Annotated in this window: 104 protein-coding genes, 1 tRNA gene and 2 pseudogenes; 48 read left to right on the forward strand and 59 right to left on the reverse strand. The window is 66.0% G+C overall.

Going from position 1 to position 114034, the window contains the following annotated elements; translation table 11 throughout:
• Positions 1-352: 352 nt before the first annotated feature.
• The 5 genes from PHA81_RS13840 to PHA81_RS13860 all read left to right on the forward strand — a co-directional run bounded on the left by PHA81_RS13840 (position 353) and on the right by PHA81_RS13860 (position 4370).
• Complete coding sequence (locus PHA81_RS13840) at positions 353-730, forward strand: 6-carboxytetrahydropterin synthase (protein ID WP_005042543.1); 378 nt, start codon at positions 353-355, stop codon at positions 728-730.
• 16 nt (positions 731-746) lie between these two features.
• Positions 747-1886: a glycosyltransferase family 4 protein gene (locus tag PHA81_RS13845; protein WP_005042541.1), complete on the forward strand. Its 1140-nt coding sequence runs from the start codon at positions 747-749 to the stop codon at positions 1884-1886.
• Positions 1873-2781 (forward strand): class I SAM-dependent methyltransferase, encoded by a 909-nt coding sequence (locus tag PHA81_RS13850; protein ID WP_005042539.1) that lies wholly within the window; start codon positions 1873-1875, stop codon positions 2779-2781. Before PHA81_RS13845 ends, PHA81_RS13850 begins: the two co-directional genes overlap by 14 nt.
• Positions 2782-2807: 26 nt before the next feature.
• A complete protein-coding gene (locus PHA81_RS13855; protein WP_049909954.1) occupies positions 2808-3545 on the forward strand; it encodes a hypothetical protein in 738 nt (245 codons plus the stop codon).
• A gap of 63 nt (positions 3546-3608) precedes the next feature.
• A complete protein-coding gene (locus PHA81_RS13860; RefSeq protein WP_005042535.1) occupies positions 3609-4370 on the forward strand; it encodes a GTP cyclohydrolase III in 762 nt (253 codons plus the stop codon).
• A gap of 76 nt (positions 4371-4446) precedes the next feature.
• Here PHA81_RS13860 and PHA81_RS13865 read toward each other — a convergent pair.
• Positions 4447-4917, reverse strand: a pseudogene (locus tag PHA81_RS13865) (transposase); the annotation flags it as partial.
• 119 nt (positions 4918-5036) lie between these two features.
• Here PHA81_RS13865 and PHA81_RS13870 point away from each other — a divergent pair.
• Together PHA81_RS13870 and PHA81_RS13875 are read left to right on the forward strand one after the other, a co-directional pair.
• On the forward strand, positions 5037-5573 hold the full coding sequence (locus PHA81_RS13870; protein WP_005042531.1) for a CBS domain-containing protein: 537 nt from the start codon (positions 5037-5039) through the stop codon (positions 5571-5573).
• 79 nt (positions 5574-5652) lie between these two features.
• Entirely contained in the window at positions 5653-7158 is a 1506-nt protein-coding gene (locus tag PHA81_RS13875; RefSeq protein WP_005042529.1) for an ABC transporter substrate-binding protein, read from the forward strand.
• 41 nt (positions 7159-7199) lie between these two features.
• On the opposite strand, the gene PHA81_RS13880 is transcribed toward PHA81_RS13875, so the two are convergent.
• The 4 genes from PHA81_RS13880 to PHA81_RS13895 all read right to left on the reverse strand — a co-directional run bounded on the left by PHA81_RS13880 (position 7200) and on the right by PHA81_RS13895 (position 11626).
• Positions 7200-7949, reverse strand: a complete 750-nt coding sequence (locus PHA81_RS13880; protein WP_206536846.1) for an ABC transporter ATP-binding protein — start codon at positions 7947-7949, stop codon at positions 7200-7202.
• A 182-nt stretch (positions 7950-8131) separates the two neighbouring features.
• Positions 8132-9037, reverse strand: a complete 906-nt coding sequence (locus PHA81_RS13885) for an ABC transporter ATP-binding protein (protein ID WP_005042524.1) — start codon at positions 9035-9037, stop codon at positions 8132-8134.
• Positions 9034-10407, reverse strand: a complete 1374-nt coding sequence (locus PHA81_RS13890) for a branched-chain amino acid ABC transporter permease (protein ID WP_005042521.1) — start codon at positions 10405-10407, stop codon at positions 9034-9036. The genes PHA81_RS13885 and PHA81_RS13890 overlap by 4 nt, the downstream gene beginning before the upstream one ends.
• Before the next feature lie 85 nt (positions 10408-10492).
• On the reverse strand, positions 10493-11626 hold the full coding sequence (locus tag PHA81_RS13895) for a branched-chain amino acid ABC transporter permease (RefSeq protein ID WP_005042518.1): 1134 nt from the start codon (positions 11624-11626) through the stop codon (positions 10493-10495).
• A 185-nt stretch (positions 11627-11811) separates the two neighbouring features.
• Between PHA81_RS13895 and PHA81_RS13900 the strand changes: the two genes are divergently transcribed.
• The 4 genes from PHA81_RS13900 (at position 11812) to PHA81_RS13915 (ending at position 14695) form a co-directional block, all read left to right on the forward strand.
• Positions 11812-12999: a phosphoglycerate kinase gene (locus PHA81_RS13900; protein WP_005042515.1), complete on the forward strand. Its 1188-nt coding sequence runs from the start codon at positions 11812-11814 to the stop codon at positions 12997-12999.
• Complete coding sequence (locus tag PHA81_RS13905) at positions 12999-13559, forward strand: GNAT family N-acetyltransferase (protein ID WP_005042512.1); 561 nt, start codon at positions 12999-13001, stop codon at positions 13557-13559. The genes PHA81_RS13900 and PHA81_RS13905 overlap by 1 nt, the downstream gene beginning before the upstream one ends.
• 11 nt (positions 13560-13570) lie before the next feature.
• Positions 13571-13644: transfer RNA gene (locus PHA81_RS13910), tRNA-Thr, on the forward strand.
• 313 nt (positions 13645-13957) lie between these two features.
• Complete coding sequence (locus PHA81_RS13915) at positions 13958-14695, forward strand: acyltransferase (protein WP_005042510.1); 738 nt, start codon at positions 13958-13960, stop codon at positions 14693-14695.
• An 11-nt stretch (positions 14696-14706) separates the two neighbouring features.
• On the opposite strand, the gene PHA81_RS13920 is transcribed toward PHA81_RS13915, so the two are convergent.
• From PHA81_RS13920 to PHA81_RS13950, 7 genes are all read right to left on the reverse strand, one after another.
• Positions 14707-14844, reverse strand: coding sequence for a hypothetical protein (locus tag PHA81_RS13920; RefSeq protein WP_206536844.1), 138 nt, complete (start codon positions 14842-14844; stop codon positions 14707-14709).
• 210 nt (positions 14845-15054) lie between these two features.
• Positions 15055-15714 (reverse strand): helix-turn-helix domain-containing protein, encoded by a 660-nt coding sequence (locus tag PHA81_RS13925; protein ID WP_005042506.1) that lies wholly within the window; start codon positions 15712-15714, stop codon positions 15055-15057.
• Positions 15715-15788: 74 nt separating this feature from the next.
• Positions 15789-16880 (reverse strand): homocitrate synthase, encoded by a 1092-nt coding sequence (locus PHA81_RS13930; protein WP_005042503.1) that lies wholly within the window; start codon positions 16878-16880, stop codon positions 15789-15791.
• Entirely contained in the window at positions 16881-18098 is a 1218-nt protein-coding gene (locus PHA81_RS13935) for a CoA transferase (protein WP_273837280.1), read from the reverse strand.
• Entirely contained in the window at positions 18095-18751 is a 657-nt protein-coding gene (locus PHA81_RS13940) for an isochorismatase family protein (RefSeq protein ID WP_005042499.1), read from the reverse strand. Before PHA81_RS13940 ends, PHA81_RS13935 begins: the two co-directional genes overlap by 4 nt.
• A 39-nt stretch (positions 18752-18790) precedes the next feature.
• The gene (locus PHA81_RS13945; RefSeq protein WP_005042497.1) at positions 18791-20644 is read right to left on the reverse strand and encodes a hydantoinase B/oxoprolinase family protein; all 1854 of its coding nucleotides are present in this window, start codon (positions 20642-20644) and stop codon (positions 18791-18793) included.
• Positions 20641-22704 (reverse strand): hydantoinase/oxoprolinase family protein, encoded by a 2064-nt coding sequence (locus PHA81_RS13950; protein ID WP_005042494.1) that lies wholly within the window; start codon positions 22702-22704, stop codon positions 20641-20643. The genes PHA81_RS13945 and PHA81_RS13950 overlap by 4 nt, the downstream gene beginning before the upstream one ends.
• A 171-nt stretch (positions 22705-22875) precedes the next feature.
• Here PHA81_RS13950 and PHA81_RS13955 point away from each other — a divergent pair, with 171 nt between their 5' ends.
• Positions 22876-23844, forward strand: coding sequence for a DUF3179 domain-containing protein (locus PHA81_RS13955; RefSeq protein WP_005042492.1), 969 nt, complete (start codon positions 22876-22878; stop codon positions 23842-23844).
• Positions 23845-23924: 80 nt separating this feature from the next.
• Here PHA81_RS13955 and PHA81_RS13960 read toward each other — a convergent pair whose 3' ends face one another.
• Together PHA81_RS13960 and PHA81_RS13965 are read right to left on the reverse strand one after the other, a co-directional pair.
• Positions 23925-24491: a hypothetical protein gene (locus PHA81_RS13960; protein ID WP_005042491.1), complete on the reverse strand. Its 567-nt coding sequence runs from the start codon at positions 24489-24491 to the stop codon at positions 23925-23927.
• On the reverse strand, positions 24484-25725 hold the full coding sequence (locus PHA81_RS13965; RefSeq protein WP_005042489.1) for a DUF3179 domain-containing protein: 1242 nt from the start codon (positions 25723-25725) through the stop codon (positions 24484-24486). Before PHA81_RS13965 ends, PHA81_RS13960 begins: the two co-directional genes overlap by 8 nt.
• A gap of 254 nt (positions 25726-25979) precedes the next feature.
• Between PHA81_RS13965 and PHA81_RS13970 the strand changes: the two genes are divergently transcribed.
• Complete coding sequence (locus PHA81_RS13970) at positions 25980-26465, forward strand: redoxin domain-containing protein (RefSeq protein WP_193790508.1); 486 nt, start codon at positions 25980-25982, stop codon at positions 26463-26465.
• A gap of 75 nt (positions 26466-26540) precedes the next feature.
• Here the strand turns inward: PHA81_RS13970 and PHA81_RS13975 are convergent, their stop codons facing one another.
• From PHA81_RS13975 to hflX, 3 genes are all read right to left on the reverse strand, one after another.
• Entirely contained in the window at positions 26541-29033 is a 2493-nt protein-coding gene (locus tag PHA81_RS13975; RefSeq protein ID WP_005042486.1) for an amino acid permease, read from the reverse strand.
• Between the two features lie 137 nt (positions 29034-29170).
• Positions 29171-29341, reverse strand: a complete 171-nt coding sequence (locus PHA81_RS13980) for a hypothetical protein (RefSeq protein ID WP_161606946.1) — start codon at positions 29339-29341, stop codon at positions 29171-29173.
• A gap of 126 nt (positions 29342-29467) precedes the next feature.
• The gene (hflX, locus tag PHA81_RS13985) at positions 29468-30757 is read right to left on the reverse strand and encodes a GTPase HflX (RefSeq protein WP_049910012.1); all 1290 of its coding nucleotides are present in this window, start codon (positions 30755-30757) and stop codon (positions 29468-29470) included.
• A gap of 172 nt (positions 30758-30929) precedes the next feature.
• On the opposite strand from hflX, the gene PHA81_RS13990 reads away from it, so the two are divergent.
• Entirely contained in the window at positions 30930-31373 is a 444-nt protein-coding gene (locus PHA81_RS13990; RefSeq protein WP_005042482.1) for a DUF5518 domain-containing protein, read from the forward strand.
• Positions 31374-31484: 111 nt separating this feature from the next.
• Here PHA81_RS13990 and PHA81_RS13995 read toward each other — a convergent pair whose 3' ends face one another.
• The 5 genes from PHA81_RS13995 to PHA81_RS14015 form a co-directional block, all read right to left on the reverse strand.
• Positions 31485-32210: a ribosome assembly factor SBDS gene (locus tag PHA81_RS13995; RefSeq protein WP_005042480.1), complete on the reverse strand. Its 726-nt coding sequence runs from the start codon at positions 32208-32210 to the stop codon at positions 31485-31487.
• A 55-nt stretch (positions 32211-32265) separates the two neighbouring features.
• On the reverse strand, positions 32266-33978 hold the full coding sequence (locus PHA81_RS14000; RefSeq protein WP_005042478.1) for an AMP-binding protein: 1713 nt from the start codon (positions 33976-33978) through the stop codon (positions 32266-32268).
• 84 nt (positions 33979-34062) lie between these two features.
• Complete coding sequence (tpiA, locus tag PHA81_RS14005; RefSeq protein ID WP_005042476.1) at positions 34063-34710, reverse strand: triose-phosphate isomerase; 648 nt, start codon at positions 34708-34710, stop codon at positions 34063-34065.
• Between the two features lie 124 nt (positions 34711-34834).
• Positions 34835-35614: a CDP-alcohol phosphatidyltransferase family protein gene (locus tag PHA81_RS14010; RefSeq protein ID WP_005042474.1), complete on the reverse strand. Its 780-nt coding sequence runs from the start codon at positions 35612-35614 to the stop codon at positions 34835-34837.
• Complete coding sequence (locus PHA81_RS14015; protein ID WP_005042472.1) at positions 35611-37719, reverse strand: aldo/keto reductase; 2109 nt, start codon at positions 37717-37719, stop codon at positions 35611-35613. The genes PHA81_RS14010 and PHA81_RS14015 overlap by 4 nt, the downstream gene beginning before the upstream one ends.
• Before the next feature lie 164 nt (positions 37720-37883).
• Here PHA81_RS14015 and PHA81_RS14020 point away from each other — a divergent pair, with 164 nt between their 5' ends.
• A complete protein-coding gene (locus PHA81_RS14020; RefSeq protein ID WP_005042470.1) occupies positions 37884-38252 on the forward strand; it encodes a hypothetical protein in 369 nt (122 codons plus the stop codon).
• Positions 38253-38348: 96 nt separating this feature from the next.
• Here PHA81_RS14020 and PHA81_RS14025 read toward each other — a convergent pair whose 3' ends face one another.
• Genes PHA81_RS14025 through hisC form a run of 4 tightly spaced genes read right to left on the reverse strand, consistent with a single transcriptional unit; the run spans position 38349 to position 41217 of the window.
• A complete protein-coding gene (locus PHA81_RS14025) occupies positions 38349-38876 on the reverse strand; it encodes a multiprotein bridging factor aMBF1 (protein ID WP_005042467.1) in 528 nt (175 codons plus the stop codon).
• A 46-nt stretch (positions 38877-38922) separates the two neighbouring features.
• Complete coding sequence (locus tag PHA81_RS14030) at positions 38923-39540, reverse strand: CDP-alcohol phosphatidyltransferase family protein (RefSeq protein ID WP_005042465.1); 618 nt, start codon at positions 39538-39540, stop codon at positions 38923-38925.
• A gap of 19 nt (positions 39541-39559) precedes the next feature.
• Complete coding sequence (locus PHA81_RS14035; protein WP_005042463.1) at positions 39560-40129, reverse strand: adenylate kinase family protein; 570 nt, start codon at positions 40127-40129, stop codon at positions 39560-39562.
• Positions 40126-41217 carry a histidinol-phosphate transaminase gene (hisC, locus tag PHA81_RS14040; RefSeq protein WP_005042461.1) on the reverse strand — a complete coding sequence of 364 codons (1092 nt, stop codon included), beginning with the start codon at positions 41215-41217 and terminating at the stop codon, positions 40126-40128. Before hisC ends, PHA81_RS14035 begins: the two co-directional genes overlap by 4 nt.
• A 169-nt stretch (positions 41218-41386) precedes the next feature.
• Between hisC and PHA81_RS14045 the strand changes: the two genes are divergently transcribed.
• Positions 41387-42646 (forward strand): inorganic phosphate transporter, encoded by a 1260-nt coding sequence (locus PHA81_RS14045; RefSeq protein WP_005042459.1) that lies wholly within the window; start codon positions 41387-41389, stop codon positions 42644-42646.
• A 115-nt stretch (positions 42647-42761) separates the two neighbouring features.
• Positions 42762-43733: a deoxyhypusine synthase gene (locus tag PHA81_RS14050; RefSeq protein WP_005042457.1), complete on the forward strand. Its 972-nt coding sequence runs from the start codon at positions 42762-42764 to the stop codon at positions 43731-43733.
• Positions 43734-43836: 103 nt separating this feature from the next.
• Here the strand turns inward: PHA81_RS14050 and PHA81_RS14055 are convergent, their stop codons facing one another.
• From PHA81_RS14055 to PHA81_RS14070, 4 genes are all read right to left on the reverse strand, one after another.
• On the reverse strand, positions 43837-45126 hold the full coding sequence (locus tag PHA81_RS14055) for a GTPase (RefSeq protein WP_005042455.1): 1290 nt from the start codon (positions 45124-45126) through the stop codon (positions 43837-43839).
• Positions 45127-45360: 234 nt separating this feature from the next.
• On the reverse strand, positions 45361-46947 hold the full coding sequence (locus PHA81_RS14060; RefSeq protein WP_005042452.1) for a GMC family oxidoreductase: 1587 nt from the start codon (positions 46945-46947) through the stop codon (positions 45361-45363).
• Positions 46944-47513, reverse strand: coding sequence for a gluconate 2-dehydrogenase subunit 3 family protein (locus tag PHA81_RS14065; protein WP_005042450.1), 570 nt, complete (start codon positions 47511-47513; stop codon positions 46944-46946). The genes PHA81_RS14060 and PHA81_RS14065 overlap by 4 nt, the downstream gene beginning before the upstream one ends.
• Before the next feature lie 87 nt (positions 47514-47600).
• Positions 47601-48368: a fumarylacetoacetate hydrolase family protein gene (locus tag PHA81_RS14070; RefSeq protein ID WP_005042448.1), complete on the reverse strand. Its 768-nt coding sequence runs from the start codon at positions 48366-48368 to the stop codon at positions 47601-47603.
• Between the two features lie 109 nt (positions 48369-48477).
• On the opposite strand from PHA81_RS14070, the gene PHA81_RS14075 reads away from it, so the two are divergent.
• Both PHA81_RS14075 and PHA81_RS14080 read left to right on the forward strand, forming a co-directional pair.
• Entirely contained in the window at positions 48478-49185 is a 708-nt protein-coding gene (locus PHA81_RS14075; RefSeq protein WP_005042446.1) for a metal-dependent hydrolase, read from the forward strand.
• Between the two features lie 119 nt (positions 49186-49304).
• Positions 49305-49697 carry an OsmC family protein gene (locus PHA81_RS14080; protein ID WP_049910011.1) on the forward strand — a complete coding sequence of 131 codons (393 nt, stop codon included), beginning with the start codon at positions 49305-49307 and terminating at the stop codon, positions 49695-49697.
• Positions 49698-49986: 289 nt separating this feature from the next.
• Here the strand turns inward: PHA81_RS14080 and PHA81_RS14085 are convergent, their stop codons facing one another.
• Positions 49987-52077 carry an OB-fold nucleic acid binding domain-containing protein gene (locus PHA81_RS14085; RefSeq protein ID WP_005042442.1) on the reverse strand — a complete coding sequence of 697 codons (2091 nt, stop codon included), beginning with the start codon at positions 52075-52077 and terminating at the stop codon, positions 49987-49989.
• Between the two features lie 49 nt (positions 52078-52126).
• Positions 52127-52390 carry a hypothetical protein gene (locus PHA81_RS14090; RefSeq protein ID WP_005042440.1) on the reverse strand — a complete coding sequence of 88 codons (264 nt, stop codon included), beginning with the start codon at positions 52388-52390 and terminating at the stop codon, positions 52127-52129.
• 153 nt (positions 52391-52543) lie between these two features.
• Between PHA81_RS14090 and PHA81_RS14095 the strand changes: the two genes are divergently transcribed.
• Positions 52544-52936: a hypothetical protein gene (locus PHA81_RS14095; protein WP_005042439.1), complete on the forward strand. Its 393-nt coding sequence runs from the start codon at positions 52544-52546 to the stop codon at positions 52934-52936.
• Positions 52937-53034: 98 nt separating this feature from the next.
• Positions 53035-54357 (forward strand): sulfite oxidase, encoded by a 1323-nt coding sequence (locus tag PHA81_RS14100; RefSeq protein ID WP_005042437.1) that lies wholly within the window; start codon positions 53035-53037, stop codon positions 54355-54357.
• Here PHA81_RS14100 and PHA81_RS14105 read toward each other — a convergent pair whose 3' ends face one another.
• From PHA81_RS14105 to PHA81_RS14115, 3 genes are all read right to left on the reverse strand, one after another.
• A complete protein-coding gene (locus tag PHA81_RS14105) occupies positions 54358-54957 on the reverse strand; it encodes a YIP1 family protein (RefSeq protein ID WP_005042435.1) in 600 nt (199 codons plus the stop codon).
• Positions 54958-55033: 76 nt separating this feature from the next.
• Positions 55034-55531: a hypothetical protein gene (locus PHA81_RS14110; protein ID WP_005042433.1), complete on the reverse strand. Its 498-nt coding sequence runs from the start codon at positions 55529-55531 to the stop codon at positions 55034-55036.
• Between the two features lie 244 nt (positions 55532-55775).
• Positions 55776-56357, reverse strand: a complete 582-nt coding sequence (locus PHA81_RS14115; protein WP_005042432.1) for an NADPH-dependent FMN reductase — start codon at positions 56355-56357, stop codon at positions 55776-55778.
• Between the two features lie 173 nt (positions 56358-56530).
• Here PHA81_RS14115 and PHA81_RS14120 point away from each other — a divergent pair, with 173 nt between their 5' ends.
• Positions 56531-57709, forward strand: coding sequence for an MFS transporter (locus PHA81_RS14120; protein WP_005042430.1), 1179 nt, complete (start codon positions 56531-56533; stop codon positions 57707-57709).
• Positions 57710-57757: 48 nt separating this feature from the next.
• Here the strand turns inward: PHA81_RS14120 and PHA81_RS14125 are convergent, their stop codons facing one another.
• Entirely contained in the window at positions 57758-58675 is a 918-nt protein-coding gene (locus PHA81_RS14125; protein ID WP_005042428.1) for an A/G-specific adenine glycosylase, read from the reverse strand.
• Between the two features lie 94 nt (positions 58676-58769).
• Here PHA81_RS14125 and PHA81_RS14130 point away from each other — a divergent pair, with 94 nt between their 5' ends.
• The 5 genes from PHA81_RS14130 (at position 58770) to PHA81_RS14150 (ending at position 63676) form a co-directional block, all read left to right on the forward strand.
• Positions 58770-59099 (forward strand): hypothetical protein, encoded by a 330-nt coding sequence (locus tag PHA81_RS14130; protein WP_005042426.1) that lies wholly within the window; start codon positions 58770-58772, stop codon positions 59097-59099.
• Positions 59100-59251: 152 nt separating this feature from the next.
• Positions 59252-59920: an O-methyltransferase gene (locus PHA81_RS14135; RefSeq protein ID WP_005042423.1), complete on the forward strand. Its 669-nt coding sequence runs from the start codon at positions 59252-59254 to the stop codon at positions 59918-59920.
• A gap of 101 nt (positions 59921-60021) precedes the next feature.
• A complete protein-coding gene (locus tag PHA81_RS14140; protein WP_005042422.1) occupies positions 60022-61677 on the forward strand; it encodes a long-chain fatty acid--CoA ligase in 1656 nt (551 codons plus the stop codon).
• A gap of 104 nt (positions 61678-61781) precedes the next feature.
• Complete coding sequence (locus PHA81_RS14145; protein ID WP_005042420.1) at positions 61782-62927, forward strand: acyl-CoA dehydrogenase; 1146 nt, start codon at positions 61782-61784, stop codon at positions 62925-62927.
• A gap of 101 nt (positions 62928-63028) precedes the next feature.
• The gene (locus PHA81_RS14150) at positions 63029-63676 is read left to right on the forward strand and encodes a nitroreductase family protein (protein WP_005042418.1); all 648 of its coding nucleotides are present in this window, start codon (positions 63029-63031) and stop codon (positions 63674-63676) included.
• Between the two features lie 411 nt (positions 63677-64087).
• On the opposite strand, the gene PHA81_RS14155 is transcribed toward PHA81_RS14150, so the two are convergent.
• From PHA81_RS14155 to PHA81_RS14165, 3 genes are all read right to left on the reverse strand, one after another.
• Positions 64088-65362 (reverse strand): divalent metal cation transporter, encoded by a 1275-nt coding sequence (locus PHA81_RS14155; RefSeq protein ID WP_005042415.1) that lies wholly within the window; start codon positions 65360-65362, stop codon positions 64088-64090.
• A gap of 388 nt (positions 65363-65750) precedes the next feature.
• The gene (locus tag PHA81_RS14160; RefSeq protein ID WP_005042411.1) at positions 65751-67163 is read right to left on the reverse strand and encodes a class II fumarate hydratase; all 1413 of its coding nucleotides are present in this window, start codon (positions 67161-67163) and stop codon (positions 65751-65753) included.
• Between the two features lie 114 nt (positions 67164-67277).
• Entirely contained in the window at positions 67278-67529 is a 252-nt protein-coding gene (locus PHA81_RS14165; RefSeq protein WP_005042408.1) for a BolA family protein, read from the reverse strand.
• A 169-nt stretch (positions 67530-67698) separates the two neighbouring features.
• On the opposite strand from PHA81_RS14165, the gene PHA81_RS14170 reads away from it, so the two are divergent.
• Complete coding sequence (locus PHA81_RS14170) at positions 67699-68235, forward strand: GNAT family N-acetyltransferase (protein WP_005042405.1); 537 nt, start codon at positions 67699-67701, stop codon at positions 68233-68235.
• 95 nt (positions 68236-68330) lie between these two features.
• Here PHA81_RS14170 and fen read toward each other — a convergent pair whose 3' ends face one another.
• A complete protein-coding gene (fen, locus tag PHA81_RS14175; protein ID WP_005042403.1) occupies positions 68331-69308 on the reverse strand; it encodes a flap endonuclease-1 in 978 nt (325 codons plus the stop codon).
• 80 nt (positions 69309-69388) lie between these two features.
• Positions 69389-69964, reverse strand: a complete 576-nt coding sequence (locus PHA81_RS14180; protein WP_005042400.1) for a GNAT family N-acetyltransferase — start codon at positions 69962-69964, stop codon at positions 69389-69391.
• 74 nt (positions 69965-70038) lie between these two features.
• On the opposite strand from PHA81_RS14180, the gene PHA81_RS14185 reads away from it, so the two are divergent.
• Positions 70039-70611 (forward strand): SAM-dependent methyltransferase, encoded by a 573-nt coding sequence (locus tag PHA81_RS14185; protein WP_005042398.1) that lies wholly within the window; start codon positions 70039-70041, stop codon positions 70609-70611.
• A gap of 38 nt (positions 70612-70649) precedes the next feature.
• A complete protein-coding gene (locus PHA81_RS14190) occupies positions 70650-71075 on the forward strand; it encodes a DUF3054 domain-containing protein (RefSeq protein WP_005042396.1) in 426 nt (141 codons plus the stop codon).
• 18 nt (positions 71076-71093) lie between these two features.
• On the opposite strand, the gene PHA81_RS14195 is transcribed toward PHA81_RS14190, so the two are convergent.
• The 7 genes from PHA81_RS14195 to PHA81_RS14225 all read right to left on the reverse strand — a co-directional run bounded on the left by PHA81_RS14195 (position 71094) and on the right by PHA81_RS14225 (position 79262).
• Entirely contained in the window at positions 71094-71444 is a 351-nt protein-coding gene (locus PHA81_RS14195; RefSeq protein WP_005042394.1) for a 2Fe-2S iron-sulfur cluster-binding protein, read from the reverse strand.
• On the reverse strand, positions 71428-72825 hold the full coding sequence (locus tag PHA81_RS14200; protein ID WP_005042392.1) for a selenium-binding family protein: 1398 nt from the start codon (positions 72823-72825) through the stop codon (positions 71428-71430). The genes PHA81_RS14195 and PHA81_RS14200 overlap by 17 nt, the downstream gene beginning before the upstream one ends.
• Before the next feature lie 138 nt (positions 72826-72963).
• Positions 72964-74856, reverse strand: a complete 1893-nt coding sequence (locus PHA81_RS14205) for a prolyl oligopeptidase family serine peptidase (protein WP_005042390.1) — start codon at positions 74854-74856, stop codon at positions 72964-72966.
• Between the two features lie 703 nt (positions 74857-75559).
• Positions 75560-76630 carry a methionine synthase gene (locus PHA81_RS14210; protein WP_005042388.1) on the reverse strand — a complete coding sequence of 357 codons (1071 nt, stop codon included), beginning with the start codon at positions 76628-76630 and terminating at the stop codon, positions 75560-75562.
• Positions 76627-77649: a 5-methyltetrahydropteroyltriglutamate--homocysteine methyltransferase gene (locus tag PHA81_RS14215; protein WP_049909949.1), complete on the reverse strand. Its 1023-nt coding sequence runs from the start codon at positions 77647-77649 to the stop codon at positions 76627-76629. The genes PHA81_RS14210 and PHA81_RS14215 overlap by 4 nt, the downstream gene beginning before the upstream one ends.
• 178 nt (positions 77650-77827) lie before the next feature.
• Positions 77828-78874 carry a tyrosine-type recombinase/integrase gene (locus tag PHA81_RS14220; RefSeq protein WP_005042384.1) on the reverse strand — a complete coding sequence of 349 codons (1047 nt, stop codon included), beginning with the start codon at positions 78872-78874 and terminating at the stop codon, positions 77828-77830.
• Positions 78864-79262: a DUF5805 domain-containing protein gene (locus PHA81_RS14225; protein ID WP_005042382.1), complete on the reverse strand. Its 399-nt coding sequence runs from the start codon at positions 79260-79262 to the stop codon at positions 78864-78866. Before PHA81_RS14225 ends, PHA81_RS14220 begins: the two co-directional genes overlap by 11 nt.
• A 989-nt stretch (positions 79263-80251) precedes the next feature.
• Here PHA81_RS14225 and PHA81_RS14230 point away from each other — a divergent pair.
• Together PHA81_RS14230 and PHA81_RS14235 are read left to right on the forward strand one after the other, a co-directional pair.
• Positions 80252-80509 (forward strand): hypothetical protein, encoded by a 258-nt coding sequence (locus PHA81_RS14230; protein WP_049910009.1) that lies wholly within the window; start codon positions 80252-80254, stop codon positions 80507-80509.
• Positions 80510-80801: 292 nt separating this feature from the next.
• Entirely contained in the window at positions 80802-82361 is a 1560-nt protein-coding gene (locus PHA81_RS14235; protein ID WP_005042378.1) for an aldehyde dehydrogenase family protein, read from the forward strand.
• A 131-nt stretch (positions 82362-82492) separates the two neighbouring features.
• Here the strand turns inward: PHA81_RS14235 and PHA81_RS14240 are convergent, their stop codons facing one another.
• The 3 genes and pseudogenes from PHA81_RS14240 to PHA81_RS14250 all read right to left on the reverse strand — a co-directional run bounded on the left by PHA81_RS14240 (position 82493) and on the right by PHA81_RS14250 (position 84884).
• Positions 82493-83605, reverse strand: coding sequence for an iron ABC transporter permease (locus tag PHA81_RS14240; protein WP_005042375.1), 1113 nt, complete (start codon positions 83603-83605; stop codon positions 82493-82495).
• A 296-nt stretch (positions 83606-83901) separates the two neighbouring features.
• Positions 83902-84369: pseudogene (locus PHA81_RS14245) on the reverse strand (helix-turn-helix domain-containing protein); the annotation flags it as partial.
• A 200-nt stretch (positions 84370-84569) separates the two neighbouring features.
• The gene (locus PHA81_RS14250; RefSeq protein WP_005042370.1) at positions 84570-84884 is read right to left on the reverse strand and encodes an FUN14 domain-containing protein; all 315 of its coding nucleotides are present in this window, start codon (positions 84882-84884) and stop codon (positions 84570-84572) included.
• 191 nt (positions 84885-85075) lie between these two features.
• Here PHA81_RS14250 and PHA81_RS14255 point away from each other — a divergent pair, with 191 nt between their 5' ends.
• Both PHA81_RS14255 and PHA81_RS14260 read left to right on the forward strand, forming a co-directional pair.
• Positions 85076-86392, forward strand: a complete 1317-nt coding sequence (locus PHA81_RS14255; protein WP_005042368.1) for a dicarboxylate/amino acid:cation symporter — start codon at positions 85076-85078, stop codon at positions 86390-86392.
• A gap of 184 nt (positions 86393-86576) precedes the next feature.
• A complete protein-coding gene (locus PHA81_RS14260; RefSeq protein WP_273837335.1) occupies positions 86577-88376 on the forward strand; it encodes a DEAD/DEAH box helicase in 1800 nt (599 codons plus the stop codon).
• A gap of 131 nt (positions 88377-88507) precedes the next feature.
• Here the strand turns inward: PHA81_RS14260 and PHA81_RS14265 are convergent, their stop codons facing one another.
• From PHA81_RS14265 to PHA81_RS14300, 8 genes are read right to left on the reverse strand one after another with little or no spacing between them, the layout of a single operon-like run.
• Positions 88508-89011 (reverse strand): 3-isopropylmalate dehydratase small subunit, encoded by a 504-nt coding sequence (locus tag PHA81_RS14265; RefSeq protein ID WP_005042365.1) that lies wholly within the window; start codon positions 89009-89011, stop codon positions 88508-88510.
• Positions 89008-90324, reverse strand: coding sequence for a 3-isopropylmalate dehydratase large subunit (locus PHA81_RS14270; RefSeq protein ID WP_005042362.1), 1317 nt, complete (start codon positions 90322-90324; stop codon positions 89008-89010). Before PHA81_RS14270 ends, PHA81_RS14265 begins: the two co-directional genes overlap by 4 nt.
• A gap of 56 nt (positions 90325-90380) precedes the next feature.
• Positions 90381-91343 carry a hydroxymethylglutaryl-CoA lyase gene (locus tag PHA81_RS14275; protein ID WP_005042358.1) on the reverse strand — a complete coding sequence of 321 codons (963 nt, stop codon included), beginning with the start codon at positions 91341-91343 and terminating at the stop codon, positions 90381-90383.
• The gene (locus PHA81_RS14280) at positions 91343-92632 is read right to left on the reverse strand and encodes a CoA transferase (protein WP_005042357.1); all 1290 of its coding nucleotides are present in this window, start codon (positions 92630-92632) and stop codon (positions 91343-91345) included. Before PHA81_RS14280 ends, PHA81_RS14275 begins: the two co-directional genes overlap by 1 nt.
• 59 nt (positions 92633-92691) lie before the next feature.
• Entirely contained in the window at positions 92692-94092 is a 1401-nt protein-coding gene (locus tag PHA81_RS14285; protein ID WP_005042355.1) for an amidohydrolase family protein, read from the reverse strand.
• A gap of 55 nt (positions 94093-94147) precedes the next feature.
• Positions 94148-94813 (reverse strand): isochorismatase family protein, encoded by a 666-nt coding sequence (locus tag PHA81_RS14290; protein WP_005042353.1) that lies wholly within the window; start codon positions 94811-94813, stop codon positions 94148-94150.
• 47 nt (positions 94814-94860) lie between these two features.
• Positions 94861-95862, reverse strand: a complete 1002-nt coding sequence (locus PHA81_RS14295; RefSeq protein WP_005042351.1) for an LLM class flavin-dependent oxidoreductase — start codon at positions 95860-95862, stop codon at positions 94861-94863.
• Positions 95859-96242 (reverse strand): nuclear transport factor 2 family protein, encoded by a 384-nt coding sequence (locus PHA81_RS14300; protein WP_005042350.1) that lies wholly within the window; start codon positions 96240-96242, stop codon positions 95859-95861. The genes PHA81_RS14295 and PHA81_RS14300 overlap by 4 nt, the downstream gene beginning before the upstream one ends.
• A 96-nt stretch (positions 96243-96338) precedes the next feature.
• Here PHA81_RS14300 and PHA81_RS14305 point away from each other — a divergent pair, with 96 nt between their 5' ends.
• From PHA81_RS14305 to PHA81_RS14370, 14 genes are all read left to right on the forward strand, one after another.
• Positions 96339-97778: an FAD-dependent oxidoreductase gene (locus tag PHA81_RS14305; protein ID WP_005042346.1), complete on the forward strand. Its 1440-nt coding sequence runs from the start codon at positions 96339-96341 to the stop codon at positions 97776-97778.
• A gap of 96 nt (positions 97779-97874) precedes the next feature.
• Complete coding sequence (locus tag PHA81_RS14310) at positions 97875-99278, forward strand: ABC transporter substrate-binding protein (protein WP_049909947.1); 1404 nt, start codon at positions 97875-97877, stop codon at positions 99276-99278.
• Between the two features lie 70 nt (positions 99279-99348).
• On the forward strand, positions 99349-100341 hold the full coding sequence (locus PHA81_RS14315; RefSeq protein ID WP_005042342.1) for a branched-chain amino acid ABC transporter permease: 993 nt from the start codon (positions 99349-99351) through the stop codon (positions 100339-100341).
• Positions 100338-101507, forward strand: coding sequence for a branched-chain amino acid ABC transporter permease (locus PHA81_RS14320; RefSeq protein ID WP_005042340.1), 1170 nt, complete (start codon positions 100338-100340; stop codon positions 101505-101507). The genes PHA81_RS14315 and PHA81_RS14320 overlap by 4 nt, the downstream gene beginning before the upstream one ends.
• Positions 101507-102373 carry an ABC transporter ATP-binding protein gene (locus PHA81_RS14325; RefSeq protein ID WP_005042338.1) on the forward strand — a complete coding sequence of 289 codons (867 nt, stop codon included), beginning with the start codon at positions 101507-101509 and terminating at the stop codon, positions 102371-102373. Before PHA81_RS14320 ends, PHA81_RS14325 begins: the two co-directional genes overlap by 1 nt.
• Entirely contained in the window at positions 102360-103070 is a 711-nt protein-coding gene (locus PHA81_RS14330; RefSeq protein ID WP_206536843.1) for an ABC transporter ATP-binding protein, read from the forward strand. The genes PHA81_RS14325 and PHA81_RS14330 overlap by 14 nt, the downstream gene beginning before the upstream one ends.
• 2 nt (positions 103071-103072) lie before the next feature.
• Positions 103073-104506, forward strand: coding sequence for an MmgE/PrpD family protein (locus tag PHA81_RS14335; RefSeq protein WP_206536842.1), 1434 nt, complete (start codon positions 103073-103075; stop codon positions 104504-104506).
• Positions 104507-104621: 115 nt separating this feature from the next.
• Positions 104622-106022 carry an MmgE/PrpD family protein gene (locus tag PHA81_RS14340; protein WP_152424456.1) on the forward strand — a complete coding sequence of 467 codons (1401 nt, stop codon included), beginning with the start codon at positions 104622-104624 and terminating at the stop codon, positions 106020-106022.
• An 84-nt stretch (positions 106023-106106) separates the two neighbouring features.
• Positions 106107-106880, forward strand: a complete 774-nt coding sequence (locus PHA81_RS14345; RefSeq protein WP_005042328.1) for an IclR family transcriptional regulator — start codon at positions 106107-106109, stop codon at positions 106878-106880.
• 858 nt (positions 106881-107738) lie between these two features.
• Positions 107739-108500, forward strand: coding sequence for an IclR family transcriptional regulator (locus PHA81_RS14350; protein WP_005042325.1), 762 nt, complete (start codon positions 107739-107741; stop codon positions 108498-108500).
• Positions 108501-108566: 66 nt separating this feature from the next.
• On the forward strand, positions 108567-109331 hold the full coding sequence (locus tag PHA81_RS14355; protein ID WP_005042323.1) for a cyclase family protein: 765 nt from the start codon (positions 108567-108569) through the stop codon (positions 109329-109331).
• Between the two features lie 76 nt (positions 109332-109407).
• Positions 109408-110625, forward strand: coding sequence for a CaiB/BaiF CoA-transferase family protein (locus PHA81_RS14360; protein WP_005042320.1), 1218 nt, complete (start codon positions 109408-109410; stop codon positions 110623-110625).
• 141 nt (positions 110626-110766) lie between these two features.
• Positions 110767-111330: a (2Fe-2S)-binding protein gene (locus PHA81_RS14365; protein WP_005042317.1), complete on the forward strand. Its 564-nt coding sequence runs from the start codon at positions 110767-110769 to the stop codon at positions 111328-111330.
• Positions 111330-113969 (forward strand): xanthine dehydrogenase family protein molybdopterin-binding subunit, encoded by a 2640-nt coding sequence (locus PHA81_RS14370; RefSeq protein ID WP_273837334.1) that lies wholly within the window; start codon positions 111330-111332, stop codon positions 113967-113969. Before PHA81_RS14365 ends, PHA81_RS14370 begins: the two co-directional genes overlap by 1 nt.
• Positions 113970-114034 lie beyond the last annotated feature (65 nt).

The following is a 114034-nucleotide window of genomic DNA, read 5'->3' on the forward strand; positions in this document are numbered from 1 at the left end:
TCGCCCTTCATCCGCTGTCAGAGAAACCTCCGACAAGCCTCGTGCTCGTTTCACTCACACGAGACGCCAGGAGAGCGGAGCCCTCCTGAGCTTCGACTTGCTGCGTTCTCGTGAGCCGAAGGTGAACGAGGGTTCGGAGTCGTTCGAAAGGCGTTTCGCGCCTTTCGTGATGACGAGGGAGCTTCGCTCCCTCGAACCACGCGCGAAGCGTGCTCCGGCGCTCGTCGAGACGCCAAGTCCGCCCCGCAACCGCCACCGCGTAACCGCTACCGCTTCGCAACCGCCACCGCCCTGCCGCCGCAGCCGCTTCCGCGGCGCGACGATATTTATGTCAGGCAATCCTGCGAGTGGTATGTACACGGTTAGCGTGAGGGATGACTTCATCGCCCAGCACTACCTCACGGTTCCTGACCCCGGGCCTGAGGGCGAGGTCCACTCCCATCACTACGAGGCCGAACTCACGCTCGCGGGCCCCGAACTCGACGAGGACGACTACCTCGTCGACATCGAGGCGGTCGAAGCGGTGCTCGCCGAGATCCGAGCACGCTATGAGGACGCGCTGCTCAACGACCAGCCGATGTTCGAGAGCCACAACCCGAGCGTCGAGCACTTCGCCCGCGTCGTCTGGAAGCTCGCGGCCGACGAACTCGACACCGACCACCTCTCGACGCTCACGGTCACGATCCACGAGGACGACGACGCGTGGGCCGCCTACGAGGAGTCGGTGTGAGCGCCGACACGGGATCATGAACGTCGGCCTGGTGTGCTACGGCGACCTCGACACCAACACCGGCGGGTTCCGGTACGACCGCAAGCTCGTCGAGGGCCTTCGCGATCGGGGCGATCGTGTCGAGATCGTCGAACTCCCGTGGCGCGACTACGCACGTGGGCTGCTCGACGGCCTCTCGACACGGCTGCTCGACTGGATCGACGCTCCCGTCGATGTCCTGCTTCAGGACGAGCTCGCTCACCCTTCGCTCGTCGGGCTCAACGCCCGGTTGCGCGCCAGGCGCGACATCCCGATCGTGACTATCGTCCACCACCTCCGCAGCAGCGAGACCCATCCACGCCCCGCGAAGCGGCTGTACCGCGCGGTCGAGCGCCGCTACCTCGCCAGCGTCGACGGCGCGATCTGCAACAGCGAAGCGACGCGCGAAACGGTTGAAGACCTCACCACGGCCGAAACGATGGTCGCGCCGCCGGCGGGCGACCGGTTCGATCCCGCCATCGACCCGGCTGCGATCGAAGCCCCTGCCCGGGAATCGGGGCCGCTCCGCGTGGTCTTCCTCGGCAGTCTCGTTCCCCGCAAGGGGCTTCACACCCTGATCGAAGGGCTTTCACGACTTCCCAGCGAACGTTGGCGACTTCAGGTCGTCGGGAGCCCGGATGCGAACCCGAGATACGCCTCGTCGATCCGCCGGCTGGTCGCCGGGCTCGGCGTCGACGACCGCGTGACGTTCGCGGGCGAACTCCCGGACGGCGCGCTGCGGGACGTTCTCCACGAGAGTCACGTGCTCGCGATGCCCTCGACCCACGAGGGGTTCGGGATCGCGTACCTCGAAGGGATGAGTTTCGGGCTGCCGGCGCTCGCCACGACCGCCGGCGGCGCACGATCGGTCGTCACCCACGGCGAGACCGGATTCTTGCTCCGCCCCGGTGATCCCGGTGCGGTAGCGCACGCCGTCCGAACGCTCGAAACCGACCGCGAACGCCTGGCTGAGATGGGCAAAGCGGCCCACGATCGATACGAGACGTGGCCGATGTGGGCCGAGACCACCGACCGTGTTCGAGCGTTTCTCGACGGGTTCGTTGCGGGCGACACCGAATCGATGGGAGGATCACAGTGCCGGAACCAGGCTGGGACGGTGGATCGTGTCGAACACTGACGGGAAGTTCCAGCGGTACCTCGCCGCGAAGCGGACGGTCGACGATCGTGCACTCGACCGCCAGGTGCTCGATCGGCTAGCCACGGAAGTGGAGAGAATCGACGAAAAGCGGGGCGAGCGACCGCTCCGCGTGCTCGACGTCGGTGCGGGGATCGGCGCAACGCTCAAACGCCTCGTCGAACGCGACGTGCTCCCCGCTGCCGTCGAGTACACCCTGGTCGACCGCGAGGCGACGAACATCGACGCCGCCCGCGAACGCCTGCCGCAGTGGGTCACCGACGCGGGTTACGAAGCCGCCGAAATCGACGACGGGCTTCGCATCGAGGGCGACGAGCAGTGGGTCGATCTCGAGTTCGCGGTTGCGGACGCCTTCGAGTACGTCGAGACCAGCACGTGGGACCTGCTGGTCGGCCAGGCGTTCCTCGACCTGTTCGACGCTCGGCGCGCGTTCGACGCCCTCCGCGCCGGGCTCCGTCCCGGCGGCTGCTGGTACTTCCCGATCACCTTCGACGGCGGAACGATCCTCTCCCCACCTGTGGATCCCGACCTCGACACGAGGATCGAGCGGGCCTTTCACGCCCACATCGACGACGGCGGCGACAGCCACGCCGGCCGCCACCTCCTCGCCCGTGCAAGCAAGACTGACACGGTACTCGCCGCTGGCGGCTCCGACTGGGTGGTCCACCCCCGATCGGGAGAATACCCCGACGACGAGACGTTCTTCCTCCGGTACATCGTGGACACGATCGCCGGCGCGCTCGACGAAACGGGGCGGTTCGACCCGACGACGCTCGCTGGCTGGACCGCCGCGCGTCACCGGCAGATCGACCGTGGCGAACTGACCTATGTCGCCCACCAGCTCGACGTGCTCGGTCGGATTCCGGCGGAGCGTTGAAGCCCGACGAAGGCCAATACCGGGTCGTGGTTTCCGACAGCGCGTCGTGGACGGGTGAGCAGGTCCCGGAGCGCGTAGTCATCGACTACTGGCTCGCCGCTGAAACGCGAAAACGAACGGTCGCCGTGCCAGGGACCGGTGCAGTCGACGACCACGAAGACCACGACGACCATGGCGACCAGTCGGAGAGCGCGTTCGACGACCGGCCGGAGAACACACTCGACGATCGAGGGGTCGGGGCGCTCGACGACGACGAGGCGCTCGACGCGCTGCTCCAGCGAAAACCCGGGGCCGCTGCCTTCCTCTGGCGAGCGCAGCCAGTCGAGTGGGCGCGCATCACGCTCCGTCGGGCGGAGTTCGAGCGGCTTCAGTTCGTGGACGGTCCCGACCGTCTCGGCTGGCGTGCGCTTGCGCCGAGCGGCGACCTCGTCGATGGGGCGCGACGCATCGCTGCGGGCGATCGGGCGGCGCTCGAAGCCGAGACGGGAGTGGACGTCGAGCGGGTGTGTTCGATGGCCGAAACGCTCGCCGACGGCGACCGCCTCGGCCCGCTCGTCCTCACGAAGCGTCGCGGCAGCGGACCGCCATCGATCGCCGACGGCAACCACCGCGCGACCGCGATCGCACTCCACCTCGTTCGGACCGGTGAGTACCGTCCGCAGCGCGCGTATCTCGGTATCGGGGCGAACCCGGTTCTGGAACCGCTGTGGCAGCGGGTGCGCGGTGCGCTCACCGGGCTTCGGTCGGACGGCACACGGTGGTAGATCGACGGACCGTTTCCCATAACCAAAGTAAAATACGGGTTCGGCCCGAGAAACTCGGTATCCGTGACGAACACGCAGATAACGCTGATCCAACTCGACAACTACGGACCGTGGACGGTCACGCCCGAGCCGCGCCGCGAGGTCGATCTCCAGACGATGCAGTCCCGGCTGTACGCCGATCTTTCCCAACTGTTCGGCAACCGCGACGGCTACGTCTTCTTCTCGCGGTTCGACAACATGATCGCGGTCACCAACGGGCTCGACACCGACGATCACGCCCTGATCCAGGAGTCGGTCGGCAACCGATACCCGGTGACGATCAGCCTGAGTATCGCGGCCGATCCCGACCCGATCGCGGCGCTCGGGACCGCGACCGACCAGCTTCAGGACGCCGGCAGCGCCCAGGACAAAGACCGTCGATCCGTGCTCCGTGGCGATCCGCTCGCCGAGTCCGCTCGGGCGGACGACGATCTCCACATCGCGCACTTCGACGTCAACGACGCCACCGGTCAGTACACCGACGAGCTCAACGAGTTCGACACGTTCATCAACATCGAACAGGGGTACGCCGAGCTGATGCGGTACATGCGGCGCGCTCACGACTCGCTCTCCTTTTTCGTCGGCGGCGACAACGTCATCGCGGTCTGTACGCCCCTTTCGGCCGAAGAGTACCGTGATGCAGTCACCCACGTCCGCGAGGCGGTCGACGTCGAACTCAAAGTCGGGGTCGGACACGGAGCCACCGCCCAGGACGCGGGGATGGACGCGAAACACGCCCTCGAAGCGTGTCGCCACGACGGTCGTGACGTCGTGATCGACGAGTAAACTACCCCTCCCTGCTCGCTCGCGGCAGACGCCGCTCACTTCCGGAGGGAGGGGCTTTCATGTGGACTCCCGACAATCAGTCTCCGGCAACAGGCCGGGGACCGTCGTCGGTCATCGTTCCACGATTTATACGCACGTCTACTGGTGCATCTCCGCTCGAAGACATTTGCGACGAGCGGAGTCGGTGATAATCGTTGCGGGCGTACCGCAACCCGATGTTTTTGGCTGCGTTGTAGTCGGCGTTGAGTTCGTACCCGCACGAGAGACAGTCGAAATCGGTGCCGTCGCGGTTGTCCTTGTGGGTGAACCCACACTTCGAACACCGCTGGCTGGTGTGGTTCGGTTCGACCGTTTCGACCGCGACACCGCGTTCCGGTGCCTTGTACGCGACGTACTCGTGGAGCCGCCGAAACGCCCAAATGTGGTGCCACTCCGCGAACGGCAACCGTTCGCGGATGTCGTCGAGTTCTTCGAACACGATGGTTGAACAACTGTTCTCGACGGCCTCCGTGACGAGTTCGTTGGCGAGCGTGTGAAGGTACTGTTTGTGCCACGCCCGTTCGCTGACGACCGACGACTGAAAACTGACGGCCGAGAACTGAGGTTCGCGTCGGTCTTAACCGTATCGCAGATAGTTTTTACCCTGCGCGGTCGGAACTCCTTGCTATGAGTAGTGATGTCACAGTTCGCGAGGTGATGACCCGGGAGTTCGTCGGGGTGAACGAGGGCGATAGGGTGGTCGAAACGGTCGAACTCCTCCTCGACGAGGGTGCGGAGTGTGCGATCGTCCTTCGGGGCCGCGATCCGGTCGGCATGCTGAGCGAACGCGATGCCCTCTCGCTGGTGACGAGCGACACCGATCCGGCGACGGCGACGGTTGCGGACGTCATGTCCGACGGCGTGATCCAGATCCCCTCCGACGAACCACTCACGGCGGCCGCGGGAACGATGGGTCGTGAGGGCGTCCGGTGGCTCCTCGCGGTCGAAGACGAGGACCCGGTCGGTGTGGTGACCGCCCACGACGTCGTGGTCGCCTCGACGATGGTCCCCGATGCCGATACCGGCACCGGACCGCGGTCGTCCACGAGCGATCCCGCGGCGGAGTACGACACGCAAGGCATCTGTGAGGCCTGTGGCGCGCTCGCGAACGATCTCGTGAACGCGAACGGACAGCTCGTCTGCACGAACTGCCGCGAGGCGTGACGAACCCGCCGACCACCCGAGTATCGACGGCTGAAACAGGGCAAGATTTATGCCTTGTTCAACCAACAGCATCGGTAGTATGGGACACAGACCCAAGCGGCGTGAGTTCCTGGCTGCTGTCGGAACGGCTGGTATCGTCGGCGTAGCCGGGTGTTCCGGTGGTGGCGGTGACAACAACACTAGCGGTGGTGGCGGCGACACGACCGGAGCCGGTGGTGGCGGGGCCGAGGACACCGAGACCGGGGCCAGTGGCGAGGGTGAGGGCGGCGAGACCACTGGCGAGGAAACCGAAGACGGTGAGACCACCGGCGAAGGGACCGACGGTGGAAACGAAACTGACGGTGGAAACGAAACCGGCGGCGGGAACGAGACCGGCGGTGGCAGCGCCGAGGGCCGGGAGATCATGGTCGGCGTCCTCCAGCCGACGACGGGCGACCTCGCGTCGGTCGGTGAGCCGATCCAGCAGGCCGCGTTGCTGCCGGCGGTCCAGCTCGAAGGTTCGGACATGGCCTTCACCATCAACACCCAGGCCGAGGACACCCAGACCGATCCTCAGGCCGGTATCAGCGCCGCTCAGGCGCTGGTCGACGCGGGCTATCCTTCCATCACGGGAGCGGCGTCATCCGAAACCACGATCCAGGTGGCCCAGAACGTCGCCACTCCGAACGAGGTCGTCATGTGCTCGCCCGCGAGCACCTCACCGGCGATCACGGATCTCCAGGACAACGGCTACGTCTACCGGACGCCGCCGAGCGACGCGCTCCAGAGCGAGGTGCTCGCACAGGTCGCGAGCGAGCGCGTCGAGGCCTCGTCGGTGTCGGTGATGTTCGTCAACAACTCCTACGGGCAGGCGCTCGCCGAGGCGTTCGCGTCGGCGTTCGGGGGTGAGGTGCCCGCACAGGTGTCCTTCGAGAAGGCCCAGTCCTCCTACACCTCGAAGCTCCAGGAGGCGATGTCCTCCAGTCCGGGCGCACTGCTGGTGATCGGCTATCCCGAGAGCGGCAACCAGCTGTTCCGGGACTACTACTCGAACTACAGTCGTGACACCCAGATCCTCGTCACCGACGGGCTGCGCGACTCCGCGCTGCCGGGCAACGTCGGCCAGCCGCTGACGAACGTCCTCGGCACGGCCCCGCTCGCGGCGGGTCCGGCCCGAGAGTTCTTCACGCAGTCCTTCCAGGACGAGTACGGCGGCGAGCCGGGCGTGTTCACCTCGCAGGCGTACGACGCCACCGCGATCCAGATCCTTGCGAACGCCGCCGGCGGCGAGAACAGCGGGTCGGCAGTCCAGGAGAACATGGATTCGGTTGCCAACCCACCCGGGACGGAAGTCGGTCCGGAGAACCTCGCCGAGGCGATCGGGATGGCCGCGAGTGGTGAGGAGATCAACTATCAGGGCGCGTCGAGCAACATCACGTTCGACGACAACGGCGACATCGCCGCCGCGACCTACGAGGTGTTCACGTACACCGAAGACGGCAGCATCGAACAGGCGGACACGGTCCAGTTCGGTGGTAGCGGTGGCGGTGGTGGCGGTGGCACTGGCAACAACAGTAGCGCCAGCGGGAACAACAGCAGCGGATAGCAGCCTCCGTTCGGCTCGAAAACGATACGATTCCGTTTTTTTCAGCCGCCGAGGAACTCCCGGCGGACCTGCTCGTCGTTGAGCAGCGCGTCACCGGTGTCGGTGTAGCGATTCCCGCCCTGGACGAGGACGTACCCACGATCGCAGCGTCTGAGCGCTTCCTTCGCGTTCTGTTCGACCACGAGCACCGCGGTTCCGGCGTCGTTGATCGCGTCGACCCGATCGAACATCTCGTCGACGAGATCCGGCGCGAGCCCCGCCGACGGTTCGTCGAGCAGCAGGAGGTCGGGATCGAGCATCAGCGCCCGCCCCATCGCCAGCATCTGCTGTTGGCCGCCCGACAGCGTGCCCGCACGCTGGGACTGGCGCTCTTCGAGGATCGGGAACCGCTCGAACACGTCGTCGAGCGCCTCGTCGGGCACCGAATCGAGGATGTACGCCCCCATTTCGAGGTTCTCGCGGACCGAGAGCCCCGCGAACACGTTGTCGTTCTGGGGGACGTAGCTCAAGCCGCGCCGGATGATCCTCTCGGGGGCGTTACCGCTGATGTCCTCGCCGTCGAATGCAACCGTCCCGTCCATGTACGTCGTCAGCCCGAAGACGGTCTTCATCACCGTCGACTTTCCCGCACCGTTCGGCCCGACGATGGTGACGTACTCGCCGTCGCCGACATCGAGGTCGACCCCGTCAAGGATCTGGAGTTCGCCGTAGCCCGCATCGAGGTTCGACACCGCGAGCAAGCCGTCGGGGTGGCTGTCGGCCGCGTGCGCCTCGGCGGTAGTCGCGTCCATCGTTGCGCCGTCGGTGTCGTCGGTCGTCGCGTCTTCGCTCACGCTCTCGTCGGCTCCCGTTCCGTTCGTCGTGGCGTCGTCGGATGGCTGTTCGTTGACCGTCGTTTCGTCGGTCGCGGGTTCGTTGGCGGTCGTCTCGTCGGTCGCGGTGTCGTCGGCTGCGGTCTCGTTGGATCCGTCGCTCATACGTTGGCTCCGAGGTAGGCGTCGATGACCTGTTCGTTCTCCCTGATCGCCGCGGGCGCGTCGTCGGCGAGCACGCGCCCGCGATGCATCACGATGACGCGCTCGCAGTTCTCCATGATGACGTCCATGTCGTGTTCGACCAGCAGGAAGGTGTACCCCTCCTCGCGGAGGTCGTGGATGCGATCGAGGAGTTTCTCCTCCAGGGTGGGATTCACCCCCGCGAGCGGTTCGTCGAGCAGGACGACTTCGGGATCGGTGAGCAGCGCCCGCGCCATTTCGAGGAGTTTTCGCTGGCCACCCGAGAGGTTGCCCGCGTACTCCTCGGCGAGGTGATCGATTTCGAAGAACTCCAGGGTCTCCCACGCCCGCTCGCGGAGTTCGCGCTCCTGGTCGCGAACGCCTCCCCGTGTGCCGGGCAGCACCGACCGCCAGAGCGACTCGCCGCGCTGGGCCCGCGGTGCGAGCATCATGTTCTCGAGGACGGTCATCTCTTCCAGCTCGCGCGCGATCTGGAAGGTCCGGACCAGCCCGCGGTCGGCGATCTGGTAGGGCTGGAGGCCGGTGATCTCCTCGTCGTGGAGGTGGACCGAGCCGCTGGTCGGGTGGTGGACGCCGGTGATGCAGTCGAACGTGGTCGACTTCCCCGCGCCGTTCGGGCCGATCAGCCCGGTGAGCGACCCTGCCTCGACATCGAAGCTCGCGTCGTCGACCGCGGTCAGTCCACCGAACTCCTTGCGGAGATTGTTGACCCGGAGCGGACGGCCAGGCGGCGTCTCGCGCGCCGCGCGCTCGACGTCGGACTCGTCGTCGGGATCGATCTCCTCGATGTTCTCTGGCCCGTCCTCACCCTCGATCGCGTTCCGGGTGTCGGTTTGAGTCGTGGAATCGGCCGTGTCGCTCATTCGTCCTCACCTCCTTCATCGCTGGCTGCGTCGGTCGCATCCGACACCCCACCGTCGGCCCGGGCGGCTCCAGCGGAGTCGTCCCCCGACACGCTGCGTCGGGAGAGATCGACGGCGGCCGCCGGCTCCTTCCGATGGCCGAGCAGTCCTTCGGGGCGGCGCTGCATCAGGACGACCAGCACGACGCCGAGGAGCACGAACCGGAGCACGCTGATGTTGTCGAGCGCATAGGCGATCAGCGGCGTGATGTCGAACGAGCCGAGCGCCGCGACCGCGGCGGTGAACGTGTTCGGGGCACCGCCGAGACTGAACGAACTGTCGACGATCCGTCCCACGAACGTCGGGCCGAGAAAGAGTAATCCCGCAAAGAGCGCACCGCCGATGACGCTCCCGGTGTTCGAGCCCGACCCGCCGATCATCAGCGCGATGAACACGTAGAAGGTGACGATCGGGAGGAACAGGGCGGGCGTGATCAGCGCCTGGCTGCCCTGCCAGAGGATCCCGGCGAGCCCCATCAGCGCACACCCGAGCATGAACACCTTGATCTTGAACCACCGGGTGTTCTTCCCGAGCGAACTCGCCACGATCTCGTCCTCGCGGATCGCCTTCAGTACCCGGCCGAACGGCGAGTTGCCGACCCGGGTCAAGAGGAGATAGAACAGTCCGACGAACACCACGAGCACGAGGGTGTACGTCCAGTCGACCACGGTCGGGCCGTTGAGCCCGAAGCCGCCGAAGAAGCCGAACATCGCCTCGCCGAACGCGGTCGGTGGCGACGCCGAACTGGCTGGGTCGGTGTAGTAGAGATCGCGAACGGGGTTGATCGGACCGGGGATGCCGCTCGCGCCGCCGGTTCCCAGCTCCCTTCCGGCGACCGAGAAGGACTGGAACGTCGTCGAGTTGTAGATCAGCCGGATGATCTCCGAGAGCGCGAGCGTGACGATCGCGAGATAGTCCGCCCGGAGTCGGAGCGCAGGCAGCGCCGTGATCCCGCCGACCAGCGCGGCGGCGGCCATTCCGCCAATGATCCCGGCCCACAGCGGGAGACCGAGCCCCGGAATCCCGCCGACCTGGGGATCGACCGGCGCGGTCAACATCGCCATCGTGTACGCCCCGACCGCCATGAACCCCGCGACGCCGATGTTGAACAGTCCTGCGTACCCCCACTGGAGATTCAGCGCGAGCGCGAGCAGTGCGTACACCGCCGCGAGAAAGGTCAGCCGTTGGAGGGTGCTCGCGATCCCGCCGACGTCGAGACCGAGTATCAGGCCGAAGACGATGAACAGCACGTAGAGCCCGGCCATGACCCCGAGGATCAGCCCGGCGTCGGAGCCACCGAGCCGCTCGGACAGTCGGTCGGCGGTGCTCATCGGTTACACTCCCGTCGCGTTCGATGCGATGACTGCGCCGTTCGAACACAGGGCGATGGCTGCGCCGTTCGAGTACAATGGCAAATCATGCGGTCGTCACCCCACCGAACAGCCCCGCCGGTCGCAGGACGAGGATCAGGATCATCACCGCGAAGGCGGCCGCGGTGGTGAACTCCGAGGGGAGCCAGACCAGCGAGACGGTGCTCGCGATCCCGATCGTGAGCCCGCCGAACATCGCCCCATACACTGAGCCGATCCCGCCGAGGATGACTGCGGCGAAGATCAGCAGGAGGAGGATCCAGCCGAAGTCGAACGCGATCGTGCCCGTTTCGAGTGTGACGAGATAGCCCGCCGCGCCGGTCAGCCCGCCGCCGATGATCCACGTCGCGCGCACGACCCGCTCGGTCGGAATCCCGGTGACGCGTGCGAGATCGCGGTTGTCCGCCATCGCGCGCATCGCGGTCCCGAGTTTGGTGTACTGGAGCAGCACGTGAACGCCGACCATCAGCGCGATGGCCCCGATCGCGAGCGTGGCCTCGTGAGCGTTCAGCCGGATGGCGATCGGGATCGGTGAAATACCGAGGATTTCGATGTCGGAGAGAGTGATTCCCGGAATGTCCCCGCCGGTGACGCCCGGTCGGCTGGTTCCGAAAACGAACGCGAGCAGGTATCTGAGCGCGAGCGCGACCCCGATGCTCGCGATGAGTAGCGTGATCCCTTCCTCGCTCCGCATCGGTTTGTAGACGAGCCGATCGACGAGGAGCGCGAGTCCGGCAGTAAAGGCGATCGCGACGACGAGACCGACGAGCACCGCGATCGGCGTCGAGACGATGCTCACACCGACGGTGCCCGCGTTGGCCTCGCCGCTGACGCCGACCAGGAAGAGATCGGCGATGGGGAGCGCGCCGAGCCCCCCGATCACGTACGTCGTTGCCCAGCCCGCGAAGGCTCCCGCCGTGATGTAATCGCCGTGGGCGAAGTTCGCAAAGCCCAGCAACGAGTACGTCATCGAGAGCCCGACGCCCGCGAGCGCGATCACCAGGCCCTGTATCAGCCCGTCCTTCAGGAAGAGCGAGAGGCTGAGCACCGACAGCGAACCGTTCATCAGCTTGGTGGCGAGATCGACGATCAACAGTACACCGACGACGCCAGCGATGACCTCGAACGGTTGCTCGACGACGAAACTCCGGCCACGGTTGTAGGTCTCAGAAATGCCCATGATAGCGTTCCACATGAAGTGGGCGGTGGGGGGAGGGTAATAACCTTTGCTCCGAATCACCACTTCTGCGGCAGGTCGTGACGACGATACGAGGAAAACGGGTCTTCGCCGAGCGCCATGTGAGCATCCACCGATCACCACCGGGACAGAAAGGGATTTGCCGGGGCGCAGAAATAGAACGAACGATGATACGAACCCTCGACGACCTCGATGCTGAGGGCGTCGCCGTCGGGGTCCGCATCGATATCAACAGCCCGGTCTCGGGGGGCGAACTCGCCGACGACGCCCGACTCCGTGCGCACGTCGACACGCTCGCGGAGCTGCTCGACTGCGGCGCGCGGGTGGCGATCCTCGCCCACCAGGGCCGGCCCGGTGGCGACGATTTCGCGAGGCTCGCCGCCCACGCCGACCGACTCGACGAGCTGCTCGATCACCCTGTCGACTACTGTGACGCCACCTTTTCGTCGGCGGCGCGCGATCGGGTCGCGGCGCTCGATGTCGGGGAAGCCGTCGTGCTCGAAAACACCCGGTTCTACGCCGAGGAGTACATGGAGTTCGAGCCCGAACGCGCGGCCGACACCCATCTCGTCCGCGGACTCGCGCCCGCACTCGACGTCTACCTCAACGACGCGTTCGCGGCCGCCCACCGCTCACAGCCCTCGCTCGTCGGCTTTCCCACACGCCTGCCGAGCTACGCCGGCCGGGTGATGGAACGCGAACTCGATGTGTTGGGAGCGATCGAGGAGACCCCCACACCCCGGGTGTACGTGCTCGGCGGCGCGAAAGTCGGCGACTCGATCGGGGTGGCCCGGAGCGTGCTCGAACGCGATCTCGCCGACACCGTCCTCACGGCGGGCGTGATCGGCAACGTCTGCCTGCTCGCCGGCGGAGCCGAACTCGGTGACGCGACTGCGGAGTTCGTCTACGATGCGGGCTACTGGGACGAGATCGACCGCGCGGGCGATCTGCTCGACGCGCACGACGAGATCGCCGTCCCCGAGGACGTCGCAGTCGAGCGCGACGGCGATCGCCACGAAGTTGCGGTCGCGGACCTCCCGGCCGAAATCGACGCCCCTGCGATGGACGTCGGGAGCCGAACGATCGCGACCTACGGCGAGATCATCGAGAACGCGGGCACGGTGATCCTGAACGGACCGGCGGGCGTCTTCGAGGAGGAACCGTTCGCCGAGGGAACACGGGGCCTCTACGAGGCCGCGACGCGGGCCGAGCAGAGCATCGTCGGCGGTGGCGACACCGCGGCGGCGGTCCGACAGTTGGGTCTCGACGGGTTCGATCACATCAGCACCGGCGGCGGCGCGGCGCTCACGCTCCTGACCGGCGACGCGCTTCCCGCTGTCGAGGCGCTCCGGTAGTGCGGATCGAATCGCCCGACACCGACGACGCCGAGGCGATCGCCGATCAGTGGGTCGCGCTGGCGCGCGAGCAACGTGCGTTCGGCTCACATCTCCTCGCCGAGGCCAACCGGGCGACGATCCGCGACGCGATCGTCCGTCACATCGTCGCCGGCGAGTTGCTGGTCGCCCGTGTCGACGGTGACGAGACGAACGCGGATGCGGCGAACACGGCTGTAGCGAACACGGATGATTCGAACGCGGAAACAACAGACACGAACGAGATCGTGGGGTTCGTGATGTTCGGCCCAGAGGGTGATCGCTATCGACAGGACGTCTCGCGTGGGATCGTCCGGAACGTCGTCGTGACTCCAGACCGGCGCAACGAGGGGATCGGGGCGGCGTTGCTCGCGGCAGCCGAATCGGCGCTCCACGAATCCGGGTTCGAGGCCGTTGGGCTCTCGGTGCTCGCGGACAACGACGCGGCCCGCCGGTTCTACCGCCGTGCCGGATACACGCCCCATCGGATCGACCTCGAAAAGCGGCTCGAAAGCGACACCGACAAACCCGAGGAGGGGTAAGGGGCGAGCGCGCCAGGGGAGCTTGGGCGGTGCAAGCACTCGATTTGTAATCGAGAATTCGTGGGTTCAAATCCCACCCCTGGCTCTTCTTCGCGCGAACGGCAATCGAACGGACGACACTCGCGAGATACGGACGTGAGCGCGTGAAAGCACTCGATTTCGCCGACGCTCGTACGTTCCAATACAACAAAACAGGTACCCATCGACGAATCAAACCACTTCGGCGCTGCGCCCGCATGGTCGGGAAAGTCGGCGGCCTCTCCGGCGTCAGTGTTGAGTCGCTGACCGAGAGTTACTGATGGAGCTCGTATCGGAAACGAGACGTTTCAGAGGCCGCGTTCGCAGTATGTCGAGAGCCTTCCCGTATGACTTATTGAGTCCCACGGCGAGAGTCGATCATGGATCTCGGTGCGCTGGTGAGACGGACGAGTCTCGGTGACGTGATGGGTGAGTTGTCTCTCGGGGCACTCCGGGAAGCGGACCGTAAGCGGCTTCATCGCTCCGTTCGAGAGATCGGGGTCCGTGGCGGAGTGAAAAGTGTCTACTATTCGCTTCGACATACAGGACGGCCGATCGCGTTCGTCTTCGACAAACGGACGAGTGTCGCGATCGCTCGCGATGCGACGATCGACATCCCGGCGTTGTTCCTGCTCGGACCGTCGGCTCCCAGAGTCGTCCATCGGACACTCGGTGGCTCCCGACTGTTCGTCACTGCCGAGGGAACGATTCGGACGACGACCGACAGCGCCGCACGCATCGGTCCCGGATCGTTGTTGAACATTCAAGGCGAACTCTCGATCGGGCAGTCTCATCTGAGCGGCCAAGCACGACTCTACTGCCGGGACGCGATCACGATCGGCGACGGCTGTGGTATCGGCTGGGCAGTCGAGATCCTCGACAACAACGGGATGCAAGACGTCTGGATCGACGGCGAGAAGCGACCGAAGACCGGGCCGGTCGAGATCGGCGACGACGTGTGGATCGGCCACCATACGACGGTCTCGCGGGGAGTGACTATCGGCGACGGCGCGGTGGTCGCAAGCAACAGTGCCGTACTCGACGATGTCCCATCGAAAACGCTCGTCGCCGGCAACCCTGCGGAAGTCGTCCGAGAAGACGTCCACTGGGAGCGCTGAGACGTCGCCAGTCAGAAATCCGAAACCTCGTGGGTTGGTACTGGCCACTGTTCGTGGCGCTCGACGAGACCGACTTCACGAGGGTCGCCGAGTGCTTTCACCACAGTACACTGGGCGTGGCGGGCCTGGGTCATGAGGACGGTGTTCACCACATTGCGGGCACGCGATCGCGGGTGAGCGACCGACGACTGCCATCTACGCACCCCCTCTCGACCGCCTTGAGCAGGGCTGGATCTCCATCGTTCCTCTACTCTCTCCCCGACTTAGCGCCTGAGGCTCAAAGCCTCGAAGATCGTTCTCCGTGCGAATGTGCGTGGAAACAGCGCGAGCCACGCGGAAATCGAAATATCGAACGACGATTATTTTCGTGGCGTCGCGGACTCCGAGCGGATCGACGGCTCCGCCTCGGTCGTCATCGAATCGAGGGCATCGGTGAGAAGCTTCGACTCGGCCTTGCGGAGGTGTTCGAGAAGCGTGGCGCGACTGATGTCGAGTTCGGCAGCGAGTTCGTCGCTCGTGACCTCGCGTGGCCACTCGAAATAGCCCGCGGCGAGTGCGTGCTCGATGACCTCGTGCTGTCGGTCGGTGAGCCGAACGCCGCCGTCCTCGAACGGCGCGAGCTTCCCGAGGGTCACGGTACCGATCTTCCGGAACGCCTCGATCATGGCGCGCAGGTCCTCGCGGCGAAAGAAGAGCACGGTGTACACCCGGCGGTTGGCGTCGACGACGTTGGGCCGGCGGAGGATGCCGTGGTTCCGCTCGATGGCCGAGTACGCGCCACAGGAGGTCTTGGTGACGAGGAAGTTGCCGTCACCGAGCCCCTCGGCGTGGTGTACCTGGTCGGAGTCGGTCAGCCGGTCCAGCACGCCCGTCAGCCGCTCGTCGAGTTCGATGACGAACGTCACCAGCTCGTCGTGGAGCTCCTCGATCGCGATCTCGATCGCCGTGTCGAACTCCGCCGCGAGCTGGGAGACGACGCAGGGCTTGTGTTGCTGGAGATGGATTTCTGCCTCGAACATGTGCTCCCTGGTCCGTGACATCACATTACAGGAACGACGGATAAGGTTTCGTGCGCGATCCGATCCCGGCCACGCTACGAACCGAACTCCCGCTCGGCGAGTGCAAGCGCCGCGTCGAGATCGAGCGGGCCCGCCGCAGCCAGCGTATCGAGGTACGCAGCCACGGTTTCGCCGTCGGGATCGATACCCGCCCGTTCGAGGAGCCGGCGTGCGCCGCCCTCGCCGGTCGGCTTCCCGAACACGAGGCGTCGCTCCCCGCCGAATCGTTCGGGGTCGAACGGTTCGAGCGTCGCGGGATCGGACAGCATCGCCGCGGTGTGGATACCGGACTCGTGTCCGGCGATCGCCGTACCCAGAATCGCCTTGCGATCGCCGTAGGGCTCCCCGAGCGTGTCGAGGACGCCGCGACAGGTCGGGACGAGCGTGTCGGCCGCGAGGCCGAGATCGTCGTCGTGGTCCACGGCGCAGGCGACCGCGAACTCTTCGAGCGCGGTGTTGCCCGCGCGCTCGCCGAGGCCCCCGACGCTGACGTCCGTCTTCCCGATGCCCGCGCGGTAGGCCGCGAGCGCGTTGGCCGTCGCACACCCCATGTCGTCGTGGAAGTGGACGCCGAGCCGATCGAACGCAACGTGACCGTCGAGTCCGTCGAGACACTCCTCGACGGTCCCGGGCGTTCGCGCGCCGACGGTGTCGGCCAGCGACACGAACGCCACGTCCGGCACCGTGTCGACGATCTCGACGAGTTGGTCACGATCGGTCCGGAAGGCGTCGGCGAGCGTGATGTGGGCCGTGACGCCGTGATCGTGGATGTAGTCGACGGCCTCGCCGAGCATCGACAGCATCTTCGCTCTCGATACGCCGAGCAGGTGTTCGAGGTGACGGTCGGAGGCCGAGACGAACGTCTCGATCACGTCGGCGTCGGTTTCCAGGGCGGCGTCGATGTCGCTTTCGAGGGCGCGCGCGAGCGCGACGACGTCGGCGTCGGTCGTCCCGGCAAGCTCACTGATGACTTCTTGGTCCTTCTCGCCGGTCGCGGGGAAGCCAGGCTGGACGAACGGCACCCCGAGGTCGTCGAGCGCCCGGGCGCACTCGATCTTCGCTTCGGCAGTGAACTCCCGGCCGGGCATCTGGTCGCCCTCGCGGAGCGTGACGTCGGTCAACTGCATTCAGATGATCCCCTCGTCCCGGAGCTCGGCCAGCTCCGTCTCCGAGAGACCGAGCTCGCCGTGGTAGACCTCGCGGTTGTGCTCGCCGTGGCGTGGGCCGAGGAACTCCACCGCGCCGGGCGTGCGCGAGAACTTCGGGACGAGGCCGAACGTCTTGATCGCGCCGACGTCGGGATCGTCGACCTCGATGATGTCGTCGCGAGCCTCGAACTGCTCGTCTTCGAAGATGTCGTGCATATCGTAGACCGGCCCGACGATGGCGTCGTTGGCTTCGAGCGTCTCGATGGCCTCGTCGGTGGTTCTTTCTCTCGTCCATTCCTTGATTTCGGCGTTGAGCGGTTCGCTGTTCGCGACGCGGGTGGCGTTGTCCGCGAAGCGCTCGTCGTCGATCAGCCACTCCTTGTCGATCGTCTCGGCGACCCGCTCGAAGATCTTCTGGTTCGAGGCCGACATCGTCAGGTAGCCGTCCGCGGTCTCGTAGATGTTCCGCGGGGCGGTGTTCGGGTGCTGGTTCCCGGTACGCTCGCGGACGTGGCCCATCCGGTCGTACGCCTCGACCTCGCCGAAGAAGATCCGCCACAGCGGCTCGGCCAGCGAGACGTCGATGACCTGGCCCTCGCCGCTGCCGCCGCGCCCGAGGTCGCGCTCGAAGATCGCCATCAGCGTCGCCTGGAGCGCGAACTGAGCGGCCTGGATGTCCGCGAGGCTGACCGGTGGGAGCAGCGGCTCGCGGTCGGGGAACCCGTTGGCGTGCGCCCAGCCCGAAACGCCCTCGGCGATGGTGCCGAAGCCCGGTTTCTGGGATTTCGGGCCGGTCTGGCCGTAGCCCGAGAGCCGGACCATGATCGCCCGCTCGTTGACCGCGTGCACGTCGTCGGGGCCGAGTCCCCACCGCTCCATCGTCCCAGGACGGAAGTTCTCGTAGACGGCGTCGGCGTCCTCGATGAGGTCGAGCGCGATCTCGCGGCCGCGCTCGGAGCCGAGATCGAGCGTGATACACCGCTTGTTCCGGCCAAGCGATTTCCACGACAGCGAGACTCCGTCTTCGGTCTTTTGTGGCCACTCCCGGATGGGGTCGCCAGTCTCGGGGTGCTCGATCATCACCACGTCGGCACCGAAATCGCCCAGCATCGTCGTCGCGAAGGCACCGCTGATCATCCCCGACATGTCGATGACCCGCAGGCCGTCGAGCGGTCCCTGGCGTTCGCGTGCAGTCATGGTGTGCTCCGATGGTCGTCGTCGATCGACTCCAGTACCGACTCGGTCGTGACGACGTCGCCGTACTTCGCGTCGATGTCGAAGAGGTTGGCTTCATGCGGGCCCTCGGCGCGGTCCCCGACGGCGTCGGCGGGGACGATGGTGCGGTAGCCGTGCTGGAGGCTGTCGACGGCGGTCGCGCGAACGCACCCGCTGGTCGTCACGCCCGCGAGCACCAGCGTGTCGACGCGGTGGGTGGTGAGTTCGGTTTCGAGATCGGTCCCGAAGAACGCGCTCGCGTACTTCTTGAGAATGACCCGTTCGTCGCCGACCGGGGCGATCCGGTCGTCGACCGCGACCGCGTCGGTCCCACGTTCGAGTTCGCGGAGCGCGGGCACCTTCTCGATGAACTGCCCGGCGTCGCCGTACGACTCCTCGTAGGCGACGGTGGTGAAGTACCGCGGAAGGTCGTGCTCGCGGAACGTGTCTAGCAACTGCTCGGTCCGGGCAAGCACCGACTCGACGTCCGAGCCGAGATCGGTGTCGGGATCGGTGAAGGCGTTGATGAGATCGATGACGAGCAGCGCGGGCTGTTCGCCGATACCGACCGTGCCGCCGAAGTCGCGGTCGGCGTACAGCTGTTCGGTGTCCTCGATCCAGTTCGTCTCTGTCATCGTGTCTGTGTGGAATGTAGCGACATTCGTGCCGATGGCTCAGTCGTCGCGCTGGTCGAACTCGCGGCGTTCCTCGGCGATCCGTGCTTCGAGTTCGTCGTCGTCCGGCAGCGGTCCGTAGTCGAACGCTTCGAGCTCGTCGCGGTTCTCACGAACGTCCTCGCGCTGACTCTCGGTGGCCGTTCGATCGACGGTGCCGTCGTCGAGAACCACGCCGTACTCCTCGCGGGCGGCCTCCGCGGTGACGAGGCCACGGCGGACCTCTCGGACCACGAGTTCGGGATCGCGCTCCAGGGGGTCGCCGAGGCCGCCACCGCCGGCGGTGCTGAAGACGAGCTTGTCGCCAGGCTCGACGGGCACGTTCTCGGCCTTCGAGGGGAGCTCCAGCTCGGTGCCGTCGGTGCGGACGAGTGTCTTCTCGCTCGTCCCGCCGTACGTCCCGCCGTCGACGCCCCACGGGTAGGTATGAGCGCGGTCGTCCTGGAACGTGATCGCGCCGTCCTCCTCGAAGGTGTACACCTTCGAGATGCCGTGGCCGCCGCGGTGGCGACCCGCGCCGCCGGTGTCCGCGCGGGTGCTGTACTCGTCGATGGTCAGTGGGTAGTACGCCTCCTGGTACTCGGCGGGCACCGTTCGGAACAGCGGCCACCACGAGTGGCCGTCGAGCCCGTCGCCGCCCGGCCGCGCTGGAATCCCGCCGTAGAGGATTTCGAGCATCTGGAACTGGTTGCCCTCGGCGTCGACGCCGGCGTAGACGAAGTTGGGCGAGGTGCCGTAGCTGCCGGCGACCGAGAACCCGTCGATGAGCTTCGAGAAGGTGGCCTGGAGCACGTCGAACTGCCGCGCCATCAGTGGCAGCCGGTTGCCGAGCGCCGCCGGGAACTCCGGCTGGACGACCGACCCCTCGGGAAGGTTGACCTCGAAGAGGTCGTAGTACCCGTCGTTGAACGTCAGGAGCGGGTCGAACGCCATGATGAGGAACACCCCGGTGAACATCTTGAACATCTTCTCGTTCAGGAGGAAGTTCACGGTCCCCGGAACCTGGTCGTCGGTGCCCTCCCAGTCGAGATACACGGTGTCGCCCTCGCGGTAGATTTCGAGGTGGAGCTTGATCGGGCCGTTGCCCATCCCGTCGTCGTCGACGCGGTCCTCGAAGGTGTAGCGCTCGCCCTCGGGGACGAACTCCCGGATGAGGTCGATCATCCCGTCGCGGGTCCGATCGAGCACCGCGTCACATCCCTCCAGATACGTTTCGGGTCCGAAGCGCTCGCAGAGCTCCTGGACGCGCTCCTCGGCGGCCGCAGTCCCCGCCGCGAGCGCCTTGATGTCGGCCTCGGCGTGGTCCGGCAGGCGGGTGTTGTGGGCGAACGTTTCGAGGAGTCCTTCGTCGAGTTCGCCCTCCTTGTAGAGTTTGACCGGTGGGAGCCGCATCCCCTCCTCGAAGATGGTGGTCGCCTCGACGGGCATGCTGCCGGGGGTCTTGCCGCCGACATCCATCAGGTTGCCCCACTGGCTGGCGAAGCCGACGCGCTCGTCCTCGTAGAAGATCGGGCGCAGGAGGAGCATGTCGGGGGTGTGTGACATCGCCCCTGCACACATGTAGGGGTCGTTGGTGGCGACGACGTCGCCGTCCTCCAGGTCCTCCCACCCGAAGCTGGCGTTCGCGATGATGGTCTCGATGGCGGAGCCGAACTGCCCCATCACCATCCGACCCTCCGGGTCGGCGATGAGCGGGAACTGGTCTGACTGCTCGCGGATGACGGGGCTGATCGCCGTCGTCTCCAGCACGCGATCCATCTCGTGGCGCGTGTTTTCGAGCGTGCTCTCGACGATGTCGAGCGTCGTCGCGTCGATGTCGTGCTCACCGACGAATTCAGGAGTTCCGGTGCTCATGCGCCACCACCTCGGTTGATCTCGACGTTGGCGTAGCGATCGACCGTCGCGACGTGATCGGGCTGTACCACGATGGTCGCGTCGTCCGCGACCACGATCGCCGGGCCGTTGAGTTCATTGCCAGGCAACAGCTCCGCGCGGTCGTAGATCCCGGTCTCGTGGTACTCGCCGTCGAAGTAGACCTCGTCGGTGTCGACCTTCGCCGCACTCGGGACCTCCTCGGTCAGGTCGTGTTCCTCGATGGTGACACCCTCGACAGTACCTTTCCCGATGACGCGGAGGTTGGCGATTTCGAGGGGTGCGTCGAGCGAGAAGCCGAACCGCCTGTCGTGACGCTCCTCGAAATCGGCCTTGATTTCGGCGAGGCCCGTCTCGCTCCGGAGGTTGTCGAGATCGATGGGGATCGACATCTGGATGTCCTGGCGGAAGTACCGGCAGTCGGCGTAGTACTCGAAGACGTGGTCGGCCTCGTCGACGCCCTCCGAGTCGAGCCAGTCGGTCGCCTCCTCGCGGAGCGCCAGCAGTTCGGCGTGGACATCGTCGCCGTCGACGTCGCGGTCGGTTTCGAGATAGGTCTCGGAGAACTCGTTCTGGACGTCGCTCGTGAGGAAGCCGAAGGCACTCATCACGCCCGGTCCCGGCGGGACGACCAGTGGATAGGCACCCATCACGTCGGCGAGCGCGTTGGCGTGCATCGGGCCGGCACCGCCGAAAGCGACGAGGCCGAACTCGCGCGGGTCGTAGCCGCGCTCGACCGAGACGACCCGGAGCGCGCTGTGCATGTTCTCGTTCACGATGTCGAGAATGGCCTGTGCGGCCTCCTCGACCGAACTCCCGCGCTCGTCGGCGATGTCCTCGATGACCTCGTGGGCAGCCTCGCGGTCGAGCTCCATCGTCCCGCCGAGCTGTACCATCGGTGGGATGCGCCCGAGAACGACGTTGGCGTCGGTCACCGTCGGCTCCTCGCCGCCCTGGCCGTAGCAGGCCGGACCGGGGTCCGCACCGGAGCTCTCCGGGCCGACCTGGAGCGAGCCGCTGAGCTGGACGCGGGCGATCGAGCCGCCGCCGGCCCCGACGGTGTTCACGTCGACGGCCCGGGACTTGAACTCGCGGTAGCCGACCTTCGTCTGGCGGGTCGTCTCGGCCGTGTAGTCCTCGACGAGCGAGACGTCAGTCGAGGTGCCGCCCATATCGAGGGTCAGCACGTCCGGCACACCCTTCTTCTCCGCGATGGTCGCCGCACCGACTACGCCACCGCTCGGGCCCGAGAGCGCGAGCTCGACGGGATGATTTTTCGCCGCCCCGGAGCTCATCAGCCCGCCGTCCGAGCGGACGACGTTCATCGTCGCCGTCGATCCAGCACTTTCGAGCGCGGCGTCGAGTTCGTCGAGATAGTCGATGACGTGCGGGCGCGCGTAGTCGTTGATGACCGTCGTGAGCGTCCGCTCATACTCGCCGTACTCGGGGACGATCTCCGCCGAGATCGACACCGGCAGCTCCGGCGCTTCCTCAGCGACGATCTCCCGGACGCGCTCCTCGTGTGTCGGGTTGAGATACGAGTTGAGCAGCGCGACGGTCAGCGATTCGACGCCCCTGTCGGCGAGGTCGCGCACCGTCTCGCGGACCGCGGCCTCGTCAAGCGGCTCGGTCACTTTTCCCTCGGGTGAGCTGATCGTGCCCGAGACCCCACGCGTGTCCACGAGGTCGGCGAGCGGATCGGGCTTCTCCATGTCCATCCAGCCGTACAGCGGGCCAGGCGTCCACGCCCGCGCGAGGTGAAGGATGTCTTCGTGGCCCGCTGAGGTGATGAGGCCGACGCGCGAGCCGGTCTCTTCGAGCAGCATGTTTGTCACGACCGTCGTTCCGTGGAAGAGCAGCTCCAGATCGGCCACCGACGCGCCGGCCTTCCCGGTCGCCTCCTCCACGCCGGCGAGCACGCCCTCCGATGGATTCGCCGGCGTTGACAGCACTTTGTCGATCGTGAGTTCGTGAGTGTCTTCGTCGAACACGATGACGTCGGTGAAGGTGCCACCGACGTCGACGCCGAGATTGGATGCCATGTGAAATCGTATCACAGACAGTCGTCGTTGCTGCCTAAACGTTCCCCCAACCCCTGTTGGGGGTATTTATATCAATGCTGCGGTCCGTTCGGTGATGAGCGACACGAACGACCGTACGGTACCACGTCCGCGGGCCGTCAGTACAAGGCCGTCCGCCACGACGATCCGTCCATGAACGTCCGACAGGTCGTCCCGAAGGACGCGATCCCCAGCATCGACGATCCGGCGTTCGATACCGACTACTTCGGCGATCCCGACGACCTGGTGATCGTCGTCGAGTCCGATGCCGCGTCCGTTCCGCCGCGGGCGTACCCGATCCGGGTGTTGCACTACCACGAGATCGTGAACGACGCGACCGGTGATCGACCGATCGCGGTCACGTGGTGTCCGCTCTGTGCCAGCGCGATCGTCTACGATGCCGCTGTCGACAAGCGGGTGCTAACCTTCGGCGTCTCGGGCAAGCTCGCCGACGACGACCTCGTGATGTACGACCGCGAGACCGACGCCGAGTGGAAGCAGTCGACCGGCGAGTGTCTCGCGGGCGCGTTCGAGGGCCGATCGCTCTCGGTGCTCCCGGCCGGAACCTACTCCTATGAGGGGTTCGCCGCGGAGTATCCCGATGGCGTGGTGCTCCAGCCACCCGGCGGGGAGAGCGAGGCGGCGAGCGACGACGATGCGCCGGCGACGATCCGGTACGACGTCGAACCGTACGACTCGTACTTCACAGGCGAGGGGTTCGGCCTCGACGCCCACCGCGACAGCGACGGCGGGGCGACGCGGACGTGGGATCGGACGGATCTCGCGCCGAAAGCGGTGGTGCTGGGCGTTGAGCGCGACGGCGAGGCGTGCGGATTCCCGCTGGAGCGCGTCCGCGAGGCGGGCGGCGTGGTCGAGACGACCGTCGGCGAGACCGACGTCGTGGTGTTCGCGACTGCCGACACCATCCACGCCTTCAAGCAGCCAGGCCATGCGTTCGAATCCACCGACGACTCCCAGACCGTCCGGGCCGACGGCACCGAATGGGACGTCGAGACGGGCCGTGGGGCCGACGGGAGACAGCTCGAACGCTTGCCGACCCGACGCCTGTTCGCATTCGCGTGGCAGGACGACCACGGTCCCGAGGCCTTCTTCGACGGCTGATCTCGTGTGGCCGTCCGCGACCGGGCGCTCGACACCGGATCGATCGCGCGACCATCGGCGACAGCAGGGTAGCTGGCGGGTTACGCGAGCGTCGGGTCGATCCGTCGTCCGACGAGTACCACGCTGAGCGCCAGCAGTCCCACCGCGATCGGGAGGAGCAACTGGAACCCGGCGATCACCGCCCCCGTCGCCTGCACGCCGATCGCGATCAGGACGACCGGACCACAGCAGGCCGCCCCCGAAAACAGGGCGGGAACCGCCGCCAGCAGCCCGACCGAGGATTCCATCCCGCAGGCACGCGGCTGCACCAGCCCCAGATACGTCAGCGCGACGTTGATGCCGACGAGGGCTGCGAGCACGAGTGCGAGGCCGGCGTCGATCGGCGAGAAGAGGTACGTGAGCGGGCCGGCTTCGACCGCGGCGATCGGTTCGAACGAGAGATAGCCGGTCGACTGGAACGCCCGATCGAGCGGTGCGTCGACGACGAGTAGCGAGATACCGCCACGGCCGGTGAGCGCGAGATCGCCGACCGCGAACGAGTAACCGATCAGGTACGCGAGCCCGGTGAGGGTGAGGATCGCCCGCGCGTCCCAGCGGCTGGCGACGATGCGGAGAGTTCGAAGCGTTCGACGGATCGACTCAGCCATAGACGCTCGTTGCCGGATAGAACCCGTGCCACGCGAACCACATGGCATCGAACGCGTGGACTCGTTCCAGCGGGAGTTCGTCCGGCGGATGGACGGTGTCCGCGACCCGGACACCGTCGGGCGTGGTCGTGACCGACGCCCCGTCGGCGTTGCGGTAGACGTACGCTGTATCGAGGCGGTCGTCGTGGACGCCGACGTGTGGCGTCCCGTCAAGCGAGCCTGTGATAACTCCCTCGCGCCGGAGCGAGCGCTTGTGGAAGGCGATCGCGCCGTCGGTCGTTCGCGCTCCCACGACGACCGCCTTCGTCGGGTATCGGTCGTCGGTGTCGAGCGGCGGGAACAGCGGCTCGCTTTCGGGTTCGTAGTAGCCGCTCGGTGGGCTGTACGAACCGTACGGGTCCTGTCCGTAATCCCGAATGTACCCGGTGTCCTCGGTGAGCACGCGGGTGTCCGGGAACTGGTCTCGCCACCGTTGCCACGTCGTCCAGACGACGCGGAACTCCCGGAGCGACCGCCCGATCGTGGCGTTCGGCGTCCCGTCTCTGGATGTGTTCGATGTCGCACTTCCGGATGTGTTCGACTGCACGCTCCCGGCTCCGTTCGTCCTTCCGCCGTCGGTGCCGCTCGCGTCGCCGTCCGCGTTCCAGCCGGGGATCGCCGTCGCGAGGACCTGCGGCCACCAGTGCTCGGTGGCTCGATCGTACATGATGAGGTTGTCGTTGACGAGCCGCCCCGACACCCCGAACGTCGTCTCGCCGCGCTCGAACCCGACTGCGGTCCCTGTCAGCGGACAGTACGTGACGCCGATCGGGGTGCCATCGAGAGTGTCGTTGCACACCTCGTGGTGGACGAGGATCGACTGCGGGTACGCCTTGGCGACGCCGTTCCGTGCAATCCCGAAAACCACATCTCCCGGAGCAAGACGGCCGCCCACCTGACCGGCAGCCTCGAACCGCGGCTGGTCGATCGCAGGGATGCCGTCCTTCGACACTCCCCCGGACACTGCCGCCTCGCGGAGTTGCGGCGGCTCCATCGGCAGCACGAGCGAACGATCCGCGAGGGGTGGCAACGACCCCTCTCCGCTCGCCGTCGACGTGGTCGCTGCCGACGTGGCGGAATCGTCCATAGCCGTCGAGCGATCCGACGATCGATCGCCAGTGACGCCGCTACAGCCCGCGATGGCGATCGCACCGACGGTCGCGACGAACCCACGTCTGGTAACGCGGTCGTTCATACCGATCGTACTGGCTGGCCGGGCTTACCGTTGTAGCGTCTGTGTGTGGTTGCCACCCATGCGAAATGGGTTACCCCCGTGGTCGATCGTCGACCGGATGATGGACGCTGCCGACTCGTCCGCTGTGAGTGGAGTCGGGGAGTCATCGAGGCTTCCGTGGGATAACGAGTCGTGGATAGTGATACCAACCCGGATATGCTTCCAAAAAGCACAGCCGCGAAAGGATGACCCGTCGGCGGGTCGTTGGTAGCATCGTGAGCCTCGACGAATCGCAAGCGCCCGATTTCACGCTCGATAGCACCGCCGGTGAGGAAGTCACGCTCTCCGAAACACTCGACGACGGGCCGACGATCGTGCTCGTCAACCGCGGCCACTGGTGTAGCTTCTGTGCCGAACAGCTCCAGACGTTCAGCGAGGTCGCCTACGACCTCTGGTTCCACGACAACGTCGATATCCTCCCGGTCGTCACCGATCGGGTCGGCAAGCTGACCGAGATGCGCGACCGGTACGATCTCGACGTTCAGCTGCTCGCCGATCCCGACGGGTCGGTCGCGGACCGCTACAGCGGCACCGAACAGACCAGTCACGGCCTCACGGGCATCGCCGCGACGTACGTGATCGACACCGACGGCACCGTGCGCTACGAACAGATCGCCGACCACCCCGGGGATCGGACACAGGGGAACTTCGTGCGCTACTTCATCCGCAACGATTTCGCGAACCCGTTCGGCGACGGGTAACCGCCCGGCGGCGTAGTGACCGGACCGCGGAGGCGGCCGGGACGTCGAGACACTGACGCAGCGTTTTCGGCACGTTCACCGCAGCCATTGCCGGATCGAGCGAAGTAGCTGTGAGGGCAGGTCGACGTTTCGTTTCGCCACGAGCACCGTGTCGTCCGCCTCACGCGCGACTTCCTCGGGGATCGCTCCGAACACGAACTGTTGGAGGACACCCTCTCGGGTTGAACCGACCAGGGTCAAGTCGTGCTCGGCCGAACGCTCGACGATCCGTTCGACGACATCGCCGTCGGCGACCGTGGTTTCGACATCGATGCCCACCTCACGGAGGCGCTCCGCGGTCTCCGTGACTCGCTCCCGTGCCTCGGACTCGTCCGCGCCACTCCCGTCCGCGACGCTCAGCACTTCGGCTCGCGCATCCGTCGCCAGACAGACCGCACGGCAGATCTCCGCAGCGAGTTCGGTGTGCGGGCCGCCGGCCGTCGGCAGGAGCACCGAGTCGACGGTGCCGGTCGCGTCCGGGCCGAGCCGTTCGACCAGCACGTCACAGTCGGCCTCGGTGGCGATCGTATCGACCACGCTGCCGAAGACGATCTCGCGGCGGCGCGACCCGCGCGCACCCCACCCCATCAGCACGGCGTCCGCGTCGTACTGCTCGATCGTGTTGAGGATGGCCGTGTCGACGCGATGGCTGATGCGGATCGTCGCGCTGATCGGCACCTCGATGTCGTGAACGTCGAGCGTGCCGTGGACGTTCTCGGTGTCGGTCCCCACGTTGTCCTCAGTGTCGATCTCCACCGCCGGATCCGCCTCCGGCGTGCCGCCGTCGGCTCTGGCCGAGACGACGCGGCGGAGGATCTCGCGCTCGTCGTCGATGTACTCCTCGCCGCGCGAGAGCGGTGTCTGGCTCGGGATCGTGACGACGCTTATCGCGAGCACCTCCGCGCCCCGATCGGCGGCGATGTCGGCGGCCGTCCGGAGGAGCTGATCGACGTTGTCGGGGTTCGCGATCGGCACGACGATCCGCTCGTCGCGATCGGTCGGAGTCCGCTGGGAGATCACCGTCGGGGTCTCGCGTTCGATCTCGTCGGTCGAGGGGGCGCGGCCTTTCCACGCGAACCAGAAGGCGATCCCGATCGCCTCCGCGACGAGTCCGAGGACGACGGTCCGGAGGCCGAGACTCGCGATCAGGAGGACGTTCAAGACCACCGCGAGTGCCGGCACGTAGGGGACGAGGGGGACCTGGAATCCCCGATCGAGATCGGGAAACTTGCGGCGTGACGCGATGAGGGCGACGTTGACGACGGCAAACCCACCCAACAGCAGGACGTTGGCGACGCCGGTGACGCTTTCGAGACCGAGATGGACGCCGAAGAGGGGGAGCCCGAGCAGGCTGTGGACGAAGCTCGACTCGGCACTGCCGGGAATCTCCCCGAAGAGCACGGTGAATATCAGGATGAACGTGAGGATGAAGCCGCCGGTGAGCAACACCGCGTTGTACGGCGTTCCGTGCTCGGGATGGAGCTCCTCGAACCGTTCGGGGAGATGGTTGCGACGCGCCAGCGCGAGCTTGACCCGCGAACCCGCTAACACTGTGGCGTTCGCCGCGCTGAGCATCGAGAACAGCGCGCCCACGATGATGACGTAGAAGCCGACGTTGCCGAGGTAGTACTGGGCGGCGTACGCCATCGAGACCTCGCCGTTTGCGGCGACGTACTGCGTCGGGGAGAGATCACCGAGATTCACGTTCCCCGTGAGGAAGGAGAGGAACTGCTGGTCGTTGATCCCGATCACGATCACCAACACCACGAGCGCGTAGAGGAACGTCACGAACCCCATCGAGATGTAGATGGCCTTCGGGATGGTGTTGCCGGGGTCTTTGATCTCGTCGGCGTTGGTGGCGATCGCCGAGAACCCGATGAAGGTGATGAACACCAACGCACCCGTCGAGGCGATCTCGACGAAGCTCCCGATGTTCTCGTAGAAGGAGTCCACAACCACGTCCGCGCTGAACGCCTGCAGCCCGCCGTAGAGAAACAGGATCAGGAGCGCGATCTTCGCCGCGGTGACGGCGATCTGGAACTGGCTCGACTCCTCGCTGCCCTGGCTGTTGATGTAGACCAGCAGGCCGAGCACCCCGATCCCCGGAAGCCAGAAGGGCACCGACTGTGGGATCCCGATCAGCGGGTAGATGAACCGGTAGAACCAATCCGAGAAACTCGCGAGATAGAAGGCCGCACTCGCGGGATAGCCCACGATCATCGTCCAGCCCATGATGTACGTCCAGTCGGCGTCGAACGTTTCACTGACGTACATGTATCCGCCACCGCTCTCGAAGTAGATCGAGGAGAACTCGGCGTACGCCGCGGCGGTGAGGGCGGCGATCAGCGCCGCGATCACGAACGAGACGATTGCGACCGTGCCGACGTTCGAGACCGCGAGCCCCGAGAGCACGAAGATACCCGCGGCGATCATCGTCCCGATCCCGATCGCGAGCGCGCCGAGGAGCCCGATGCTCCGATCGAGTTCGGTCGAGACCTCGCTGGCGTCGTCGGCAGCCGCGTCGCTCATTGTGGTTCCGACGTATCGCTATCTTGTTCAGCCATCGCCCTGCGAAAGCAAGCCCCAGTCCTCCGCCGTCCCGTGGGACGACGGGCGAAGAGCATCCGTGGCCGTCGGGCATTCTCGACGATCCACGCCGGTCGCTATCACCCGGACCTGTATCCGTCGTGATGGGACTTCGCGACTCGGTCCGTGCGCTCGTACTCACAGAGCGGGCACGTGTCGGTGATCGATCGATCGAACAGCAACCCATGCACCCGACACCGCCGAATCTCGTCCGGGTCGATCCCCGCCACGGAACGTCCGTCCTCGCTCATGTCACGTACTCGTACATCATCCCGTGGCAAAACAGCATAAACGTTTTGTACAAATGTTTCGATAGCGGGTAGACGATCGCGGCCGATCGTCGTCCACCGGACCGTCTCGATCCACGTCCAGGCCGGTCAGGCCGACTCCGGGAGCGGGAGATCGTTCGCCTTGTCGCGTGCGCGCTCGATCACGGCGGGGCGGGCCTCGAATGCAATGGTGGCTTGATCGCCGTAGGAGACGTCCTCGACCCGGGCGTGGTCGTGGATCCACGAGACGAGGCTCATCGTCTCGTCGGTCATCGGGAGCACGAGGCGCTCGCGCTCGTAATCGGGGAGTTCGCCCTCGATGCGTTCGAGGAGAGACTCGATCCCGTCGGCCTCGGCGGCGCTCACAGTGATGGGGTTCGGCGCGAGCGACGAGAGCGCCTCGCGTTTTTCGACGAGTTCGTCGGGATGCACGAGATCCGTCTTGTTCAACACCGTGACGATCGGGGCCTCGTTGCGCTCGTAGAGCGTGTCGTGGGCGGTGACGAGCTTCTCGCGCATCTCCTCGACGGGCTCGCTCGCATCCACCACCAGCAGGACGAGGTCTGCACGATACACCGAATCCAGCGTGGATTTGAACGACTCGACCAGCCAGTGTGGCAGATCCGCGATGAATCCCACCGTGTCGGTCATCAAAACGGGTCTGTCCATCGCCGCCCGGCGTGTCGTGGTTCCGAGCGTCGTGAACAGTCGGTTCTCGGATTCGGCGGTGGGTTCGAGATCCGGATGGAGCTCCTCGTTCTCGTCGACGTCGACGTCGGTGGCGACCTGCCGGAGGAGCGTCGATTTCCCGGCGTTGGTGTAGCCCGCGAGCGCCACGAGATCGAACCCCGACTCTCGGCGCTGCTCTCGTCGGTGCTGTTCGGTCTCCTCGATGCCGTCGAGCTCCTCGCGGATCGCGCTGATCTGGGCCTTGATGTCCTGTTCGCGCGACTCCTCGTACTCGCCGAGTCCCATGAACCCCGGGCGCTCGTCACGTTGGGCGAGGCTGGTCTTCGTCTCAGCCCGCGGGAGTTCGTATCGGAGCTCCGCGAGCTCGACCTGGAGCTGGGCTTTCCGGGTGCGCGCGCGCTGGCCGAAGATCTCGAGGATCAGCCGAAAGCGATCGATCACCGTGGTGTCGTCGGGGAGTCGCCCGCCGAGATTGTAGGTTTGATAGGGTCCGAGCCGGTTGTCGAAGATCACGGTCTCCGCGCCGGTTTCGGCGACGAGCGCCGCGAGCTCGTCGACCTTCCCTTCACCGAAGTGGAGCCCAGCGTCCTCGGTCCTCGTCTGGGTGATCGTCCCGACGACCTCGTGGTCGGCCGCTCGCGCGAGATCGGTGATCTCCCCCGTGTCGGCGGTGCCCGCATCGACCCGTTTTGCGATGATGGCCTTCATGTGGTGGCTCGACGCGCTATCGCGTCGATCGTCCTGCAGTACGCCGCCGACCGTCTTCAATCCCGGCCTCCGTTTCGAGGCAACGCTCCGCGTTCCACGATCGGATGCGGTCGCCGTCGTGGATGAGCCGTCGACAGTTATATGTCGATTCTCGACCAATTATCGAGCACGAATGTCCTCGTCGCTCGTTCGCACCCACACTCTCCCACCGGCATGGCGGTACGCAGTGATCGGCGCACTCGCGTCACTTCCCCTCGCAGTCGTCGTGAACTGGTTTCCGTACTCCGAAGGGGATTTCGCGGGCGGTATCATGATTTTCGGCGCGTTCATCGCGGGACTCATTGCCCCAACACGCTCGGCAGAACCGGATGCCGCCGGATTCCGTACTGGTGTTCTCGCTGGAGCTGTCGGAATACTTGCACCCATAGCAGCAGCTGCTGGTACCGCCATCGAGAATGCTGTGTTGGCATGGCCGACGACGGCCGAAATGGTGTTTTTCGTCGGGGCTAGTGCCGTAATACTGTGTCTTGCGCCCGTTTTCGGGTTAGTGTGCGGCCGCGTCGGTGGCTGGACGGCGAAGAGGGTCGCCACGCGATGGACAGCGGACGCGTCGTAGCAACGTTACAGGAACTGTTCACCATACGCTCCGTGTCCGTCACATCGATTACTTCGGGGACCACGAGAAGAGATCCACAACACACTCGCGTCGAAAGCAACACACCGCCGGCTACCGCGTCCGGATGTCCTCCTCGTCCCTGACTTTCTTGGTCTCGCCCTCGCCGCTGGACTGCTCGCTGACGAGTTCGTAGAAGTCGTTCTGGAGGCCCGCCGGGAACTCCACCACCCCGATCCACGAGCCGTCGTTCTGCCACTCCTCACGAACGAGGTCGCCGAACTGCCGGATCTGGGCTTGGGCGCTGCCGGCGTGGTCGGCGGGGATCTGGGCGGCCATCGTGACCTCCTCGAACCGGATCGGGATCACAGGACGAAGCGCGTCGAGCGCCTCGTCGATCTGGTTCTCTACTGTGTCCATCGGATCGATCCGGAAGTCGGTCTCCTCTAGCGCGGACTCGATCCGGTCCGGCGGATGAGGCGCGCCGTCCATCTGTGGGTTGACGGCGTTGCGCGCGATGGTGTTGATGAGCTGTCGTCGCTTCTGTTCTTGCATCTCGCGGCGCTGCTCGGCGGTGATCTGAATCTCACCCTCCTGAATCACCTCGGGGATGATCTCTAGAGGTTCGGTCGTCCCGAACACCTCCTCGACATCGGACTCTGCAGGACGATCCCCGCGGGAAGCGTTCTCGAAGACGTCCTCGGCGGCGATCACGTCCTCCAGATCGCCCTCGAACTCGTCGCGTTTGATCTCGAGCGCGGCGTCGGGATCGATCAGGACCTCGAAGCGCGCGCCGTGGGATTCGAGACGCGCCGTCACCGCCTCGTCAAGCGATATCATGCCCGGCCGTGGGGGCCGGAGCTACAAGTCGTTTCTCCCCGACGGCGAGCGGCGATCAGTCGCCCGCGGTTGGGTCGACAGTTTGATCGCGGAGCTCGGTCCGGCGGATCTTTCCCGTGACGGTCTTCGGGAGATCGTCGACGAACTCCACTTCCCGCGGGTACTCGTGGGCCGAGAGCTCCTCGCGGACGTGGGTCTTCATCTCCTCGGCGAGTTCGTCGCTGGCGTCGTGGTCGTCGGTGAGCACGACGTACGCCTTGACGATGTTGCCGCGCTCCCGGTGGGGTTTCGGGACGACCGCGGCCTCGGTCACTGCGGGGTGTTCGCCCAGCGATGACTCGACCTCGAAGGGACCGATCCGGTAGCCCGACGAGAGGATCACGTCGTCGGCCCGGCCCTCGAACCAGAAGTAGCCGTCCTCGTCCATGTGCGCGAGATCGCCCGAGAGATACCACTCGCCATCCGATCCGTCGACGAAACACGCGTCGGTTTTCTGCTGGTTCTCCCAGTAGCCCGCGAAAAAGCACGGGAACTCGCCGCGATGGGCGATCTCGCCAGTCTCACCAGGTGAAAGCACCTCGCCGGTCTCAGGATCGACGATGGTCGACTCGACGCCCGGCAGGGGTTTGCCCATGCTCCCCGGCCGGAGCTCCATCGTCGGGTAGTTGTTGATGACCATGTTCCCCGTTTCAGTCTGGCCGTAGGTGTCGAGGATCGTGACGCCGAGGGCGTCCTCGCCCCACTCGACCACGCCAGCGGAGAGTGGTTCGCCGATCGAGAGCGCGTGGCGGAGGTCGAGATCCACGCCGTCGAGCAGGCCCTCGTTCGTCCGGAGCATTCGGTAGGCCGTCGGCACGCTGAAAAGGACGGAGATCGGGAACTCGTCGAGCAGGGTGGCCCACTCCTCGGGATCGAACTCGCCCTCGTAGGTGAACTGGCTCGTACCCCAGAACCACGCCCCGAGGACGTTGATCGGGCCGGTCAGCCAGCCGAGATCGGCGGTCGACCAGTACAGGTCGTCGTCGGTGAGATCGACCGCGAACCGCTGGGTGGCCGCGACCCCGGCGACCCACCGGTGTTTGTGGCGGACGCCCTTCGCGGGGCCCGTGGTGCCGCTGGTGTAGTAGAGCAGCGCGTCGTCCTCCCCGTTCGTTCGGACCGTCTCGTACTCCGCGCTCGCGGCGGCCATTGCGTCGGCGTACCCTACGTCGCCGTCGGCGATGGCGTCTTCGTTCCCACCAGCACTGCCGTCTCCCTCGCCGTCGTCCCGATCGACCGTGATGACCGTCGCCACGGAGGGGGCGTCGTCGAGCGCGCGCTCGACGGTGTCGCGGTTGGCTGCGGTCGTCAGCACGGCGGTCGCGTCGCAGTCGTCGAGCCGGTAGGCGATACCGTCGGGACCGAAGCGCTCGTTGACGCCGCCGAACACCGCCCCGTGCTTCAGGGTGCCGATCAGCGCGACGTAGTGGGCGGGAATTCGGGGCATGTACGTGAACACCCGATCGCCCCGCTCGACGCCCTCGTTTTCGAGCACGTTCGCGAACCGGTTCGACCGCTCCGCGAGTTCGTCGAACGTCACCGTCTCGCGCTCGCCGTCGGTGCCGGCGTACTGGAGTGCAACTCGCCCAGTACCGTCGGCGTATCGGTCGCAGACCTCGTGGCCGACGTTCAGTTCGTCGGGTGCGTCCCAGTCGGCCTCAGCGTAGATGTCGCCCCACGCGAACTCCTCGCGCGCGGCCTCGTAATCGGGCAGGTTGTGTGCTGCCATGTGCAGCACCATCGCACACCAACGTTATCAATCATGTTGTTACTCGGAGGACACGCCGTACGATCGAGGAGTAGACGGCGAACCCTATGCGAGCGGTTCGACCAGATCGGTGAGTGCCGCCCGCGGATCGTCGGCCTTCGCCACGCCGCTCGCGAGCAGAACGCCGGACGCGCCGAGGTCACCGGCGGCCGCGAGGTCCTCGCCCGCGGAGATGCCTGCGCCACAGAGCACGTCCACGGAATCGTCGACTGCCGCGGCGGCCGCGACCGCGTTCTCCACGATCCCGGGATCGGCCTGACTCACCGAAACGTCGCCGCCGATGAGTGCGGGTGGTTCGACAGCCACGCCATCGGGCCCGAGCGCCGCCGCCGCGCCGATCTGGTCGGGGTTGTTCGCACAGACGATGGTTTCGAGCCCGGCGCGGTCGGCCGCATCGAGCGCGCCGTCGATGTCGGCGAGCCGCAGCCGGCGCTCGGAGTGGTTCAGGAGTGTGCCGACCGCGCCCGCGTCCGCGACCGCCTCGGCGAGCGTGCTTCCGGTGTGGCTGCCGTGTTCGACGGGCGAAACGTGTTGGGCCCACGTCTCGACGCCCGTCTCGGCCACTCGTCCGATGTCTGCGGCCTGGGGCGAAACGGCGATCCGAACGCCCGACTCGTCGGCGACGTCGCGCGCCACGGTGGCGATCTCGACCGGATCGGACGGGTACGCCTTCAGGTTGACGAGAACGAACATACCCGGTTGGCGCTCGCCGCGGACAAATAGGTTGCGAGACTACCGGGCCGACGCTACCCGACGAGGCGGGCGACGTACGGCGGCAGCCGTTTTCTGACCAGCGCGTACGTCGCGCCGACGCCGATCACGGGGAGCCGTCCGTCCGAAGCCGGCCGGAGACGACGAGATAATCCCGGGCGAACACCGCGAGCGACGGGACGAGGGCGAGCGTGGCCGCAACGTGGACCGTCGGCGCGGGGAGCACGGGGAGCAGCGCCAGCGTGATGAACGCCATCTGGCCTGCCGCGAGCGGGCGGCGAGCCCGACTCTCGGGGAGGTCGTACACCGGCCGTCCTCGGTGTCGCCGCCCGGCCCGTGCCGCCTTGAAGACGTACCGTGCGAACGAGAGCGCGAGATACCACACGGGAAGCCGTCCCCAGACGACGCCCACGAGCGGGGCGACGAGGAACCCGAGCGTGTCGAATGCGTGATCGAGCGTCGCCCCGAGCCGCGTCACCCGTCCGATCGTCGTGGCGATCCGGCCGTCGATCCAATCGAGCGCCGCCCCCACGCCGTAACAGACGCCGGGCAGCCACGCGACCGCCGGCGTTGGCGGAACGAACACGAACCCCGCGACCGCCGCGTACAGCCCGCCCCGCACCAGCGTCACGGCGTTCGCAGGACCGAGCGTCTCACAGAGCCGCCCCTCTGCGGTGCGGTTGCGGTCGAGGTGACGCGTCAGAAACCACAGTTCGAACCCGAGCACCGCCGTCGTCGGCAGCACCCACTGACGGGCGATCGCCATGTCGAACTCGCGGAGCGCGTCCCAGCCGAGCACGACCCCGACCGCGGCACAGACTGCGGCCAGGAGCCACTGCCGCCGGAGTCGGACGGTCGGCCCGAGCGTGCCGCTGCCTTCGCTCACCGTTCGTCCCCGGCCAGCTCGTCCCCGCTTCCGTCCCCGGACAGCGCGTCGAGACGGTCGTACTCCGCTTGCGAGAGCCGGACGGCGGCAGCCGCGGCGTTCTCCACGATGTGCGCCGGTTCCGTGCTGGACGGGATGGGAACGACCCCGTCCCCGACGTTCCACGCGAGCACGACCTGGGCCGGCGACAGCCCGCGCTCGTCGGCGATCTCCTCGACGACCGGCTCGGTGAGCACCGACGCCGGGAGTGGCGAGTGGGCGACAACCCTGATGCCGCGGCGGTGACAGAACGCCACGAGGTCCTCGCGGGGCGTGTGTGGATGGTGTTCGATCTGGACGAGCGCGGGCGGAACGCGGGCGAGCGAACACACCGATTCGAGCTGCTCCATCGAGACGTTACAGATCCCGATCGTCCGCGTGAGACCGCGATCCACGAGACGTTCGAGACTCCGCCACGCCTCTTCGAGCGTGACGGCCACGGTCTCGATCTCGCCGTCGGCGTCGCGGGGGAACGTCGCTTTCTCTTGGGCCTCGATCGAACGATCGGCGAGGTTTTCGAGGGGCCCTTGGTACGCCCACGCCTCGGGCCAGTGGAGCAGGTACGAATCGAGCGCGTCGAGACCGAGCGCGTCGAGCGTCGTTTCGCAGGCCTCCGCGACGTGGCCGTGGTTCGTGTTCCACACCTTGCTCGTGACGTGGAGCGACGACCGATCCGGCGCGCCAGGCGCGGCGAGGAGGTCGCCGATCCGCGCCTCGTTCCCGTAGAGTTCGGCCGAGTCGAGCAGCCGATAGCCCGCATCGAGCGCCGTCGCGATCGACTCCCGCCGGTCGACGTACTCGTCGCCGCGGTAGCGCGAACAGCCGAACCCGATGGAAGGCAGCCGTATCGCCGCGTCCGTCCGTGCGCGATCCGGCCGGACGACGGGCGCGCGCCGACGAGTCGTCGCGGCTCCGAAATCCGGACCGCCGGCCGGGTCGTCCCGACGGGCGGCCCTCCCGCCGCCGTCGACCTCGATCGTCTCGTCCCGATCGGCAGGTGTCCCGACCACTGCTCCGGCGGCTGTCCCGGTCACCGCTTCGGCGGAAGGTTCGATCACAGTTCTGCCGGCTCCAGCACCCCCGGCCACATCCTCGATGGCGTTGCAGGCGGCGACGACATGTGCGCCCCGGCGGGCGCTTTCCCGCGGCGTGCATCCCTCACGGATGGCCGCCGCGAGCCGAGCCGGCCCGTCGATGTGGCTCCTGTCCGCCGCGGGGGACTGTGGCGGGACAGCCGTGTACCCGCGTCCGACCCGGCCGAACGCCACACCCTCGTCGCCGTCGACGAGGGCACCGGCGTCCCGGAGGTACACCGAGCCGTCGTCGCCGTGGAGTTCGAGCCCGTAGAACTCGCGACTCCGGTGTGGGACGTAAAGGCTCGCGGTGAGTCGGACCAACGGTCCCGCCGCGAACGAGAGCGTCGCCTCGACGTGGGTCGGTTTCTGGGGTTCCGCTTCCGAGCGATCCGGCCACGGCGCGGCGGCGTCGGCGCTCCGAACACGCTCGACGGGGCCGAACCACGCGACGAGCAGCGAGAGTGGGTACACCGCGCCGTCGTACAGCGGTCCCACGTCGAAAAACGACTGCGGACGGTCGTGCCAGTCGGTCACCCGGCCGACGTGGGCGTGGGCAGACGCCATCCGCACTGGCCCCGTCCGCCCGTCGGCCAGCATGGTGGCGGCCCGCCGCTGTGCGCCACACCGGTGGTTGATCGGGGCGCAGGCGAGGCCGAGACCGCGCCGTTCGGCCAGCGCGACGAGGTCGGCCGCGACCGCGGCGTCGGTCGCCAGCGGTTTCTCGCTGAAGACGTGGCGGCCGGCGTCGAGGGCGGCCCGGGTCACGCTGGCGTGGGCCGCGTGGCTCGTCAGGTTCACGATCAGCGGGCTCGGCTCACGGTCGAGCAGCGTTGCCACGTCGCCGTAGGCGGTCGCGTCGTGGGCATCGGCGACCGCTGCGGCACGGTCGCGGTCGTGGTCGCAGACGGCGGCGAGCGACAGCGACGTGTCGTCGATACCCGCGAGGTACTCCCCCGCGACCGAGCCCGCGCCCACGAGCGAACACTTCATGATAGTATGGAGTGATGTGTCGACAAAAACCGTTCGCCGTCCACGAAAACCGCCGCCAGCACGTTCTTTTCTGTCCACGGCGAGGCTCGTGGAACCCACACGACGGTGGACATCGTTGCCCGAGCGAAGGATAGGTTTACGGGCCGGAGGCCACAGCATGTACTATGGGAACGAGCACCGATACGGATACTGGGATCGGCTCGCTTGCCGGCGCTCCGCTTCGGTCGGTCGGGATCGTTCTCGCGGCGATCACCGGCGTCATCCACCTCTATCTCGGTGTGAGCTTCATCGATTCCCCGCTCGGGTGGAGCTTCCTCGTCGCAGCAGCGGGGTTCGCGGTCGGCATCGTCGGGGTGCTCTACGGCTATCGCCGCACCCTCCTCTACGTGCTCGGAATCCTCTTCGTCGTCGGACAGATCGTCGTGTGGTACGTCGTGAACGCCCCCGATTTCGGCACGCTCGGGTACGTCGACAAGGCCATCCAGGCCGTGTTGATCGTCGTCCTCGTGTTACTCTATCGTCGTGCCGCGTGAGGATCGCATCGTCGCTTCCGGTGTTGATGGTCTCCATCCAGAACGTTCGCCGTTCGCGAGCCGCGGTCGTTCGCGATGTCCGCGCCGAATGCGGAGTCAGGAGTCCTTTCGCTGCACCACGTCGCCGAGGGTGTACTCGCCGCTCGCGGAGCCACCCTCCCACTCGGTGTCATCGACGCCGCCCTCGGTGAGCGTGATGTCGAGCCGGCGTTCGAGTTTGCTCTGGACGCTGTCGCTCGGCAGCATCGAGCCGTGTTCGAGCTTCCGGATGAGGCTCGCCTTCTCGTTCAGTTCCTTTGCGAGATCTTCTTGGCTCATGTCGGTCGCCTCGCGCGCGCTCCGGATGCGCTCGTCGTAGTCCTGGACGACCTCCTCCATGTCGTCGAACATGTCCGGTCCGCGCGAGGTCGAGCCACCACCGCTCGATCCGCTCCCACCGGACGACGCACTCGCCCCGTCCTCCGAGGAGTCCGTCGAGTACTTCGTGGACGTGCTCTCGGACGCGGGCTGGCGGACTTCGGTCCCGAACTCGGCGCAGTCGTCACAGACGTCGATCTCCGCGCCTTCGATCTTCACCGTCGTCGGAGAATCGGTCTCCGCACCGCACATCTCACACTGGACCATATCGCAGCGAAGGCCGTCCCTGCGTATAAAACGTCCGCCACCCGCCTCACTCCTCGGCGGCGAGCGCCTGGAGTGCGTAGTAGAGTCGCTGGAGTGCGGTCAGATGGCCGACGACCGCAAAAACGACCAGCAGCCAGCCGACGGGCCCCAGCCCCGCGACCGCGGGCCGGACGAACGCCGCGATCCCGGTCACGATGCCGATCAGCGCGAGCCGGTCGGCCCGTCCGAGCAGGCCACCGTACACCCGATCGAGGTCGACGGCCTGGGCCTGCGTGCCCAGATACGAGGTCAGCAGCACGCCCGTCACGGCGGCGAGACCGAGCGTCGGGCGATCGATCCCGAGCGCGAGGCCGACCACCAGCAGGACGTCGGCGTACCGATCGAGAACGTGATCCAGCAGGTCGCCCGCGCGCGAGGCGGTGTCGAGCCGGCGCGCGAGCGCGCCGTCGAGCAGATCGAGCGAGCCGTTGAGTCCCACACAGACCGCACCGGCGAGATACCACAGCGCCTCGCCGCCCGCGAGGACGTACGCCACCCCCGCCGCGACCGCGAACACGAACGCGACGACGCTCACGACGTTCGGCGTCAGCCCCGCCCGAGCCGCGAAGCCGACGAACGGCTCCAGCAGCCGGTCCGCGGTCGAGCGGTACCCATCAAGTGTCATGGCTGATCGGGATACATGGTCAGAGGTACTCGACGAACGAGACGGTTCCGGCGCTCGGCTCGCGCTCGCCGGCGACGACCGCCCGAATCGCGCCGGCGACGCCCTCGGGCGTGCGATCGGTTGCGTCGATCTCGTACACCGCGTCGCGGCCGTGGCGCTCGACCGCCTCGGCGAGGATCACGTCGAGCGCTTCGCTCTCGGCATTTTCAGCCACGCTGGCGTCGGACTCTCCGCGGGCGGCGAGCCGGTCTTCGAGTTCTTCGGGGTGACATCGGAGGACGACCACGCGATCGGCGTCGAGCCGGTGGGCGAGGTGGGATTCGACGAGGGTGACTTCGGCGCTCGTCGGACGATCGTCGAGCCAGTCCTCGACGCCGTCGAGGTCCGCCACGAGACTGTCGCGATCGGTGTCGGTGCCAGTCGACAGTCCCTCTTCGCGGATCACCTCGTTCAGGTGGACGACATCGAGAGTCCCCTCGACACCGCCAGAACTCTCAGGGGCGCTGTCGGCGTCTCCGCCGTCCCCGACGAGCCGGTCGGTCGCGGTCGTCTTGCCGGTGCCCGGCGTTCCGGTGACGGCGACTCTCACCCCGCGAGCACCTCGTTCAGCACGGAGACCGCGCGCTCGGTCTCGGCGCGGGTTCCACACGAGATTCGGATACACTCGGGGAGGCCGAAACTCGTACAGTCCCGGACGATCACGCCACGGCGTTGGGCTGCGCTCGCAACCGCGCTCGCATCCCCCACCTCAGCGAGTACGAAGTTGCCCTCGCTCGCGTGGGTTCGGGCATCCAGTTCGCTGTCGAGATACTCGCGCGCCCACACCGCCGACTCGACGGTGCGCTCGACGTGCTCGCGGTCGTCGAGCGCGGCGAGGCCGGCGCGACAGGCGACCGTGCTCGCTGCGAACGGCGTGTTCACCCGTGTGTAGGCGTCGGCCCAGGGTTCGGGCACGACGGCGTAGCCGAGTCGGAGCCCCGCGAGACCGTAGGCCTTCGAGAAGGTGCGAAGCACCGCGATATCCTCGCGGGCGTCCCATCCCTCACGTCCTTCGACCAATCGGACGGCACTGGGGGTTTCGGCGAACTCGCCGTAGGCCTCGTCGACGACCACGAGCGTGTCCTCGTTCGTTTCCGCGGCGATCCGTTCGACGGCCGCGAGGTCCACCGTCGTGCCGGTCGGGTTGTGCGGGCTGGTGAGGTAGACGATCCGCTCGCCGTCGTAGACATCGAGCACCGCGTCGGCGCTCTGGGTGAACCCGTCCTCGGTCCGAAGCGAATAGCTGCGAACCTGGCCGTGGTGATAGCGCGCGCTCATCCCGTAGTAGGCGAAACCGGGCTCGGGAACGAGCACCGCCGCGCCGGGATCGAGCAGCGCGCGTGAGAGGTAATCCAGCGCGCCGTCGCCACCGTTGGCGAGCCACACCTGGGCCGGCGCGACCTCCCACTGGTCGGCGATCGCGGCGACGAGATCGGAGTGGGCCGATTTGGGATAGACGTGGACCTCGCTTGCGGCCTCACTGATCGCCGTCATCGCTGCCGGACTCGGACCGTGCGGGTTCTCGTTCGAGGAGAGCTTCACGAGGTCGTCGGGATCGAGTCCCAGCTCGCGTGCGACCTCCTCACTCCCCTCGCCGGCCCTGTAGACGGCGTGCTCGGAGAGATCGCGTGTCTGCATACCGGGACGAACGGTCGCCGGGGCTTAAGCGTGCTCACACGGCCACAGCCCGCGGTCGACTGTGTTCGGGTGACGCGACGACCGCGGCGGACGTTGACGACCGTGGAGGCGGGTGCGGGCGTGAGTCGAAAGCGGCACTATTTAGTCTGAAGGGCTCAATAAGTTATTCATGGTTGCTGCCGTTCTTATCATTGGGCTTGCGGTCGCGGTCTTCGTCGGGTTCAACATCGGCGGCTCCTCGACGGGGGTCGCGTTCGGCCCCGCGGTGGGGAGTCGACTCGTCTCGAAGACCGGCGCTGCCGCGCTGTTTACGGGATTTGCGCTGCTCGGCGGGGCGACGGTCGGCACGGAGGTCATCGAGACGATGGGTGGTCGGATCGTCCCCGCCGATCAGTTCACGCTCGCGGCGAGCGTCGGCGTGCTCTTTTTCGTCGGGCTCGCGCTGTTGATCTCGAACCTCTTTGGAGTTCCTGCCTCGACCTCGATGACCGCGGTCGGCGCGATCGCGGGGCTCGGCGTGGCGAGCGGGAGCCTCGATTACGCCGTGATGTTCGAGATCGTCTCCGCGTGGATCGTCGCCCCGGTGCTCGCCTTTTGGATCTGTGCGGTCGTCGGCCGCTACCTCTACCCCTATCTCGACGCGTGGTTCGGGATCGATCGTTCCGACGGCGCGCTGTTCGTGATCGATCGCTCAGGTTCGATTCCGCTCCCGCGCCTGGCCGAGGACACCACCCGAAAGGAGGGGTTCTGGAGCGCGGTCGTACTCGCGATCAGCTGCTACATGGCCTTTAGCGCGGGTGCGTCGAACACCGCGAACGCGGTCGCGCCGCTCGTCGGCGGTGGCGCGATCAGTATCACTCAAGGTGTCGTCCTCGCGGCGGTGGCCATCGGTCTCGGCTCGTTCACGATCGCGCGACGCACCCTCGACACCGTCGGCAACGATCTCACCGATCTCCCGCTGCTCGCGTCCCTCGTGGTCGCCATCGTGAGCGCCACGATCATCACCGTGCTCTCCGAACTCGGGATTCCGGCGAGTCTCGCGGTCAGCGCGACGATGTGTATCGTCGGTCTCGGCTGGGGACGGGCGACCCGCACGACCACCGTCGCCACCGCGGCGACGGCCGCCATCCAGGGTAGCGAGGAAACGACGACCATCTCGACGAACGCGCTCGCCGCCGACGCACCTGCCGAGACCGCTGCCGGCGACGTGGCTGGTGACGCCACCGACGATACCGCGAACGGTGGCGTCGCCGGCACGGAGAGCGTACCGGGCATCGGTGAGGAAGAACCCGACGAACTCTCTGCCAACGACTTGTTCGACCCCGCGACGACGGGACGCGTGATCATGCTCTGGATCATGACCCCGTCGCTGTCGGCGGCCGCCTCGTTCGTCCTATTTGAACTCTTCCCTGTCTACGGCGGCGCGTAGCCGCTACCGCGACACCGCCAGTCCAAGCGAGGGTGAACTCGATTCGCGAACACCCAGCCGACGCCGCGAGCGTCCGTTTCGAGCGATTCAAACCCCGCCTCGGTCTATCGGTGGTATGGACGAGGCAGATTCACACGAGAACGTCGTTCCCGGCAGCGACGAGGAGCTTTCGACGCCGGACGTACACGGCTACGAGTTCCGCGACGGGTTCGATTTCGGGGAGCTGTTGGAGTCGTACGCCACGACGGGGTTTCAGGCGAGCCAGCTCGCCGAGGCCATTGACATCGCCGAGCAGATGCGAGCGGCCGACGCGACGATCTACCTCACCTGCACGTCGAACATCATCTCCTCGGGGCTGCGCGAGGTCGTCGCGGCGCTCGTCCGCGAGGGTCACGTCGACGTGCTCATCACCACCTCCGGCGGGCTGACCGAGGACGTCATCAAGACGGCCAAACCGTTCAAAATGGGCGAGTGGGACGCCGACGAGGCCGCACTCCGCGAGCGCGGGATCAACCGACTCGGCAACATCTTCGTACCCTCCGATCGGTACGTCTGGCTGGAGGAGTACCTGTATGACTTCTTTGAGGACTTCTTCGCCGACGAGTCGCTGCGGACGCCGACGGCGTTCGCGCGCGAGCTCGGGGCGACCCTCGACGACGAGAACTCGGTGTTGAAACAGGCCGCCGACAACGACGTTCCCGTCTACTGCCCGGCGCTGACCGACGCCGAGGTGGGCAACTTCCTCTACTTCTATCGCCAGCAGCACGACGCCGACATCGATATCACGCTGCTCGACGACTACGAGCGCCTCATCGACGGCGGACTGGCCGCCGACACGACCGGGCTGATCGCGGTCGGCGACGGCGTCCCCAAACACCACGCGATCATGACCAACCTCTTCCGGGGCGGAGCCGACTACGCGGTCTACATCTCGACGGGGATGGAGGGCGACGGCTCGCTCTCGGGTGCGCCCCCCGACGAGGCGGTGTCGTGGGGGAAGATCAAGGAGGCCGACACCAACTACACCCAGGTCGAGGCCGAGGCGACGCTCGTCTTCCCGCTGCTCGTCGCGGGCGCGTTCCAGTAGCACCCCGACCGCCTGACTCCCGGTCTCCGTCGCCGATTCGCGCACTCTCGCCGACTCACGCGCTCTCTTCGATCACGTGCTTTCGATGTCGATCGACCCCCAATCAGTCATCGACACCGCCGACGGCCGCCGCCTTCGCTCGCGCCCGCTCGACGACCGACGGCCGCGCCGCGAACGCGACCGTAACCCGATCACCCGCCGCCCCGTAGCTCACGTCGGCGACGTTCGCGTGATCGTAGAGCCACGACACGACGCTCATTGCCTCGTCGACGTTCGCCATTGCGACCGTGGTGCGTTCGGTCGGCAGTCCGTCCTCGATCCGTCCTACCAGTCGATCGAGGTTCGTGCCCTCTTGGACGCTGATCGGCAGCGGTGACGGGGCAACGTCGGCCGCGGCCGCCAGCCGCTCCTCGCGCTCCTCGGCGTCGAGCAGATCGATCTTGTTGAGAGCGGTCACGATCGCCTCGCGCGGAACGTCCTGCGCATCGAGCACGTCGAGCGAGACACGGAGCTTCTCGCGGAGTTCGTCGGGCGGGTCGCTCGCGTCGGCAACCAACACCACGCGATCGGCCGCCGCAGCCTCCGAGAGCGTGGCGCTGAACGATTCGACCAGCCAGTGGGGGAGGTCCGCGACGAACCCCACCGTGTCGGTCAGCAGGACGGGACGGCCGTCGAGCGTCGCCCGTCGCGTGGTGGTTTCGAGGGTCTCGAACAGCCGATTTTCGATCGTTGCCGTCGCGTCGCGGTCCGCGTGGTCCGGCTCGGTGTCCGCGAGCGTCAACTCGTCCGCGAGGCGGTGGAGCAGCGTCGACTTGCCGGCGTTGGTGTAGCCCGCGATCGTCACGAGATCGAACCCCTCCTCGCGCCGGCGCTTGCGGAACTCCTCGGCGGGGTCGGGGAGGTCGTCGAGCTTGGTTTCGAGCCGATCGATCCGGTCTTCGGCGTCGTACAGCGGCGATCCCTTCTCGGCGCGTTTGTTGAACCAGCCCGCGTCGGCCGTCTCCCGCATCCGTGGGAGGTCGTAGCGGAGTCGCGCCAGCTCGACCTGGAGCTGTGCCCGCCTCGTGCCTGCCTGATCGCCGAACACGTCGAGGACCAGTCGGTAGCGGTCGTGGACGCGGGTTCCGTCCGGTAGCGATTCTTGGAGTCCGTGACTTTGCGATGGCGTGAGTTCGCCATCGACGATGACGACCTCGGCCCCCGTTTCGGTGACCCGGGCCGCGAGCTGTTCGACTTTCCCGCTGCCGAGATGCGTCCCGGGGTCCTCGGCTCGAACCTGCGTCACCTCCTCGACGATCGTGTAGCCGGCGGCTGTGGCGAGCGCTCGTATTTCGTCGGTCGCGGGCGTGCCGCTATCGACGCGCTGTGCAACGATTGCGTTCGTGTCTGTCATGTGTAGTGATGGTGTGTCGTCTATGAGCGATACGGCCGGCTCGGCGGTCACCGAGCGCTCGATGACGGAGCCGCCAGCCGACGCTGTCGAACCAACGACAGGTCGGGAAGCGGCGGCCCGGTCAGAAAACGAATTGGGTGGTCATCGGTCGACCTCTGTTAGCACTCTCACGAACCAGGGACAAAAGCGTTGTCCCGAAGCCACTGTCGACCGCCGCGCCACCGCAACCGCACCTCAGAGCGCCACATCGACGTGGTCGGCCGCCTTCAGCGCGAGTGCGGCGATGGTGAGCGTGGGGTTCATCGCGCCGCCGGTGACGAACACGCTGCTGGAGGCGACGTGGAGATTCTCGACGTCGTGGGTCCGTAGTTCCGGGTCTACGACGCTCGATGCCGGATCGGTCCCCATCCGTGTGGTGCCCATGTGATGGAACGCCGGCCCGGTGTTCTCGGGGCCGACGGTCCACTCGATTTCGGCCCCGAGTTCGTCGAGGATCGATCGCTGGATACAGTTCGCCCGCCGGATGCTTTTTTTCGTACGGTCGCCGATCGACCACCGGACGTCGGGCACCGGATTGCCGTGATCGTCGGTTTTCGTGCGATCGAGCGTCACGCGGTTTTCCTTTCGTGGCACTTGGCCGATCAGCCCGCCGACGGTGACGTGGGTTCCGTAGGCGTCCCGGAGCGAGTCGAGGAGCGCGTCGCCCCATTCGTCCCCCGAGAGCGCCGTCTCGACGGGCGACGGGCCGGCGTAGTTGAAGAACTCGAGCTTGATCGGGTTCGTTCCCTCGGCGTCGTAGAACTGGTGGCTCTCGGTGGTGTTGAACCCGACGTGCTTCTGGCGGGTCGCCCGATCGAGCCGGCCGCCGACGCCCGCGAAGCAGTGTTCGGTGAAGTACCGGCCCACGAGACCGCTCGAATTGGCGAGTCCATCGGGATGGTCCGAGGAATCAGAGAGCAGGAGGAGGCGAGGCGTCTCGACGCCGCCGCAGGCGATCACGAACCGGCGTGCCTCCTGGCTGTGTTCGCCGTCGGGCGTCGCGTACACCGCGCGCGTCACTCGTCCCTTGCCGTCCGTTTCGAGGCGCTGGACCGGAGCACGGTCGATGACGCGCACACCCGCCGCCTCGGCCTTCCGGATGTGGACGGTCGCGTCGTACTTCGCCCCCGAGGCGCAGACGGGTTTACAGGTGCCGTAGCCGACACAGGCCGACCGGCCGTCGTAGGGCTCGGAGTTGCGTGCGTTCGGTACCGAGTGGGTGGTGATTTCGAGCTCCTCACACGCCTCGGCGAAGATCGAGTCGCTGTAGGAGGGCGGGAACGCCGGGAGGGGGTACGGCTCCTCGCGCGGCGGCGCGAACGGGTTGTCGACGGCCCCCGCCACGCCGAACGCGCGCTCGGCGGCCGCGTAGTACGGCCGGAGGTCGGCGTAGTCGATGGGCCAGTCCGCGGCGACGCCGTCGCGGCTCCGTCGCTCGAAGTCGGCCTCGTGGAGGCGCATCACCATCCCCTGCCAGTGGAGGCTCGTCCCGCCGACGCCCTTCACCCGCGAACGGTTCAGCGGGTACGACCGCGGGCCGGTCGAGGCGTAGGCGTCGCGCTCGCCGCCCATGTCCCAGACGCTCCGGTCGTCGTCGCCAGGCCGGATCGCGCGCTCCATTCGCTCGGGGCGATCTTCGAACGAAAAGCGGGGCCCCGCTTCGAGGATCACGACGTCGTGACCGCGCTCGGCAAGTCGATGAGCGCAGAGCGCGCCCGCGGGGCCCGCCCCGATCACGCAGACGTCGGGCGCGTCCGAGGGCGTCCGGTCCGCATCGCTCATCGTGGTCCGTGCTGGTAGCTCTCGTGCCCGCCGGGATGGCCCTGAGGGTTCTCGATCCCGACGAGCTCCCCGCCCGCGGGCGAGGTGTAGAGCGCGTATAGCAGCTCGTTCACCACGTAGTACCGCACCCGTTCGGCGGCCGACCCATCAGGAACGGGATCGGCGGTGTCGGTCCCCATCTCGCGCAGCACCGCGTCCCGAGTCTCGGCGTCGAGGCTCGCGTATCGCCCGCCGTACCACGATTCCGCGCGGTCGTCCATCGCGGCGACCGCCCGTTCGACACCGTTTCGATACTCAGCTCGCTCCTCGATACGCCCGAGTGCGTAGGTTTCGACGAACGTCTCGATCCCCGTGATCTCGTCGGGGTAGACGACGTGCGCGACCGCGACGAGAGGGTCACGCACCGCCGAAAACGACGCATCCGCCACGTTCGACGATCCGTCGTCCGTCTCCGTTTGCGCCCCACTCGTCGCTTCTCCGTTCCGTCCGATCGCCGCCGCTCCACCGCCACCGACGACGCTGCCGCCGGCGAGCGCCGCGAGCGCGTCCCGGCGCGTGAGTTCCATGTACGGCGCGCGTTAGGCAAGCCTAATCTTAGGGATTGGCATCCGCACCGACCGAGTTCGTGGCCGACTCTGGATCGTCGGCGTGGCTCAGGGGATCGTGACCGAGTGCGAGAGCGTGCCGATCCCTTCGATCTCGACTTCGATCTCGTCACCGTCGGCGAGCGGGCCGACGCCAGCGGGCGTGCCAGTCGAGATCACGTCGCCGGGTTCGAGGGTCATGTACGTCGTGATCTCCGCGATCAGTTCGGGCACCGAGAAGATGAACTTCTCGCGCGAGGAGCGCTGTTTCGTCTCGCCATTCAGGCGGAGTTCGATCGCGGCGTCGGCGGGAACTTCGTCGGGCGTCGCGAGCACGGGTCCCATCGGCGCGGCCCCGTCGAACGCCTTCCCACGGACCCAGTTCTGCTCGATCCGCTGGTCGTCGCGGTTCGAGAGATCGTTCACGCAGGTGAACCCAGCAACGACGTCCATCGCGTCGTCGACATCGACGCCCCGGCACTCCCGACCGATCACGACGCCGAGCTCGGCTTCGTACTCGATACGTTCCTTCCCGGCAAGCAGTTCTACCGTCTGTTCGTGGCTCGCGACGGTGTTTGGTCCCTTCAGGAAGAGCAGCGGACGGTCGGGGAGCTCCTTTCCTTGTTCGGCAGCGTGGTCCTCGTAGTTCAATCCCACACAAACGATCTTCGTTGGCTCCGCTGGCGCGAGCACGTCGACTTCCTCGGGCGAGAACGTGTCGTCGGGGAACGCGACGCGCCCTGTCGGCCCGGCGTTCGCGCTGATCGTCGCTTCGTCCGCAAGCCACTCGCCAGTACGGAGCTCGCCGTCCGGATCACGGAATCGTACGCGGTGCATGCTCGGGTGTCGTCGCCACGTCGGATAAACGTACACGAACGCGCTATTGCCTCTCTTTCGCACGGCCGCCTACACAACTAAGTACGCGACGCGAGTACGACGAGATGCAATGGAACTCACCTGGCACGGTCACTCGACGTGGTTCGTTGAAGTCGGCGACACCAGCCTGCTGATCGACCCGTTTTTCGATAATCCGCACACCTCGATGGAGCCCGCGGACATCGAGACGCCCGACTACGTCCTTCTGACCCACGCCCACTCGGATCACATCGCCCACGCGGGCGAGTTCACCGATTCGACGATCGTCGCGCCGGTCGAGGTCGCGGCCTATGTGGAAAACGAGATGGGCGCGGATGACACCGTCGGCATGAACATCGGCGGTACGGTCGAGTGCGGTGACGCCCACGTCACGATGCATCGGGCCGACCACACCAGCGGCGTCGATCTCGACTACGAGTACGAACTCGGCAATCCTGCGGGATTCGTCGTGAGCGACGAGCAGCCGGGCCCCGACGGCACCGGCACCGCGTTCTACCACGCTGGCGACACCGGACTGATGTCGGAGATGAAAGACGTGATCGCGCCGTACCTCCAGCCCGACGCGGTCGCGCTCCCGATCGGCGATCACTACACGATGGGCATCTGGCAGGCCTCGATCGCGGCCGAGTGGCTCGATGCGGATCACGTCTTCCCGATGCACTACGACACGATGCCGCCGCTCGAAGCCGATCCCCAGGAGTTCGTCGATGCGGTCGGCGAGCGCGCACCCGACTCCGAGGTTCACGTGCTCGACGACGACGGTTCCTTCGAGCTCTGAGATCGGGACCGAAACGACGACTCGTTGTCGATCGTTCCGGCGAGCACTCGACCGCGATGGCAGCCTCGACACACGAGTGGGCAATGCTTAGGGGCGTGGCGGTCGTCGATCCGATCGCAATGGCAGATATCGAAGTCAGTAGCACGTCCGAGGAGGGATTCGTCACCCGAAGCCGCGTCGGCGGCTTCGAACTCACCGTCGACGCCACCGACGAAGAGGGACCGAACCCGAACGCCACGCTCGTCGCCGACTACGCCTCCTGTTACATTCCGGCCTTCCGCGTCGGGGCCCAGCAGCGCGACTACGACGACCTCGGGAAAATCGAGATCGACGCCGAGGCCGACCTCGACGACGATGACGATCTCTCGGCCATCCGGTTCGACATCCGCGTCGAGGCCGACATCGCTGGCGACGAGGACGAACTCGTCGAGCGCGGCGAGGACATCTGTCACGTCCATGCGGCGCTCCGCGAGGAGCTCCACGCCGACATCTCGGTCGAAGGCAACGCCTAAACACCCACCTTTTTACTTCGGGGGTTCGCGCGCTCGCTCCGCTCGCGCGCTCAACCCCTCGTAAAAATCTGGACCAAAAACACCCGCTCGCTCGGCCTACGGCCTCGCTCGCGGTGGGGTCACTGGCACTCTACGCACCACGACCGCACAGCACCGTCGAAGCCCTCGGCCCGCAGAGCGGGCCTCGCCCTTCATCCGCCAGGAGAGCAAAGCTCTCCAGAGCCTCGACTCGCTACGCTCGTCGAGACACCAGGAACCGCACCGCCCAGCAACCGCTACAACCGCAAAATCAGCCGAACTGCTCGCCGACTGCTGCGACCGCGGCATCGAGCACGGCGTCGCGCTCGCCGAGCAAGAATTCGATCCGGTCGTCACGGGCCGCTCGCGGAGTCACACCCGCTTCGGGGGCGCGCTCGGCGACCACATCGGCCACGCTATCGAGATCGAGATCGCCGGTGTGTCGAAGCAGGAGTTCGTCCTCGCCGAGCCCGAGGAGCACAGGTGTGTCCTCGCGGGTCCGGCGATGGAGTTCGTCACACAGCAGGTCGGTCGGCGGGAAGTCGTAGCGGTGGGTGAACGCGTCGGTGTCGAGCACCGCCACGGTGACGCCATCGGCCTCCCGGTGGTCGAGATGAGCCTCGGCAGTCTCGATCGCCGCGTCGAGCTTCTCGCGGAACTGAGTCGCGAGGCGCTCTGCGAGCGACTCACTGCCGTCGAACAGCAGGTCGGCGATCAGCTCGCGCTTGTCCTCGTAGGCCTGGTAGTTCGCCACCAGTGCGATCGCCTCGCGGACGTCGCGCGTCCGGTCGGCGTCGGCACCCGCCTCGCTCGCGAGGTCGGCGTACGCGTCGGGTGCGTCCTCCCAGTAGCTCACCGCAGGGAGACCAACGAGATCGTCGCGAACGTCGGCGTTAACTCCTGCCGCGACGTTCGCCGCGAGCGCGGTCGCGGTCGTCGTGGCTGTCCCGGCGTCGCGGTCGGCGGGCGTGACGTGTGCCGCGAGATCGTCCGCGTCGAGTGCGCGAGCGCCGATCGCTGCCCGCTCGGTCCCGTAGATCGAGAGCAGCGAGAGGCCGTCGCGCGACTGGGCGCTCCCGACGCCGCAGAACACGAACAGCGGGAACTTCTCGTCGTGGCGCTCGTTGGCGTCGAGCATCGACGTGACGTCGCGCGTCGCGGCATCCATGTCGTAGATCCCGTCCTCGACCGGCCGGCGGTCGAAGTAGTGGTACTCGGCGTCGTCACGGGCGTGCTCCTCGCGCACCAAGGGCAGCGTGGCGCGCTCGATCGCCGCACCCGCGACGTAGCCGTCGACGCTCGCGTCGTGACGCACGACGACGGGCCGGGATTCGAGCACCGCCCGCCGGATCAGCCCCGCGAGGTCGTGAATCTCTTCGCTGAGATCGTCGATCGCGGGATCGTCGGCCAGCGGTTCGATCGTGTCGGGCGCAGCCTGCTCGGCGAGTGCGTCTTCGAGTCGGGTGGTGACCGCATCCCGCTCCTCACCGTCGAGCACTGCGAGCCCCGCAGTCTCGACCTGGAGATCGTCGCGGTGGCGTTCGACCTCGCCATCGATGGCGACGACCGCATCCGTCTCGACGTCAGGGTACGCGCGGACGCCCGCTTCCTCGAACGCCGCACAGTCCACCGTACCGGATTCGTCGCGGAGTTCGAACACCGTCGGGCCGCCGGTCTGACGAACGCTCACGACCGTGCCCTCGATACGGACGTGATCACCGACGCGGGAATCGAGATCCGCGATCGGGACGCGCTCGCGTTCGGACTCGACCAGCGACGCGCTTCCCGCCTCGGACGGGACGGCCGTCCGGGTGTCGTCGTCGTTTACCGAGGCGTCGCCATCGGTCCGCGCTCCGGTGGTCTCGTCCGTGTCGGGCTCGTCCGCGGTACCGATGTCGGTCACGGGTTCGGCCGCCGACTCGGCGGCCGCGCGCTCATTTGGGTCGGTCGCCTCCGCCGCCCCGGATTCGGAGTCGGCCTCTGCCTCAGCGAGCCGGTCGCCCTCGGGGTCGTCGACGAGCTCGCCGCGGAAATCCGACGGTTTCTGACGGATCGACCACGCGAGATCGACGTTGCCGTTGTCGTGAACGTCGGTGACCTGGACGTAGACGGTCTCGCCCGAATCCCAGTCGAGACTTTCGAGCCGGGTGTCGAGCTCGCTCCGGTGGAGCAAGCCGGTGACGCTGTCACCGACATCGACGAACACGCCGAACTCGGCGAAGCCGTCGACGGAGCCGCGGTAGAAGCGACCGGGGGTGAGCTGATTTGCGCGCGATCCTTCGAACTCGAAAACGACGTCCTCCTCGTGACTCCCACAGATGTGGCCGTCGACGGAGGTGCCGCAGATGATACAACTACCCATTACCGGACCGAACGGCCGGGGACTAAAACGGTTGTCGAAACGCGGACGCTTACTCGAACACCGGACTGTCGTCTTCGAGTGCCTCGATATCACGCGCAACCTGGCTCGCATCGTCGGGAAACAGCGCGACCTGGACCTCGTTGCCCTCGTCGTCTTCGAACACGAGCTTCACGCGCTTGTCGCCGAACGCGCGCGCCTCCGCCGAGGCGACATCGAACAATTTCGCTTCCGCGGACTTGTTCGCGGGACCCACGTTCTTGAGCGCGCCGTCCTTGAGTTCGAGCATGAACTCGTCGATGTTCAGGTTGAGCACGCCAACGCTACGCTCACCCGGAGGGTTAACCCTCCGACTTGGCGGCAGCGAACGGGGCCTCCGACTGTCACGACCGAACGAGACGTACTCGAACGTCACTCGTGGTGTGAACTATGGAAACACTTATTTGTTCTGCCAGTATAGCTGTCGAGAATGGGGCGAACCGTTCCACTACTCGGCGGTCTCGCACAGGCGGCCGTCTTCGTCGTTCTGCTCGTCGCCATCCAGCCCCCGACGTATCTCTATCTCGCGACACCCGCCGTCGCCGGCCTCGTCGGAGCCCTGCTGAGCGATCGGTTTCAAAAGGAGTTCGTCGACGCCGGTGCAGCGGGGCTGATCGGCACACTACTCTCGCTTTGCCTCGCTCTCGTGATCGTCTGGACCAACACGGCGTCGCTGCCGCTCGACGTCCAGATCGATCTGGCCTTCCTGACGCTCCTGCTCGGACTGTTCGTCGTCATCGTTCTGCTCCCGGTGGCGATGGGTATCAGCGTCGTCGTCGGTCAGCTAGCCGTCATCGCCGTGGACGGGCAGACGAACCCCTGACGTCGGACCGCCGGAGAGTCAGTGACGATGACGTTCGCTAGTCCGTGGTATCGACACGAGCGGGAAACGGTTATGCGGAATCCGCACGACTGGCCCGTATGAGCGAAACACGCGAGGGACGACGCGAAGAGATCGATGCGATCCTCGACCGCAAACCGGGCGCGAGCGAGGCCCGCGACGAGGCCGACCGTTACACCGTCGTGGGGGCGGCGAGCCGGGAGACGTTCGCGAACTGGCTGACGCCGATCGAGGAGCATTTCGTCTGCCACCGGAACCCGATGCCCGATGGCGACGCCGACGCGTGGACGATCGACGTCGCCGGAACGGCGGGAGACGAGGCCGAACTCTCCCTCACCGACATCGTCGAGGACCTTCCCACGGTCGCTGTCGCACACACGATGGAGTGTGCGGGCAACGGCCGCGGCCAGCACGACCCCGAGACGGGGAGCGTCCAGTGGGACTGTGAGGCAGTCGGGACCGCCGTCTGGACCGGGACGCCGGTGCGGTCGGTGCTGCGAGCGGCCGGTCTCGATACGGGCGAGGCAGTGGGCGACGCGGACAGCGGGACGGCGAACGACCCGACGAACGACGAGGATCGCTGGCTCACCGCGATCGGCGACGACGGCACCGAGGAGGAGACGTTCGCCCGATCGATCCCGCTCTCGAAGGCACTCGACGATTGCCTCCTCGCCCACGGAATGAACGGCGAGGCGCTCCCCACGGAGCACGGCCATCCGGTGCGGCTCGTTGTACCGGGATGGTACGGCGTGAACAGCGTGAAGTGGCTGTCCGAACTGCGCGTGATGGATGGAATGGTCACCGAGGGCTCGCTCGACCGGCCCGGGACTCACGCCCGGTGGCAGCAGGACGACTACCGTATCCATCCCGCGGGCGCGACCCCGGAACACGCCGACACCGTTCCGACGGCCGATACGTGGGACCAGCTCGAACCCTCGGCGGTCGATCACCCCTACACCTTCGACGAAACCGTGATGTCGCTGATCGGTCGGCCGACCGGCGAGGAGCCTGTCACGCCTCACGAGGGCGGAGAGAACGACGAGGACGGGGTCACGGTGCGCGGCGTCGCGTGGGCGGGCGACGACGAGATCGCGGGTGTCGAGATATCCACTAACGGAGGCGAGACGTGGCACGACGCGGAGCTGTTCGGCCCCGACTACGCCGGTGCGTGGCGGCTGTTCGAGTACGACTGGGAGCCGGAGCCGGGAACCTACACCCTTGCCTCGCGCGCGACCGACGAGCGCGGACGGGTGCAGCCGGCGTCCATCGGAACACCGGAGGACGGACTCGACGCTGTCGAGAGCGGCCAGTTCCCCTGGAACGAGGGTGGATACGCCGCCAACGCGTATCTGCCGAACGCGATCGAGGTCGAAGTCACGAACGAGGACGACGGCGCGGCGTGATCAGCCGAGCACGCCGAGCGCTTCGATGGCTGCAAATCCGCGGAACGTGTAGGCGTAACCGAAGACGAACGCTGCGGGGAGCGCCCCTGCGACCGCCGCGCGAACGAGGCTCGTCCCGTGTACTTCGGCGATCCCGACGACGAGCAACACGGCACCGTAGGCTGTGCAGACGACCTGGAGTGGAGGGAAGGGTACGCCGGCGAGAACGCAGGGTGCGGTCGCGTAGGCGATCACCTGCACCGTCTCGCTGACACCGGCGCGATCCTCGACGAGCGGGACGAGTCCGAGAGTCGCGATCGCGGCCGCGAAGTGGAGCGCGAGCGGCGCGACGAACCCGGTCGCGACGACGAGCGCCACGACGCCCGAGACGAGTTCCTGATCCGCGACGACTGGGTATGCGCTGGGGACGAGCGCGAAGCGAGTCGCCTCCTCGATGGCGACTACGGCCATCACGAACACCAGTCCAGGAGCCTGATCGCCCGGTGCGACCCCCGCCGCGAAAAACCGGCGTGGACGCACCAACACTTCGAGCCACGCGCGGGCGAGCGCTATCGGTCCTCTGTCGCGCCCGCCGGTCGGGTTCTCGACCCACTGCGTCACTGTCGTCGGTAGCAGAGCAGCCCCTATCTCGGTTTCGACACGCCGGTGTCCGGCAGCTTCCGTCGATCGGTGACAGCTACTGACCGGCGCGATCCAGAGCGATGGACCCGTTCACGACGTCGTCGGGAAGACGGGACAGGATCTCGTCGAACGCAGCACTCTCCTGCCGAGTGAAGAACCGGTACCAGTCGTCGTTGGCCCGGATTTCGAGGACATCGAGCGTCCCTCGCTCCATTCTGTAGAACATCACGAACCCGTACCAACAGAGACCGGCCGAAAGGAACGATCCGCCGGCAATGGGGGTGAAGAGCACGCCTGCCAGCACGAACGGAACGATCATGAACGAGAACACGAGCCCGAACGCTGCGAACGCGTAGCCGATCCGTTCGAAACCTGCTTGAGACTTGTCGACATCTCGTCTGATCTCCGAGATTTCGTCGATCAGGATCGTTTCGATCGACGGTTCCGCCCGTTCGCGATTGACGTGGCGGAGCTCCTCGTCAGTGCAAGTGATCCGCTGTTTGTCGCTCTCGCTGGTGTAATCACCGAGATGGACGTTAGTTGCTTCGTACACGGGCCACCAGCCTCATAGAAACAGTTGCTGATGACGATACTTCAAATTCACACACACACACACACACCAACCGTCTCGGTCACCACCTGTTTCTCAATCAACATCATATCGATAGCTATGCCAAAGATATCTCACGATCCCTCGTGGTCGGCGGGCTGACGAGAACTGTACTGACACTAGCCGAATAGCCTGAACGGTAGCAAAGACGGCCCTTCGACGCTGTTCGACGCGATCCCTCCAGCGATCAGTCGTCCGCGCCGACGTTTTCGGTGCTTTCGAGACAGGGCGGATCGGGTTCGATAGTGGCGTACTCGACAGCCCGCTGGCCCAGCGTCGCCACACGCTCACACGAACTCTCGTCGGTGAGTTTTCCGTCCTCGAACTTCCCGCTCGCTTTCGGGACGGCGGCCTGATGCGGGATGACCCACGCGTTGAGCGCTCGGGCGACCGATCGGAGGTGATCGAGTGGGGTAATCGGGAACGCCCCGCCGGAGACCGACAGCAGGCCGACGGTGGTGTTTTCGAACTCGTCGAACCCGCAGTAATCCAGCGCGGTCTTCAGCACCGAGGAGTACGAGCCGTGATAGGAGGGCGTCCCAAGAAGGACGCTGTCGGCCCGCCGGACGCGTCGCGTGAGTGCGAGCGCGTCGCCGACCTCGCGTGCGTCGGCGTCGAACACCGAGAGGTCGAGATGCCGGAGGTCGATCAGGTCCGTGCTTGCGCCGCGTTCCTCGGCCTCGTCGAGTGCGTGCTGGAGGGCGATCCGGGTGTAGCTATCGTCGCGCAGGCTGCCGGCGAGCGCGACGACGTGGGGTCGATCTGGCATAGCCGTTTCGAGAACAGCGACCCCCAAAGCACCAGCGGTTCCGGCCGGAACACGCCGGTCTCCCGGTAGTGTCGTCCACCGGCCGCGGGATTGCCGCTTCGCAAAGGCTTGACCCACCCTGCCCCGTCCGCCCGGTAGTGTCACGCCAGCAGCTGTTCGGCTCGATGTGTACGATGGTGCTGTTGGTCAACCTCGCGCGGGTCGTCTTCGCACCGCTGCTGGAACCGATCCAATCCGCGTTCGGGGCGTCGGCGGCGGCGATCGGACTGCTGGCGACGCTCGCGTGGCTCGGCAGCGCGCTGCCGCGGCTGCCGACGGGCTACCTGCTTACCTTCGTGCCACGGTACGCCGTGATCCTCGCCGCTGGGACGATCCTCGCGGCCGCGCCGCTGCTCGCCGCGACCGCCACCTCCCTTCCGGTGCTCTGGGCGAGCGCGTTCCTGATGGGGATCTCAAGCGGTGTCTACTTCATCGCGGCGAAGCCACTGCTGAGCGACCTGTTTCCCGGCGCTATCGGACGCGCCGTCGGCATCCACGGGACCGCGAGCCAGCTCGCCGCAGCCGGTGCACCGCTTTTCATCACCGGCGTCCTCTGGATCGAGGGCTCGGCGATCCTCCCGGTCGAGGGATGGCGGCTCGCGTTCGGTCTCATCAGCGCGTTCGCAGTCGTGGCGACCATCGTGTTCGGGGCGATCGCCCGAACCACGACCTTCCCGCCCGGCGAGGAACTCGACCGGGAATTTCTGGGGGCGGCACGCCGGCAGTGGCCCGTCATCCTGAGCGGGGTCGCGCTCGCGGGTCTCGCCGGCCTCGCGTGGAACGGCGTGTTCAACTTCTACGTCTCGTATCTCGTCGCGACGAAGCCGATCACGGCAAGCACTGCGCGCGAACTGCTCACGGTGGTCTTCGCTGCTGGCGTGCCCGCCTTTGCGATCGCCGGACGCCTCGCCGACCGGGTGGCGTATATCCCGTTGCTGCTCGGGATCGTCGGGGGGTTCGCCGGCTGTCTGCTCGCGCTCACGCTCGCCTCGGGATTCTACGGCCTCGTCGCCGCGAGCGCCGCGCTCGGGTTCGTGATCCACGGCCTCTTCCCCACGATGGACACCTACGTGCTCGACTCGCTGCCGGACGCCCACCGCGCGAGCGCCTACGCCGTGTTCAGCGCGGGGATCATGCTGCTCAACGCGCTCGGGAGCGTTGTCGTCGGCACGCTGATCGATGTGGGGTACGGCTACACCGTGATCTTCCGATCGTTCGCGGTCGGGGTGTTGGTGCTCGCCGCGCTCCTGACGGCCGTCCACCTCACGATCGGGTTCCCGACCGGCCGGCGGTCGGCCCAGCAGGGGGCGTGACCGCCGTGAGCTGAGTCTGCGCGATCGATTCGGGCGGCGAGCGCACGATCACCGAGACAGTCGGACGACGGTATCGTTGTCGCGTTCCTCGACCGCGACCAGTCCGTCGTCGTCGAGATCCGAAACGAGTCCTCGGAGCCACTCGCGACCGTGCTCGCCGTCCGGCGTGTAGTCGACGCGCACGCGAGGCCCGAGATCATCGAGCACGAGTTCGTCGTACTCCCCGAGTACGCGCACGACGCGCCCGCGGAACTGCCGGCGACTCCCCTCGAACGGCGACTGGGTAGGAACATCTGGAGCGGAGAAGTCGCCGGTCGCGTAAGCGTCACACCACGTGCGCCAGGGGCATTCGGCCTCGTCGCACGACGGTGTCTTCGTACACGCAACCCCGCCGAGCTCCATGATCGCGTTGTTCCAGACCCGCGACTCGCCGGTGGGCATCATCTCCTCGGCCGCTTCCTCGAACGCTGCGTCGTCGTCCGGCACGTCGAACGCCCGGTAGAGCACTCGCTTGACGTTGGTATCGACCACCGCATTCCCCTCGTTGAACGCGAAGCTCGCCACCGCGTTCGCGGTGTAGGGGCCGACACCCTGCAACTCCTGGAGTTCGTCGGGCGTCTCTGGGAACTCGCCGTCGAACTCCGAGGTGATCTGACCGGCAGCCTCGTGGAGGTATCGGGCACGGTTGTTGTACCCGAGGCTGTGGTCGCTCCAGAAACTCACTACCTCGGCCCGGTCGACAGCCGCGAGCGTCGCCGCGTCGGGCCACCGTTCGACGAACTCCGCGAACGCGTCGACGACGCGATCGAGTTGGGTTTGCTGACTCATCACTTCCGATACGAGGATTTCGTAGGGATCGGTGGTCTCACGCCACGGAAACGATCGATGGTCGTCCTCGTACCACTCGACCAGCGCCCGGCGGACGGCAGCGCGGTCGTCGGGGGACGAGAACGCGGACTCGCTCATCGAACGAGGTAATCCTGCGCTCGGCATACGCGTGGCGGTCCACGCCGGCAGAGGAGCCGAAAGCGGTTTCCCGAGTCGCTCCCCATCCCGGCGCATGAGTCTCGACGACCTTACGGAGGAAATCGAATCGCGCTACGACGATCTCGGCGACGAGACAACCGTGGGTCTCGACCGCGAAACCCGCAACGAACTCGCCCTCCTCCAGAGTGCGTTCGACCCCGACGACGCCGACGAACTCCTCCGTCGGGCGGTCCACCAGTTCTTCCAGACCACCGTCGAGACCGGCCGGCTCGACTTCCACCTCCGGAGCGGCTACGACGTCACCTACGACGAGTATCTCTCGGGGATGACGTACGACGAAATGACCGGCGATGTCGGGCTCTCGGACCAGGCTCAAGACGACGTCCAGCGCTACCAGTACTGAAAGCCCTCGCTCACGCTCGGACGCGCTCACGGCCACCGCTTCGCACCGCTACTGCAACCACACCGCTCCGTAACCCCTACGCAGACCGCTCCGACCTGAGCCGGATCGAGCAGGGGAGAAGCCTTTACTCGCCCCCGTACGAGGCGGCTGGTATGTCCGAACTCGTCTCCGACGACGTCACTGACTTCGTCCGCGCGGTCGGTCCTCAGCCCGACGAGGTTCTGACAGAGATGGACGAATACGGCGAGGAGATCGGCTTTCCGACCGTGGGCCCCGCAGTCGGCGGCTGGCTCGCCACGCTCGCGCGCCTCGTCGACGCAGAGCGGGTCTTCGAGTTCGGCTCCGGCTTCGGCTACTCGGCGTACTGGTTCGCACGGGCACTCCCGCCCACGGGCGAAGTCGTCCTCACAGAGATCGACGCCGACGAACTCGACCGCGCCCGCGAGTACTTCGACCGCGGCGATCTCACCGAACGCGCGACGTTCGAACACGGCGACGCCATCGAGACCGTCGACGACTACGAAGGACCGTTCGACGTCGTGCTGATCGACAACGAGAAGGATCGGTACGAGGAGGCTTTCGACGCCGTTCGCGAGAAAGTCGCTCCCGGTGGCGTGGTGATCGCCGACAACGCCATGACGAGCACCTCTGTCGACTTCGAGACGGTGCTCGAACTCGTCGAAGGCGAGACGGTCAAGGACGCGAACGAGTCGACCCGCGGCGTCGCGGCGTACCTCGAACGGGTCCGCGCCGATCCCGACTTCGAGACCGCCGCGATCCCGCTCGGCGAGGGGATCGCCGTGAGCCACCGCACCGAGTGACGTCGAACCGTCACGACGAGACACTGAGATGCCGACGAGGCACGGGTGAACGATCGCCGTTGGTGGGAAGAATCATTACGGACCGGCCATTGTGAGATTGTATGCCACGAGGCACACCACAGACCCTGCGACCGTTCCGCTGGCGCGCGGAACGACTCTACCCCGATACCGAGATCGTCTCGCGCACCGCCGACGGGATCGAACGGTACGATTATTCGGAGTACGGCGACCGCGTCGCCCGTCTCGCGAACGCGCTCGATGACGCCGGCATCGATAACGAGGCCCGCGTCGGCACGTTCTGCTGGAACCACCACCGTCACTTCGAGACGTACTTCGGCGTTCCCGACTCGGGCCGCCAGCTCCACACCATCAACCCCCTCCTGCCCGACGAGCACATCCAGTACATCGTCGAGAACGCGACCGACGAGCTCCTGTTCGTCGACCCCTCGCTCGCCGAGAAGCTCGCCGGCGCGTACGACGCCGATTCGTTCGGGAGCGTCGAGCAGTTCGTGGTGATGGCCGACGAGGTTCCGGAAATCGACCTCGATCCCGTCACGGACTACGAGTCGTTTATCGCCGAACAGGGAACCGAGTACGACTGGCCCGCGATCGAGGAGGATCGCGAGGCCGGGATGTGTTACACCTCCGGCACCACCGGGCGGCCGAAAGGCGTCGAGTACACCCAGCGAATGCTCTGGTCGCACACGATGGCCACGGTGACGCCCCAGGGCCTCGGCATCGAGGATACGGACGTCGTGATGCCGGTCGTGCCGATGTTCCACGTCAACGCGTGGGGGATGCCCTTCTCGTCGACCGCCGCCGGCGCGAAACATGTCTACCCCGGCCCGTCGCCCGATCCGGCCGACCTCGCCAAGCTCATCGAGGAAGAGGGCGTCACGATCACTGCTGGCGTCCCCACGGTGTGGCTCGGACTGCTCGAATACGTCCAGAACAACGATGTCGACCTCTCCTCGCTCGAAGAGGTCGTCATCGGCGGGAGCGCCGCCCCGAAGTCGGTCATCCGTCAGTTCGACGAGCTCGGCGTAGATGTCCTCCACGCGTGGGGAATGACCGAGATGAGTCCGATCGGCTCGGTCGCACGGCTCAAGCCGGGCATGGACGAGTGGGACGCCGACGACCGGCACGAAAAGCGCGGCAAACAGGGGCTGATGGTGCCCGGCATCGAGTTCAAAGTCATCGACGAGGACGGCAACGAGGTGCCGTGGGACGGCGAGGAGTTCGGCGAGCTCTGGGTCCGTGGCCCGTGGGTCACCACCGAGTACTTCGAGCGTCCCGAGGCCAACGAGGAGGAGTTCGAGGACGGCTGGCTCAAGACCGGCGACGTGGTCTCGGTCGATCCTGATGGGTATATCCAGATCGTCGACCGCGCGAAGGACGTCATCAAGTCGGGCGGCGAGTGGATTTCGAGCGTCGAACTCGAAAACGCACTGATGGCTCACGACGACGTGGCCGAAGCCGCCGTCGTCGGCGTCCCCCACGAACGCTGGCAGGAGCGCCCGGTCGCGTTCGTGGTGCCTGGCGACGACGCCGACAGAGACGCACTCGCCGACGAACTCCTCGGAATGATCGCCGAGGAGTACCCGAAGTGGTGGGTTCCCGACGACGTGGAGTACATCGACGAGGTGCCCAAAACCGCGACCGGGAAGTTCTCGAAGAAGGACATCCGTGAGGAGTACGCCGACGCCTCGCTGGTTGAGGGTGCGGCACCCGCGGAGGCCGCTCCCGAGGACGAGTAGCCGTCACCGCGGTGACGGAGCAGCGGAGCAGCAACCCGAACAACCCTCGGCGCACGGTTTCCGGTTTACGCGACCTATTTGGGCGTCGCGCTCCCATCGAGGGTATGGAGCTACTCGACGAGTCGATCGTGCCCGAGCACGCACGCGAGGTCAAAGCCGAGGCCCGTGAGTTCGCTGACGAGCACATCGCCCCCAACGCCGAGGAGTACTTCCGAACCGGCGAGTACCCGTGGGAGATCCTCGAAGCCGGCCAGGACGCGGGCCTCGTGGCCCAGGACATCGGCGAGGAGCTCGGCGGCCGCGATCTCGGCCTCGAAGCAATGCTCGCGATCGCCGAGGAGTTCTATCGTGCGGACGCCGGGATCGCGCTCACGCTCCAGCTCGCGAGTTTCGGGGCCGAGATCGTCGAGAAGTACGGCAACGACGACCAGCACGAGGAGTTCCTCCGCCCGGTCGCCGAGTGCGACCAGATCACCGGACTCGCAGTCTCGGAACCCCAGACCGGCAGCGACCTCGCGGGGATGACCACGAGCGCGGAAAAGGACGGCGACGAGTGGGTGCTGAATGGCGAGAAGTACTGGGTCGGCAACGCGGTCGAGGCCGAGTGGCTCACTCTCTACGCCAAAACCGGCGACTCGGACGATCGCTACTCGAACTACTCGATGTTCATCGTCCCGACCGACGCACCCGGCTACGACGCCGAACACATCCCCGAGAAGATGGGCTTTCGCGCCTCCAAGCAGGGCCACATCGAACTCGACGACTGCCGGATCCCCGAGGAAAACCTCGTCGGTAACGAGGGCACCGGCTTCTACATGCTCGCGGAGTTTTTCAACCACGGCCGGATCGTCGTCGGCGGCCACGGGTTGGGTCTCGCTGCGGCCGCCATCGAGGAGGCGTGGGAGTTCGTCCACGACCGCGAAGCGTTCGGCCGGGACGTGAGCGAGTTCCAAGCCGTCCAGCACGACCTCTCGGACATGCTCATCGAATTCGAGCGCGCCCGCGCACTCAACTGGCGCGCCGCCGGCAAAGTGGCAGATCAGGACAACGCAGGCTACTGGGCTGCGCTCGCCAAGGCCAACTCCACCGAGGCTGCCGTCGAATGTGCCGAGCGTGGGATGCAGCTCCACGGCGGTCGGTCGGTGCTGACCGAAAACCGGATCGCTCGTGTCTACCGCGACTGTCGGATCCCGGTGATCTACGAGGGCGCGAACGCGATCCAGCGCAACCTGATCTACCGCCAGCGCTGACCGCTGATTCGTCCTGTCTCGCGAAACTGCTGTCATCCATCGAGCACTCGATTTGCCGTTCGGTAGGTTTGTCCGTGTGTGACGTCTCTTGTCGTATATCGATGCAACAGCAAAGCGATAGCGACAGCGAGTTCGACGGTTCGACCGTCGACGGCCTCCGCGACCCGGTCGACGAACACCGCGATCCCGCATACGATATCGATCCGCTGTTCGTCAACCGGTGGTCGCCGCGGTCGATGACCGGCGACACGCTGCCGGAGGACGATCTCCTCGCGCTGTTCGAGGCCGCCCGGTGGGCCCCGTCGTCGTACAACAACCAACACTGGCGGTTCGTCTACGCGACGCCGGACGACGATCCGTGGGACGATTTCGTGGATCTGCTCGCCGAAGGCAACCGCGAGTGGGCGACCGACGCCGCGGCGCTCGTCGTCGTGCTCTCGAAAACCACGTTCGACCACAACGGCGAGCCTGCGCCCACCCACTCCTTCGACACCGGCGCAGCAACGGAAAATCTCGCGCTGGAGGGGGCGCGCCGTGGTCTCGTCGTCCACGGGATGCAGGGGTTCGACTACGACGCAGCCGCCGAACTGTTCGATCTCACCGACGAGTACGCGGTCGAGGCGATGACGGCCATCGGCGAACGCGACGAGGACGCGATCGCTCCGGGCGACGCCGATGACGGCGAACACCCGAACCAGCGCAAGGATCTCGACGAGATCGTCTTCGCTGGCGACTTCACACCGAGCTGAATCTTCGGCGTAGCGTGCCGTCATCCGGAACGCTGTTTCGACGGGACGGAAGGGACGATGCCGACGAGAACAGAATGTATCGGTTGAACCGGCCGCCAGAGTAACTCTCACCGAGCAATAGCAGGCTGTTTCCGAAATCCCGACCCGTCACTGTCCATCGCTGCCCACTGCCAGAACGTTCAAATGTCCGCACTCAGTACGCAGCGGACGTCGACCAAGAGAATGATTGGAGCCGACCGCCACGACGGAACAGTCGCTAACGCCGATCGAAATAACGATACCGACGCCACCGAATCGAGAGCACAGCACGTTCTCAAGCGGGTGCTCGCCCGCATCGACGCACCCATGATCGATTCCGCATACCAGCTCTCACGAACCGGGACACGCCCACGACCCGAGCGCGAGCGGTGGTTAAAGCCCCCCGGAGAGGAGTGCGTCGACGACGCCCGGCAGCGAGGTCGTCGCTGACACGACCGCTAACACGACGAGTGCGGCGTTGAGAACCGAGAGCAAGCGTGTGTTTCGGTGCTCGCCCATCGTGTTCTCGTCGTTGACCGCCCAGAACAGCAGTGCGGCCGTGATCGGGAGCCCGACGATGGCGTTGTACGCCGGGAAGAGGATGATCATGTCGATCACGCCGAGACCGAAGAATATCGTGATCAGCGGCGAGAGGCCGCTGATACTGACGAGAAGTGCGTAGATGGCTTTGAAGCTCCGGGAGGCCGAATCGGCCTCGGTTCCGCGGGCGTGCTGGAAGAGATACGACGGCGTCCACATGATCGGGATGATGCTGTTGAACGCCGCAGCGACCGCGCCGACCAGGAACACCGTTCGCGCCCACTCGCCAATGACGTTCCCGAGCGCGCGTCCCGGGGTGAGAAACGTCTCGAGTTCGGTGTAGCCCGCCGGCCGGAGGACGGCGGCCGCGAGGACCAAGATTGCGATCGTGGTGATCCCGCCGACCGCGTAACCGATCCCGAGATCCCGCCGCATCGGGGTGATGTCCGATCGTCCGGACCAGCCTTTCTCCGCGACGAGGTTCGATTCGAGGAAGAAGTTGGGCCAGAGCGCGGTCGTGCCGAGAATCGACGCCACGAGCGTGAGCGCGCCGACACCGGGAACGCTCGGCACGAACCCGGTGGCGATCGCCGATAGCGGCGGGGCGGTCGTGCCGGTGACGAAGAGATAGACGACCAGCAGTCCGATCATCATCGCAGTCATCAGCTGCTCGATGCCCTCGTAGTTCAACAGGCCGACGGCGACGGCAGCAAATCCCGTGAGGACGGCGAGCGGCATCCAGCCGACCGCGCCACCGACCAGCAGCGAGAGTCCTTTCCCGACCGCAGCGGTCAGCTCGAACGCCCAGAGCAAACAACCGCTCGACAGGACGACGGCGAGCACGGTCGCGATCCGTCCGCCGAGCTTCTTCCGCACGAACACCATCAGCGGCTCGCCGAAGATGCCGAGCCGGGCGCTCATGTCCTGTGCCATGAAGCCGAGCAACGCTGCACCGACGACCGCCCACAGCAACGCATACCCGAACCGGACGCCGGCCGAACTGGCGATGAATATCGATCCGGAGCCGAAGTAGCTAGCAACCATCACGAACGCCAGCCCGTACTGCTGGAAGAAGCCGGACGTCGTGTCACGAACCCGCTCTCGATACGATGTAGTAGTACCTGACATGTTTTCTCCAAGAACGTCGATCGCTCGCACTACAGTCCGCGCCGCAACCGGGATTTTCCGCCATCCATCGCCGCAGTGACTCTGACAACAGTATGGCAGGTCGCTTGCCACCTAAGGGCGTTGCTTGCAGACGACTCGTTCCACGGCGATGTGGTGGTTCAGTGTTCGTCGAACGACGACGGAAACTACCGTCGACGAGGTGTTTCTGTGGAGTGCGGAGCGAACGATACCGGTGAATCGCCGGCCATCGCCGGAGGAGGACGCTCGTCCCGAGGCTCCGCTGTGGAATCGATCCTCGTCATCGCCGATACTGAACGGGTCTCGTCACCGGCCACTGGTGGATCGGTCGCGGACGGCAACCGATAGTGGGGACAGAACCGAGAGCGCGCTACTCTTCGCGGCCCGGAATCCCGCGTTCGGTCATCGCGCGCGCATCGAGGACCTCGTCGGCTTCTTCGGTGTCGAGATACCCCTTCTCGACGACGACCTCGCGCACGGTCTTGTCCTCTTTGAGTGCTTCTTTCGCCACCTCGCTCGCCTTGTCGTAGCCGATGTGGGCGTTCAGCGCGGTCGCGAGCGCCATGCTCTGCTCGACCTGCTCCTCGCAGTGCTCGCGGTTGGCTTCGAGGTTATCGACGAACTTCTCGGCGAAGGTCTCGCTGGCGTTCGCGAGCAGCGCGATCGACTGGAGGGTGTTGTGAGCGATGACGGGTTTGTAGAGGTTCAGATCGATCTGGCCGTTCGCCGCGCCGGTCGACACCGCGGCGTCGTTGCCGACGACCTGGACGTGAACTTGATTCACGGCCTCGGCGACGACGGGGTTGATCTTCCCGGGCATGATCGACGAGCCGGGCTGGTTCTCGGGCTGGTCGATCTCGCCGAGCCCGTTGCGGGGGCCCGACGCCAAGAGTCGGAGATCGTTGGCGATCTTGTTGAGCGACCCCGACACCGTGCGGAGCGCGCCGTGGGCTTCCGCCATCGCGTCGTGGGCGGCCTGGGCCTCGAAGTGGTCGGTGGCCTCCTCGAACGGTAATCCTGTTTCTCCGGAAATGCGTTCGGCCGCGCGCGCGGGGAACTCGGGATGGGTGTTCAATCCCGTGCCGACCGCGGTCCCGCCGAGCGCGAGCTCCGAGAGATTGCGCGTGGTCTTGTTCACGCGGGTGATTCCCTTGTCGATCTGGGCCCGGTAGCCGCCGAACTCCTGGCCCAGTCTGACGGGGGTGGCATCCTGAAGGTGAGTCCGCCCCGTTTTGACAACGGTGTCGAACTCGGCTTCCTTCTCGCCGAGCGCCGTCCGGAGGCGTTCGAGCGCGGGCACGAGATCGCGCTCGATCGATTCGAGCGTGGCGACGTGCATCGCCGTCGGGATCACGTCGTTCGAGGACTGGCCGAAGTTGACGTCGTCGTTCGGGTGGACCGCCCGCGATCCAACCTCGTCGCCCTGGATCTCGCTCGCGCGGTTCGCGATCACCTCGTTGGCGTTCATGTTCGTGGAGGTCCCCGATCCCGTCTGGAAAATATCGACCGGGAACTGGCCGTCGTGCTCACCGGCCATGACCTCCTCGGCTGCCGCGACGATCGCTTCTGCGGTTTCGTCGTCGATCAGATCGAGGTCGCGGTTGGTCTGTGCGGCGGCCTTCTTCACGATCCCGAGCGCGCGAACGAACCGCCGATCGAACCCGATCCCGCTGATCGGGAAGTTCTCGACCGCACGCTGGGTCTGTGCCCCCCAGTAGGCGTCCGCGGGGACGTCCATCTCGCCCAGACTGTCTGCCTCGGTGCGGGTGTCCTGATCGCTCATGCACCCCGCTTTGCGCCGGGGTTGGTAAAACTCACGGGAAGCGGTCACGCGCTCGTCGTGACCACCCGACTGCCGTCACCGCTGGTACGGATCCGTCTCGGCAGTCCGTCCCGATCAGGCGCTGCGTTCGGCGTACTCCTCGGGAGTGTAGGTCTTGAGTTCGAGCGCGTGGATATCGGTCGTCATATGCTCGCCGAGCGCGTCGTAGACCTGCTCGTGCTGTGCGACGAGCGTCTCGTCCTCGAAGGCCGGTGCGACGACGACGGCGGCGAGATGGTCGTCGTCCTCGCCGCGTGGCTGGGTGACGGTGGCGTCTGCATCCTTGATCCCGGATTCGATGAGTCGCTCGACTTCGGTGGTGTCCATGTCCGAACGGGCGTGAGCCAGCGGCAAAACGCTTCAGGTCGCTCGTGGCGAGATCACTGCCGGCGACCGACGTCTCGTGACGAGTTCGAAGCGGGGCTGTCGAGCGCTTACAACGCTGATTCTGGCGATCCACGACGTATATACCTCGGCGATCGCTCGATGGGTACACATGAAACTCCGCCGGCTTCCAGCCGACGAACCCGCCGTCCGTCGCTACGTCGAGGAGCTGTGGATCCCCTTCCACCACGACCTCGAAGCGATCGTCGACCGCCACGCGCTCGCCGAGGACGTCGATCTCGTCGCCGAGGAGACGGCGTTCCGACTCGACCGGCTCGACGAAGCGGGCTACCGGGCGTGGGTCGCCGTCGACGACTCGCCGACCGACGGCGCGGGCAACGACGCCGACCTCGCCACCACCGACGGCGACTTCGTCGGTTTCGTCACGACCGAGATCGACGAAGCATCTTCGGTCTTCGATCGTCCGGATCGACTGGTCGTCGGGGATATCTACGTCCGCGAGCCCTACCGCGGTACGGGTCTCAGCCGACGGCTGATCGACCGCGCCACGGAGCGAGCACGTGAGGCAGGCTGTGCGGAGCTCGCCCTCGATGTCGATGCCGACAACGAGCGCGCCATCGGCTTCTACGAGAATCTCGGCTTCGAGACGCACCGTCGTCGAATGACGGTTTCCACTGCCGATTTGTAGACCACACTTCGTCGTGGTCGGTTTTCACGAGTACTGACGGGCTCACTCACACGCGGTATCGATAGCCCGACTGGCGGCACTTGCCACAGCTGGTTTCAGGTCCAGCGGTCGAGTCCCGACTGCACGACGCTCTCCTCGATCCGCTCGAAGCCGCGTTCGACCTCGTCTTCGGGTATCTCCCACTCGCCGGTCACGTACTCGCGTGCCGCGTCGAGGTCGGGTTCGATGTCGGTATCGAACGCGGCGTCGGTCACGTCGGGGTCCAAGAACAGCTCTCGGATCAGATCGCCGTTCTCGACGTACCTATCCTCGGCCTCCAGCGCGGCCCAGAGGTCGCCGTGCTCGCGGACGAGTTTGACTGCGGTCTTCGGACCGACGCCCGAGACGCCCTCGTTGAAGTCAGTGCCACAGAGGATGCCCACGTCGACGAGCTGCTCCCACGTGAGGTCGTGCTCTTTGAGGGTGGCCTCGAACTCCATACACTCGGGGTCGCCCTTGCCCGTGAGCCCCCGGAGAGTGTGTGGTGCGCCGAACAGGAGGGTGTCGTAGTCCTCGCTGCCGGCGTAGTCCACGGTTCCAGAGCGAGCCATGTGGGCGGCCTGGGCCTCGCCCTCGGCGGGCGCTTCCACGACCGGAACGTCGAGCAGGCGGAGGAGTTCGCGCGTGGTCTCGTGGATCGTGTCGGTGAGGCGCTGGGTGCGAGCTTCCAGTCTGGCAGCCTCGACCGCGTCGCCCGCCTCGCGCGCTTCGGCAGCGCGTTCTTCGGCCTGCTCGCGCTGTTCACGCCGGCGTTCGACCTCGTCGGTCTTGAGGTCGGTGACGCCACCGTCGAAGACGAACACCGGGGTGATGTCGTGTTCGAAGAACTTCGGGAGGCCCTGGACGACGCCGATCAGATTGGCGACCTCTTCGCCCGCGGCCGTCGTATAGACCGCGTCGCTCGTCCACTTGACTGTCGTGGTGAGATACCGGTAAAGCCAGTTGTGAGCGTCGATCGCTACCGTTGCACCCGAAAGATCCGCGAAGGCGATCGGCTCGATCGCGGCGAGCTGGCGGAGGTCTGCGTTTCCCATTGCCGTCGGTACGGGTGAAGGTCGCTTGAAACCCCCGACAGCCGGTCAGCGATCGAGTGGGGGCGGAAACGAGCGCGCGATCACGCGGGTGGTTCGATCACTGCCGGCGGCTCGGCGTCGCTCCGCGATGCCAGAAACCGCTGCTCACCATCCGAGAGATCGCGATCGCGGTAGATATCGAGCCCTGTCTGGTAGGCCGTGCGCGAGCGCTCGGCCGGCCGGCCGGCGGGCCGTTCGAGGACGAGCTCGGCGATCCCGGTTTCCCGGCCGGTGTAGCCGAACCCGGCCTTGTGGAGCGCTTCGTAGGCGAATGGGTTGTTGACCGCGATCCGGAGGCGCTCGTAGCCGCGTACCGCGGCCCGCTCGGCGGCGAACGCCGCGAGTCGTGCGCCGATCCCCTCGCCACGACGGTCGTTCCGGACGGTGATATACCGCAACCACAGCGTGTCCGGGTCGGTGCGGTCCTCGTTGAACGCGACCGCTGCAACGACCCACTCGTCGAACTCGCTGCTGCCCGCGTTCACGGCTGCGTCCGTCTCGCGGGCAACGGCCTTTCCAGTCGAGGACATCACGAACTTCCCGGCGTAGCTGAACCGCCGGTAGTCGAGCCGGAGCGTCGGGCCGTCCTCGGGCCAGCCACACACGACGTACTCCATGTCGCCATTGAACGGGCGCGAGGGATGTGTCCTCCGGGGTGGTTTTTAAGCCATCGGCGGATCTACGACGAGGTATGCACACGCCCGGCGACGTCGCGTACTTCGAGCGGTTCGCGCGCCACTACGAGCGGTTCATGCCCTCGACCGACGAGCGCGCGCTCCGGGCGGGGCTCGCGCTCGCCGAGCGCGACATCGAGCGCGTCGTCGATGTCGGCGGCGGCACCGGCCGGGCGGTACGCACGATCGACGTTCCCGAACGAATCGTGGTCGACGCCGCCCACGGAATGCTCGGCGAGGCGCGACGGCTGGGACTCGACGGCGTCCGTGCGGACGGCGCATCACTCCCGTTCGCCGACGAATCGATGGATGCGGTGCTCATCGTCGACGCGCTCCATCACGTCGCCGATCGGACGGGGGCACTCACCGAGGCGAAGCGCGTCCTCCGGCCAGGCGGCGTGCTCGTCTGTCGGGAGTTCGACCGCGCGACGCTACGCGGGCGCGCGCTGGTCGCGGCCGAACATCTCGTGGGGTTCGATTCGGAGTTCTTCACCCCCGAGGAGCTCGCTGCGGGCGTCGAGAACGCGGGCCTCGACGCCGCAGTCCCCTCCCGCGGGTTCGGCTACACGGTCGCGGGCGTCAAACGCTGATCGACGGATACATTCTGCCGCGCTTCGAACCGGAATGCATGAGCAGCGCCGTCGCGTCGCTCCGCGCGCGCACCGACTCCTCGCCGCGAACGCTCGCGCTCGCCGTCGGCGATCTCCTCCTGATCTCGCTGTTCGTCGTCCTCGGCGAACTCCAGCACGGCTACGATCTCGTGGCCGATGCGCCGCGAGTTGTCGGCACCGCGCTCCCGTTTTTCCTCGGCTGGGCGCTCGTCTCGATCCTCGCCGGTGTGTATGCACCATCGACCTCCCGATCGGTCGGCACCGCCGTCCGCCGGACCGCGCTCGCGTGGATCGGAGCGGCGCTGATCGGTCAGGCACTCCGCGCGACGCCGGTTTTCCCTGGCGGGTTCGCGATCGCGTTCGTCCTCGTCTCGCTCGGTGTCGGCCTCGTCCTGCTGGTGCCGTGGCGCGCGGCGGTCGCGTACGTCAGCAGTCGGGGCTGAAGCGGACGACCGAACGGTTCACTGCCACGGGTTCGACACCAGCTCGGCCTGGACGGAACTCCCGACCACGATCCGACAGTCCGACCGCGGTTCGGCGATGCAGAGCAGGACGTAGCCCGCCTCGCGGTGGCGCTCCTTCAGCGCCCGTGGCGGACGAGCGTGTTCGATCCGTCCGTCGAGGAGTTTTCCGGTGCAGGTCGCACACGCGCCGGTGCGACAGCCGAAGGGGAGTGCGACGCCAGCGCATTCAGCCGCCGTGAGGACGATCTCGTCCTCACCGACTGACAGCCGCTCTTCGCGTTCGTCACTTCCTTCCTGGCCGTCCTGCCACACGAGAATGACGTCGTGTGCGCTACTGCCAGACGTCACTCGTGCAGTCGCCGTCTGGCCATCGGATCTCGTGGGCGCGCGCCGGACCATCCGGAAGGTCGCCGAAGTCCACGAGGAACTCCTCGTCGAGGCTCATGGAGCCGTTTCGTGGATCGACGTCGGCTTTGAGCATCACCGATCCCTGCTCGGCCTCCTCGGGGTAGAACTGGTTGTCCCAGCTCGAAAACAGCGAGGTGGTCCAGTAGAGGCGCTCGCCGTCGAGGCTGAGCTGGAGCATCTGTGGCCCGCCAGCGAGCTCGCGATCCTGCACTGGGGCTGGGTCGCCGAAGTGGCCACCGGCCCAGATTCGATCGGCGAGCCGTGGATTCGCCGGATCCGAGATGTCGTACATCCGGACGTCGCCGTGCAGCCAGTTCGAGAAGAACAGGTACCGATCGTCCATCGACACGAGGAGGTCGGTGACGAGACCAGGCACGGGCATGTCCCAGCCGTCGTGCTCGCGCGCCTCGACGTCGATGACCGGCTCCGCACGCCACTCCTCACCGGCGTCGTGGAAATGAAAGACGTTCGATGAGAGTGCTGCGCCGACGTAGCCGTGGGTCGCCTCGGGGCTGTGGAGGAAGCGGACTTCGAGCGGAATCAGCCCCTCCTCGCCGAGATCGATCGTCTGCTCCACAGTCTTGTTCTCCCAGTCCCAGACGTGGAGTCGCTGGCCGTAGTTGCCCGCCTCGACGTCGTCCATGTCGAACCCCGGATAGTAGGTCTTCGGTGCGGCCCACTCCGAGGAGACCATGACGTTGTGCCGGGGCTGATACCAGTAGTCGTAGTTCATCTCGATCTCGCCCGGCGGCTCCCACCGGCCGTCGACCTCGAAGTTCTCGTCGAGCGCGAGGAACCCCCCGGGAAGGTCGCCGTCGGCATCCCCGAGCATCGAGATCAGGATCTGGCCATCTGGGATGCAGTGGGTAGTGTGCGGTGCGGAGAGGTCGTGCTCGAACACCTCCTCGGGTTCGATCACCGATTCGAGTTCGGGGTTGCGTCGATCCTTCGTGTCGACGACGTGGATGCGCGAGGAGCGCTGGCCGGGGATCACGAGATGGCGGCGCTCGAGGCCGTCCATGTGACACGACGACGAGCAGGCGTTCCAGCCGAAGTGGTGGAGCTCGTCGCCCCGGTTGGGCATCTCGACCCGGTCGATTATCTCGGTGTAGGTCTCCGAATCGGGATCGATGTCGACCACGCCGAGGAAGTCGGGCGCATCGACGTCCGTGCCGACGTACAAACCCATGACGTACGCAATCTTTTCAGGTTCGGACTCTTCGATCGCGGCCTGGGGCGTCGTATAGCCTGGTCCTTCGGTGTCGTGCCCTTCGTGATCCGCATGCGCCGTCGTATCGTCCGGCTGTTGTGCGTCACTCATGCCCATACTACACTCGTGGGCAGCGGTATCATCCGCCCGAAAGCGGCAACATAAACCTCTTGTTTCGATGGCCGGTTTCACAAGGAACCGGGACGCCGTCGGCGTGCGGTGCGATCGCTGCTCGAATAGTGCCGAACGTCAGTCCGTTGTTCCCTCGGCTTTCGCGCCGCCGAGCCGGCGGTCGAGGAAACCGTCGAGCAGTTGGTACGTCCTGATCTTCTGGTCGATGTCCGAGGAGCCGTGGCCCTCCTCGCCGAGCTCCTCGTACTCGTACTCGCCGTCTTCGCCCTCCTCGAAGCCGAGGTCGTCGAGCGCGTCCCGGAAGATGCGGGCCTGCGAGACCGGCACACGGCGGTCGTTCACGCCGTGAACCATCAGGAGCGGGGCCGAAAGATTCTCCGCGTAGTTGACGGGGCTGCGCTCGTCGTAAATTTCAGGACTCTCCTCGGGCGTGCCGAGGTTCTTCTCCATGAGTTCGGTCCGGAAGTGCGGCATCGTGCTCTCGTACATATCCTCCAAGTCTGTGAGTCCGACCGACGCGATGCCGGCGTCGTAGAGGTCGGGATACATCGTCATCTGACAGTAGGCGCTGTAGCCGCCGTAGGAGCCGCCGTAGACGGCGACGCGGTCGTCGTCGATCCAGTCGTACTCCGATGCGAGTCGAGTCGCCGCCGCGATGTCGGCCTGCTCGCCGCCGCCCCAGTCGTCGTAGAGGAGTTGGGCGAACTCGCGGCCGTAGTGAGCCGAGCCGCGATAGTTGACCTGGAGCACGCTGTAGCCGCGTTTGAGCAGGAACTGGGTCCGGGGGTTGAAGCGTTTCACGTCCGCCCCGCGCGGGCCGCCGTGGGGATTGACGATCAGCGGTGAGGGGCGTTCGCCCGAGTCATAGAGCAGCGCACCGATCTCCAGAGTCTCGTTGTCGCCGGTCCACGCGGCGGCCGGCCCGGATTCGGTGTCGCCAGCGCTCTCGAAGGTGAAATACTCCGCATCGGCGAACCCATCGAGGTCGAACTCCCCGTACTCTCCCTCGAGGAGAGTCTCGTACGCATCCGTTTTGAGGTCGTAGGCCACCAGTTCGGGACGCCGGTCGGACGTCGTGTGTACCACGAGGACGCGATCGTCGTCGAGCACCGCTTCCCCGGGGAAGGTTGCGACGCCGTCCGGTAGGTCGAGTTCGCGCGATTCACCGGTCTCGCAGTCGTACACCAGCGGCATCACCGCCGCCTCGCGGATCCGGAGCGCGAGGAATCGCTCGCCGTCAGGCAGGAAACAAACCGGTGACTCCTCGGCCGTGAGGTCACCGTACCATGTCACGTCCTCGCTCTCGAAGTCGTACACCCCACACCGTCCGACGTCCTCGGTGTTATCCGAAACCAGTAGCGACTCGCCGTCGGGCCCCCAGTCGGCGTGGACGGACTCCGCGCCGGTCTCGCCGATCCCCAAATTGCGGGGGTTCGATCCGTCGGCGTCGGCGACGTAGGCGTCCATGTTGTCGAAGTCGTCGGATTCGTTGGTGGCGTAGGCGATCCGCTCGCAGTCGGGTGAGAGGAGTCCCCCGAACGCCGCGCGCTCGTAGTCGGTGATCTTCTCGGTTTCGTCGGCCGCGAGGTCGTGGCGATAGAGGTTCATCTGGCCGTCGCGGGTTGACCCCAAGAGGAGCGTGTCGCCGTCGTCGCCAACGTCAGCGAGAGATACCTGGCCGTCCATCTCGACGACCGGCTCGGTCTCGCCCGCAGTAGCTCCGCCCACGTCGATGGCGTGGATGTCGTTTTGCTCGTTGCCGTCCTCGTCGAGGTGAAAGAACACCCGGTCGCCGTCGGCGCTCCACTCGACGCCCCATCGGGCGTTGCGCGGCACTTCACCGTCGCTGATCTGGCGATGCTCGCCAGTCTCGACGTCGAGAATGTGAAGTTCATTCCGGCCCGATTCGTCGTAGTAGAAAGCGACCTGATCGCCGTCCTCGGTGGCGATCGGGTGGTGAAAGCTCGGGAGACTGGCGAGGGATTCGAGCACGTCGTCGGGGTCGGTCATCGTTCATTATCGTTTCGCCACTGGGTTAAAAATCTTCTCGGCAATCCGGCAAGAAACTCTGCTATCGTTCTTGATCCGTGTGGCCATGAGCGATGGCTCACCGAGAAACCGCACGGAAGGGAATGAAAGGGGCGACTGGTTCAAGAAACCCGGAGGACGTTCCCGTGAGCGACGCGATCGGGAGCCAGCGAGACGGGGGAGCGAGTCTCGTCCGGCAAGCACCCCAGCCGAGCGAGTGCAACGAGCGGGGTGAGGGGCGTGGTTCGAGAGACGTCGGAGGTGTCTCTCGAACGATAGCGAGTCCCGGGCAGAGAGGTTCCTTCGGAACCTCTTGCAGCCGGCGCTTCGCGCCGGCGACAGCGAGGGAGCGAAGCTCCCTCGGGCCGTGCGAGCGGGCCTACGGCCCGCGAGCAGAACCTGAGCCAGTCGGGGCTTTCGAACCGATCACGGCCGCAGTTGCGGTTGTTTCGGTAGCCGTCGCTGTCGTCGTGACCGCTGCGATGCCGACACCAATGAGAAACAGCACAGCACCCCAACCGTCCACACGCCTCCCCAACCCACTCGCTCGTTCACTTCGCTCACTCGCTCATCCCTCGCACGCCGATCCGCGCTCGGTGCTCGTTTCACTCGCACACGAGCGCGAGCGCGCGCCAACCGCGAAGGGCAGGAGTCGCCGATCAGCGGTGACAGAATCCTTGATCGGTCAGTCGTCGGCGCTCGCGGTCGCACCCTCGCGGAGCGCCCGCGCGTCGATCTCGCCGTCGTCGAGTTTGCGCTCGACGTTCCGGGTGGCCTCGACCATGTTCGCCATCTTGCCGTAGGCCACCTCGCGCGGGAGGAGCTTCACGCCGCAGTCGGGGCTCACGGTCAAACGCTCCGGTGGCACGATCTCCAGACCCTTCTCGATGTTCGCCTCGATCGCCTCGACGGACTCGACCTCGGCGACGTGGACGTCGGTGACGCCGAGCGCGAGATCGAGGTCGAACTCCGGCTCCTTGAACACGTCGAGCTGTTCGTAGTCACCGTTGGCGAGCTCGACATCGAACTCGTCGATCGGGAACTCGAGGATCTCGGGATAGATCCGGGAGTAGTCCCCATAGCAGACGTGGAGCCCGATTCGGACGTCGTCGGGCAGTCCGGCGACGATCCGATCGAGGCAGTCGCCGACGATCGCGTGGTCGTCGGGCGTGGTGGCGAGCGCGGGCTCGTCGATCTGGATGTAGCGCGCGCCCGCCTCGACCAGCTTCCCGATCTCCTCGTTCACGAGGTCCGCGAGATCGAGCGCGAGCGCCCGGTCGTCGTCGTAGCTCTCGTTGAAACACCAGCTCGCGAGGGTGTACGGTCCGGTGATCGGGACCTTGACTGGTTTGGTGGCGACGTCGTCGGTGAACGCGAACTCGTCGACCAGCCACGAGTCGTCGTACTCGACTTCCTCGACGACCGAGGGCTTGTCGAAGTAGTTGTGCCCCCAGACTTTGACCGGGCCATTGAACTCGTAGCCCTCGATCCGCTCGGCGAAGTATTCGACCATCTCGTTTCTGCGCATCTCGCCGTCGACCACGGCGTCGAGCCCCGCGCGCTCGTGCTCGTGGGTGATGAGCCGCGAAGCATCGTCGGTCGCCTCCGCCCAGTTCGCGTCGTCGAAGTCGTCGGACTCTTCGTAGCGCTCGCGCACGCGGTCGAGCCACTTGGGCTTGGGATAGCTGCCGACCACGGTCGAGAGGATGAACTGCTCGTTCGGGTGGTCGTCGGGCCGGAACTGCTCGCGAGTCATGCGTTCACCTCCTCATCGGCGTCAGCGCCAGCGAGTGCGGCGCCCTCGGCGAGCGCTGCGAGCTTCGCTTTCGCCTTGTTCACCGGCAGGTAGAACAGCTCGGTGTTCGTGGTGGCGTAGACCGTCTCGAACTCCGCCGCAGGGACGTTCTCGGTGACCCACTCGATCCGCTCGGTGATCGTCTCGCCGTCCTCGATCTTGGTGTTCTGGCCGTCGGCGAGGCCGAGCGCGATCGACTCTTTCGTGCCGTACTCGTTGATGTTGTAGAGGTTCTCCTCGTGGTTCGTCACGAAGTCATACCCCACGGCGTCGATGTCGGCGTCGAGCAGGTGGGCGTGGACCTTCTCCTCCAGCGCGCCCCAGTAGGTCTGCACCACCACGTCGGCGTCGGTCGCCCCTGCTACCCGGTCGATCGCGTCGCTCGCGCGCTCGTCGAGACCGTCCGCGGGCGGGTTCGTGACCAGCGACGGTTCGAGCACGAACAGGGTCTCACAGTCGGGAAAGGCCCGGATTTCGCCGGTGAGGAACTCCGCGGTCGCGTCGAGAAACGCCGCCCGGTCGCCGTAGAACTCGTCGGTCGCGAGATCCGAGAGGGTGTACGGACCGGGAACGACCGCCTGGCGTGACTCGGACACACCGTCGAGCGCCGCGAAGTGGTCGAGGTCGTCCGCGAGGTCGCCGTCGAAGGTCAACTCGCCGGTGACCGCCGGCTCGCGGTAGAAGTTGTTGTTGTCGTAGTACCGGACGATCCCGCGAGTCTCGACCGCGTCGTGGACACACAGCGGATGGGCGAGCATATCGTCCCACCGGAGCTGCCCCTCCACCACGCGATCGAGGCCGGCAGTCGCCTGCCAGTCGGCGACCTCCGCACGCGCCTCGTCGTAGGCGTCGGCGATCTCACCGGTCTCCTCGCCATCGATCAGATCCTCCTTCTGGTGGCCTTTCAGGCTTCCCAGCCGATCCTTCGCCCAATCGGGCAGCGGAAACACGCCTGGCGTCGTCGCCACAAATTCGGACATACACAGCCCACGGAATGACGCTGCTTAATATTTACTACTCTATTTAATGCTCTGCAGTAATCATTCGTCTCGGCCTACGGTGGACAGGAGCGGCGGATGGTTAGCTCACCCCTCTAGATCAATATAGCGGTATAGAATTTATGCGTTGTTCGCCAGGCACGTTGAGGTCGAAATTCGTTCACATGATCTGATAGATGTTCTCCTCGTAGACCTCGCGAACGCGATCGCCCCAGTTGTGGGTATAGGTGTCGATGATATCGTCGGCGACGTCGCCACGGAGGTATTTCACGATGCCGCGGTCGCCGGTGCGATCCCGGAGGTGCGTGGTGAAGAAATGCCGGAAGTAGTGGGGTGTGACGTTCTCGGTCGCGCCACCGCCGGTGTGGTACCAGTCCATCGCGCGCGCGTACTTCGAGACGATCGAGCGTACCATCGGTGGCGTGAGACGGTGCCCCCAGTCGTCTCGCGTGCTGAGAAACAGCGGGTCGGCATCCGAGACGGCGTCGGGTCGAACGGCGAGCCACCGACGGAGGGTCCCGTGGAGTTCGTCGTCGACCGGGAGTGTCGTCGCGCGTCGCCGTTTGTTCGCCGCACGCCGTCTCTCGCCGTTGATGATGTCCCCGCGGCCCACGTCGCTCGCGACGTAGATCGATCCGGCCCGTCCGTTCAGCTGCCCTCGTCCACCGAGGGTGTGGACTGCTTCGAGATCCTCGTCGTCGATCGCGAGGTCTCGTAGATCGAGGTTACAGAGCTCACCGACGCGCATTCCGGTTTTCAGCAACGTCACGATCACCGTCCGATCGAGTGGGTGAACGATCTCGTCGACGAATCGGCGCATTTCGGACACCGACACGTCGCGTCGCTGGGGGTCTTTCTCGATGGTTTCGTCCATCTCCTCGACGACGAGCGCCATCGGGTTCGATTCGAACACCTCGACCTGTATCATGTAGGTGTAGAACCGATGCAGATACGATGCGTAGGTCGCTATCGTACTCTGCCTGTGCTCGGCGCGGATCGAGTGCACCCAGGCCATACACTCGCGCTGTCCGGCTTCGTCCGGTGTAAATGGACCACCCGGGCACTGGTCGGAATCCGCGAGAAACCCCTCGAACTGCCGGAGAACACGCTCGTAGGCCTCCTGTGTCCGTTCCGAACGCCCGTGGTACTCGAGGTCCTGGAGAAAGTAACCGATCGGATCGTCCACACCGGCAGCCTCAGTCGCCATCGGTGTTCGTGAGGCTGTAGCCACCGTGGCGTCCGCTGTACTCGACTCGATTCTCGCGTTGGAGGCGCTGAAGTGTGGTTTCGAGGCGTCCCTCGATGTCCTCGGTGAGCGCTTCGACGAGCTCGTCCCACGAACAGTAGTCGTCGTCGAGAACGTCGAAGACCCGGTCTTCGAGGCCATCAACCCCAGGGGTTTCGTCCTCAGAATCCGTTCGTTCGGCTTCATCGGGGCTGACGGTGAAGCCACGCCGACCGGCCTGTGTCATCGTCCGAACGAACTCGCTTTGGTTCATACCCAACTCATCGGCGTGCTCGCGCCACCGCGCTTTCTGGTGTGCCGAAACGCTCACTCTGACTTCTTTCCGGTCGGTATCCGCGCCATCGGTCATTGGCCAAACAACGAATCCTTTCGCCATCAATGTTCCGCCGCTCAGTCGATAAAGTCTCTTATCTCTCAGAGGGTGGAATGGCCAACCCCTCCGCAGTACAGCGATTTTCGCGCGCCCTTGCAGGCCAAAAACGATTCCCCTTGCAGCAAATCCTTGCAGGCTTGCAGGATCATGTGTCGATTCGCGGTGGGCGTGTCGTGGAGAGTCACGGGATGCTGAACATCCAGTGTTTTAAATCACACGGTTTTGGAATCACTGACGTTTGGATACTCGGCGCTGGTCGAAGGGACCGTGCCGAGAGAAGTTGAACGGAGCGACACGACCGAAGATCGTGATCAAAGGGACGCCGGAGATATCTCTCGTCATCTCGGGTGACTGGAGGTCTTCCGACGAATCGTCGGAAATACATCACGGTTTCGAGATCACGAGTGGACATCACTCTCCCGAGCGGCAGCGAGTCTCTGGCATCGAGGGTGCGAAGCCCTCTCATTACTCTCAGCTTACCTGGACAGCACGGAGGTCGAGAACCTTCGAGAGCTCCTACGGGTCCCAACGAGTGATTCACGAGTTCATCGCATCCTCGCGGGCTCCCTCGGGTTTCGGGACCAGGTGCCGCCCTGTGGATCGCGGCGAGTTGCTCGTTACGATCCCTGACTGGAGCAGCACTCGTATGACAACACCCCGATCCAGAAGTTCACAGCGGAGTCCTGCCCCCGCGGCCGACGCGGTGATCGACTATCTAATACGGCTCTACAACATCGGGTGTAGCCGCACCACCTGATGTTCACGATTGTTCGTCCACTCGAAGCAATCATACGACTGGTTCACCCGAAATAGCCCGTGAGCTTGCCGTGGCTCGTCGCGTTCACCGCTGGCACGTGGATCGCCGAGAGCCCGTGATTCAATGGGGCTGTCGGGATCCGATTCCAGATCTGTGTCTTCGAGACTACCTTCGGAGGGATTTTCTCCCTGTGGATCGCTCGGTCGACATGGCGAGCAACGACGGTACCACGATCGGCGTCTGGATCGGGTCGGACGACGATGTTCTCGACGAATTCGACGATGCACTCTACTGTGGTCCCGAACACGCTGGTTCGCGCTCGGCGGCGGTCAAAGACGCGCTCGCGCTCGCGACCACGGTCGAGGCAACGCTCGACGACCTCGACTACGAGTTCGACTCGCCGGTCTCGAAGCGTCATTTCGTCACCCAGGCGATCCTGAACCAGTCCCAACGAGAGTCAGAGTAGCTCCCGATTCGATCCACGAGTGTTCGAGCCACAACTCATGAATCTTATACCGCGATACAAAGTCCTCGGCCACAGATCGTCAATCTTCACTCACTTCAGCCCGACAGAATCAGCACCGACCAACGATGGGGAAACGAGCCCGAACAGTCACGTACACCACTCGCGAGCACAGTTCTAGCGTCGCGGGGGCGACGCTGCTCTCCGTTCGAGCTGGACGCAGCGATCCGAGTCGGAACGAGCAACACGGACCGCATTCCGCCGGTACATCCACGTCAAGCCCGTAGACGATTCCATGTCGCAGTCGACACAGGCAGAGCAGTCTGACATTTCGGTCGATGCGGAGTGGAATCGACTCTATCTCGACGGCGAACACTCGCCGACCGACCACGATTCGCTCGTGGTCGAAAACCCGGCAACACACGAACAGATCGCCACGGTGCCGAAAGGAACCGTCGATGACATCGACGAGGCTTACGAGACCGCCACAGCTGCTCAGGCGGAATGGGCGGAGCGGTCGCCCGGCGAGCGCGCGGCCGTCGTCTCCCGTGCGGTGGAGGTACTTCGGAACAATCGCGAGAGCATCATCGAACTACTGGCCGTCGAATCCGGGGCGGCGAAAATAAAGGGGGCGAGCGAGTTCGAGAGCGCCGCCGGCATCACACAGGAGGCCGCGAGCTTTCCAACGCGGATCTCCGGCGATCACCGCGCATCGAACATCGACGGCAAGCAGAACTTCGTCAAACGCGAGCCGGTCGGCGTCGTCGGGGTCATCTCGCCGTGGAACTTCCCGCTGCATCTCTCGATACGGGCGGTCGCGCCGGCGCTCGCGGCCGGAAACGGCGTCGTTCTCAAGCCCGCATCCGACACGCCGATCACTGGCGGCTTGCTCATCGCGCGCGTCTTCGAGGCAGCCGGGCTTCCCGATGGGCTCCTCAACGTCGTTCCGGGACGCGGATCGGAGATCGGCGATCGGATGGCTGGCCATCCCGCCGCTGGCGTCATTGCGTTCACCGGATCGACGGCCGTCGGCCGTCGGGTCGCAAAGCAGGCGGTCGATCACCTCGCGTATCCCGCGATGGAGCTCGGTGGGAACGGTCCACACGTCGTGCTCGACGACGCTGACGTCGAGAAAGCGGTCGACGCTGGCGCGTTCGGCACGTTCCTCCATCAGGGGCAGATCTGCATCTCGATCAACCGCCATCTCGTCCACGAGTCGCTCTACGATGACTACGTCGACGCACTCGCCGAGAAGGCGAACTCCCTCCCCGTCGGCGACCCCACCGTGGAAAACACGGTCATCGGACCGATCATCAACGAGAGCCAGCGCGATCAGATGCTCGGCTACATCGAGGAGACGGTCGAGGCAGGTGCAACGCTCGAAACCGGCGGTGCGGCCGTTTCGCTCGACGATATCGAGGGCACGACACGGGCAGGAGAACTCGACGCGGAGACCACACTCGGCGACGCCACTGGACCGTTCGTGCTCCCGACGGTGCTCTCGGGAGCGACGAACGAGATGGCGGCAGCGTGCAACGAACACTTCGGACCGGTCGCACCGGTGATTCCGTTCACCGCCACCGACGACGCCATCGAACTGGCGAACGACACCGAGTACGGGCTCGCCGCGTCGGTGTACGGAAACGACGTCGGTCGCGCCCAGCAGATCGCCGACCGAATCGACGCCGGAATGGTTCACGTCAACGATCAGCCGGTGAACGACGAGCCGCACGTTCCGTTCGGCGGCTACAAGGCCTCGGGCATCGGTCGGTTCAACGGCGAATACGTGCTCGAAGAGGTCACTCGATCGAAGTGGATCTCCGTCCAGAACGAGCCCCGGGAGTACCCGTTCTAACACGCCTCCAGTCGAGGGGTACTCGGGACAGCGTTCTCGAACCGACGGCTACGAGGGGATCTCGGGCTGAGACGAGATGCGGATGCAACCGAGGGTGACGTGATTTCGTTCTCGGGACTGTTCGGTTGCGGTCAGAGCTCGCCGAGTTCCTGCTGTTTTCGCATCAAGTAGAGGAAGTACGGGCCGCCGACCAGGCCGGTGACGATCCCGACGGGGATCTGGACCGGATTCAGCGCGAGCCGCGCCCCGACATCGGCGGCGACCATCAGGGCTGGACCGGCGAACACACAGCCGACGACGAGACGCCTGTAGTCGCTGCCGACGATGTTCCGAACGACGTGGGGAACGATCAGCCCCACGAAGCCGACGATCCCTGCGACCGCGATGCTCGCCGACGCCGCGAGGATCGCGACACCCGAGAGCGCAAAGCGGACCTTCTCGACGCTCATGCCCAGCGATTTCGCGGTCCGCTCGCCGAGCAGGAGGACGTTGAGCTGGCGTGCGCTCGCGAGCGCGAGCACCATCGCCACCACCGACCACGGCAGCGCCATCCGAACCTGCGCCCAGTCGGTGCCCGTGAGCGATCCGGTGGTCCACGCGATCGCCTCCTGAACCACGCCGATGTCGTCGGCGAAGAAGAACATCGCGGTCTGGAGCGAGCCGAACATCGTCGAGACGATCACGCCCGCGAGCACCAGCCGCACCGGTGAGGTCCCACCCTTCCACGCGATGGCGTAGACGAGCAGGAACGCGACCGCCCCGCCGAGCGACGCGATCAACGGCAGAAACGCCGACAGTCCGCTGAACACGACGAGCGTGAGCAGGATCATCAGCCCCGCACCCGACGAGACGCCGAGAATGAACGGGCTCGCGAGCTCGTTCCGGGTGACTGCCTGGAAGATCGCGCCAGAGACCGCGAGGTTCATCCCGACGAGCACCGCGACCAGCACCCGCGGCAGACGGATGTTCCAGACGATCAGGCTCCGTCGTCCCATCTCTGGCACCTCGCCGCCGAGCAGGAACGCCTCGAGCGCTGCCGGATTCAAGATTACCTCGGGGTTGAAGACGGCCCCCCACGCCTGTGCGATCGTCATCGAGTACGCGCCGAAGCTGACCTGAACGAGCCCGGCGACGACGACGATCGCGATGCTGCCGAGGATGAGCGTGGCGAGCGAGCCATCGATCCACTCCAGCCACTGCCGATCGCCAGCCGCATGATCGTCCTGACGCGTGTTCTCGGTCATACGAACCACCGATCACCCGATCCACCCGAGCCCACTGTGTCGTTGCCGAGAAGGACACGCGAGCGCTCGTCGTTCATCATACGGTTTAGGCTGCCCTAATCAGATATAACGCCTTCGGGTTTCGACGACGGTCGAAGTCAACGACGGTGTAATGATCGATGCAGCCCGGTAGAACTAATCACATCGTGCGACACGCACCCGAATCGACCGCACCTCGTGGAGAGATCGATTCGCTCAAACAGTCGTCGGGCCGAAAGGAACTACGGCGTCCACTGTCCGCTGCCGCGATCGTCGGATTCATCCTCCGATCCTGCCCCGGCGGGCGGCCGTGGCGGCACGCGGTATTCGAGGCCCGCCTCTTTCATGAGTCGGCGGCAGCTCGGTTCGGAGTACTCGACGCCGAACGCGTCGTGGACGAACCGGCCGACGAGCGCCGGCGTCCACGCCGGTTCGTCGTAGCCGACTTCGGTGGGAGACTCGTGGAGGGCAGCCTCGAACTCCTGGCGCTGCTTCGTGGTGAGCTTCCGCGGCCGGCCGGAGCGTGGCGCGTCGACGACGGCCTGATCGAGTGGCCCGTCGTCGAGGCGCTTGAGCCAGCTGTAGATCGTCCGTCGCTGGACGCCGTACCACTCGGCGAGTTCGGTCTGGGTGATCCCGTTCTTGTACGCGATCGCCGCGAGGAGGCGCTGGGCCGGCTTCGCGGCGTTCACCTCGTCGAGCGCTTCCTGGAGTTCTTCGATCGAGATGTCGTCGAGGTGGTCCATCGATTACGACTTCAAGCTCCGGGTAGAAAATTCTGACGACAGAATTTCGATGATACAGATTCACGGTCGGTAGTACACGAGGGGCAGATGCTGGACGATCTCGTCGGTTCGACCGTTCTTCGCGAAAACATCGACGACTGCCGATGGGTTCTCAGGACAACGGTGTGCGAGATAGGTCCAGAACGTTGGCTTTCGGTCGCTTAGGCGCGCTTGAATCCGAGGAAGAAACCGCCGACGAACCCCGCTCCGACGGGCAGCGTCGTGCCGAGCGCCGTGAGCCACGGTGGAACCGTCTGGAGGCTTTGCTGTGCGCCCGCGAGCGCGTGGTCGAGCGCCGCCCACTGGACGTCGAGCATGCCTTGGTGGTCGAGATACGTGACCACCGCCAGCTGTATCCCGACGATCGCGACGGCGATCTTGGCCAGCTTTTTCGCGGCGAACCCGGTGACACCGCCCGCGAGCGCGCTCCCGCCGAACGCCGTGCCGAGATTACCGAGCGCGGTTTCGAACCCCATCACGTGTCTTCGTCTCCTCCGTCGTGACGGGGGCACTTATAATCCGTCGTTCGACAGGTCACGGGAGAGTCATCACGATCGACTCGACTGAGTCGGTCGATTCGATCGATTCGGGCCGCTGCGTCAGAGATGGCGGCGGATTCCGACGAAACCGACAGTGGTTGGTGCCCGGATCGACAACTGTTGATATCGTGAATCTGGCTCCGCTTCGTCGTATCGCGAAGACGTATCGATCGATCCCCATCGTCTACCGCATCGCCGCCGGGTTCGTTCTCGGCGCGATCGTTGGGCTGGTCGTCGGTGAACCGGCGACGCGCCTGCAACCACTCGGGGATCTCTTCCTCTCGCTGCTCAACATGCTCGTCGTCCCACTGGTCGTTTTCACACTGCTCGCCGGCATGAAGCGTCTCTCGCCCGCACGACTCGGCCGCGTCGGCGGGACGGTCGTGGGTCTCTACATCATGACGACCGCGATCGCGGCGACCATCGGTCTCGCGGTCGCGAACCTCCTCCAGCCGGGTGCTGGCCAGGAGTTCGTCCCTGGCGAGGCCGAGTCGGCGAGCGCGCCCTCGATCGCCGAAGTCGTGCTCGGGATCGTGCCCGACAACCCGGTCGGGGCGATGGCGGAGGGCGATCTCCTCTCGATCATCTTCTTCGTGGTGGTGTTCGGGCTCGGCCTCGCGTGGGTTCGTGATCGAACCGACGACGAGCGGGTGCGAGCGGGGAGCGAGACGTTCTTCGAGTTCGTCGACGCCGGCACCGAGGCGCTGTTCGCGATCGTCTGGGGCGTGATGGAGTACGGCGTTCTTGGCGTGTTCGCGCTGACCGCGGCGTCGCTCGCGACCAACGGGATCGCGGGGATCGTCTCGCTCGCGTCGCTCGTCGGCGTGGTCGCGCTCGGAATCGCGATCCACATCGGCGTGACCTACCTCGGACTCATCACCGTGGGGCTGCTCGGCCAGTCGCCCGTCGCCTTCCTCTCGGGCGCGAAAAACGCGATGGTGACCGCCTTTTCGATCCGGTCGTCGAGCGGCACGCTCCCGGTGACTATTGCCGACGCCCGCGACAACCTCGCTGTCGACGAGTCGGTGTACGGGTTCTCGCTGCCCCTCGGCGCGACGATCAACATGGACGGTGCGGCGATCCGGCAGGCCGTCACGGCGGTCTTCGCGGCCAACGTCGTCGGCGTTCCGCTCGGGCTCGGCGATCAGGTGACGGTGCTCGCGACGGTCGTCCTCGTCAGTATCGGCACTGCAGGGGTCCCCGGTGCGGGGCTCATCATGCTCACGATCATCCTCAATGCGCTAGGGCTCCCCCTGACCGTCGTCGGGTTCGTCGCCGCTGTCGACCCGATTCTCGGCCGGATCGCCACGACGAACAACGTGACCGGTGACCTCGCAGTGACGGCGCTCGCGGCGAAGTACAACGACGCGATCGACTTTTCGGAGGGTGTGTGGGCCGACGATCGATCCCCGCCGGACGCGCCAACTCCCAGCACGAACGACTGAGGCCGATCGAGGAACGGACTCCATCGCGAGCGCGATCGAGACGCAAACCGTTTGTTCACAGTCGTCCTTCCTTCGAGTAGTGACCGACGCGAACGACGATTCGCCGGGTGAGAGCGAGACAGCGGTCGAACCAGCGGTACGGGCGGTCGACGCCGAACCGACGGCAAACGACTCCGCATCGGCGATGACGGCGGCGGAGTTCCGGGCGGCGCTCGAAGATCTCGGTCGGCCCGTCGCGACGGCAGACGAGATGGCACGAGCCCTCGACTGGTCGCACGCCGAGGCAAGCGACGCTCTCGACGAGCTGGCCGAAACGGGTTGGATCGAGCACGCGGACGTGGAGGACGACCCTGTAGTCTGGTACCCGACCGAGTTCGCCGCGTTCGTCGACCGCGAGCACGTCGTCGTCTTTCCGGAGCGCCGCGAGATCGTGGTCGAACATCCCGAGCAGTTCACCCGCGCTCAGCTCACCCAGTTCGCCCACCTCGTCGACTCGTCGGGGGAGGGCGCGTACATCTACGAGATCCGCGAGGAGGACGTCTGGTGGTCGCCACACGACCATCTCGACGCGTTCCTCCAGACTCTCCGGGACGTGCTCCCGGAGCGCTCGCCCGATCTGGAGGGGTGGATCGAAAGCCAGTGGGATCGCGCCCGGCAGTTCGCGCTGACCACCCATTCCGACGGGTACACCGTGCTCGAAGCCACGAATCCGTCGCTGATGGGCAACATCGCCCGCCAGCACCTCGACGACGACCACCTCCACGCACCGATCACCGACACCGAGAGCTGGGTGGTCGAAGGCTCCGAAAGCGAGATCAAGCGCACGCTCTACGACGCGGGCTACCCCGTCCAGGACCAGCGCGATCTCGAACAGGGTGCCGAACTCGATGTCGATCTCGAGCTCGAACTCCGTGAGTACCAGCGCGAGTGGGTCGAGCAGTTCCTCGAATCCGGTGCGGGCGTGCTGGTCGGGCCACCGGGAAGTGGAAAGACGATCGCCGCGATCGCCGCGTTGGCCGACGTCGGCGGCGAGACGCTCGTCCTCGCGCCGAGTCGCGAACTCGCGGGCCAGTGGCGCGATCAACTCCTCACTCACACCGATCTCGACCCGGACCAGGTCGGCGAGTACCACGGCGGCGAGAAGTCGATCCGGCCGGTGACGATCGCGACCTACCAAACCGCCGGGATGGACCGCCACCGCAAGCTCTTCGACGAACGCCGGTGGGGACTGATCGTCTATGACGAAGTCCACCACATTCCAAGCAAGGTGTTCCGCCGGAGCGCGGATCTCCAGGCCAAGCATCGGCTCGGATTGTCAGCGACACCCGTCCGGGAGGACGACAAGGAATCAGAAATATTCACACTCATTGGCCCGCCGATCGGCACCGACTGGGCGAAGCTGTTCGAGGCGGGGTTCGTCGCCGAGCCCGAGGTCGAACTCCGATACGTGCCGTGGGGGAGCGAGATCGACCGCGAGGAGTACGCGAGCGCCGAGGGTCACGAACGTCGGCAGGTCGCCGGCACGAACACCGCGAAGCTCGACGCCGTCCGCTCCTTGCTCGACGACCACCCCGACGCGAAGGCACTCGTGTTCGTCGAGTGGCTCGACCAGGGTCGCGAGTACGCCGACGCGCTCGACGTGCCGTTCATCAGCGGCGAGACCCGCCATGCCGAGCGTGAGCGGCTGTTCGACGAGTTCCGACGTGGCGAACGATCCCGACTACTCGTCTCGCGGGTCGGCGACGAAGGGATCGACCTCCCGAACGCCGAGGTCGCCATCATGGCCTCTGGGCTGGGTGGGTCGCGCCGCCAGGCCTCCCAGCGTGCTGGCCGAACGATGCGCCCGGCGGGGAACTCCCGGGTGTACGTCCTCGCGACCCGGGGCACCCGCGAGGAGGACTTCGTCCGCCAGCAGCTCCGCCACCTCGTCGGGAAAGGCGTCCGACTGTCCGAGACCGAGATGAACGACCCGACTGGTCCGTAGCGATCGGCGTATCGACCGACGACGGACGGGGGCGAGCACGGGCTTCGTCGCCGATCTCACTGGGTTAATCTGAGCAATTAGTTATATTTCTACGGCTGCAAACGGACGACTGTCCGCTGCTTTGCGACGCACTACTCCGTTCCAAGTTTCGTCTTCGTGTACGCCTTCAGTCCGCCTTCGTCGACAAGGGACTGCAGGAACTCGGGGAGTGGCTCGGCGTCGTAGGTTTCGTCGGTCGTGTGATTATGGACCAAGCCGTCGCCGAGGTCGATGCTGACGTCGTCGCCGTCGTCGATCTGGTCGGCGGCTGGGCAGATCATCACCGGGAGCCCGAGATTGAGCGCGTTCCGGAAGAAGATCCGCGCGAACGACTGCGCCACGATTCCTGAAACTCCTGCACCGATGAGCGAGAGCGGGGCGTGTTCGCGCGACGAGCCGGAGCCGAAGTTGTGGCCTGCGACGACGTAATCGCCCTCCGAGACTTCTGCCGCGAACGCTGGGCGGAGGTCCTCAAACGCGTGCTCGGCGAGTTCCTCTGGGTCGCTGGAGACGATGAACCGCGAGGGGGTGATCTGGTCGGTGTCGATGTCGTCGCCGAACGTCCACGCCTGACCGTGATCGAGGTCGGTCGTCACGTCGGCACCTCCTCGGTCAGAACCACGTCGTCGTATCGCTGGGGATCGCCACGGCGCGGATCGGTGATCTCGCCATACAGTGCCGAGACGCCGACAGTTGCCGGCGACGCGAGGTACACACTACTGTCCATCGATCCCTCGCGACCCGGGAAGTTCCGGTTCGCGGTCGCGAGACAGACGTCGCCGTCGCCGAGGACGCCCTGGTGGTAGCCCGCACACGGGCCACAGCCGGCGTTCTGGATGATCGCCCCGGCATCGACGAGCGTTTCGAAGACGCCCGTCTCCAACATTCGGCGGTACACCGATCCCGATGCGGGGACGACCACCATCCGGACGTTCGGTGCGAGTTCTTCGCCCTCCACGACGTCGGCGACCAGCTTGATGTCCTCGTAGCGCCCGTTCGTGCAGGTCCCGACGAACAGCTGGTCGATCGGTGTCCCTTCGACCGCACCGACGTCGACCGCGTTCTCGGGGTTCGCGGGTTTCGACACCTGGGGTGCGAGATCGGTCGCCTGGTAAGTGTGGATGGATTCGTACACCGCGTCGTCGTCCGGCGACGTGGGTCCGTCGAGGTCGCACTCGATCCCCGCCTGGTGTTCGAGATATGAGGCAGTTCGCTCGTCGGGTTCGACGAATCCCGTCTTGCCGCCCATCTCGATCGCCATGTTCGAGAGGACGAGTCGCTCGTGGATCGGGAGCGACTCGATCGCGCCGCCGCCGTACTCGGCGGCCTGGTACGTACAGCCGTCGAAGCCGACATCGCCGATGAACTTCAGGATGAGGTCCTTCGCGTAGACACCGTCCGGAAGGTCGCCGTGCACCTCGAAGCGCTTCGTCTCCGGGATGCGAAACCAGAGGTCACCGGTCGCGAGCGCGGTCCCGAGGTCGGTCGAACCCACGCCAGTGCCGAATGCACCGATCCCTCCATACGTCGTCGAGTGCGAGTCGGCTCCGACGACGAGATCGCCGGGATGGACGAACCCCTCCTCGACGAGAACGGCGTGACAGATGCCGTCGCCGACGTCGAACTGGTGTGCGCCGTGCTCGGCGGCGAACTCCCGGACTGCGTTGTGGTTGTTCGCCGCCTTGACGCCGTCGGCGGGGGCGTGATGGTCGATGGTGAACACCGTTCGCTCGGGCGCGAACAGCTCGGCGTCGTCGCCGGTCACGTCATCGAACGTCTCGAACGCGAGCGGTCCGGTGATGTCGTGGGCCATCGCCACGTCGATGTCCGCCTCGACGTACTCGCCCGCTCGAACGTCCGTGTCGGCCTTCTCCGAGAGGATCTTCTCCGCGATTGTCTTGCCGGTCATGATTGTGGGAACGGTTGCTGCGTCGGTCTCACTTTGTGTTTGGTCGCGCGCGGTTGTCAGTCCTGCGGTCGGTCGTCGGCGACAGTCGCCAACACTTCTTCGACTGTTCCGCCCATCAGGACGTGGCTCGTCGCGCCGAGATCGAGCTGTTCGGCGACGATTTCGGCCGCCTCTGCCACGTCCTCGAAATCGGCAGCCACGTCGACATCCATCCTGGTGAGCATGTGAAGGAGGTCCTCGGTCGGTGTGTTGCCGACTCCCACCATCCCTTCGGGGAGCACGACACCGCCGCCGAGGCCGCAGACCGACGTGTCGAAGCGGTCGACGCCGTACTGCATCGCGACGAGCGTGTTCGCGAGGCTCATTCCGTTGGTGTCGTGGAGATGGAGCCCACAGTCGAGATCGGGCCAGCGCTCGAACACCGCCGTGAACGTCGCGGCGATCTGAGCGGGGTCGGCGAGCCCCATCGTCGTCGCGAGCGTCACCTCGTCGACGCCGGCCTCGACGACGCGCTCGACGACCGCAAGGGTACGCTTCATCGGGATCCTGCCTTCGTAGGGACAGTAGAAGCTCGTCCCGATCCCTGCCTCGACCTCAATACCCACCTCGGCGGCGATCTCGACGATCGACTCGACCTCGGCGAGATTCTCCTCGACGGTCATGTTCTGATTCTTCCGGCTGTAGCTCTCGCTCACCGTCACCAGGGCGTTCACCTTGTCCATCTCGGCATCGACCGCGCGCTCCATTCCCACCGTGTTGGGCACGAGCGCGCGGTAGGTCACGTCGTCGTGACGCTCGATCCCCGCGGCCACCGCGTCGGCGTCCCGCAGCGTCGGCACCGCGTCCGGGTGGGTGAACGACGTGACTTCGATTTCGTCGATTCGGGTGGCGCTCAGCCGGTCGACGAGTTCGACTTTCCGATCGGTGGGAACGAACTCGTCGAGACGCTGGAACCCGTCGCGAGGGAGCATCTCGACCACCGATACCTCGTCGGGCACCGAGAGCGGGCCGTGCTCCATCAGATCACCTCCTTCTCGGCGAGCTCCTCACGGAACGATTCCTCGTAATCGAGGAAGTCGCCGTACACGGCGTCGTTGTGCGCTCCGAGCTCGGGGCCGAGGTGATCGACGGTGCCTGGCGTCTCGCTGAACTTCGGAATCGCGTTCTGCACCAGCCCCGTGCCAAGGTCCTCGTCCTCGACCTCGACGAGCGCCTCGCGGGCGCGGTAGTGCTCGTCGTCGGCGATGTCCGCCACGTTGAACACGGGTGCGACGGTCGCGCCGGTCTCGTCGAACGTGGCGAGCACCTCCTCGCGGCTATGCTCGGCCATCCAGTCCTGGATGATCGTGTCGAGTTCGTCGACGTTCGCGAGCCGGCGTTCGTTCGTCTCGAACCGGGGATCGTCTTTCAGGTCGGGTCGGTCGATCGCGTCGAAGATCCGCATCGCGGTCGGCTGGGTCGATGCCGAGATAGCGACGTACCGCTCGTCACGAGTCCGGTAGACGTTCCGCGGCGCGGAGGAGGTCGAGCGGTTGCCCGAGCGCTTTTCGATCTCGTCGCGCTGCTGGTATCGCAGGGGCTGCGGACCGAGCAACGAGAAGATGGGCTCGATCAGGCTGGTATCGATTACCTGGCCGCCGCCGTCGTGCATCTCGCGGTGCCACAGCGCGAACATGATCGAGAACGTCGAGAACATCGCCGCGACGCCGTCGGCGAGGCCAGTGGGCGGCAGCAGCGGCGGCCGATCGGGGAATCCGTTGAGGTGAGCGAATCCGCTCATCGACTCGGCGAGCGTGCCGAACCCCGGTCGTTCGGCGTACGGGCCGGTCTGGCCGAATCCCGAGATGCGCAGCGCCACGAGGTCGGGGTTTCGCTCCAGCAACCCGTCCGGCGCGAGCCCCCACTTTTCGAGGGTCCCTGGCCGAAAGTTCTCGACGAGGACGTCCGCCTCGCCCACGAGGTCCTCGAAGACGGCCCGCCCCGCGTCCGCCGAGAGGTCGAGCGTCACGGAGTGTTTGTTGCGCCCGAGGTACTTCCACCAGAGGCCGGTTCCCTCCTTTTGCGGGCCGAAGCGACGCAGGTGGTCGCCGGTTCCGGGACGTTCGATCTTGACGACCGTCGCGCCGAAGTCGGCGAGCAGCCGCCCGACCTGACCGGCGGCGATCATCGATCCCGCCTCGACGACCACGAGCCCGTCGAGCGGTCCCTGTCCGTCGGTGAGCGTGTTCCCCCCAGCAGCCGTGGCGTCCATGTCTGTGTTCGAACCTTTTCCCGTCATGTCGTCGGTGTTGTTCGTGTTCGCATCCATGTGTTGTATCGATGAGTCGCGCCGTTCGATCGGAAACGGATCGGCTCGCCAGTGGGCGATCAGTCCGCCGTGATCGGCCGGTCGATATGCGTCCCGCGGCCCCGTTCGCCGACGACCTCGCCGTCCTCGTAGGCGACTTCGCCGCGGACGATCGTGTGGGTCGGCCAGCCGGTCACCTCGCGGCCTTCGTACGGCGAGTAGTCGGCCGCGCTCTGCAGCAGCTCCGGCGTCACCGTCTTCGGCTCGTCGAGGTCGACGATCGTCAGGTCGGCGTCGGTCCCAGTTCTGATCGAGCCTTTCTTCGGATAAAGGTCGAACGCTTTCGCGGTGTCGGTCGACGTGACCTCGACCGCGCGCTCCAGCGAGATGCGGTCCTCGTGGACGCCTGCCGAGAGGACGAGCGGGAGCATCGTCGCGGTCGACGGGAAGCCAGGCAGGCTGTCGGGCACGTCATCGCCGATTTTGTCCTCTGCGAGGTTGGCACAGTGATCGGTGCCGATACACGAGATGGTGCCGTCGGCGACCCGCTCCCAGAGGGTTTCCTGATCCTCTTTTGAGCGCACGGGCGGGTTGACGTTGTGGCGCTCGTCGCACTCCTCGGTCGTCAGCGCGAGGTAGTGCGTACACGTTTCGCCCGTGATCTCCCAGCCCGCGTCGTGCAGCATCGCCAGCTCGTCGGCAGTTTGGCCCGAGGAGATGTGAACCGCATAAAAATTGTCGTCGTAGCCGTGCTGGCGGGCCAGCGACCCGCTCGCAGTCATGCTCTGGGCCTCGGCGTAGCCGGGGAACTGCTCGACGAGCGCGTCGTAGTCGCGGTGCTCTCCGTCCTCGTCGGTCTCGACGTCGAGGTAGGGGTTGTCGCCGCGCGCGCTGGTGATCTCGACGTTCTCGGAGTGGTGGCCGAGCGTCGTCGGGACGTCCTGCTCGGCGAGCGCCTGGATGAACGCGTCGCCCCAGTCGTCGCGCATCTCGCAGTCGACGCCGAACTTCTCCGGCGCGACGTACTTGTAGTTCATGTACCACTTGAACGATGTGATCCCGAGCTCGTCGACGATATAGGGGATCTCCTCGATGTGGTCGTACGAGAGTAACCCGAGCGAGAAGAAGTAATCGTGGTAGTAGTTGTCCTCTGCTGCCGCGACGTACTCGTCCATGATCTCGCGGTACGAGTCGGGACGGCGGAAGTAGTTCCCGATGGTGGTCACGCCGCCGACGAGACCGGAGCGCGACTCGGTCTCGGCGTCGGCTTCGAGTCCGCGATAGATGCCGTGGTGGGTGTGGGGGTCGATGGCCCCCGGAAGGACGTGCTTCCCGCTGGCGTCGATCTCGCGCTCACCGGAGAGCGCTCCTGGAGTGGCGACCGCGGCGATCGCGTCACCGTCGGCGGCCACGTCGGCGTCGAAGGTTCCCTGCTCCGGCGAGACGACAGTACCGTTCGCAATGACGAGGTCGTGTGTCATGGCTGTGTTCGAGTGGGTCGTACGGAAGTGAGTCGTCCGGGAGTGATTCCTGCATTCATTCGGTGATCTCCTCGACGTACGTTTCGACTTCGTCTCGCTCCAGTACCTCGGCGTACTTCATCCACAGATCGAGCAGCGCGACCTTGTGAGAGGCCTCGATCCGGTCGAACAGACATTCCTGTGGGAGGATCACGTCGAACCCGTTCTGCTGGGCGTCGATGCTCGTTGCGCGCACGCACCCGCTCGTGGAGTTGCCGACGATGATCACCGAATCGTGGCTACCACGAACGAGCCGCGAGAGCAGGTCCGTGCCGTAGAACGCGCTCGCGTATGACTTATCGATCACTGTCTCGCCCGGTTCGGGGGCGACCGTCTCGACGATGTCGAGGTCCTCGTGATCCGGGTCATCGTAGCTCGTCGGGACGACCCGGGTGTACGCGACGGGGAGGCCATGCTCGCGGGCGAAATCGAGGAACGGCCCGATCTCCTCAATCGCGTCCCACGCGATCTCGCCCATCGCCGTCCGGTAGTCCTCGATCGCGTCGAGGATAGGTTCGTCCTCCCCAACGACGAGGCGCTGGACGTCGATGACGAGGACCAGCGGATCGGTCCCCAGCCCGCGGGAGTCCCAGCTCGACGCGCCGGCCTCGTCGTAGCCGGCTTTCTTGATGACCTGGCGATCCCGTTCGGTCAGCAGGTCGTCCCAGATGTGCTCGGTCATGCGAACGAATCACGAATCGGTTTCTCGCCGATCGACATAAGCCTTCGTCACGTCGTGTCCTCCCCCGACGGTGTGGGGGCGAACGTTTCGAGCATCCGGTGGACGGCCTCGTCCTCGACGCCGGCGGGCGCACGCACGATCGGCAGGTCGACGCCCATCTCACGGATCGTCGACAGCCCTGTTCGCACCTCGTCGGGCGTTCCTGCCACTGCGACGAGGTCGAGGAACTCCTCGCTCACTCGGTCGGCGGCCGTCGCGTCCGAATTCGCCGCTCGAATCGCCGCGACCTCGTCCGCGAAGCCGGCCTCTTCGGCGACCCGGCCGTAGTACCCCGGAATCTGCCGAAGGTAGTAGACGACGTGTTCGGCCGCGGCGCGGCGCGCTTTCGCCGGATCCTCGTCGACGCTCGTGAGGACGTACATCGCGACATCGATCTCCTCGACGTCCCGTCCAGCCCGGTCGGCCCCGCGCGCCAGCCACCCGGTTGCCGTCTCGAAGCGCGGTCGCGGGTAGAGGTTCGGCAGCCAGCCATCGGCGTACTCGCCGGTGAGCGTGACGTTGCCCTCGCCGAGCGCCGCGTTGTAGATCGGGATTTTCGCCCGCTCCGGCTCGAAGGCGTCCCAGAATCGCGTCCGTTCCGGTGTGTAGAACTCCCCGTCGAAGCCGTCGGCGTCGCCCCGGAGGTACCGCCGGACCAGATCGACGTACTCGGCCATGCGCGCGAGCGGGCGATCGAACTCCGTACCATGAAATCCCTCGACCACGCCGGGGTGGGCGACGCCGAGACCGAGAATCGCCCGGCCCCCCGAATGTGCGTCGAGCGTCGCCGCCGCCTGGGCGAGCGCCGCGGGCGTGCGCGAGTAGACGTTCACGATCCCGGTCGCGAGGCCGATCCGATCGGTCGCGGTCGCCCACCGTTCGAGCTTGCCGAATGCCGTCCGGCCCTGGCCTTCGGCGGCCCAGACGCTCTCGTAGCCCAACCGTTCGGACCGTCGGACGAGATCGAGGTCGTCGCGGAGCGAGAGGAGCACCCCGATACGGTCGGTCACGAATCGACGACCCCCGCCACGAGGAGGTCGTTCCAGATATCGAGGCGCTCGATCCGGCCGTCCGCGACCTCGTAGACGTCGATGTAGCGAACGCCTTCGAACGCCTCGCCACGGTTGTCGACGCCCGAGAGCGTCCCGATGCTCACGACCGTCGACCCCGACTCGATCCAGCGGTCGAACGTCTTGGTCGCCCGCTCGTAGCGCGGGGCGAGATGATCGAGGAATGCCGCGAAAGCGTCCTCGCCGGCGAACGACGCGCCAGGAAGCGTGATCGTCGGCTCGGCAACGAACAGCTCGCCGGCGGTCCGCCGGCGGTCGTCGTCGGCCATCCGGTCGAAGAACGCCTCGGCGACGGCACGCGGGGCTGGTGTGTCGCTCATGCCTCTCGAATCGTTCACACCGCAACGACCTATCTCCTTCGGCCACGCTGTCTCGATGTGCGGTAGCTTTACGCATATGCACCCCAAGCGTGGGACATGAGCGAGTCGGCACAGCCGACGCTGCGAGACGACCGTACCGAGACCGTTCCCGCGAGCGAGGTCGAGTGGGACGTCAGTACCGACATGCTGATCGCCGGCGGCGGCGGGACGGGGCTGGTCGCGGCGCTCGCGGCGAGCGAGTCCGATCTTCAGGTGACGGTCCTCGAAAAGACCGACGCGGTCGGCGGGAACACCTCCCTCTCGACCGGGATGATCCCCGCAGCGGGAACGCGCTACCAGGCCGAGGCGGGAATCGAGGACGACCCCGAAGACATGGCCGCCGACATCCTCGCGAAGAACGACTGCGAGGCCGACGAATCGATGGTGTCACACCTCTGTGCCGAGAGCGCGTCCCTCGTCCACTGGCTTGTCGACGAATGGGACGTCTCGCTCTCGCTCGTGGACGATTTCAAATACCCCAAGCACTCGGAGTACCGGATGCACGCCCCGCCCGGCCGCAACGGGGAGAACCTCGTTGCAGAACTCAAAGACAGAATCGAGGCGACTGAGAACGTCGAACTCCTGACGAACGCGCCTGTCACGAAGCTCGTCGCCGACGACGGAGCGGCGGGCGTCGCTGGCGTCGTGGCCGGCGAGCGCCGCGAGGAGTCGATCGAGGCCGAACGCGTGATCCTCGCGACCGACGGGTTCGCCGGCAACAAACGGATGGTGACGGAGTGGTGCGCGGAGATTGAGGAGGCGCTCTACTTCGGGGCCGACGGCAACACGGGCGACGGGATCCGGTGGGGGGCCGAGCTCGGGGGCGACCTCGCGTGCATGGACGCCTATCAGGGCCACGCGACCGTCGCCTACCAGACGGGGGCGCTCTCGACGTACGCCGTGGTCATGAACGGCGGGATCGTGGTGAACAGGGAGGGCGAGCGCTTCGGCGACGAATCGGCCGGCTACTCGGCGTTCGCGGTCGACGTGCTCCGCCAGCCCGACAACGTCGCCTACGAGGTCTTCGACGAGCGCATCTTCGACCGTCTCGACGGGGAGTTCGACGACTTCGACGAGGCCGTGTCGCTGGGAGCCTATCACGAAGCCGAGTCGGTCGAGGCCCTGGCCGACCATCTCGGCTGCGACCCCGATGTGACGGCGGCGACGGTCGAGCGGTACAACGAGGCGGTCGCGGCGGACGAGCCCGACGAAACCGGTCGTACCGACGGCGTCAACACCCTCTCGCCACCGTTCTACGGGGCCGAGGTCACCGGCGCGCTGTTCCACACTCAGGGTGGGCTCGTCGTGGACGAACACGGTCGGGTGCTCCGCGAGGACGGCTCGCCGGTCGAAGGGCTGTACGCCGGCGGGGGCTGTGCGGTCGGGATCAGCGGCCACGGGCCTGGCGGATATCTCAGCGGGAACGGGCTGACCACGGCGCTGGGTCTCGGCCGTCTCGCAGGGCTCCACGCGCGCCGATCGCTCGACGCGGACTGACCGATCGGCTCGTCGCTCGTGATTCTTTTGTGACACGACCTGTCGAAGATCGAATGTAAGTGTTTTATGTGATGGCCCGAAAAGGTGGCGTGTAGCATGCGCAGAAGTAACAAGCCCCCGGCATCGGCGGACAGGCGACGGTTCATCAAATACGCTGGCGCGGCCGGCGTCACGGGGTTGGCGAGCCTCGCCGGCTGCTCTAGCGACGACGCGGGTGGCAGCGGGGAGAACGGCAGCGGCGGTGGCGGCGACGGTGGTGGACAGGAAACCACTGGCGGCGAGGGGACGGAAGGTGGTGAGGAGACCACCGGCGGTAGCGGGAACAACAGTGAAGGTGGAACGACGAGCGGCTCCGCCGGCGGCAGCACGGAGGAGGTCCTCATCGGGTCGAACCATCCACTCTCGGGATCGCTCGCGTCGACGGGCGTCGGCATGAACAACGCGATCAAGCTCGCCGCCCAGCGGAAGAACGAGGCGGGCGGCATCGAGTCACTCGGGGGCGCACAGGTGCGCGTGTTGGAGGGCGACAATCAGGGCCAGCAGGAACTCGGTGGCCAAGTGACCCAGGAGCTCATCGACGAGGGGGCGAAGGTCGTCTCGGGCTGTTTCGCCTCGCCGGTGACGACGGCGGCGACGCAGGTCGCGGAGCGCCGACAGACCCCGTTCGTGATCTCGGTCGCGGCCGCGACGGACATTCTTCGTGGACGGGGATTCAACTACGTCTACCGGCCACAGCCCCCGGCGCGGAGGATGGCCATGGACTACGCGAACCTCGTTCCCGAGGTCATCCGCCAGAACGGAGGAGAGATCGGCACCGCCGGGCTGTTCTACGTGAACAACAGCTACGGCCAGTCGATCAACGAGAACCTGAAGCGCTCTCTCCCCGAAAACGGCGTCGAGGTGGTCACGGAGACCGCGCTCGAACTCGGGGCCTCCAGCGCGAACACGCAGGTCTCGAAGCTCAAGCAGGCCGATCCCGACACGGTGATCGCGACCACGTACGTGCCTGGCGGTGTGACGCTGGTGGACGCGATGCAGAACCAGAGCTACCGGCCGCCTTACCTGACGGCCTGTGCGAGCGCGACGTTCACCGACGACGCGGCCGTGAGCGACGTCGGCGAGTTCGCGAACGGCGTCCTCGACAACAACTACGCGCTGAACCCGACGGTCGACAAGACCCAGGAAGTGCGCGAGCAGTTCAACAGTTCGTACGAGGGCTCGTTCAGCGCGAGCGTCGGGATGGCGTACACCGCGGGCGAGGTCATCATCGAGGCGATCGAGCAGGCCGGCAGCACCGAGCGCGAGGCGATCAACGGGGCGCTCCAGTCGCTCACCTACAAGGACCACATCGCCGCGATGGGTCCGATTACGTTCCAGGACAACGGCGAGAACGAGAACGCGCTCGCCGCGGTTAACCAGGTACAGGACGGCACGATCAACGTCGTCTACCCCGAGGAGTTCGCGGGGGTAGAACCGATCGTCGAAAGCTCGTCGAACTGAACCAACCTGCGCGACTCCCGCGGTCTCGGCCTCGCGCGGTCGCGCCCGTCTCACAGCCTGATCACACTCCATGCCCACGACACTCCCACTCGCTTCGACCCTACTGCCTGCACTCGCTTCGGTACAATCGCCCGCACAGACGGGGATCGTCAATCGATTCGTCGACCCGTTCGCGAACTTCATCGCAGATCTCCTCGCGCTCGAGCCGATCCTCGTACAACTGCTCGTATTCGGCCTCCTGCTTGGAGGCGTCTACGCGCTGACCGCCCTCGGCCTGACGATGATCTTCGGGGTGATGGACGTCATCAACTTCGCCCACGGCGTCTTCCTCGTCGTCGGGATGTACGCCGTCTGGTGGTCGACGGAAACGTTCGGAATCAACCCCTTCCTGGCCCTGCCGATCGCCGTTATCGTGCTGTTCGTTTTGGGGGTTCTCATCCACGTCGCCATCATCGAGCCGATCATCGAGGCTCCCCAGCAGAACCAGCTTATCGCGACGCTCGGGGTGCTGTTCATCCTCCAGTCCGCGATCGAGATCGTCTTCTCGCCGAACCCGAAGGACATCCCGCTGGACGTGGGGACACTCACGTTCGGCGGCGTGTTCGTTCCGCTCGGCCAGTTCTACGCCCTGCTGATCGCGGTGGTCGCGATGCTCGCGGTCCGGGCGTTCCTCCAGTACACCGACCTCGGCCGAGCGATCCGGGGCACCGCCGACAACCGCGACGGCGCGCGGTACGTCGGGATCGATGTCCCCCGGATCAACTACCTCACCTTCGGGATCGGGGCCGCGCTCGCCGGGATCGCGGGGGGATCGATCGCGCTCTTTCAACGATTCGACCCCTTCACCGGCGAGACATATCTCATCAACGCCTTTGTGATCGTCATCCTCGGGGGGCTCGGATCGTTTACGGGGGCGTTCGTCGGCGGGCTGTTCATCGGGCTCGTCGAGGTGTTCGGGTCGTACTACCTTCCCGGTACGACCGCCCAAGTACTGATCTTCCTGCTGTTCATAGCGGCGCTTCTCCTCAAACCTGAAGGGCTGTTCGGGGGGTCGTCGTCGTGAGCGCGCTCGACTCGCTCCGGCAGCGCTACGCGTCCTTTTCCGAACGACGGTACGCCACCGTCGTGAAGGCGCTCGTCGGCTTCGGCTTCCTCGCTGTGCTTCCATACGTAATCGAGATCGACGTGATGGGGATGGAGCTCGCGGCGACGCTCAGCCTCCAAGTCCTCATCCTTACCCTCGTGTTTGCGTACTCGGCCCAGGCGTGGAACATCATGTCCGGGTACACCGGCCAGTTCTCTTTCGGCCACGCCGCCTTTTTCGGGATCGGTGCGTACGCGACCCAGGCGCTCGCCGTCGATCTGGCGGTCAACCCGTGGGTCGGCATGCTGATCGGGAGCGTCCTCGCCGGGATCTACGGGCTGTGTGTCGGTTACCTCTGCTTTCGGTACGATCTTCAGGGCCACTACTTCGCGCTCGCGACGCTCGCGTTCGCCGAACTGCTCCGGTTCATGGTCGTCAATGCGGGGGAGCTCAACGGCGCGAACGGCTACTTCAAGCCGTTCCCGCAGGATTACGGCGAGACGTTCGGCCTCGTGGCGTTTCAGTTCCAAAGTGACCTGCCGTACTACTACGTCATCCTCGCCTTCCTCGTGATCGTTACCGCTGTGTCGTGGGCGATCAAGCGCTCGTGGATCGGACTGTACTTCTTCTCGATTCGAGAGGACGAGCGGGCGGCGGCGAGCCTCGGTGTGCCCGCCTACCGCTACAAGATGCTCGGCATTGGGGTGAGCGCCTTCTTTACCGCGTGGGCCGGCGCATTCTGGAGCATGTACTTCAATACGATCCGCCCATCGACGGTGTTCGCGCTCTTCCTCAACGTCGAACTCCTGTTGCCTGCTGTCGTCGGCGGTCCCGGTACGCTCATCGGGCCGATCGTGGGATCGTTCGTCGTCACGCCGATCAGCGAGATCGCGCGGACCACCTTTAGCGATATCAGTGGTCTCGACCGGATCATCTACGGAATCTTCCTCGTGGTGATCGTGATCTACAGCCCGAAGGGCGTCGTGGAGTGGCCGGCGATGGCGAGACGGCGCGTGGCCGCCTTCCGCGATCGATCGCGCCGTGACGGGATGGGAACGACCGCCGAGACCGGAGCGGCCGAGGCAACCGAGACACCGGAGCAACCCGAGACGAGCCCCGACGCCGACACTCAGGAGGACGACTGATGTCGACCGACACACCAAACGAAACGACCGACACGGACGCATCGACGACGACCGATCACGAGGGTGAGGCCCTCCTGCGGGCGACCGACGTCACGAAGACGTTCGATGGCCTGGTCGCCCTGCGGGACGTCTCCCTTGACGTCCGCCGCGGGGAGATCGTCGGACTGATCGGACCGAACGGTGCGGGGAAGACCACGCTGTTCAACTGTATCAGCGGCGTGTTCGCGCCGACCGAGGGAACGGTCCACCTCGGCGACGAGGAGATCACGAACAAGTCCGCCCACCGGGTCGCACGGAGCGGGCTCTCTCGCACGTTCCAGATCACACGCCCGCTGGAGGAGCTCTCGGTCCTCGAAAACGTGCTCGTCGGGGCACACATCCACACGCGCCGGAGAGGACCCGCCGAGGACATCGCGCGCGAACAGCTCTCGTTCGTCGGACTCGACGAGCGCGCCGCGGAGAGTGCGGGCGATCTCACGGTCGGCGACCAGAAGCGCCTCGAACTCGCTCGGACGCTCGCCACGGAGCCGTCGATCCTGCTGCTCGACGAGATCATGGCCGGATTGACGCCGACCGAAACGCAGCGAATGCTCGATCTCTTCCGCGAGATTCGGGAATCGGGGACGAGCATCCTGCTCATCGAACACGACATGGAGGCCATCATGAGCGTTAGCGACCGGGTGGCAGTGCTCGACAACGGCGAGGCGATCGCGTTCGATTCACCCGAGGCAGTCGCGAGCGACGAGCGGGTGATTGAGGCGTACATTGGCGGCGACGTCGACGCCGATGGGGACGACGGGGCGACGAGTGATGCCACGACCACCGACGGAGAGCAGGCGGGAGGTGACCACGATGGCGATGCTTGAGATCGACGACCTCCGAGCGGGCTACGACGGGATCGAGGTGCTCCACGGCGTCGACTTGACTGTCGAGGAGGGGGAGATCGTCGCGCTCGTCGGCTCGAACGGTGCAGGGAAGACGACCACGACGCGGGCGATCGCGGGGATCGTCGAGTCGATGGGTGGCTCAATCCGGTATCGTGGCGACGAAATCGGCGGCGAAGACCCACACGAGATCGTCGAGCGCGGAATCGTCCAGGTTCCCGAGGACCGCGACCTCTTTACGGGGCTGAGCGTGCGGGAGAACCTCCTCCTCGGAGCACAGACCGACGATGCGAAGGCGGATCGGGGATCGACCATCGAGGAGGCGTTCGACCTGTTCCCGCGGCTCGAAGAGCGCGCCGACCAGCGCGCCGGGACGATGAGCGGGGGCGAACAGCAGATGCTGACGCTCGCGCGCGCCCTGATGGGTGCGCCCGACCTCCTCGTGCTCGACGAGCCCTCGACCGGCCTCGCCCCGCAACTCGTCGCGGACATGTTCGGAACGATCGCCGAGATCCACGACTCGGGGCTCACAGTGTTGATCATCGAGCAGAACGTCCAGCAGACGCTCGAACTCGCCGATCGGGGCTACGTGATGGAGAACGGCCGGATCACGCTCGACGGCACCGGCGACGAGCTGCTTGACGACGAGGGCGTCGTCGAGGCGTACCTCGGGGTGTAATCGTGAACGACGACGCTCGCCACGCCGAACGTACTCGCCCGAACGACAGGGAGATGGACCACGGAACAGCCGACGAGGAACACACCCACCGCCTCGCGGCGTGGGTCGCGGAGCTCGATAGCGAGACCGTTCCGCCGTCGGTCGAGGACCGCGTCGGGCTCGTGGTCGCCGACACGCTTGGCGTCGTGATCGGCGGCGCAAGCGACGACGCGGTGGCACGCCTCCGCGAGGCCTGGCGCGAGCGGGCGGACGACACCGGCGACGCGACGATCCTCGCCGCCGACGCGGGACGAGCGAGCCGACACCATGCGGCCTTCCTCAACGCGACGAGCGGCACAGTCTTGGAACTCGACGAGGGTCATCGGTTCGCCGCAGGCCACCCGGCGATTCACGTTCTCCCTGCGCTCCTCGCGGAGGCCGAAACGCGCTACGCCGACCGCGAGGCATTCCTCGTGGCGTTCGTGGCAGGCTACGAGACCGCCGTCAGGGTCGCCGAGGCAGTCCAGCCGCTCGCAGAGGGGTACCACCCACACGGCGTCTGGGGGGTGGTCGGGGGCGCTGCCGCCGTTTCCCGGCTCCGGGGCTACGACGCGACGACGACCCGGACGGCGCTCTCGATCGCCGCCAACTACGCCCAGCACACTCGCTTTGCGGCCGCGACGGCAGGGGCCACAGTTAGGAACTCCTACGCAGGCATGAGCAACCTCGCCTCGCTGATCGCGGCGGATCAGGCGCGGGCAGGGTTCACCGAGCTCGACGACGGGATCGCCGCCCACCTCGCGTCGGCCAGCGCGGCGGGCGTCGTCCGCGAGCGTCTCGCCGCCGACCTCGGCGATCGGTGGACGCTCTCGGAGGGGTATTTCAAAACTCACGCTGCCTGTCGGTACACCCACGCGACGCTGGACGCGCTCGCGGCGGCGCTCGACGGGATCGACGGGGAGCCAGCGGCCGAGGAGGTAGAGGAGGTGATCGTCGAGACGTACGCTGCGGCCGCGAAGCTCGACGATCCACACCCACGAAACGCGCTCGCGGCGAAGTTCTCGGTGCCGTTCGCGGTCGCGACGGCGCTCCGCACCGGCTCGACCGGTGCCGAGGCGTTCACGAACGACGCCGTCGCCCCGGAGACGCTCGCGCTCGCCGAGCGCGTGGCGGTCCGCGTTGAGGACGAGATCGACGCGCGAGCACCCGACGAACGCGGGGCCCGTGTGACGGTGACGCTCGCCAATGGAACCGAGGCCAGCGCCGCGGTGCGGCACGCGCGCGGTGGCGAGGCCGACCCGTTCGAGCCGTCGGAACTGCGGGCGAAGTTCGAGTCGCTGGTCGGTCCCGCGATCGGCAGCGAGCGGACCGACCGGCTCTGGACGGCGGCCCGCGACCCCGCACCGCCACGGGTGCTCTGTGCGATGGTCCGCGGCGGCGAGCACCCGGACCGATGAGTCGTCGCTGTCCGCGACCGGCCGACGGACCCGTGGCCGTTCACTTGCGGAACCGATTCGGACGCCGCTGTCCGTCGCGACCGGTATCCAACCACCACCGAAGGCTGCCAATATCATGACCGACAATACCGAATACGCCGTGCGCGAGTGGGAAGCGCACGTCTACGAGTTCCTCGACGAACCGATCCCCGACGACGTCCGCGCCCACGCCGCGACGACCGTCGGCGACGTGCTCTGTGCGACCGTAGCTGGTTCCGCGGCCCCTGGCGTCGGCGCGGTCGGGGCGAACGCCGACTTCGGTGACGGCCAGGCGACCGTCCTCGGGACCGCCCGAACCACGACGCCCGAGGCCGCCGCACTCTGCAACGGGGCGGCGGCGATCGCTCAAGAGACCGACGAGGGCCACGACACGGGCGGTCACGTCGGGAGTGGGATCGTCGCCGGCGGCCTCGCCGCGGCGGAGGCCGCAGCCGTGAGTGGCGCGACGTTCGTCGACGCCTGCGCCCGCTCGTACGAGCTCTGCGTCCGGCTCGAACGCGTGATCTTCGCGATGAAGGACCGACTCAACGACGCGACGCCGTGGCTGCTCCGCGATCCCCACGCGGCGTGGACCACGGTCGGCCCAGCGCTGACGGCCGCGCAGTGTTTCGGCGCAAGTATGGAAGAGCTCCGCGAGACGTTCCGGATCGCGGCGAACCTCGCGGTGATCTCGATGCACGACCCCTACGAGGAGGGACCGCCAGCCCGGAACTTCACCGCGGGTTTCTCGGCCCAGGCCGGCGTGAGCGCTGCACGGACCGCCCTCACGGGGCTGACTGGTTCGGCGAGCGCGATCGGCGTCGTGTACGACCCGTTCGAGTCGCTGCTCCCCGAGGGCGAGTTCGAGGGGAGTTTCGCGTCGCTCGGCGAACGGTGGGAGATCACGCGGAACTACTTCAAGCCGTACCCGTCGTGTCGGTACACTCACCCACCGCTCGACGCGCTTCGCGAGGCCATTGAGGAGAACAACTCGGAGAACAGGATCGATCCCGAAACCGTCGAATCGATCGAGATCGAGACGTTCGCCAACGCGACCGACATGGCGAACCCCGCCCCGGAGAGTTTCACGGCCGCGAAGTTCTCCACGCCGTACGTCCTCGCGCGCTACCTCGTGAGCGGCGACCTCCGGCTGGAACACTTCTCCTCGACCGCCATCGTGGACCCCGAGGTCAAGAAAATCGCCGAGAGCGTCCGTCTCGTGCGGGCGGAGCGCTTCGACGAGGGGGTCCCCGAGGCGTGGGGTGCGGCCGCGACCATCCAGTTCGCGGACGGCACTGAGCTCACTGGGGAACGGTCGTTCCCCAGAGGCGATCACCGCGATCCGATCGACGAGTCAGCGCTACGGACGCGACAGCGTGAACTGCTCGCGCACGGTCTCGACGGGAGCGACGTCGAGTGGGCGATGAACGCGATCACGACCATCGACTCGCGGCCCGTCCGTGAGGTGACGGCCGCACTCCGGGCCGAAACAGCGTAGCTTTATTTACTCTACCGGAATTTTGATTCGTCAGTGGTGAACAGAACGACAAGAGCTATTACGACGCTGCCCTCGTTATGAATCATGAACGATGAACCGGCCGTCACAAAAAAGCGAATCGGCGCTACCGAAACGTCGTTCGCCATCGCCGAACTGCTTCGGGATCAAGGCGGGGCGACGATCACGACCCTAGCCGAAGAGGTAGGACGATCGAAGAGTACGGTACACAACCACCTCCAGACGCTCCGGGAGTCGGGCTACGTCGTGAAGGACGAGGGCACCTACTACCTCGGTCTGGGGTTTCTCGACCTCGGCAACGCTGCGAGGCAGCGATGGAACCTCTACGAGATCGCCAAACCGGAGATGGACGAACTGGTGAGTGCGGTCGGCGAACGGGCCCAGCTGATGGTCGAAGAGCAGGGCCGAGGCGTGTACATCTACCAGACGAAGGCCGAGGGCGGGGTCCAGACCGATTCACACATCGGTGCAACCGTCGATCTTCACGCGACGGCGGTCGGAAAAGCCTACCTCGCCCACCTTCCGGCGGACGAACTGGTCGACCTCCGAGAACGACTCGATCTCGACGAGCGCACGGGTCGAACGCTCACCGACTGGGACGAGCTCGAAAGAGAGCTTGAGACGATCCGGGAGCGGGGGTATGCGTTCAACGACGAGGAACGGCTGATTGGGATGCGAGCGGTAGGCGCACCGGTCCTCGGCGACGATGACGAAATCCTGGCGGCGGTCAGCGTCTCCGGGCCAACGACGCGCATGGCCGACGAGTGGTACCGCGAGGAAGTTCCTGAGATCGTGACCCAGGCGGCGCGGATCATTGGAATTCGCGCGACGTACTCCTGATATTCGCCGCTTCGAGACGACTCCGACGCGTGGCAAGACGCTTCCGATGAACGGCCAAGATTGCTGGCGAGACATACGATCGATCGTTTCGACGTCGCGATAAGACGGACGGTTACAATGTGAACACCAACCATGAATCGGAACCGTTCGATACCAAGGCCTACAGAGCCGATGGAGATAGCGCCATCTGCTGTCGAGCTGGAAGCGTCGTTCGGTTTCTGCCCCACTTTTGTAACAACAATATCCTTGTTAGCGGTCGTGATGGTGATGACGTATAGTGGTTCGACCCCGTGAGGTGAGAGCGATCGGATCACGAGAGACATCGAGACGACTCACACCAGGCCTGACTTCGATTCCCCTATCAGTCACGAGTTCCGCTCTGTAGAACGTTCTTTCGTTAGGTTATCCATCGACGATCGGTCTTCGACTTCGTTGGTCTGGAATCGCGGCCAACGAATGCTCCCGATGGACGGCCACCTTACGCCTTGATCGCTTTTTGCTCTCGCTGAGGCGAACTCGCCGACCATCGCTTGGTATCGCCGATCTACAACGCGTGCTTACATACATTGATAGCCGTACCATATGACGAAACGATCCGACGTTATTCTAACCTCGCACTCGGGCCGCTGTCGTACCTCGATTTCCTGAGATCCACTGGACACCGCTTCAACAAGGGGTTGAAGACGCCGTCTCGACGTCGACTTGCGGCGCGTGTCTCGTACCATATCGTGGAACTCGTGTGAGGAGTCAAATAACTCTTCGAAGTCGGATACAGTACGTTGCAGCGGGTTGTACTGAGAGTTCTGAACGTCCCACGATGCGGAACACTTAGGTGAATCGCGTGATACACTCTCTCGCATGGCGACAGATGGTGAAACGATCGGTGCGGTCGGACGGACGCTCGACGTCCTAGAGTTGCTTCGCGAACACGGGGCGGCGACGCTGTCCACCGTTGCGACCGAACTCGACGTGAGCAAGAGTACGGCTCACCGACACCTCCGGACCCTGGAGGACAGGGAATACGTGGTCGAGCGTGACGACGGGTTCCACCTCGGGCTCCGATTCCTCGACTTCGGCGAGTTCACTCGACGGTGCCAACCCGAGTATCGACTCGCGAAGGAGAAGGTGGTCGAGCTCGCCGACGAAGTCGACGAACGGGTCCAGTTCATGGTCGAGGAACACGGGCGAGCCGTCTACGTCCACCAGCACTCGGGTCGTCACGCGGTCGAGGCCAACACCCACCCCGGCAAGCGCGTCCCGATCCACGCGAGTGCGGCCGGGCTCGCGATCCTCTCGGAGGTTCCATCGGCGGCCATCGATCGGATCGCCGATCGTCGTGGGCTCGCGTCCGTCACACCGAAGACACTCTCGACGCGCGAGGCCTTAGATCGCGAGCTCCGGGCGACCCGCGAGCGGGGGTACAGCATCAACGATCAAGGGATCATCGAGGGGCTCCGCGCCGTCGGTGCGCCGGTGACGGGTCCCGAAGGGGGAGTGATCGGCGGACTGAGCATCTCCGGCCCGATACACCGGATGGAGGGCGAGCGACTCGAAGAGCAGATTCCCTCGCTCCTGCTCGGTGCGACCAACGAGCTCGAACTCAACATCGCCTACCAGTGACCGGGGACGACGCTGCACGATCCACGGCACGGATTTTTATAGGAGGGGCGAGAACCAGAAGAGCGTATGCTAGACGGGTACGAGATGCACGACCTGACCCAGCCGTGGTGTGAGCACACGCCAGCGTGGCCGACCTACGACAACCCGAAGGTGTGGTACGAGAAAAGCCTCGACACCGAGAAGGTCAACGGCCAGAAGATCGAGTTCATGAATCACACAGGAACTCATCTCGACGGCGAGAAACATTTCGTCGCGAGCGGCCGAGACATCGAGAGCATGCCGCTCGACGAACTCGTCGGCGAGGCGGTCATCGCCGATATCTCCGACGAAGTCGGGGACTACGACGTCTACACCAGCGAGATGATTGAAGACGCCGTCGACGTTCGGGAGGGCGACATCCTCTTCATCCACACCGGGTATCAACAGCACGCGTGGCACCGCGAGGACGCCGACCCGCACAAGTTCTTCTGCAAACATCCCGGCCCCAACCAGGAGTTCGCCGAGTGGTGTGCGGAGAAGGAACTCAACTACCTGATCCTCGACTGTGGGAGCGCCGACCACCCGATGAACACCGTCGTCCGGGACGTCCGTCCGGAGCTCGCCGACGAGGCGGCAGACCATCTCGGCGTCGGCGATCTCGACGAGATCTTCCCGCCGGAGGGCTACCAGCTGATGCATACTGAACTGTTCCCCGAGGGGATCGTCCACGTCGAGAACGCTCAAGTCCCCGAAGAGCTCTTGAACGAACGGGTGCAGATCGGGACGTTCCCGTGGCGATTCCGCGGCGGCGAGTCGAGCGTCTGTCGGTGCGTCGCGTTCACCGAAGCCTGAGCGGCTCCCGCCCCGATGACAGGGGAGGGGTGCTGGCAGGCAACACTTTTCACACCCCGGTGCGCCAAGTAATTGCATGGACGCTTCCGGGTACGTACTGGAGGGTGTGTCCGTCCTCGATCTGTCGACGTTCGTGACCGGTGGGTTCTGCTCGCTGATGCTCGCGAACCAGGGTGCGGACGTGGTGAAGATCGAACGGCCCGGCGCTGGCGACGACATCCGCCACTCCGGACCGCCGTTCGTCGACGGCGAGTCGCCGTACTACTGGACGGTCAACTACGACAAGCGGAGCGTCGAACTCGACCTGAAATCCGATGCGGGCCGCGAGGCGCTGTACGATCTCGCGCGCGAAGCCGACGTGTTCATCCAGAACTACCGGCCCGGGACCGCCGAACGGCTCGGCGTCGACTACGACCGGATCGCGGCCGAAAACGACGAGATCGTCTACTGTGCCATCTCGGCGTTCGGCCAGACCGGGCCGTGGCGGCAGCGACCGGGCTATGACCTGCTGGTCCAGGGGCTCAGCGGGATCATGGACGTCACCGGCGATCCCGACGGCCGACCCGCGAAGGTCGGACTACCGATGACCGATCTCGTTACCGGGATGTGGGCCGCCTTCGGGATCGTCACCGCGCTCTACCGCCGTACAGCCACCAGTGAGGGCGAGTATATCGATCTCGGGATGTTGGACGCGACTCTGCCGTGGCTCACCAAACAGGCCGGGAAGGTGTTCGCTGGCGAGGAGCCACAGCGGATGGGAACGAAGGATCCGGTGTTGGCACCGTATCAGACCTTCCGGACCGCCGACGGCCACATCAACGTCGCCTGCCTCAACGGGAAACTCTGGCGAGCGTTCTGTGGAGCGATCGATCGCGAGGATCTCGCCGAGGACGAGCGGTTCGCGACCAACGCCGATCGAGTCGAGTCGATGAACGATCTCGAGGCCGAGATCGAGCGGACGCTGACGGACCGGCCGACCGACGAGTGGCTGGATCTGTTCGTCGATTCGGGTATCCCCGCAGCCCCGGTTCAGGGCGTCGAAGACGCGCTCTACAACGAACAGACCGCCGAACGCGACGTCGTGGGCACAGTCACCGGCAATGATGGCCACGAGGTTCCCGTCATCGAACACCCGCTCAACTTCCGACACGCGACGAGCGGCTTCCGATCGCCACCGCCACGCCTCGGCGAGCACACTCGCGAGATACTCCGGGAGGCCGGCTACGACGAGTCGGCCATCGACCGGCTGTTCGAGCGTGGCGTCGTCGGTAATGAGGCCGACACGTCTGAGTGAGTCGGGACCGCCGACCATCTCCCGCCGATCGCCTCTTCTCGATGGCTCCGACCGACCGTCCGAACCACCGAAATCGGAAGGGAACTGCTACCGCGGAAAGCTTTAACACGGTATCGACCATCATCCACGTCATGGTCGATCATGAGTGCTGATACGCCTGAGGACGCCGTGGGTCGACCGACGCGAGAGGTCTCACTCACGGTGAACGGCGAGACAGTCGAAGCCGAAGTCGAGCCCCGGCTGAAGCTCTCGGACTTCCTCCGGAATCACTGCGGTCTCCGCGGGGTCCGGGTCGGCTGCGAACACGGTGTCTGTGGGGCGTGTACAGTGAGTTTCGACGGCGATATCGTGAAGAGCTGCCTCGTCTACGCGGTCCAGGCCGACGGTCGCGAGATCGGGACCGTCGAAGGACTCGCCGAGGGCGGCGATCTCGGCCCGGTTCAACGGGCGTTTCACGAGGAGCACGCGCTCCAGTGTGGCTTCTGCACGAGCGGGTTCGTGATGGCGACTCGCGACCTCCTCGAACGGAACCCCGATCCGTCAGACGAAGCCATTCGAAAGGGGCTCGCGGACAACATCTGTCGGTGTACAGGCTACCAGAACATCTACGACGCAGTCCATCGGGCCGCCGACGAGATGGACACGAACGGCGGACAGCGTTCGGCGACGAACGTGGACGCCGACACCGACGCGGAGGTGGACTGATGTCGGGGGCCGAAACCGGTCCCGAGTCCGCTCCGGAGCCGGGTGCCGACGCGGGCACGGACGGGCGCTCGGAATCGTTCACCGGATCGGGACTCGAACGCGTCGAGGACCACCGCATACTCACCGGCGAGGCCGAGTACGTCCACGACATCACGCCCGAGGGCTGTCTCCATATGGCACTCCTCCGGACGACCCACCCCCATGCCGAAATCGAATCGATCGACACGAGCGCCGCCGAGGATCACCCCGACTGCGAACTCGTGCTGACCGGCGCGGATCTCCAGGAAGAATATTATCCGATGCCCTGTGGTCTCCCCGGGTTCGAGGAGTGGTCGCTCGCGGTCGATCGGGTGCGGTTCGTCGGCGAACCCGTCGCAGCGGTCGTCGCCACCGATCGGTACGCCGCCGAAGACGTCGTGGACGAAATCGACGTCGAGTACGAGACACTCGATCCCGTGGTCGATCCCCGTGACGCGCTCGACGACGAGACGATCATTCACGAGGACGTTGGTACCAACGTCCCCGACGGCGAGGAGTTCGTCTTCGGCGACGTCGACGCGGCGTTCGCCGACGCCGACCGCGTGATCGAGCGCGAGTACTCGTGGGGCCGGATCTCGGGCGTCCCTCTCGAAACCGGGGGCGTCGTCGCGGAGTACGACACCGAGGACGACGCCTTTTCGATCGACTGCAACATCCAACTCCACACGCTGGTCGACGACACGGTGTACGAGACGCTGGGCTATCCCCCTGAGCGCGTCTCGCTCGACGTTCCCGCCGACGTCGGCGGGAGCTTCGGCACGAAGATCGCCATCCACCGGTACTGCTGTCTCGCAGCGATGGCGAGCCAGCAGCTCGACGGCACTCCTGTAAAATTCGTCGAAGATCGCGTCGAGAACCTCCAGGGCGGCGACATGCACTCCTCCGACCGCGAGTACGAGGTCCGGCTCGCGGTCGACGACGACGGCATCATTCAGGGACTCGACACGTGGTTCGTCGACGACTTCGGTGCGTGGCCCCACTATCCCGTGAACCAGGCGCTCAAACCGCTCTCGGTGCTCACCGACGCCTACGACATTTCCAATGTGCGGTACGACTACGACCTCGTGCTGACGAACAAGACCTCCCAGACGGCGTATCGGGGATTCGGCGTTCCGCCACACCTCTACGCCATCGAGATGATCGTCGACGAGGCCGCCCGCGAACTCGATCTCGATCCCGCCGAACTCCGCCGGATGAACTTCGTCACGCCGGATCAGATGCCTCACGAGATCGCCTCGCACAACATCTACGACTCGGGGGACTACCCGGCGGCGCTCGATCACCTCCGGGATCGCGTAGAAGAGCGAGAGGCCGTCGACGGCGGCCTTCTCGACTTCGACACGGTCGAGGCGCGCCGCGATGAGGGGAAGTATCGTGGGGTGAGCTACACCCTCCACATCGAACCTGGCGCGAGTGGGTCGGACTGGACCGACCGCCAACGCACCGATCGCGACGCCCTCGACGACCGGAACCGCGAGGATGTCGCCGAACTCCCCGAACACCTCCGTGCCGAGATTACCCGTGAAGGGGACGTGCGCGCGTTTCTGGCCACCGATTCGTCGGGCCAGGGCCACCAGACCATCGTCACCCAGCTGCTCGCCGACGAGCTCGAAGTGCTTCCGAGCACGATCGAAGTCGAGTATTTGGATAGCGTTGCAGCCCCCACCGAGTACGGCAGCGCTGCCTCCCGGATGGCGGTGATGCTCTCGGGGGCGGCCCAGGGGCTCGGTGCAACGATGAAAGAAAACCTCGAAACGCTCGCCGCCGAGGAGTGGGGCGTCGACGAGGACGCGGTCCAGTACCGCGATGGGGCCGTCGAGCGCCGCGACGGCGACGGCTCGCTCGATCTCGCGACTCTCGCCGAGATCGACGCGGCGGGTGGCCGTGGCAGCGACCGGCTCACGCGGGCGAGCTACGATTACGAGCATCCTGCCACCGTGCTCTCGGAGTTCGACGAGGCGCTCGCCGGCAAGTTCCCCGTGTATCCGACCGCGGCGTTCGCGGTCAACGCGCCGATCGTCGAGGTCGATACGCGAACGGGGGAGGTCGAGATCTTGAAATTCTACACGCTCCGGGACTGCGGGACCCAGCTGAACCCCGTCATCGTCGAGGGACAGGCCCACGGCGGCATCGCCCAGGGTATCGGGGCCGCCCTGATGGAGGAGTTCGGCTACGACGAATCGGGCCAGCCACAGGCGGTAACGTTTTTCGATTACCTCCTGCCGTCGATCAAGAACGTCCCGAACATCGACATGGACCACTCCGAAACTCCCTCGCCGTTCACCGCGACCGGCGCGAAAGGCACGGGCGAGGGCGGGATGATCGACGCCCCCGCGAGCATCGCGTCGTCGATCAATCGCGCGCTCGAACCGCTCGGTGTCGTCGCCGATCGGATCCCTGCGACGCCGAACCGGGTTCACGACTGGGTCCGCGACGCGCAGTCGAATAGCGAGCCGACAACTGCCGAATCCGAGGACGCCGCGAGTGCGGAGACCGATGGCGGTGAGCGCGCCGAAGGCGCGCGATCCTCGCCAGATCGGAGGTCTGGCGGTGGTGAGCAGGCCGAAGGCCTGCAAACGTCGGAAGACGTGCTCTATTGAAAATGCGGTACGGGAGTACGATCATAGCGTCTTGGCGAGTTTCTTGATGTTGTTGAGCGCGAACA

The organism is Halococcus sp. PRR34 (assembly GCF_028617175.1).
Lineage (GTDB): Archaea > Halobacteriota > Halobacteria > Halobacteriales > Halococcaceae > Halococcus > Halococcus salifodinae.

What these genes read in the sequence shown, in the direction of transcription:
- PHA81_RS14055 (WP_005042455.1), bottom strand. Translation starts at nt 45,126, where the DNA reads ATGACAGACACGAACGCAATCGTTGCACAGCGCGTCGATAGCGGCACG.
- PHA81_RS14210 (WP_005042388.1), bottom strand. Translation starts at nt 76,630, where the DNA reads ATGACTCGCGAGCAGTTCCGGCCCGACGACCACCCGAACGAGCAGTTC.
- PHA81_RS13875 (WP_005042529.1), top strand. Translation starts at nt 5,653, where the DNA reads ATGGGACACAGACCCAAGCGGCGTGAGTTCCTGGCTGCTGTCGGAACG.
- PHA81_RS13870 (WP_005042531.1), top strand. Translation starts at nt 5,037, where the DNA reads ATGAGTAGTGATGTCACAGTTCGCGAGGTGATGACCCGGGAGTTCGTC.
- PHA81_RS14100 (WP_005042437.1), top strand. Translation starts at nt 53,035, where the DNA reads ATGAGCGAAACACGCGAGGGACGACGCGAAGAGATCGATGCGATCCTC.
- PHA81_RS14185 (WP_005042398.1), top strand. Translation starts at nt 70,039, where the DNA reads ATGCACACGCCCGGCGACGTCGCGTACTTCGAGCGGTTCGCGCGCCAC.
- PHA81_RS14160 (WP_005042411.1), bottom strand. Translation starts at nt 67,163, where the DNA reads ATGAGCGATCAGGACACCCGCACCGAGGCAGACAGTCTGGGCGAGATG.
- PHA81_RS14030 (WP_005042465.1), bottom strand. Translation starts at nt 39,540, where the DNA reads ATGACACTTGATGGGTACCGCTCGACCGCGGACCGGCTGCTGGAGCCG.
- PHA81_RS14115 (WP_005042432.1), bottom strand. Translation starts at nt 56,357, where the DNA reads ATGCCAGATCGACCCCACGTCGTCGCGCTCGCCGGCAGCCTGCGCGAC.
- PHA81_RS14200 (WP_005042392.1), bottom strand. Translation starts at nt 72,825, where the DNA reads ATGAGTGACGCACAACAGCCGGACGATACGACGGCGCATGCGGATCAC.
- PHA81_RS13840 (WP_005042543.1), top strand. Translation starts at nt 353, where the DNA reads ATGTACACGGTTAGCGTGAGGGATGACTTCATCGCCCAGCACTACCTC.
- PHA81_RS14270 (WP_005042362.1), bottom strand. Translation starts at nt 90,324, where the DNA reads ATGACCGGCAAGACAATCGCGGAGAAGATCCTCTCGGAGAAGGCCGAC.
- PHA81_RS14250 (WP_005042370.1), bottom strand. Translation starts at nt 84,884, where the DNA reads ATGGGGTTCGAAACCGCGCTCGGTAATCTCGGCACGGCGTTCGGCGGG.
- PHA81_RS13935 (WP_273837280.1), bottom strand. Translation starts at nt 18,098, where the DNA reads ATGACTGCACGCGAACGCCAGGGACCGCTCGACGGCCTGCGGGTCATC.
- PHA81_RS13900 (WP_005042515.1), top strand. Translation starts at nt 11,812, where the DNA reads ATGATACGAACCCTCGACGACCTCGATGCTGAGGGCGTCGCCGTCGGG.
- PHA81_RS14260 (WP_273837335.1), top strand. Translation starts at nt 86,577, where the DNA reads ATGACGGCGGCGGAGTTCCGGGCGGCGCTCGAAGATCTCGGTCGGCCC.
- PHA81_RS13930 (WP_005042503.1), bottom strand. Translation starts at nt 16,880, where the DNA reads ATGCAGTTGACCGACGTCACGCTCCGCGAGGGCGACCAGATGCCCGGC.
- PHA81_RS14095 (WP_005042439.1), top strand. Translation starts at nt 52,544, where the DNA reads ATGGGGCGAACCGTTCCACTACTCGGCGGTCTCGCACAGGCGGCCGTC.
- PHA81_RS13960 (WP_005042491.1), bottom strand. Translation starts at nt 24,491, where the DNA reads ATGGCTGAGTCGATCCGTCGAACGCTTCGAACTCTCCGCATCGTCGCC.
- PHA81_RS13885 (WP_005042524.1), bottom strand. Translation starts at nt 9,037, where the DNA reads ATGAGCGACACGGCCGATTCCACGACTCAAACCGACACCCGGAACGCG.
- PHA81_RS13975 (WP_005042486.1), bottom strand. Translation starts at nt 29,033, where the DNA reads ATGAGCGACGCGGCTGCCGACGACGCCAGCGAGGTCTCGACCGAACTC.
- PHA81_RS14360 (WP_005042320.1), top strand. Translation starts at nt 109,408, where the DNA reads ATGGACGCTTCCGGGTACGTACTGGAGGGTGTGTCCGTCCTCGATCTG.
- PHA81_RS14190 (WP_005042396.1), top strand. Translation starts at nt 70,650, where the DNA reads ATGAGCAGCGCCGTCGCGTCGCTCCGCGCGCGCACCGACTCCTCGCCG.
- PHA81_RS14120 (WP_005042430.1), top strand. Translation starts at nt 56,531, where the DNA reads ATGGTGCTGTTGGTCAACCTCGCGCGGGTCGTCTTCGCACCGCTGCTG.
- PHA81_RS13950 (WP_005042494.1), bottom strand. Translation starts at nt 22,704, where the DNA reads ATGGCATCCAATCTCGGCGTCGACGTCGGTGGCACCTTCACCGACGTC.
- PHA81_RS14045 (WP_005042459.1), top strand. Translation starts at nt 41,387, where the DNA reads ATGGTTGCTGCCGTTCTTATCATTGGGCTTGCGGTCGCGGTCTTCGTC.
- PHA81_RS14310 (WP_049909947.1), top strand. Translation starts at nt 97,875, where the DNA reads ATGCGCAGAAGTAACAAGCCCCCGGCATCGGCGGACAGGCGACGGTTC.
- PHA81_RS14285 (WP_005042355.1), bottom strand. Translation starts at nt 94,092, where the DNA reads ATGACACACGACCTCGTCATTGCGAACGGTACTGTCGTCTCGCCGGAG.
- PHA81_RS13845 (WP_005042541.1), top strand. Translation starts at nt 747, where the DNA reads ATGAACGTCGGCCTGGTGTGCTACGGCGACCTCGACACCAACACCGGC.
- PHA81_RS13980 (WP_161606946.1), bottom strand. Translation starts at nt 29,341, where the DNA reads ATGAGCGAGGACGGACGTTCCGTGGCGGGGATCGACCCGGACGAGATT.
- PHA81_RS14130 (WP_005042426.1), top strand. Translation starts at nt 58,770, where the DNA reads ATGAGTCTCGACGACCTTACGGAGGAAATCGAATCGCGCTACGACGAT.
- PHA81_RS14075 (WP_005042446.1), top strand. Translation starts at nt 48,478, where the DNA reads ATGGAACTCACCTGGCACGGTCACTCGACGTGGTTCGTTGAAGTCGGC.
- PHA81_RS13995 (WP_005042480.1), bottom strand. Translation starts at nt 32,210, where the DNA reads ATGATATCGCTTGACGAGGCGGTGACGGCGCGTCTCGAATCCCACGGC.
- PHA81_RS13925 (WP_005042506.1), bottom strand. Translation starts at nt 15,714, where the DNA reads ATGTTCGAGGCAGAAATCCATCTCCAGCAACACAAGCCCTGCGTCGTC.
- PHA81_RS14220 (WP_005042384.1), bottom strand. Translation starts at nt 78,874, where the DNA reads ATGGCGACTGAGGCTGCCGGTGTGGACGATCCGATCGGTTACTTTCTC.
- PHA81_RS14085 (WP_005042442.1), bottom strand. Translation starts at nt 52,077, where the DNA reads ATGGGTAGTTGTATCATCTGCGGCACCTCCGTCGACGGCCACATCTGT.
- PHA81_RS14150 (WP_005042418.1), top strand. Translation starts at nt 63,029, where the DNA reads ATGCAACAGCAAAGCGATAGCGACAGCGAGTTCGACGGTTCGACCGTC.
- PHA81_RS14350 (WP_005042325.1), top strand. Translation starts at nt 107,739, where the DNA reads ATGGCGACAGATGGTGAAACGATCGGTGCGGTCGGACGGACGCTCGAC.
- PHA81_RS14345 (WP_005042328.1), top strand. Translation starts at nt 106,107, where the DNA reads ATGAACGATGAACCGGCCGTCACAAAAAAGCGAATCGGCGCTACCGAA.
- PHA81_RS13890 (WP_005042521.1), bottom strand. Translation starts at nt 10,407, where the DNA reads ATGAGCACCGCCGACCGACTGTCCGAGCGGCTCGGTGGCTCCGACGCC.
- PHA81_RS13915 (WP_005042510.1), top strand. Translation starts at nt 13,958, where the DNA reads ATGGATCTCGGTGCGCTGGTGAGACGGACGAGTCTCGGTGACGTGATG.
- PHA81_RS14340 (WP_152424456.1), top strand. Translation starts at nt 104,622, where the DNA reads ATGACCGACAATACCGAATACGCCGTGCGCGAGTGGGAAGCGCACGTC.
- PHA81_RS14080 (WP_049910011.1), top strand. Translation starts at nt 49,305, where the DNA reads ATGGCAGATATCGAAGTCAGTAGCACGTCCGAGGAGGGATTCGTCACC.
- PHA81_RS14225 (WP_005042382.1), bottom strand. Translation starts at nt 79,262, where the DNA reads ATGACCGATGGCGCGGATACCGACCGGAAAGAAGTCAGAGTGAGCGTT.
- PHA81_RS14180 (WP_005042400.1), bottom strand. Translation starts at nt 69,964, where the DNA reads ATGGAGTACGTCGTGTGTGGCTGGCCCGAGGACGGCCCGACGCTCCGG.
- PHA81_RS13940 (WP_005042499.1), bottom strand. Translation starts at nt 18,751, where the DNA reads ATGACAGAGACGAACTGGATCGAGGACACCGAACAGCTGTACGCCGAC.
- PHA81_RS14300 (WP_005042350.1), bottom strand. Translation starts at nt 96,242, where the DNA reads ATGAGCGACACACCAGCCCCGCGTGCCGTCGCCGAGGCGTTCTTCGAC.
- PHA81_RS13895 (WP_005042518.1), bottom strand. Translation starts at nt 11,626, where the DNA reads ATGGGCATTTCTGAGACCTACAACCGTGGCCGGAGTTTCGTCGTCGAG.
- PHA81_RS14140 (WP_005042422.1), top strand. Translation starts at nt 60,022, where the DNA reads ATGCCACGAGGCACACCACAGACCCTGCGACCGTTCCGCTGGCGCGCG.
- PHA81_RS14325 (WP_005042338.1), top strand. Translation starts at nt 101,507, where the DNA reads ATGTCGACCGACACACCAAACGAAACGACCGACACGGACGCATCGACG.
- PHA81_RS14145 (WP_005042420.1), top strand. Translation starts at nt 61,782, where the DNA reads ATGGAGCTACTCGACGAGTCGATCGTGCCCGAGCACGCACGCGAGGTC.
- PHA81_RS14215 (WP_049909949.1), bottom strand. Translation starts at nt 77,649, where the DNA reads ATGTCCGAATTTGTGGCGACGACGCCAGGCGTGTTTCCGCTGCCCGAT.
- PHA81_RS14315 (WP_005042342.1), top strand. Translation starts at nt 99,349, where the DNA reads ATGCCCACGACACTCCCACTCGCTTCGACCCTACTGCCTGCACTCGCT.
- PHA81_RS14240 (WP_005042375.1), bottom strand. Translation starts at nt 83,605, where the DNA reads ATGACCGAGAACACGCGTCAGGACGATCATGCGGCTGGCGATCGGCAG.
- PHA81_RS14355 (WP_005042323.1), top strand. Translation starts at nt 108,567, where the DNA reads ATGCTAGACGGGTACGAGATGCACGACCTGACCCAGCCGTGGTGTGAG.
- PHA81_RS13990 (WP_005042482.1), top strand. Translation starts at nt 30,930, where the DNA reads ATGTCCTCGTCGCTCGTTCGCACCCACACTCTCCCACCGGCATGGCGG.
- PHA81_RS13965 (WP_005042489.1), bottom strand. Translation starts at nt 25,725, where the DNA reads ATGAACGACCGCGTTACCAGACGTGGGTTCGTCGCGACCGTCGGTGCG.
- PHA81_RS14025 (WP_005042467.1), bottom strand. Translation starts at nt 38,876, where the DNA reads ATGGTCCAGTGTGAGATGTGCGGTGCGGAGACCGATTCTCCGACGACG.
- PHA81_RS14135 (WP_005042423.1), top strand. Translation starts at nt 59,252, where the DNA reads ATGTCCGAACTCGTCTCCGACGACGTCACTGACTTCGTCCGCGCGGTC.
- PHA81_RS14125 (WP_005042428.1), bottom strand. Translation starts at nt 58,675, where the DNA reads ATGAGCGAGTCCGCGTTCTCGTCCCCCGACGACCGCGCTGCCGTCCGC.
- PHA81_RS13880 (WP_206536846.1), bottom strand. Translation starts at nt 7,949, where the DNA reads ATGGACGCGACTACCGCCGAGGCGCACGCGGCCGACAGCCACCCCGAC.
- PHA81_RS14275 (WP_005042358.1), bottom strand. Translation starts at nt 91,343, where the DNA reads ATGGAGCACGGCCCGCTCTCGGTGCCCGACGAGGTATCGGTGGTCGAG.
- PHA81_RS14365 (WP_005042317.1), top strand. Translation starts at nt 110,767, where the DNA reads ATGAGTGCTGATACGCCTGAGGACGCCGTGGGTCGACCGACGCGAGAG.
- hflX (WP_049910012.1), bottom strand. Translation starts at nt 30,757, where the DNA reads ATGAAGGCCATCATCGCAAAACGGGTCGATGCGGGCACCGCCGACACG.
- PHA81_RS14000 (WP_005042478.1), bottom strand. Translation starts at nt 33,978, where the DNA reads ATGGCAGCACACAACCTGCCCGATTACGAGGCCGCGCGCGAGGAGTTC.
- PHA81_RS14020 (WP_005042470.1), top strand. Translation starts at nt 37,884, where the DNA reads ATGGGAACGAGCACCGATACGGATACTGGGATCGGCTCGCTTGCCGGC.
- PHA81_RS14290 (WP_005042353.1), bottom strand. Translation starts at nt 94,813, where the DNA reads ATGACCGAGCACATCTGGGACGACCTGCTGACCGAACGGGATCGCCAG.
- PHA81_RS14370 (WP_273837334.1), top strand. Translation starts at nt 111,330, where the DNA reads ATGTCGGGGGCCGAAACCGGTCCCGAGTCCGCTCCGGAGCCGGGTGCC.
- PHA81_RS14205 (WP_005042390.1), bottom strand. Translation starts at nt 74,856, where the DNA reads ATGACCGACCCCGACGACGTGCTCGAATCCCTCGCCAGTCTCCCGAGC.
- PHA81_RS14280 (WP_005042357.1), bottom strand. Translation starts at nt 92,632, where the DNA reads ATGGATGCGAACACGAACAACACCGACGACATGACGGGAAAAGGTTCG.
- PHA81_RS14235 (WP_005042378.1), top strand. Translation starts at nt 80,802, where the DNA reads ATGTCGCAGTCGACACAGGCAGAGCAGTCTGACATTTCGGTCGATGCG.
- fen (WP_005042403.1), bottom strand. Translation starts at nt 69,308, where the DNA reads ATGGGAAACGCAGACCTCCGCCAGCTCGCCGCGATCGAGCCGATCGCC.
- PHA81_RS14015 (WP_005042472.1), bottom strand. Translation starts at nt 37,719, where the DNA reads ATGAAGTGTTCGCTCGTGGGCGCGGGCTCGGTCGCGGGGGAGTACCTC.
- PHA81_RS14050 (WP_005042457.1), top strand. Translation starts at nt 42,762, where the DNA reads ATGGACGAGGCAGATTCACACGAGAACGTCGTTCCCGGCAGCGACGAG.
- PHA81_RS14065 (WP_005042450.1), bottom strand. Translation starts at nt 47,513, where the DNA reads ATGGAACTCACGCGCCGGGACGCGCTCGCGGCGCTCGCCGGCGGCAGC.
- PHA81_RS14155 (WP_005042415.1), bottom strand. Translation starts at nt 65,362, where the DNA reads ATGTCAGGTACTACTACATCGTATCGAGAGCGGGTTCGTGACACGACG.
- PHA81_RS14305 (WP_005042346.1), top strand. Translation starts at nt 96,339, where the DNA reads ATGAGCGAGTCGGCACAGCCGACGCTGCGAGACGACCGTACCGAGACC.
- tpiA (WP_005042476.1), bottom strand. Translation starts at nt 34,710, where the DNA reads ATGTTCGTTCTCGTCAACCTGAAGGCGTACCCGTCCGATCCGGTCGAG.
- PHA81_RS14330 (WP_206536843.1), top strand. Translation starts at nt 102,360, where the DNA reads ATGGCGATGCTTGAGATCGACGACCTCCGAGCGGGCTACGACGGGATC.
- PHA81_RS13955 (WP_005042492.1), top strand. Translation starts at nt 22,876, where the DNA reads ATGAACGTCCGACAGGTCGTCCCGAAGGACGCGATCCCCAGCATCGAC.
- PHA81_RS13945 (WP_005042497.1), bottom strand. Translation starts at nt 20,644, where the DNA reads ATGAGCACCGGAACTCCTGAATTCGTCGGTGAGCACGACATCGACGCG.
- PHA81_RS14070 (WP_005042448.1), bottom strand. Translation starts at nt 48,368, where the DNA reads ATGCACCGCGTACGATTCCGTGATCCGGACGGCGAGCTCCGTACTGGC.
- PHA81_RS14060 (WP_005042452.1), bottom strand. Translation starts at nt 46,947, where the DNA reads ATGAGCGATGCGGACCGGACGCCCTCGGACGCGCCCGACGTCTGCGTG.
- PHA81_RS14165 (WP_005042408.1), bottom strand. Translation starts at nt 67,529, where the DNA reads ATGGACACCACCGAAGTCGAGCGACTCATCGAATCCGGGATCAAGGAT.
- PHA81_RS14230 (WP_049910009.1), top strand. Translation starts at nt 80,252, where the DNA reads ATGGCGAGCAACGACGGTACCACGATCGGCGTCTGGATCGGGTCGGAC.
- PHA81_RS14170 (WP_005042405.1), top strand. Translation starts at nt 67,699, where the DNA reads ATGAAACTCCGCCGGCTTCCAGCCGACGAACCCGCCGTCCGTCGCTAC.
- hisC (WP_005042461.1), bottom strand. Translation starts at nt 41,217, where the DNA reads ATGCAGACACGCGATCTCTCCGAGCACGCCGTCTACAGGGCCGGCGAG.